Source organism: Virgibacillus ainsalahensis, assembly GCF_055380755.1.
In genome coordinates, this window is the sequence record NZ_AP043943.1 from 115,343 (window position 1) to 230,685 (window position 115,343).

Genomic DNA, 115,343 nt, shown 5'->3' on the forward strand with positions numbered 1-115,343 from the left:
TATCTATCCGTTTCGACATCCGCGTCTGTTGTATAAAGGGGTAATTGTTCTATTTTTAAATAATTTCATGCTATATTTTTTCTGGATGTTGCTTTTATACACCGGTTTTGGTGGACTTCTTATATATGCTGCTGGATTAGATATAAGATCCGGTATCGTAATTTTAGGAATTATTCTTATATATGCTCTGCTTTTTTGGCTATATGCAGGTATTTCCCAGGCCTTGTATCTTCTTCATGATGATCCCAAGTTAAATATATTCCGGAGTATAAAAAAAAGCTTTTCCCTTATGAAGGGGTATAGATGGTCGTTATTAGGACTGTTTGTTTTAACTGGACTGGGGTTAATCATAGGCATCTTACTATTTATGATTGGTGCCATTTTTACCTTGGTTTTGTATGAAGTAGTTCGATTAGCTTTTTACCAAGAACTCTTGCGGAAAAAAAGACAGCAGGAATGGCTGGATAAGGTAGCGGAAGAGTAAGTGGGACGGAGGGACAGGTACATTGTCCCCCTGGGACAAGGAACCTGTCCCTATGTCCCACAGAAATGGGGTGGGTAACATAATGGAAATTAAACATCTGCAATATTTTATCATGGTGACACAGGTAGGCAGTTTTACCCGCGCTGCTGATCAATTATATATTACACAGCCAGCGATCAGCAGAATCATCAAATCTCTTGAAGAAGAGGTGGGGATGCCTCTTTTCATTCGGTCAAGGAAAAAATTGACATTAACAGATGCGGGCAGGGTTTTATATGAATATGCACAAAAAATGGACAATCAGTTTCATATGATGCAGGAGGATCTTAATGAACTTTCCTCTCACAAGAAAGGGCTTATAAGTATAGGTCTTCCATCCATTATAAATTCTGTTTTCTTCACAAAATTAATCGCTTCTTTTCATGAAGCGTATCCTGATATTACTTTTCAGCTTGAGGAAGATGGATCGAAACGGATAGAGGAAAAAGTCAAAGATGACAAGTTGGATTTTGGGGTTGTTTTTCTTCCTGCACGTCACAATATTTTTGCATACCATTCATTAGGAACGGAGAGATTAACACTGATTGTCCCGCCAGGACACAAGCTTATTGATAGAGATGAAGTATTTCTTGCGGAATTGAAAGAGGAAGATTTTATTATGTTCAATACTGATTTTGCCTTAAGGGATAATGTTTATGAGGCATGCAAAAAGTCAGGTTTTGAACCGAAAATCATTTCGGAGACTTCTCAATTGGATTTTATTGAGGAAATGGTCGCTTCAAAGTTGGGAATAACCTTGCTGCCACAAAGTACTGTCAAAGGCCTGACAAGTGAAGTGAGAGAAATAAAAATAGCAAATCCTACAGTCAACTGGCATCTAGCCCTCATATGGAAAAAGAATCAGGAATTATCGTATGTAAAACAGGAGTTCATCCGATTTGCAGAAGAAAAATTACAGTTGGAAAGTAAATAGAAAGTTTAGAAGTTCTCTCCGTGTCGGGGAGGGCTTTTTTTAATTCCATCTGTAATGGATACTTCAACTAAAAAGCGTTTCCATACATTTTTGTTATAGTAGTATGATTTATCGGCATTGTACATCGTCCGGACAAGTAACCTATAATTGCTTTTGTAAATAGATATTTCTATAACAGTAATGATTAGTCATAGATAAGTAAGGTGATAGGAAATGAAAGCTAGAAAAATGAGCGAAACTCGGATCATACAAAATGATCAGGTCCTTATTAATGATCTTAATAATTACCACACATTATTTGGTGGCGTCCTGATGAAGAAACTGGATGCATGTGCAACCCTTTCAGCATGTAGCCATGCACGTGTAAAGGAATGTGTGACAGCTTCTACTGATTCTGTGAATTTTATGGAACCAATACGACAATCAGATAAGGTCTGTATTGAATCATATGTTGCCTATACAGGAAGAAGTTCGATGGAAATTTTCTGTAAGGTCATTGCAGAGGATATGATTACTGGAAACCGCAGAATCGCTACAACAGCGTTTTTGACTTTTGTTGCTTTAGGCGAAGATAAAAAGCCAATTGAAGTGCCGGTAGTTATTCCAGAAACGGATGAAGAAAAGTTTCTTTACGCTACAGGAGAAGAACGTGCAAAGATAAAAAAACTTAAACGGCAGCAGAATAAAGATACCGTGAGTCATTTATCCATCGGTAAACCTTGGAATTAAGCCTATTAAAAGGAGGATACGTATGGTAATCACAACAAGTCTCAGTGAGCTGACAGCAGCAAATGAAGAAATTAACCAACTTCAAAAAGCAAAACCAACACTTTATGAGAAATTAAGTGAACTCATTCAACTGACACGCCAATTGCAGTTTAAATACCAGTATATGGGTTGTCTGTTGATGGATGAGGATTCTGATAAGTTCTCGCCAGAAGTTCATGTTGAATATATCATTCGTCTGTATCGTCAGGAAGTGGAAAAGCTGAAGGCAGACAGCACGTTTGATGATCTGAAAGGTCTTTTATCGAATTATAGACAGGTTGGATATTGTAACTTGTGTCAATTAATCAATGGAGACACTCCCGAAAACCTTGTCGGGCCACGGGTTGTATATTAAGAAGAGCAGCATGGTATCGTGCCATGCTGCTCCTTTGTTTCTACAGATGATTTCCCTCTCAGTTGAAAGTTTTTTTCTTTTTAATAATCCCACACTTTTACCTGTACTTGTTGCACTCCAAATTGCAACGCATCTTCTAAATTTTCCTTATAAATATCTAGATGACCATTTGTGATTGCACTTCCACGATCTTCACAGACATAGGTTTCATCCCATTTTGGAATATGTATTTTCGTACCAAATGAGAGAGGGGGCGGGCATGCAATTGTACGTCCTTCTTGTACAACTTTTCCAGAAGCTGTGATGCCATAAGCAGGATCGCTTGGATACTTTCCGGTTGATTCGTACCCGGATGTATAAGCTGTGACTGTAAAAGGAGACCCATTTTCATCCGGGATCTTAATACGTTGTCCTGGCTTAATATTGTTGGGATCAACGATGGAAGAGTTTGCCGCGATTAAAGTGTTTACATCAATTTGATAATTGTCAGCTATACGAAATAAACTATCTCCTAATTGTACGGTATAACTCTTTTCAGCATAAGCTGTCCCCGAAAAGTACATAAACCCAATCATGCATAAGATGGTGAATCCGAAATATTTGATAATAATTCCTCCTATTCAAAATAATGTCTAATTACTTTGTTACCCTAACTTTAACCCCCCTTAAACCTTTTTTCGGGTGGGACGGGGGGACAGGTACATTGTCCCAGTTGGTAAAGGGTGAATGGAAAAGAGGATTCTTGATTAAACAAGCTTGTTGATGGATTGTTTTCTTCCATATTTTCCGGTTTCTACTTACGCGTTTGCATGAAAAGAAGTACCTCGCTATGCTTTAGAACGATACGGAATGGGACAAGGAATCTGTCCCTGTGTCCCAACTCAATTTTTTGTTCTATTAGTTGCCTGATTTGTATAGATTTATAGTAGGTGGTAGATGTTATTGTAAAGGGGGAGGCCATGAAAAAGCACAAGAATACCTATAAAACTGTTTCAAAAATCATGAAAAAAAAGCAGGCGACTCGGTTAAAACAAGAGAAGCCCAAGCAACATGCCAGTAAACCAAAAAAGATGAAGACGATTGAACACAACGCATTTGTCAGGCCCCAAAAGCCCAAGTATTTAGGGGGCTCCCAACGTATCTCATCAAGATGGAAATTGCCGGTAATATTTTTCCTGTCGAGTTTGATGATGATACTTGTATTGCCAACATTAATTGTTATTCCGTTTGGAGAAAGCGGTGAGGAAAAAGGTGAATCAAATGTTGTAGAAAATGCTGCCGAGGTCGAAGAGGGTCCTGATCCATCAGAACAATCCGCTGAATCTGATGCAGTGGACTCCTCATTTTCTGTAGCGGTAATGCGAAATACATCTGACACCGTTGAAAATGTTGATCTGGAGTCCTACGTAGCCGGTGTGGTAGCCTCCGAAATGAATGCCAATTTTGAAATGGAAGCACTGAAGGCTCAGTCACTTGCAGCAAGGACTTATATAGTTAATCATGTGCTTTATCAGGATAAGGAAGGCAGTTTTGATGTGACAGACACCGTCCAGCATCAGGTATATAAAAATGAAGAAGAGTTAAAAGAACAATGGGGCAGTGACTTTCCTGAGAAAATGAACAAGATAAAAAAAGCTGTTGCCGCAACCGAGGGGGAAATAATAACCTATAATGATGCCCCGATTTCGGTCGCATTCTTTTCAACAAGCAACGGCTATACCGAAAACTCGGAAGATTACTGGGATAATGAGCTTCCTTATTTACGAAGTGTAGAAAGCCCGTGGGATGAAGCATCACCTAAATTCTTGGATCAGGAAACCTTTTCGATTGGTGAGGTAGAAAAAGCCTTGGAAGTCGATTTACCCCACGAAACGGCTGTAGCAATGGAATTGACAAGAACGGAAAGTAAACGGGTCAGAGAATTGGGAATCGGAGGAAACAGTTTTTCCGGCAGAGAGGTAAGAGAAAAGCTCGGGCTCAGGTCCAGTGACTTCACAATCGAACAGAAAAACGAGCACCTGATTTTTACGACTAAAGGCTATGGGCATGGAATCGGAATGAGTCAGTATGGAGCTGAAGGCATGGCCAAGGAAGGAAAAAACTATCAGGAAATTGTTAACTATTATTATCAGGACATAGAAATCAGTACAGTTAATGACACAGCACCAACCCTCGTTGCAAAATAACGGGGGTTTTTGCTTGTTTGATTTGCGGATGATGGATTCAGCTTTAGAGAGGCGGAGGTGGGTATCGCTTGAATCATGAATAATATCGCCCTCAGGCGGTTGAGCATCACCCGAATCATGTGGAACATCACCCTCGTGGAAGTGAGCATCACCCGAATCACGTGAACCATCGCCCTCAGGCCGTTGTGTATCGCCTGAATCCTGAAAACCATCGCCCTCAGGCCGTTGAGCATCGCTCGAATCCTGAAAAACATCGCCTTCGTGGAAGTGAGCATCGCCCGAATCACATGAACCATCACCCTCGGGAAAGTGTTCATCACCTGAATCTTGTAAAACATCATCCTCGTGGAAGTGAGCATCACCTGAATCCCGTAAAACATCGCCTTCAGACAGGTGATCATCGCCCGAATCTCACCAACTATCGCCTCCTCAAATAGCTTAGGACATAGTCTACTTTATCTCAAATAACCAGAAACAAGTCGCTCAAATCTCTTAACTTCCCCTATTCGGCAGAAAAAATCCATAAAGTCAACAATTTTTTTGAATAGAATGTATAGATTTTCCTTTTTCTGCTCAGAATGGTTGTTGAGGTGATAAGCTATGAATGAAGAAAACAAAGGGGCTTCAAAAAATAAGTGGAGCCGTATATTCCGTAAGAAGTGGTTTTTTCCAGCAGTCTATTTAACTATTGCTGCCCTGCTTCTTTCAGCTGTGGTTTGGTATCAAAATGTGGATAACCAAATTCCAGACGCAATGGATGATCAGGAACAAGAGGAAACCAGTGATGACTTTAGCCCGACGCCGGTTGAAGAGGACGCAGAGCCAGTTGCAGATCAGCAGGAAAATATTGAAATGCCTGTCGCGAATCAGGATCAAGCAGAAATCGTAACTAAATTTTATGATTACAGCGCAGAACAAGAGGATCAGGAAAACGCTCTGGTTCTATACAACAACCGCTTTTATCAGAGCACAGGTGTTGATATTACATCCGCTGATGGCGAGACATTTGATGTACAGGCAGCATTGAGTGGTACGGTTACTGAGGTAAAAGAAGATCCACTGCTTGGTAATGTTGTAAGTTTATCTCATGAAAATGAAGTGATGACTTATTATGCAAGTCTGGATGAAGTGGGAGTAACTGCTGGAGACGAGGTTTCCCAAGGTGATCAATTAGGTACAGCGGGTCAGAATCTATTTGGCCAGGACAATGGGAACCATGTACATTTCCAATTGAGAAAAAATGGGAATGAAGTGGATCCGGAAAGCTATTTCAATCAGCCTGTAAGCAGTCTGGATGGCGTTACAGATGAGGAAGCGGAGGAGGATTCTAAGGTGAGCGAGGAATCCGAAGCAACAGAAGATGCCGACGTCCCTGATGGTATAGAAGAGCCGGATGCAACGGAAGAAACGGAAGATGGAACAGTGGATGAAGATGCAGATTCTGGAATGGAAGAGGAAGAAGATGCAGATTCCGAATTGGAAGATGAAGACACAACAGATAATGAAGAAGAAACAAATGATTCATCAGAAGATGCATAAATAATGCTTGATCGATTTAGGAAGAATCCCTTCAGGAGATATTGAGGGGGTTCTTTTTTATATAGTTTTATTCATAACGAAGGACCTATTTTTTTCATAATTTTTTTAGAATTGTCGAACTTTTGGAGCTTTTATTAGATATATTTTGTGGTATTATAAAATATGATAAATAATATAATCGTTTTATGGGATAAAAAGTAAGCAATTGTGTATTGCCGGAAGGAGATCCTCAACGTGTTCAATTCTTTAAACAATCACTACGATGGTCAAGCTTTGGATACTGTAATAGAGACACTGTCACGAGAGCATGATAACTCCACAGCGAGAGAACAAATGCGAAAATATTGTATGCAGACTAGCTCAGAGAATCTAATGAAAAAAGGCATGGAATTTCTACATTTTTACGGTTATTATAAAGATTTGCACATTCTGATCCAAAAAAATAAGGAATCGGACAAACCTTCCAATAAACATTGGGCGGAAGTCTACCAAATGATTAGTCAAACGCAAAAACACTATTCTCCACACCTCATTTTGCGGCAAGCGGAAAGCTTTAAAACAGATGAACCTGAGTTGAAGTTCCTTATTGAGTATATAAAGATTACTTCCTATTTTGATTTAAAACAATATAATCAACTGGGTAATTTTTTAGAGGAGCATCAGCATCATTTGAACGCTATTGAGGACAGGCTGCTTGCTTCCTATTTTGAAACCAGGATATACCAGATTCTGGTGAGTTATTATTTGCTTCGAAACGAATTAATCATGTCAAGGAAATTCGCCTATCGATTATTAAATCTTACACAAAATGATAGAACGAAGATAAATCTCCATATTAAATTAGGTTTGTCCTATACGTTTGAGAGCCATTTTCAAGGGATGAACCACTTACAGAAGGCGTTGGAAATAGCAAAAAAACATAATTTGACCAACCAAGTGAAAGCGATTCAGCATAATAATATTCCATTTTTATCGGCGCACTTTAGTGAAATAGAAAATGTAACAACGGAAGATAAAAGTGAACAGGCACATCTTGAAATTGCACGAGGGAATCACGAAAAGGCCATCTCCATTCTAGATGAAATACCAATAGATAGTCCGTTCAAGCTTTATTATTTAGGAAGAGCAAGAAAGGATAAAAGTACCCTGTTGGAATCTTATAACGCCTTTATTGAAGAACGGAGTGACTACTTTTTCAGCAGATTACCCCTAAACGCGTTAAAGCAGATGGATTGAAGAAGTGTAATCGGTTCAACTTTTTCGACAAGCCCTATAATAATATAATGGAGGGATATTTGTGAAGAAATTCAAGCTCTTAAGTATTGCAGCAATAACATTTATCGCCTTGTTACACCCTGAATTAATGACAGTGGATTTGGGGCTCTTTCAAGATCCGGATTTAGGTGGATTGTAAGTTAGATTTTGCATATTACGTACAGCAGGTAGAACCTTTTAATTCAATTAAATGAAAAAGTTGAACCTTTTTATATCTTAAGCAGTTAAGAAGTAAGGCACACGACTAAAACTTGGCGAAAAGCCAAGTTTTTTCATGGTATACTGATTGTTTTAGTGGAATGGACTTGCCCCACTTTGTCTCCCAAAATTATCACACCGTTTAAATACTTCCTGTCCACATTTCTAAAAGACATAAATTTTATCATAAACCTATCCAGACAGTAATAAACTATTACAAACCAAGCATTCTGAATTGTCTGAGGTGAGAGCTTGTGTGGCTTTTCAACTTACACAGTAAACAAAGCCTACTGTAGTAAATTTCTGAATATAAATTACAGAAATTTCAGTCTATTTATGTGAAAAGTCTGGAATAATGAGGTTTTCAACATTCCGATTTGTAATTCTCGTCCATTTGTACATGATCTTATCACGCATTTGAACATACATATCCGACATCACCCAAGCAGTTTGCGGCCACAACAAAATTTACACCTTGTCTCAAATTACACCTCGGAAATAACCAACACAGGGAGGCGAACGGTGTGCATGATTACATCAAAGAAAGGACGATTCGGATTGGGGAATATGTCGTCGATTCAAGAAAAACCGTCCGAATGATAGCCAAAGAATTTGGTGTTTCCAAAAGCACAGTCCACAAAGATTTAACCGAACGATTACCGGCAATAAATCCCGAACTGGCAAATCAGGTGAAAGAAATCCTTGAATACCACAAATCAATCCGCCATCTCCGAGGAGGTGAAGCAACAAGAAAAAAATACAGACTGGATGGAAGTGAAGTCAAGCCTGTAGGGTGATGGATGAATTGTCTGACGTGAGGAGGTGATGTATCAACAATTTGCGGTGCCTATACATGAAATAAACTAAAAAAGCAGGAAAAGATACTGCTTTTTTAGTTTGCGTGCGTGTACAGAATGAAAATCACCTCTGGTCGGTGGGAATCGGTTGAATATCGTATTCGCGGCAGGGTGTATCGCTTGAATCTTGTGAGACATCGACGTTGTGAAAGTGAGTATCGCCTGAATCACGTGGGATATCGCCGTCGCGGCAGTGATCATCGCCCGAATCACGTTTGACATCGCCCTCTTGGAAGTGCGCATCACCCGAATCACGTGGGACATCGCCCTCGTGGTAGTGATCATCGTCCGAATCTAGTGAGACATCGCCCTCGCGGCAGTGATCATCGCCCGAATCACGTCGAGCATCGCCCTCGTGGCAGTGTGCATCGCCTGAATCACGTGAGATATCACCCTCTTGGAAGTACGCATCGCTTGAATCACGCGTATCATCGCCCTCGTGGAAGTGAAGTGAGTATCGCCCGAATCTAGTGAGACATCGCCCTCGTGGCAGTGAGTATCGCTCGAATCACGTCGAGCATCGCCTTCGTGGCAGTGAGTATCGCCCGAATCTAGTGAGACATCGCCCTCGTGGCAGTGAGTATCGCTCGAATCACGTCGAGCATCGCCTTCGTGGCAGTGAGTATCGCTCGAATCTCGTGGGACATCGCCCTCGTGGCAGTGAGTATCGCTCGAATCACGTCGAGCATCGCCCTCGTGGCAGTGTGCATCTCCTGAATCACGTGAGATATCACCCTCTTGGAAGTGCGCATCGCTTGAATCACGCGTACCATCGCCCCCTCAGATAGTGGTCATCGTCAGAAATCCCACCATTATCGCCCTTACATTCAATTATCAAAAATTGATTTTTGTTCAATTGGAATCAATGAATCCTGAGGGAAGTTTTCGAGTGAGGGCGCGTGGTATTTCCTTGCGCTGTTTCTACCGGTATATTCTAACTTCATGGATTTTAATAAGTAATAAGCAGTTTTGGGTGATTCTATATGAAGGAAATTTCTGCATTCTCTGTTGGTAATCGTAGGTTTATAAAGAAGAAAATAATCTAAAAGCACTCGTTCATGAGCGTGGAAATCAATATGTTTACATTTTGGACAAACCCATTTTTTTCCCGAGCGGGTCATCGGGTGATGCTGACATTCTGTACAAGGGATTCCTTTTACAATATGTTTTTCTTTTATATTGTACTGTTTAATTAAATTCGGTTTATGTGGAATATCACCTTTTAGTAAGCATTTATGAAGCTTCATCATCATGTTTCGATCCAGAATTTTCGATTGATATTTTTCATATAGATAATGAATTTTTTCAGGAAGGGCCTCCAGCATTACAAATTTATCAAAAAATGAAGGGTTGTCCTGATCGTTTTCAAGTACAGTTGATGGATTGCTGAGGACCGCGAGCGTTTCGATGGGGATGCTGGGAAGCTCAAAGGTTTGCAGCCATGAAAGTAAATGAAACTTTTGTGTTTCAGCCTGATATATTGGGCTTTTATATCCTCTTTTTTTGACTCCTCTTTTTTGCACCAGTTGCTGGGAATCAGAATTGTATTCCAATTCACCGCCCATATGCTTAACTTCAATAATAAGGATGAACCTATCTGTTAGAATCAAGTTGTCCATTTGGAAAAAGTAAGGCCCATTTTGTAAGCGGAGATCCCGATAAATAAAGGAATTTTTATGAGGGTAAATGGATATGGTATAATCTGCCATCTTTTCGCCATGATAACCAGCTGCATAATTCGAATAAATATCCATCAGCTTGCTGTTACTCCTGTAGGCCGGTTGCAGGTTTCTAAATAAAGCTTCATAACATAAAATTGTATAATTTTTATATCGCCGTTTTCCAGTCAAAAAAGTCACTCCTCCTATTATATTAATATTATTTTATTCTACAAAAGTACAAAAATCCCTCTTTCTAATTTTAAAAAATATAAAGTGTATCTTTGTCCATTATTTGTCTGAGTGTTCATAGCTTGTCATCGCCTGAATTATGAAAACATCGTCCTCGAGGCAGTGCACATCACCTGAATCATGTGAATCATCGCTCTCGAGGCAGTGCGCATCACCCAAATCTTATGAATCATCGCCCTCGTGCAAGTGCGCATCGCCTGAATCACGTGAATTATCGCCCTCGAGCAAGTGCGCATCACCCGAATGATATGAATCATCGCCCTCGAGGCAGTGCGCATCGCCTGAATCATGTGAATCATCGCCCTCGAGGCAGTGCGCATCGCCTGAATCTTATGAATCATCGCCCTCGTGCAAGTGCGCATCGCCCGAATCCCGCGTCACGTCGCCCTCGCACAAGTGCACAGTTAGCTGTAAAATTTCCTGTATAAAAATCTTAGTGAATTGCAGTTAATTATAGGACTTTGTGGTAAAATATGATATTAGTAGCACCTGTGTGTTCATTACAGATGTAAGACAGTTATTAATACTAGGAGGATTTAGATTCATGTTTTCCAGAGATATTGGAATTGACCTTGGTACTGCCAATGTTTTGATTCATGTGAAAGGCAAAGGGATAGTGTTGAATGAACCGTCCGTTGTAGCCTTGGATCGTAACACAGGCAAAGTGCTTGAAGTTGGAGAAGCCGCATGGCGTATGGTTGGACGGACTCCAGGGAATATTGAGGCTATTCGCCCGTTGAAGGACGGTGTAATCGCTGATTTTGACTTAACGGAAGCGATGCTGAGGCATTTTATTAATAAGATAAACGTAAAAGGTGTGTTTTCAAAACCGAGAATGCTTATATGTTGTCCAACGAATATTACGAAGGTGGAACAGAAAGCAATTAAGGAAGCTGCCGAAAAATCGGGTGGTAAGAAAGTGTACCTGGAAGAAGAACCAAAAGTTGCTGCAATTGGTGCAGGGATGGAAATCTTCCAGCCAAGCGGGAATATGGTTTTAGATATTGGTGGAGGAACGACAGATGTAGCGGTTCTTTCGATGGGAGATATTGTTACCTCCCAGTCCATTAAAATGGCCGGGGATAAATTTGATGGTGAAATTCTTCAGTATATTAAGAAAGCATACAAGCTCCTTATTGGAGAACGAACAGCGGAAGATATTAAAGTCAATGTGGCTACCGTCTACAAAAACTCACGAAAAGAAGAAATCGAAATCCGTGGACGGGACATGGTAAGTGGCCTGCCAAGAACCATTACTGTTTATTCTGCCGAGATTGAAGAAGCTCTACGCGAATCTGTTGCATTAATAGTGCAAACAGCAAAAGCGGTGCTTGAGCAAACTCCACCGGAATTATCTGCAGACATTATTGACCGTGGTGTTATTTTGACTGGTGGCGGAGCATTAATTCATGGGATCGAAGAATTGCTGGCAGAAGAATTAAAGGTTCCTGTCTTTACTGCCGAAGAGCCAATGAACTGTGTGGCAAAAGGAACCGGAATCATGCTTGAAAATATTGATAAAATTGAAAAAAGAAAAATCGGTTAATAGGATGGCGTTTTTTAGCAGTTATGAAGTATAAAATTTTCTTACTGCATAAGTGCGGGTTTTGGCCTTTGCACGGGGTTTTGGTGAAAAGCCAAGTCTTCGAATACGAGATTAATATCAGGTATAAAACCATTCCATACTCAAACTTAAATGTTGCAATATAAGATGCTTAAAAAGGAGGGAATCTTCTTGTTAAGAGGTTTCTATACTGCTGCCAGTGGCATGATTTCCCAGCAGCGTCATCAGGAAGCTTTATCCAATAACATTGCAAATGCAAATACACCTGGGTATAAAGCGGATCAGACATCATTGCGTGCTTTTCCTGAGATGCTTATCCAACAGATGGGAACGACAAAAAATCCATCCGCTCGTGGTGGCAATCTTCCTTTCCAACAGCCAATCGGTACATTAAACACGGGCGTTTATGTCCAGGAAACTACACCCAATCATATGCAGGGAGATATCCGTGAAACCGGTATGCCAACAGACATTGCGCTTGTGAACGGTGACCTGCAGGATGAGGCGGGCAGCTTGTTTTTCACCATACAAAATGATGCCGGAGAAGCACGTTATACAAGGAATGGAAATTTTACGGTGGATGGGCAGGGCTTTTTAACCACAGCACATGGATACTATGTGCTGGATCAAGCTGGTAATCCCATTCAGACGAACGGTATGGATTTTACTGTTAACGAAGACGGTTTCCTTCAGACAGAGGGACAAATGATTCCACTTGGCATTGCTTATGCAGCCGACGCAAATGCACTGGCAAAAGAGGGAAATGGATTATTTGCCGGGGAAGCCGGTGCATTGCCTGACGGGACAACCTTCTCCATTCAACAGGGAGCTCTCGAGCAATCAAATGTTGATACTCTAAAATCTATGACTCAGATGATGGAAACCTATCGCAGTTTTGAGATGAATCAGCGTGTTCTTCGTGCATATGATGAAAGTATGGGGAAAGCGGTCAGTGAAATCGGGCGTATAGGATAAAGAAAGCGAAATCCATCATAGAGGCAGCGCCGTATAATAGAGCGCCTTGCTAGAATGAAACATGAGGAGGCAACCCCCAAATGTCAAGGATGATGATACAGGCAGCAGCCACGATGAACCAGCTGCAAAATAAAATGGATTCCGTCAGCAATAACCTGGCAAACAGTCAAACGACAGGCTATAAAAGTCGACAGTCGGAATTTTCGTCATTGTTGTATCAGCAAATTGACAACATGACAGCCCCTGAAAATGCACAGGGACGCCTGACTCCAGATGGTGTCCGTATCGGATCCGGTGCTCGTTTGGCATCAACAAATCTGAATATGACAACCGGAGCAATTTCAGAAACAGGACGTGTACTTGATACGGCTTTGCTGGAAGGAAACCATTTTTTTCAAATACAGGTGACGGAAAATGGCATCCAGGAAACGCGTTATACAAGAGATGGCGCTTTTTACTTGAATCCTGTCAATAATAATCAGGATGTCATGCTCACGACAGGGGACGGGAGCCCGGTGATGGGTCAAAATGGTCCAATCGTCATCCCGGAAGGTTTTAATTCCATCGATATTTTAAAAAATGGCCAAATTGTTGTGGAACGGGAAAATCAGACAGAAGTTGCCGGAACACTAGCTGTGGTTGAGGCGGTCCGTCCGCGATTACTTGAAGCTGCTGGTGAAAATTCCTTCCGACTGCCAGATCTGTTTGAACTTGGCTACAATGCGGATGATATTATTCAGGCGCAAATGCCGAATGGAAATATATTACATAGCGGTGCATTGGAACATTCAAATGTGGACATTGGCCAGCAAATGGCTGATCTCATGATGGCCCAGCGTTCCTATCAATTCAATTCACGGACAATTTCAATGGGTGATCAGATGATGGGATTGGTTAATCAGCTCAGAAGCTAAACGCAATACAGGTGAAACAACGATTCATTTATGATAGAATGCGAATAGATAAGAGATTCGTGTGTTTCGATAGGAAAAGATGAAATTTCAGCGGTTTTTGTTGAAATGTATGATAAAAGTTTTCTACGCAGTTAAGAATCGTTTAAAAACGGTCTTACTGCATAAGTTCAGGCGAAGACTTTTGTCAAAAACATTACAAAAGTCAAGTTTTCTACGCAGTTAAGAATCGTTTGAAAACGATCTTACTGCATAAGTGCAACTAAGACTTTTGTCAAAAACGTACAAAAGTCAAGTTTTCTAAGAGTTAAGGAGAAAGAGGATATGCCAAACAGCCAATCTAAAGAACAGTCAAGAAAAGCATATAAACAGTCAGCCAAGCAAAAGTCCGAAAAAAATGAACAAGCTACAGCTGAGAGTCAATCACGTAAGCAGCAAAAAGAGAAACAAAAGGAAGAAAAAAGGACCAAGGCGAAGCAAAGGCGCCGTGTATTTCCAATTTGGCTTCGTATTATTGTTGTCCTTTTGCTCGCTGCAGGTGCTCTGATTATTGGGCTAATGATTGGTTTTGGAGTTATTGGTGATGGCAATCCAATCGAGATACTGAATAAAGAAACCTGGGAGCATGTGGTAGATATTGTCATACAGGGTACGTAAGAAAAAGCATTTTCCAATAAGGTGAAGGGTTTCGTTTTAAGGTGCAAATTGATTAAATGACGTATGAATTTCATACGTCATTTTCGTTGTTAAATCAATGTTTAACGTTTAAATTATCTATTTTGACATCCGAATATTTCAGTTCTTTATAATATGACTATAGATATTGTACATTGAAAAACTGGTGTCAATTGATGCGTAAAAATTGATGTCAATTTGGCTGTCATTTTAGAGAAAGTACCGTTATTTATTTTAAAGGACCTCTCTATGAAGAGATCCTGATTAATTTTCTTATTAAATAAAGCACCATTCGTTTAAGTATATTCTTTCACATATATAACAAAATAACATCATAACCATAATCTATAGTCATGATGTTATTAGAGATATAAGAAATGATATCCTCAAAATCACTAACGGCTAATTTTGACCATCTTATTTCAGCCATTTAGCAAATTTTTCCTTCACTTCATCATGAGAATAATATTCTCCATCATTAAGTTGGTTCAACCCTTTTTCAATCTTCTCTTTAACAGAAAGTTCCTTAATAATATCCTCTAAAGTTACATCATTAGGTAGGTCTTTAATAATTTTTATAACTTCTTCTTTTGTACTCATTCAACTACCTCCTAACTTTTATTATCATAATTATAAACCAAAACCGTTTAATAATCATCAGTTGATTCAAAGGTGATCGAGTCAAGTATTTGTGGGAGATTTTTAAAGTCCCTTATTTTATATGGTTTTAGCTCCAATTTTGGTAGCGATTTCAGTTTTATATCTCTCCGTCCGTTAACACTTTTTTACTTTTTTAAATTCCTCGCAACCCTTTTAAAGCAGCTGTAACTGGTTTTCCAAGAGCCTGTTTTAAATAACCCAAGTTGTTCCGAGTTGCTTCTGCAGCGCTATCCTTCAGCTTCTCTACAAAGTGTTTAGGTGGCTTTTCTTCTTTGTTTTCCTGTGTTAATTCCTGCGTCTGATCAAGTATTCCATGTAGCGTCTTAATCTCCAGTTTATCTTTCAAAGCGACCATGATATCAATGAATTTATCAAGTCCTTTATTACTCCAACTACGCCCATTTTTAAGCCGTCTAGCGAAAAAACTCATTGTACCTTCTGCACTTCCCATTGGACGGAATCCTGTTGTGTCTATGCCTTTTCCTTTTAATTTTTCACGGTAATCTCCCAGTGCTTCCGGATATTGGGAAAGCTGCGCTATTAACGCTTCCAATCGCTCTTCTTTCTTTTCATTATCAAGCGTCCCCACAGCGCTATTTAACTCCACCATGAAACCTTCCCAGTCATATTTTGCTAGCTTCTTTCGGATGGAACGATACCTGGAATGATCCCGAAATAAACGCTGCACATCCCGGGCAACATGAAAACGATCAATGACAAAAGTTGCGTTGTGCTGGAAATAATCCCGGCAGGCTGTAATCCACTTCGCTCCATCACCGTTAATAACGAGATGGTGCTTGGTTGGATCATACTCGAAAGTCGTCATTAAATACTGTTCAAATTCCTCCCAAAACGGGAGTTTCCCTTCATGAATGAAATGGCGCTTTTCAACTAGCTTTGCTCGCTTGCCATTCATTTCCCAGCCCTGGTGCACACTGGCAATCTTGATTTCCCTACCTTTTTTGTTTTTCTCCTGACTTTTTGTGTAAAGCCCGTCAACCTCCACAAATACAACATCATTTTCAAGTGGTACTGATTCTTCCGGAACTACCTCCGTATTCAAAAGCTGTTGGCGTATACCTTCATGACTGATTACAGGGTAGCCCAAAAGCTTCTCCATGGCTTTACCAGCCTGTCGATAGGAAACACCTGTCACAGCTAGTTCAATAGCTAAATCCTGCACCACTGGACTCATACCCTTCGTACCATCAAAAGCCAAATATTGGTCCAGTAAATAGACGTACTTTCCAGTTTTTTTATCCTTATAGTAATTTCTTTTCAGTTCCACCTGACCAAAAACAGATTCGAACTTTAATGTTCTTTTATCCTTTAAATAAAATCTTTGCTTATCTCTTCCTAAAGCAATCGCCTCATCTAATTCCTTAAGGGTTTTTGCCATCAGCTGAGAAAAACTTTCCTGTAAAGCACGGTATGTAATTTGTTCTAATTCTTTCATTGTTAGCGTAGATATGATATCTTTCATTTGAGGACCTCTTTCTATAGTTGTTGTTGTCGAAGACTTAACTATATAAAAGAAGGTCCTTTTTTTCATTCAAAATGCTTTTCAACTACTATCGCGCTCCGCTTGCTGGCCTCATTTTTGGTGTTGAAGTCTTACGACTTCAACACCAAAAACGAGGTATATGTTCTCCCATAAACATTTTACTCTAACTTCAAAGGTTCCATCTTAATGTAAAGGGTTAGTGAACAGATAATGGATGACGTCATCTATCTCACAACGAACCAAGTGATTGCTATAAATACAGTACAAATCCGTCTATACTCCCCTGATGAACAATTGGGTGTAAAAGAACCAAACTTACTTGACTCAGCTATTAATCGCTCAAAACAACGTGTTATAGTAACGCAAAAAATACTATCCTTTGGAACTAAAGGATAGCTTAATAATGCTGACTAGGTGCTTAAAATATTCTATAAAACACGTTTGTTTATCATCGGAAAAGGAGTAATAGATAATAAATTTATCTACGAGAGCTTTATGACTTTCTTTCCATTCAGGTTTATCTGCTCTTGTACTTGTGTCAAGTGTTAGAATTTTATCTTCAATACGCTCTAACAAATTCAATTTGTACTCAATGGTTTCACTTTAAGAAAAATGTTGACTTTTTATACTTTCAAATGATTCTTTTGTGTTTTCCAACCAAATAAACTTCATATTATACTTGACTGCTCATTATCATTTCTCGCATTTCTTCCGAAGTAAAATAATTCCCTTCTTTTATATCCTTTTTAGCCTGTAACAATTTTCGTTTTAACTCTGGGTCTCTTTCAACATCTTCAGCTACACTTGTTTCAAAGTCATCTTCATTATCAATAGCCACAATTTTATACCTTCGCCCGTTTAATTCAAAGGACTGATCTTTATCTTGGAATATATCTTCCAATACCTTCGCAGCCTGTGCATCCACTTTTTTCATATAATCGCCTCCTTCCTTTCATTTTGCCACATTTTAATGTGTTTATAAAAATTCACCTTAACAAGATTGCAACCCTTTATTTAAAATATGCTGCAATTAATTTTGGATTCCTTTAGTTAAAAAAGAAGATGCAAAACTTTCTTATCCACATCATCTAAAAGCTTGATGGTAAAGCCTTCGTTTTCGAGGGAGAGTGAGCTGTTATCAAGACTTCCGGGCAGATGCACAGGTTATGGCTGTTCTCCGATCATTTCTTTGCTATAATGAAAAGATATAAAAATGGGAATAGGAGAGATAACATGATGGACATTGAACAGATCAAGGAAACAATCCCGCACCGCTATCCATTTCTACTCGTGGATAAAGTAACCGAGATGGAAGAAGGTAAACATGTGGCAGGGATAAAAAATGTAACGGCAAATGAGCCATTTTTTCAAGGCCATTTTCCTGAATATGCGGTAATGCCAGGTGTGCTGATTCTTGAGGCACTTGCCCAAGTTGGTGCGATTGCGGTACTTGGCATTGAAGAAAACAAAGGAAAGCTCGGCTTTTTGGCGGGTGTGGATAAATGCCGTTTCAAACGTCAGGTTCGGCCAGGCGACCAGTTGGAGCTGGACGTCGAAATTATGCGAATGAAAGGTCCAATCGGTAAAGGGAAAGGTGTTGCAACCGTGGATGGTGAAGTGGCTTGTGAAGCAGAGATTACCTTTGCGATAAAATAGAAATCGAATGAAAGGCGAATTTCTTTCGTCTCTTCTCGTATCGTTTATTGCTCATTAACCTTCGCACTTTATCGTTTTTGCGTCAAAAAAATTCTTTATTAACGCACTAAAAAATATTAACTTTTCCTATCTGCAAAAAAATAAGTATCACTTCTTTGAAACTGGTTAAGCTAATGGCGAAAAGCGAAATACAAAGGAGGAAACTTATCATGAAAAGGAAAATGTTAATTAAATTTGGTGCGCCGATTTTGGCATTGTCATTGGTCGCAGCATGTGGAACAGATGACAACCAGGACCCAGTAGAAGATGAAGCGCCATTAGCACCGGAAGATGATGCTCCAATGAATGAAGAAGATGGCAACATGAATGGAGACAATGGTGGCATGAACGGTGAAAATGGTAACAACAATGGTGAAGACGAAGGTAATATGGGTAATGGCGATAACGGTCAAAATCAACCAGATGATGAATTAAATGGCGGCCAGGGTAATCAATAAGGAAAAACCATACGCAGTAAGAGAGTCATCTATCTTTCTTAACTGCGAATAAAAGCAGAACGACCCTTAAAACGGACGTTCTGCTTTCGTCTTTAAATATGTAGATCAATTTTACTCCCGAGTGATGGGTGTGATGCGGGCTGGCTTGGCTGTTCCAGCATTTCCATTAATTGCACACCTTGTTGTTCGAAGGTATCCATTACATTCCGCATAACAGCAAGGCCTGCATCAGAACGGACCTGTTGATTAGCCATAACAACCGACGTTGCAGCAATGTCCATCATTAATCCCCTCCAGCTACTTTCTTTATTATTTTATCAAAGGAAAAAAAGAAAAACCACCCTCAGCTTGAGTGGTTTTGACCAATTATTTATCACGCTTCTCTTCCTCTTCATTGCCTTTTGCTTTTTCCATGTCATTGGACTGCAGCTGGGAACCTTTTTCCGAATGATTTTTGTCATTTAGCTGTTTATCTATATCTTTTTCAGCCATTATGAATCCCTCCTACCTATATGTTACCCAAAGAACCCGAGCTAAAACGTGCCCCCCAGAAAGCGATACTGGTTACTTTTTATTGACACAGAAAAACAAAATTTTACTAAAAATGTGAAATATTACCTATCCATTGTAAAAATATAGTAATATATTCTTGTACTAAGTAAGGGAGAGGGAAGGGATGGGGGAAGTGAGAGCGATATACTTGATTAACAGAAAAACAAAAGCAATCATTTTTAATGATGATGGCTATCATCGTTCACTGATTTTAGAGGTGGGAAAGGAATGTTATTCGATGCACAGACCTGAACAAATTCTGGCACACAGTTGCCTGCATTATGGTTCAGATGTGGAGGGGCGTAGAAAGGCTGTGAAGAACATACTGAAATCTATAATTAAATTGCCACTCCCAATTAGTACGGATGGGTTAATATATATGATGCCAACAGCATCCATAAGGAATAAAGACTGTGTGTGGGTGGGCTTTCATCATATTGCATTTATAGAACAGCGTGATCAGAGGGGATACATAGGATTTCGAGATGGTAGCGGGATTTATGTAAACGCAACCGCAACATCGCTGGATATGCAGTACAAGCGGACAAGCCAGGTCATTATTTCTTTAAGTTTGGGGAGAATGTTCGAATTAGATTAAGGAGAAATCGGGTTCCCGTTTTCTCCTTAATGCCATATCCATAAAGCCAATTTTACCTGGACAGTCTACTTGTCATATGCTTGGTATGACCTGTATAATGAGAAAGGCTGAACCAATGATGTGAATAGATGACTGACTGGTTAGTCATAAGTCATTAGAAAATTGAAACCTAAATCGTATGAACCACGTATAAGGAACTAGGTGTACATAATGAATGATAAAAAAAGGAAAATACTTGAGACCGGAATGAAGATCGTTGCCATTAAGGGTTATCATGCTACCTCCATACAGGAAATTGCGAATGAGGCGGGCGTATCCAAAGGCACTTTTTACATTTATTTTCATTCGAAAGAGGAATTTATTACAACAGTCTTCCAATATTTCTTCGATCAGATCACAAGCGGTTTTAACAACGTACAAATGGAGAAGCATCCGCCCAGAAAAAAACTGGAAATACAAATCAATGTGCTAAGCAATATTGTTTATCAGTATAAAGATGTGATTACTTTGGTGCTACGGGAAAATATCTCGATTGGGGAGAATGCCGATAAACTGATAAATCAGGTGAAAACAGGTATGTTCCAATGGATGCGAGAAAATATAGAGAACATTTACAAGGAGAAAGCAAATGATGTATTAGCTGATGCGATTATTCAATTGGAAGGTATCCTGCACAGCTATCTCAACTGGATTGTCATCTATGACGTCCCGGTTGAAAGAGAGAGATTGGGAAGTTTTGTCTTACGAAGAATGGATGACATTATTAATGGAATGCTTGAGCGAAAAGAAGAACCACTGACCAGAATGGATCATATACCAGCCTTATTTCAGGCAGATGAGTCAATAGACGAGAGACTGCAGGATGTACTTTTGGAGGTGGAACGAAAAGTCGAAACATTAGCCATCGATCCATCCAAAAGGCGTCAGCTTCAGGAAGTGATCAAGGCGATGGAAAGGGAAGCGGAGAAAGAGGAAAAACAGCCTGTCGTTCTTCAGGGGTTGCTTGCACATTTCAGCCGGATTCCTGAACTGCAGGAAGCGTCGAGTCAGCTGGCAGATCTTTTAAACGTGGAATTATTGGATTAACAGGTATATATGGAGAGGAGAAATGAAATGAAGAAATTAATGGTTAGCATTGCAGCAATTTTAATGATTGGATTGCTTGCTGCATGTACAGAAGAGGAAGAACCGGATGCAAACGAGACGGAAGAAGAAAGTGTAACACCAGTGGAAACAGCAGAAGCCTCGGAGGGAGATCTTGTGGTTGAAAAATCCGTATATGGACGTACTGCTCCAAACCGAACAACACCGGTGATGCTGCAGGCGCCGGGTGAAATCGACACATTGGAAGTCGCAAATGGCGATATGGTGGAAGAGGATGATCTGATTGCCACTGTCTCAACACAGGCGGGAACACAGAATATTCGGGCTCCAAAGGATGGAGAAATTACAAATCTACAGGCAGCAGAAGGTGAAATGGCAACAACGGAAGAACCAATCGCTGTTGTCGCAGATTTGGACACCGTGAAATTACAGCTTACCGCAACAGCCGATGTGCGTGATCTTTTTTCAGTAGAAGATACCCTGAATGTCCTTATCGATGGAAATGAATATGAAGCCGAAGTCACTTCTGTTGGCACAATGCCGGATGATACGACCCTATATCCGATTGAGGCAACGGTTGATAATGAAGACAGAGAAATTATACCAGGGCTGGTGGCAGAAGTGACTGTTCCGGAATCGACCGTGGAGGATACAATCATCGTACCTACAGAAGCAGTAGTAGAAGAGGATGACGAAGCGTTTGTCTATGTCGTAAACGAAGACAGTGCTGTCCAAACAACTGTAACCATCCAGGAAACGCAGTCAGAGCAAACGGCGATTGAAGGAGAAGTTCAAGCGGGAGATGAAATCGTAGTAAACGGTCAGTTAACGCTTGGTGATGGTGACACTGTAGAAGTAGTGGAAGGGGAGTAAACGTTGAAACTTGTAAATACATCCGTCAAACGTCCCGTTGGCGTCATTATGATCGTGCTTGCTATTCTTGCGTTAGGTATTGTATCTGTCCGCAGTTTAACCATCGATCTTTTTCCAAAAATTGATTTGCCTGTCGCAGTTGTAGCAACATCATATCAGGAAGCGGCACCGGAGGACGTGGAAAATTTAATCAGTCAGCCGATTGAATCTGCTGTCAGTTCCATCGAAGGGATTGATACGATTCAATCACAATCCGAGGCTGGATCGTCACTTGTGGTGATGATGTTTAAGAACGGGGTGGACCTCGACCAGGCATTGCTTGATGTAAGGGAGAGTGTCGATCAGGTAAAAGGCCTTCTGCCAGACCAGGCAGGTGACCCGAGTATCCTGCGTTTTAGCCCGGATCAGATGCCGGTCATGTGGGTAGGCCTGACAGGTAAAGATGCAACAGAATTAACAGAAGTTGCCGATGATCAAATCGTACCATATTTTGAACGGCAGGAAGGTGTTGCCTCAGTTACCGTTGAAGGATCCAAACAACGGGAAATTCAGATCGTTCTGGATCAGGCAAAACTGCAGCAGCATGGCGTGAGTGCCCAGTCTATCAGTGAAGCCTTAAGTGGGTCGAATCAATCCGCATCGGTCGGTAACGTCGAAAAAGGGGATAAAGACCTGCAAATCAGGCTGACAGGCGAATTTGAAGCCATTGAAGATATTGAACAAACGATTGTTCAAACTGAAAGTGGAGCAACTATCCATGTGGAAGATGTTGCTGAAGTGAATGATACACATAAAGAATCGACGGCATCGACACTCGTAAATGGAGAGTCGGCACTTGTTTTATCCATCATGAAACAGACAGATGCCAACACCGTCAATGTTGCGACAGCCATTCAGGATGGTATGAATGAAATTAATGGAGAACTGGCCGACGATGTGAATCTTGATGTCATTATTGATACATCCGAATTTATTCAGATGTCCGTCGATTCGGTTGTGCAAAATATTATTATCGGTGGAATCATTTCCATCTTTATCTTGCTACTATTTCTAAAAAGTGTCAGGGCAACACTGGTTATCGGGATCTCGATTCCAATCGCGATTATCTCGACATTTGGCTTATTGTATTTCACTGGCCAGACACTGAATGTCTTAACATTAGGTGGGCTTGCATTAGGAATAGGGATGATGGTCGATAGTTCGATTGTGATTCTGGAACATATCTACACCTATCGAAAACGCGGTTATAGTCTATTTGAATCGGCGACAAAAGGTGCTTCCGAACTGGCACCGGCTGTAATCGCATCAACCACCACAACATTGGTCGTATTTTTGCCGATTATCTATGTGGAAGGGATCGCTTCCGATTTATTTACACCATTAGCATTGGCAGTATCCTTTTCATTGATTGCATCACTGATTGTAGCGGTAACGCTCGTTCCGATGCTTTCATCCAAACTATTATCCAAAGCAATGGAAGAAAGTGGTCGCCGTTATTGGTTTGACCGATTCCTTGGCTGGCTTACCAATAAATATAAAGGTGGACTGAAATGGGTACTTGGCCACCGGAAAACAAGTGTCGCTGTAACGATTGTTGCATTAGTCGGAAGTCTTGCATTAATTCCGTCAATTGGAGCGGAATTAATTCCGTCCTCGGATCAGGGGCAAATGCAGATCACGGTTGAAACGGAACCGGGCAGTACCCTGGAACATACGGAAACAATCGTCGAACAGGTTAATGAAAGACTACAGGACTTTGAGGATACGATTGAAACCAATTATGTCGTTGTCGGCGGTGGAGCGATGATGGGTGGCGGTGGTGGAAGTACAGCTACTTATACCTTGCAACTCATTCCTGCAGGAGAGAGGGATGTAACAACAAATGAATTTGTCCAGGAAGTGGATGAAGGATTGAAAGGTATCCCGGGTGCAGATATCATCGTCAGCTCGATGGAGACAATGGATATGGGGGATCCAATTCAGATTCAGCTGAATGGACCAGAACATGAGGTATTACGTGAATTGTCCGATCAGGTGGTTCAAACCATTTCAAACGTTGATGGGGTGTATAATCCTTCAACAGGTGCCGATGATGCTGTGCCACAGATGCATATCACCGTAAATGACGAGAAAGCGGCAATGTATGGATTAACGCAGCAACAAATTTTAGGCCAGATTCAAATGCAATTCACCGGCCAGGTTGTCACCCAATACCGGGAAGCAGGGGAAGAGTTGGATGTAAGCCTGATTTATCCTGAGGATCAGCGAAGCACGATAAGTGATCTGCAGGATATGAAAATCCAATCCCCTACAGGTGGAGCGATTCCGCTTGCTGAAGTATCCGAATTTGGGGAGAGAAGTGGTCCGGTAGCCCTGCAGAGGCAAAACCAGGAACCGCAAATGAATATATCCAGTGAGATTGCCGAGCGGGATCTAGGTAGTGTCGTTGCCGATGTGGAAAGTGCGCTTGATGGTATGAGCATGCCAGAAGGGTACAGTTATACAATGGGAGGTCAGGCACAGGATATGAGCGATTCATTTACAGATTTAGCAATCGCGCTCGTTTTCTCGATATTTCTTGTATATGCCGTAATGGCCGTCCAATTTGAAAACTTCCTGTTCCCATTCATTATTATGTTCGCATTGCCGACAACAGTGATTGGGGTAATGTTAGGATTCTTTGTTACAGGAATACCATTGAGCATCGTAGCATTTATCGGGCTCATCATGCTCGCAGGGATAGTGGTGAACAACTCGATTGTGCTTGTAGATTATATCAACATACTCAGGCGAAATGGAATGGACAGATTCGAAGCCATTGTCGAAGCAGGAGGCAGCAGGCTGCGTCCAATTATGATGACAACATTAACAACGATTCTGGCAATGTTACCGCTTGGAATCGGCATTGGTGAAGGTGCAGAACTGCAGCAGCCATTAGCTGTAACCATCATATTCGGGCTTGGTGTATCCAGTCTATTTACATTATTCTTCGTCCCTGTTGTATACTCACTATTTGATGGTTTAACGAAGCGAATCACAGGACGAAAGAAACGGAAAAAGAAAAAAGCATAAATTAAGTGAAGGCTCCTCGCATGTTTGCGGGGAGTTTTTATGATAGATAGGAACCAACATGGCAACTGAATCGAGCGGCGGGAGTTGTACAAATCGAGCACGAGATTGCGTGTCGCATGTAGCATTGGTATCGCTCGAATCGCAGCTGACCTCACTCATTCAATGATGCTGCCGCTCGTTTTCAGCCAGTAGGAGATTCCTTCGGCTGTTGGAAAATGGTTTTACCAGATGGCTTTTCATTAACAAAGGCCAATTGGAAAAATATTTCCACTCACTGGAATTAGCTAGGGAGGCTGCTGGGCGTGGGTGGGCGATGCTGACGTGCGTGAAGGTGATGATTTGCGGGATTCGGGTGATGCTGATGTGCGTGGGGGTGATGATTTGCGGGATTCGGGTGATGTTGATGTGCGTGGGCCGATGTTATGCGAGATTCGAGCGATGCTGACGTGCATGAAGGCGATGTTCCGTGAGATACGGTTGATGTTCACATGCGCGGAGGTGATGTTCCGTAAGATTCGAGCGATGTTCCGTAAGATTCGAGCGATGCTCATGAGCGTGGGGGCGATGTTCCGTGAAATTCGGTTGATACTTACTGTCTGAGGCGAAGTTCCGCGAGATTCGGTTGATGCTCATGTGCGTGAAGGCGATGTCCAGCAAGATTCGAGCGATGCTCACATGCGTGGGGGCGATGTTCCGTGAACTTCGGTGATACTTACTGCCTGAGGCGAAGTTCCGCGAGATTCGGTCGATGTTTATGTGCGTGAAGGCGATGTTCAGCAAGATACGGTTGATGCACACAAGCTTGAAGGTGATGTTCCTTAAGATACGTGCGATGCTGACGTGCGTGAAGGCGATGTTCCGTAAGATTCGGGCGATACCCACTTGCCTGAGGGCGATGTTCAGCAAGATACGGTTGATGCTCGCATACGTGAGGGCGATGTTACACAAGATTTGGGCGATGCTCGCATGCCTGAAGTCGAAATTCTACAAGATTCAGTGAAGCTCCCGCCCCAACCAAGTAAAAACACGATAAAAAACGAAGGCTCCTTTAAAGCCTTCGTTTTTTATCGTTTTAGTCATCAATAACATCTGTAATCGGCCACCAGTGGAAGCCATCTCTTTCAAGAAGCTTGTCTGCTGCTTCTGGCCCCATGGAACCTGAATTATAATTTGGAAAATCTGGCTGATGCTTGGACCATACATCCAGAATGGAATCGATAAACGCCCAGGAATTAGCAACCTCATCCCAGTGCGTAAAGTTTGTTGCGTCACCCACCATGCAGTCATACAGCAATTTTTCATAGGCCTCTGGTGTATTGATTCCATTGACCCGATCATTATTATATGAAAGCTGAATCGGATGGGCGGCAGAACCGTGACCGGATTTTTTCGCATTTAGGAAGAGGGTAATCCCTTCATTCGGCTGAATACGGATGACAAGGAGGTTTGGATTTTTATTTTGCTCCTCATTGTATAGATTCATTGGAATGTCCTTAAATTCGACGACGATATGTGTCGCTTTTTCGGCCAGTCGTTTTCCTGTGCGGATATAGAATGGAACCCCTGCCCAGCGGTAGTTGTCGATCATGATTTTTCCGGCGACAAAAGTCTCAGTCTCTGAAGCCATCAGTTCGTCTGCTTCTTCCCTGTAACCACGCACATTTCTGCGGCGGATTACACCAGGTCCGTATTGCCCGCGGACGAAGTTTTCTTCTACATTGGCATCGTCATTTGTCCGCATTGCGCGAAGTACTTTTATTTTTTCCGAACGGATATCGTCGGTCGTCAATTTAATTGGCGGTTCCATTGCTAGTAAGGCCACCATTTGCATGATGTGGTTCTGAACCATATCCCTTGCAGCGCCTGAATGATCATAATAACGCGCGCGGTCTTCCACACCAAGTGATTCACTCGATGTAATTTGTATATTCGAGATAAAACGGTTGTTCCAAAGGTGTTCGAAAATTCCATTGGCAAAACGGATGACCTCGATATTCTGCACCATCTCTTTTCCAAGGTAATGGTCAATCCTGTAAATCTGATCCTCATGAAATGCAGCGCGGATCTGATTATTTAATTCCTTCGCTGACGGCAGATCATGGCCGAATGGTTTCTCGATGACAAGCCGTGACCAGCCGGAAGAATCCTTCAGCCCATATTCCATCAGATTATTTGCAATGCTTCCGAAATACTCTGGTGCCATCGCCAGGTAGAAAACCCGGTTTCCTTCTGTGTTATAGGTCCCTTCCAGTTCATTTAATAAATCATTTAAGCCGTTATAGGAATCGGGATCGGTAACATCAAAAGACTGATAGTAAAAGTGTGACGTAAACTCGTCCAGATTCTTATTGGTGGACGTTGCATCCTCAATGGATATTTGAACATTTTCACGGAGTGTTTCATTTGTCCAAGGTCTTCGTGCAAGTCCAATCACAGCAAAATCTTCACTGATCTTGCCATTTTGATAAAGCCTATATATGGAAGGGAATAATTTTCGTTTTGCAAGATCCCCTGTCGCTCCAAAGATCACCATGACTACTTTCGGTTTTTCTTGATTATTCATAAAATCCCCCTCGATTATGTACCGATAATTGTTAATTGTATAGCTGATAAATAATTAAAGCAAATAATGAGGATTCAGAAAATGGAGTTTTATGATTTTTTCAGCGGGAATTTTCGAATAATTTGATTGACAACCTCGGAAAACATGAGTCCGATCGCAATTCCACCGGCTAACAGCATCACCTGTGCAGCTAACTGAATACCTGTGAGGTAATCATTTTCCACAAAACTGCGCATCGCGTTATATGCAACACCACCGGGCACAAGCGGAATAATGCCAGACACATGGAAAATGATGATCGGCATTTTTAAGTATTTTGCACAAAGCTGAGTCAGGATTGCAACAAGCATGGCACCGAAAATGGTTGCAGGAACAACATCCATACCCTGCTGAACAAGTGTATAGTACAACAACCATCCGCTCATACCAACAATTCCGCATGGCAGCAGTGCTCGTTTCGGCGCATTGAATAGAACGCCGAACCCCGCGGCGGCGATGAAACTGGTTATGACATGTGCGATAATCATAGGTATCCCTCCACTTCTTCAATTTCAGCTGAACGATTACCTTCGTTTAGAAAACTTGGCACTCGCTATAGGTTAGGCGAAAGCTCATAAGCCCGCACTTATGCAGTAGAGAGTTTTATACATTTTCATGATAGATGGTGGCTCGCTCAAGGCGAGCCATGCTGGTTTCTTAACGGCCTAGAAAAACCCAAGCACTACCGCTACACCTGCACCAATCGCAAATGCGGTTAGTGTAGCTTCAACGCCTTTGGAGACACCGGCAAGCAAATGTCCTGCCAACAGATCTCTGATTGCATTGGTAATATGTAACCCGGGCACCAGCGGCATGACGGCACCGATAATAACATAGTCGAGACTGTTACCAAAATTGATTTGGATAAACAGTACCGCAAACAATCCGAGGATAATGGCACCGAAAAATTCAGCAAGGAAACGGATTTGTAAAAAGCTGTCAAAGGCGAGCATTCCCGCATAACCGGCCCCACCGGCAAGTAAGCCAGGAAGGATATCCGGCCATGTCCCACCAAACATATAGGAAAAACTTCCGCTGACCATTGCTGCTGCGATAATCTGTGCCCAGGCAGGGAATGTTAGTCGTGCATTATCAATCACACGCAGCTTATTATATGCCTTTTTTAAATGAATCACTTTGGCTGTGATTTGACGGGAAACGCTGTTCACTTCCGCGATTTTATGCAGATCTGTGGAGCGGCTGGTAATACGCATGAAATTGGTAACCTCTGCTGCTCCACTGGAAAAATTGATCCCGGTAGGTGTGGCGTGACTTTGAGCGTCTGCCAATCCAGAGGCTGCAGCAATCCGGTTCATCGTATCCTCCACCCGATGCGTCTCTGCACCACTTTCCAGCATGATTTTTCCTGCAAGCATGCAAACCTTCTCAATCGTAATTTGATTTTTCATAACGATCACGCCTTTCCTTAAGGTCATATTATAAGCTATTTGGGGCATGTCTGTCATCATTTGGGTATAAGAAAATGCTTCCCCTGCTGAGGAGAAGCATTCGGTGATTGTGGAAACTATGGCATCATTGTAAATAAACCAACAAGTGCGATGATGGGAATGGAATTGCAAAGGGCCATAGCAATCGCCGCAAATGTCTGCACATATTGTTTTGCCTCTGACGGGACATCGATCCTCTTTTGCAAATTAATAAAGAAAAGACCATAGGCCATCATAAAGATGACAATCAATCCCGGTATGTACAACTCACTAATACTTGTGACGGGATTCATTTGGATGAAAGCAAGCATGATTAGGATAATTGGAATGGTCTCACTGAGCGCGACACCAATGAAAAATCTTGTTTGTACGGCTTCTTTCTTGCTGGGATCCTCCTTGATTTTCTGAAGATTAACTTTAAAAACAACTAAAATTGGAATAACTGCTAAAACCGCAGCTGCTGCAAAAAGATAGGCAGCCATAAACATTACCCCCTGTATAAAAATAAGAAATTCATTGTCAGAAATCCTCACGGTAGAACGAAGGCCTTTAACCAAACTATTCCATATTTTACCACAAAATCTCGATGTGTTGCGCATTTATTTTCAGGGGGAGGGAGAACAGGTTCCTGATCCCCGGTTTTGTCGAATATGATTAAGTTTGCACAAAGCTATTCGAATTCGATATAATCAAAGGCAGATAATGTGAAACGCCAATCAGTGGGGATTCGGTGTGGCACGCGAGGCCGAAAGTGATACGGAGATAGCTGTCGACTTTTGGCGGCCATCGAATTCCACTGATTACATCGGACATTTACTGGAAATTAATCCTGGTTGCCGGTATTAACCCCATCAGCATAGAGGTGAGGTACCGTGTTTTGTGAAAGTCATCATGAATGGTAGGAGAATATTATGTTTAACTATGTCGATTTACTGATCGCATTTGCCATCTCACTAATCGCAACTTTTTTATTAACATATCCTGTGAAAAAACTGGCGGTTAAGATAGGGGTCGTGGATCTGCCAAACTACAGGAAAATTCATACCGTCGTAAAACCAAGAATGGGTGGGGTCGCTATTTTTCTTGGTGCTTTAATAGGTGCCCTTTACCTGCAGCCACATCATGATTATCTCCTTGAGATTTTCCTTGGTGCATTGATTATTCTTATTACGGGTGCCCTTGATGATCGCTTCAGTATCAGACCTGTCATCAAGCTTAGCGGACAGCTGATTGCAGCATCTTTTCTGATCTCGGCGGGCTTGATCATTGAACGGGTGACCTTACCATTTATCGGTATGGTCGATCTTGGTTTTTTCAGTGTAATGATAACTGTTCTGTGGGTTGTCGGCATTACCAATGCAATCAACCTTATCGACGGATTGGACGGGTTGGCAACAGGCGTATCGACAATTGCGCTTATCAGCCTATTTATCATGTCCCTGATTGACACACAAGTTACGGTGGCGTTTTTATGTATTGTACTGATTGGTGCCAATCTCGGGTTCCTGCCGCATAACTTTTACCCGGCAAAGATATACATGGGTGATACCGGATCAAATTTTCTTGGCTATATGATCGCAGTCGTTTCGATACTCGGGCTGTTCAAAGAAGTGGCACTGTTCAGCTTTATTATCCCAATCATCATATTAGCTGTGCCGATCTTTGATACACTGCAGGCCATGTTCCGCAGAGCCTATCATAAAGAAAACATTATGAACGCGGATAAAAAACACCTGCACTATCAATTGCTCGCAGGCGGATACAGTCACAGGAAAACGGTGCTGGTGATTTATGCCTTCAGTGCATTATTCGGACTCATGGCTATTCTCTTTTCTTACGCAAGTACAAGCACCATACTTGTTGTAACACTCTTTGTCCTGGCCCTTTTGCATATATTCGCAGAGCTCGCAGGTGTGGTCATGGGCGGAAAGCGGCCAGTTGTTGATCGATTGAGAAAATTATTAAGGAAAATGGAACGAGATCGTGGAAAGTGATAGAAAGCCGGATGGCCTGAGAAGTGCCATCCGGCTTTCTTTGCGTTTTGTGGGGGGATGCGGGGCTTCGGGGCCTTGAGCGCGAGGCAATTCGTCATGCGGGCGATGTTCACGTACATTCGGGTGAAGCTGTGTAGATAGGACGGGGAGCTAGGGTCCGGGCGATATTTTGTAAGATGTGGGTGAAGTTTATGGAGATTCGGTTGATGTTTGGCAAGAAGAAGGTGATGCAGCCTATTTTGCGGGTGGTGTTACGTAGGAAAAGGGTGATGCTCGTTATTGTGCAGGCGATGTTGGATGAGAAAAGGGCGATGTTCACGTACATTCGGGTGAAGTTGTGTAGATAGGAAGGGGAGCTGGGGTCCGGGCGATGTTTTGTAAGATGCGGGTGATGATTATGGAAGTTCGGTTGATGTTTTGCGAGAAGAAGGTGAAGCAGTCTATTTTGAGGGTGATGTTGTATAGGAAAAAGGTGATGTTCGTTTTTGTGCAGGTGATGTTGCATGAGAAAAGGTCGATACTCACGTACATTCGGGTGAAGTTGTGTAGATAGGACGGGGAGGCAGGGCACGGGCGATGTTTTGTAAGAAGCGGGTGATGATTATGGAGATACGGTCGATGTTCGGCAAGAAGCAGGTGATGCAGTCTATTTTGCGGGTGATGTTGCGTGGGAAGAAGGTGATGCTCGTTATTGTGCAGGCGATGTTGCATGAGAAAAGGGCGATGTTCACGTACATTCGGGTGGAGGGAGCTGTGTAGATAGGACGGGGAGCTAGGTTCCGGGCGATGTTTTGTAAGATGCGGGTGATGATTATGGAGATTTGGTCGATGTTTTGCAAGAAGAAGGTGAAGCAGTCTATTTTGCGGGTGATGTTGCGTGGGAAGAAGGTGATGTTCGTTTTTGAGCAGGCGATGTTGCATGAGAAAAGGGCGATATTCACGTACATTCGGGTGAAGCTGTGTAGACAGGACGGGGAGCAAGGTTCCGGGCGATGTTTTGTAAGATGCGGGTGAAGTTTATGGAGATTCGGTTGATGTTTGGCGAGAAGAAGGTGATGCAGCCTATTTTGCGGGTGATGTTGCGTTAGGAAAAGGGTGATGCACGTTATTGAGCAGGCGATGTTGCATGAGAAAAAGGTGATATCCGTTTTCATGCGGGTGATATTGGCGGTGTTCCACAAGAAAAGGTCGATACTCACGTACATTCTCAGACGTCATCTCACAGGATATGCCCGCAAACGCTCTCCCTCGTCACTTTCCAGCTAAAACATGCAAAAATCAACACATTTTACCATGACTTTTGACACTGGTATGTAGGATGGAAATTATTTACTATTAATATTGTCTGAATATTAAGTAATGAGGCATCTAGTAAACAATCAAATGAGGGGGAAGGGAATGCGAAAGCGAATAACAGTGTTACTTGTGGCGGTCTTCATGGTGTTCAGTAATTTTTCCTATGTGAGTGCGTTGGGGGAAACAGCACCTGCGCTGAATGAGAACAAACCAAGTCTATCAAATGAAAATCTGGAAGAAACCGAGGATCCGGACAAGGAAGTCAGGGTAATTGTTGAAATGGAAGAGGAAGCACCGGTTGAGAAAGCTACGAGGAAAGGTGTTACGTATAAAAGTCTTGGGAAACCTGAGAAAGCCGGGCTGGAGCAAGCGGCAATAGCTACACAAAAAGCAGTTAAGGATAACATGAAGGGGAAAGGTGTACAAGCCAAATTCCAAAATGAATTTACCGCAGTGGTCAACGGGTTCAGTGCGGAAGTGAAACAGAAAGACATTGCGGAGATTGAAGAGATTGAGGATGTTAAAACGGTACATATCGTAAATAAATATGAGCGCCCCATCGCGGAGCCGGAAATGAAATACAGTAAAGAACTGGTCGAAGCTCAAGCCGCGTGGCGTGATTATGGATATCGGGGAGAAGGAATGGTTGTTGGAATCATTGATACAGGAATCGATCCAAGTCACCGTGATATGGTTCTTTCTGATAGCGAAACAGCTGCACTGACAGAGGAATCCGTCAATGAAACCATTGACCAGGAGGATCTGCCGGGAAATTATTACACGGAAAAAGTTCCATATGGTTACAACTATATGGATGGAAATGATGAAATCCGTGAAATCCATGAAGGTGCTTCCTATCATGGTATGCACGTTGCCGGAACAGTTGGTGCAAATGGCGATGAAGCAAGTGACGGTGTATTGGGCATCGCTCCGGAAGCACAGCTTTTGGCATTGAAGGTTTTCGGAAATGACCCGGACATGCAGTCAACCTATGGTGATATTTATATTAAAGCGATTGATGATGCGATTAAACTGGGTGTGGATGCATTGAATATGAGCCTTGGTTCAACTGCAGGCTTTGTCAACGAGGAGTCACCGGAGCAGCAGGCAGTAACGCGTGCAGTGGATAATGGTGTACTCATGTCCATATCCGGAGGGAATTCCGCATTGTTTGCAGATGGTTTTTTCTATCCATATGCATCAAATCCGGATTATGGTGTGAGCGGATCGCCTGGTGTTGCGTATGATTCCCTACAGGTCGCATCCTACGAAAATGATTTCATGGAAGTCGATGCATTGGAATATACAATCGGCGGGGGAGTGGATACAGCAGCATTTCTGTCTGCTAGCAGTGTACATCCAAATGATGTCGAACAAAAATCGTTTGATGTAGTGGATGCCGGTCTTGGTTATCCGGAAGATTTTGAAGGAAAAGATGTCGATGGAAAATATGCCTTAATCCAGCGCGGCGAATTGGCATTTACACAAAAAACGCTGAATGCTCAAGCAGCAGGTGCAGCTGGTGTGATTATTTATAACAATGAAGATGGCATGGTGAACATGGCAACAGAGTCTGCCATCACCATCCCGCAATTGTCGATGCTAAAGAGCGACGGGGACAAACTGGTGGAAGCCATCCAGGACGGGCAGGCACCTGCATTGGAATTTGCGGGGGAAAAAACAACGATGGTTAACCCGGAAGCAGGTAAAATGAGTGCATTTTCTTCCTGGGGCCTGACCCCGAACCTTGATTTCAAGCCGGAAATCACGGCACCGGGCGGACAGATTTATTCAACATTGAATGATAATGAATATGGTCTGATGAGTGGTACATCAATGGCCGCACCACATGTTTCAGGAGGTGCCGCGCTTGTCTTAGAGCGTGTGGATGAACAATTCGGTTATGAAAATGCTAATCGAGTCAATCTGGCAAAAAATCTGATGATGAACACATCGAAACAGGTGGAATTTGATGGCGCACATGTTTCACCACGCCGCCAGGGAGCAGGGTTGATGCAGCTTCACGCCGCATTATCCACTCCGGTAATGGTAACAGATTCCCAAACAAATGAAGCAAAAGTAGCGTTAAAAGAGGTGCAGGAAAATGAAGTAACCTTTGAATTGACTGCCCAAAACTTCTCCGATGAAGCGGTGGTATATGATGTCGAAGCAAATGTGCAGACAGATACCCCTGTTGACGGTGGTGGAGTACTTGTGACAGCGCCGAATCAATTTGGCGCAACGGATTTAGGGGATCTTGCCACGGTTGATGGTGAAGCTGTAAGTACAGTAGAAGTGCCTGCAAATGGCTCAACATCATTTCATGTAACAATTAATGTGAGTGGAATGGATGCATCATTGAAAGAAATCTTCACAAATGGCTATTGGCTGGAAGGCTTCGTTACATTAACAGATCCAGCAGATACCAATCCGACATTGACCGTGCCATATGTTGGTTTTAAAGGCGAATGGGATGACTCACCAATTTTTGATACACCAATGTGGGATGAAACAACTTTCTATGGAAATACAGGTATTGTGACAAGCATTGGTGATGAAGGGTTTGGATTCCTTGGTGAAGAACTAGAAACAGAAGGGATTGATCCGGAAAAAATCGCCTTTTCACCAAATGGAGACGGCACAAAGGATGATGCCGGACTTATTCTCTCTTTCCTGAGAAACGCGAAAGAAGCAAATTTCCATGTGCTTGATGAAGATGGAAATGTGGTAGAAACCATCGCAAATGAAGAATATGTAAGAAAAGATTATTATGACAGCGGACAAGGTTCCTATTATAAATTATCATCTGACTGGATGTGGGATGGAACCATTAATGGGGAAACTGCTTCAGAAGGTCAGTATTACCTGCAGGCAGAAGCTGTCATCGACTTTAACGGAGCTGAGGCGCAGACCTTGGAGATTCCGCTGGTTCTTGATACTACTGCACCGGAAGCAGAGGCAGATTTTGACCGCGGGAATCGGGAAGTCTCCATTGAAGTAGCAGATAATGAAGCAGGAAGTGGCATTGCCTCCTGGGAGATTTTCCTAAATGGCGAACCCGCTCTTGATACACCTCTCAACAATGGTGAAACAGAATATGAACTGACAGGTGTACATCCAAGCACGACCGTATCTGTTACAGTGCTGGACAATGCCGGCAACGAATTTGAGGAAATTGTGGCAGGCCCGCCAAGAGGACCGGGAAACAATAACGGAAATAATGGCAATGGAAATAACGGGAACAACGGCAAGGGTAATAATGGCAACAACGGGAACAATGGAAAAGGGAATAACTAAACATATAGCCGGTGCTCACTAATTGTGGGTGCCGGTTTTTTGATGTGGAAACTTTGGGTGAGGAGCGCGGGACTCCATGTCACGAACGCGGGACCACTCGGCTTGAGCGCCGGACTTCATGTGATAAGCGCGGTACCACCCTGGCTTGAGCGCCGGACTTCATGTGATGAGCGCGGGACCATCCGGCACGAGCGCCGGACTCCATGTCACGAACGCAGTACCATCTGGCCTGAGCGCCGGACTCCATGTCACGAACGCAGTACCATCCGGTCTGAGCGCCGCACTCCAGTCCACAAGCGCAGGACCACATCTCTTGAACGCTGAACCTCATGCCACGAGCGTCACACCACTTTTGTTTATTTCCATATTTCTTTAGTGTAGGAGTGATAATAATATTAGTAATCGGTGCTTCATATTGATATAATTAAAAAATCAACCATATTCGATAGATTCAGCTGTCAATAATGAGTAGGAGATGTAATATGGAGAAGAGAACGACACTTAAAAAGACACTTAAGTCACATTGGGTGTGGGCTATTGCGCTGGGTTCTTCCATTGGCTGGGGTGCTTTTGTCCAGCCAACTACATGGATGTCGACAGCAGGTCCGCTTGGTGTAATCATTGGTTTTATTATTGGTGCACTGTTAATGATGCTTATTGCTGTAAGTTATGGCTTATTAATAAAAAGTTTTCCGGTATCCGGGGGAGAATTTGCTTATGCGTTTATTAGTTTGGGGCGCACACACGCATTTATTAGTGGATGGTTTTTAACACTTGGCTACATATGTATTGTTGCACTGAATGCATCTGCATTTGCGCTGATGATTAAATTTGTATTTCCGGCAATCATTGAAAGGTTGCCACTCTATCAGATTGCTGGCTGGGATGTTTATGGAATGGAAATCATTGTCGCTTCGGTTTTACTTGGACTATTTGGATTTTTAAATGTACGAGGAACCAAGATTACAGGAAGAATGCAATTTGTTTTCTGTAGTATTATGATTCTTAGTATTGTCGCACTCACCTTTATGGTAGGTGCACAGCCGGGGGCGGGGCTTTCTAACATTCAGCCGCTTTTCCCGACAGAAACAACCGCGATTGCTGCGATTATTTCCATTGTTGCGATTGCACCATGGGCCTATGTCGGTTTCGATAATGTGCCACAGGCCGCGGAGGAATTTAATTTTTCATCCAAAAAAGCGTTCTCGTTAATTATTTTTGCCATTGCTGCCGCAGCACTGCTTTACAGTCTGATGATAATTGCAACTGCCATGACTCGTCCGTGGCAGGGGCTGGTCGGTGAGCAGCATGCATGGGGCACTGCAGTTGCCGTTGAGGAACTACTTGGAACAATGGGACTTATCGTACTCGTAACTGCATTGACAATGGGGATTTTTACAGGGCTGAACGGTTTTATTATTTCAACGAGCCGTCTATTGTTTGCCATGTCCCGTGCAAAAGTAATCCCGGACATATTTTCGAAGCTGCATCCGAAATATAAAACACCATATGCAGGAATCATTTTTGCAGTGGTTGTATCCATGCTTGCCCCATGGTTTGGGCGTGAAGCATTGTTATGGGTCGTTGATATGTCATCCGTAGGCGTAACAATAGCTTATTTCTATACATGCTTCACCGCTTTCACTTTATATAAAACGAAAAAAGATAAGAACTTTAATCCGGACAAGCACGCCGTTTCACCATTCAAAAAAACGATCGCAGGCTTAGGGATCATTGCAAGTGTGACGTTCCTGGCATTGTTGTTAATTCCTGGCTCTCCAGCATTTCTCGGAATTGAATCACGGATTGCATTAGTTGCCTGGATCATACTTGGCGTTATCTTCTATCTTGTGAAGCGTTCGGAGTTGAATCAGATACCTAAGGAAGAGTTGAATTATCTGATCTTGGGAAGCAAAGAGATCAAGGCAAAGAATCGTGCATAATTGTAGATTAGAAAACTTGGATATTCGTTATAGTTTAGGTGAAAACTCATAAGCTCGCACTTATGTAGAAAGAATTATGGTTATACTTTCTTGCAGCTAAAAAAGGTCCGTCATCGCTTAAGATGAACGGACCTTTTTGTTCTCCTTATAAACTCCAATAATGATATCCTTTTGTTTCACATTCTTTGCGATCGAGGATGCTTTTTACATCCACTAAAACTTTTCTGTCGTCTTTATACAAACCATCTAACATATCCAGGTCATACGTTTCCTTGAATACTTGATGAGGCACTGCCATTACAACACAGTCCAGGTCATTCAATTCTTCCTTATCCACTAAACGGATATTGAATTCATTGTAGACTTCCTCTTTTTCAGCGATAGGATCATGTACAAGGACTTCCACACCATATTCTTTCAATTCATTAATGATATCGATGATCTTCGTGTTCCGAACATCACCCACATTTTCCTTGAATGTAAGTCCGAATATCGCAACTTTCGCTCCATCAATTTCCTGTTTTGCCTTAATCATTTTTTTAATGATATTGCTGGCAATATATTTTCCCATGTCATCATTGATCTTTCTTCCTGAAAGAATGATTTGGGAGTGATATCCCAGTTGCTCTGCTTTATAGGTGAAATAATATGGATCCACACCGATACAGTGTCCACCTACCAGCCCGGGAGTGAAGTTTAAAAAGTTCCATTTCGTTCCCGCTGCTTCCAGTACAGCCTTCGTGTTGATGTCCATTTTATTGAAAACCATGGAAAGCTCATTCATAAATGCGATATTAATATCCCGCTGTGAATTCTCGATTACTTTTGCTGCTTCCGCCACTTTAATCGATTCTGCTTCATGGACGCCGGCCTCGATGATGGATTCGTAAACACTGGCTATCTCCTTGAGTGCTTCCTCATCCGAACCGGAGACAATTTTCACAATGCGGGTTAATGTATTCTTTTTATCACCTGGATTAATCCGTTCAGGTGAATAGCCTACCTTAAAATCTTCCCCGTATGTCAGGCCGGATTCCTTTTCAAGGATGGGAATACAGATTTCCTCCGTCGTTCCCGGGTAAACGGTGGATTCATATACGACAATTGAACCCTTCGTTAAATTCCTGCCGACCGTTTCACTGGCGCCGATAACTGGATTGAGGTTTGGCGTTTTATCGGTATTGATTGGTGTTGGCACAGCTACCACATGAAATTTGCATGCTTTCAGTTCCTCTTCATCACTCGTAAATGTCATTGTTGTGTTTTGGAGCCTTTCATCACCGACTTCATCGGTCACATCCACACCACTTAAATATTTATCCAATTTACTGCGGTTCACATCAAGACCGACAACATCATATTTTTCAGCGAATTCAACGGCCAATGGCAGTCCGACATATCCAAGACCAATTACGGCTATTTTTTCTTCTCGTGCTTGCATTTTTGTAAACAGACTCATGTATTTTTGCCTTCCTTTATATACAGTTTAGTTGTGTTTGTTTGCAGATATGAAAGTATAAAACTTCCTTCCTGCATAAGTGCGGGCTAATGTTTTCGCCACAAGGGCTTGGGCGTTTAGTTAAGTTTTCTAATGTATAGCTATTTCTATTATACAATGTTTACATACAGAATGCATTTCCTATCCTATGTTAGATCGAGTCAAGTATTTGTGGGAGATTTTTAAAGTCCCTTATTTTATATGGTTTTAGCTCCAATTTTGGTAGCGATTTCAGTTTTATATCTCTCCGTCCGTTAACACTTTTTTACTTTTTTAAATTCCTCGCAACCCTTTTAAAGCAGCTGTAACTGGTTTTCCAAGAGCCTGTTTTAAATAACCCAAGTTGTTCCGAGTTGCTTCTGCAGCGCTATCCTTCAGCTTCTCTACAAAGTGTTTAGGTGGCTTTTCTTCTTTGTTTTCCTGTGTTAATTCCTGCGTCTGATCAAGTATTCCATGTAGCGTCTTAATCTCCAGTTTATCTTTCAAAGCGACCATGATATCAATGAATTTATCAAGTCCTTTATTACTCCAACTACGCCCATTTTTAAGCCGTCTAGCGAAAAAACTCATTGTACCTTCTGCACTTCCCATTGGACGGAATCCTGTTGTGTCTATGCCTTTTCCTTTTAATTTTTCACGGTAATCTCCCAGTGCTTCCGGATATTGGGAAAGCTGCGCTATTAACGCTTCCAATCGCTCTTCTTTCTTTTCATTATCAAGCGTCCCCACAGCGCTATTTAACTCCACCATGAAACCTTCCCAGTCATATTTTGCTAGCTTCTTTCGGATGGAACGATACCTGGAATGATCCCGAAATAAACGCTGCACATCCCGGGCAACATGAAAACGATCAATGACAAAAGTTGCGTTGTGCTGGAAATAATCCCGGCAGGCTGTAATCCACTTCGCTCCATCACCGTTAATAACGAGATGGTGCTTGGTTGGATCATACTCGAAAGTCGTCATTAAATACTGTTCAAATTCCTCCCAAAACGGGAGTTTCCCTTCATGAATGAAATGGCGCTTTTCAACTAGCTTTGCTCGCTTGCCATTCATTTCCCAGCCCTGGTGCACACTGGCAATCTTGATTTCCCTACCTTTTTTGTTTTTCTCCTGACTTTTTGTGTAAAGCCCGTCAACCTCCACAAATACAACATCATTTTCAAGTGGTACTGATTCTTCCGGAACTACCTCCGTATTCAAAAGCTGTTGGCGTATACCTTCATGACTGATTACAGGGTAGCCCAAAAGCTTCTCCATGGCTTTACCAGCCTGTCGATAGGAAACACCTGTCACAGCTAGTTCAATAGCTAAATCCTGCACCACTGGACTCATACCCTTCGTACCATCAAAAGCCAAATATTGGTCCAGTAAATAGACGTACTTTCCAGTTTTTTTATCCTTATAGTAATTTCTTTTCAGTTCCACCTGACCAAAAACAGATTCGAACTTTAATGTTCTTTTATCCTTTAAATAAAATCTTTGCTTATCTCTTCCTAAAGCAATCGCCTCATCTAATTCCTTAAGGGTTTTTGCCATCAGCTGAGAAAAACTTTCCTGTAAAGCACGGTATGTAATTTGTTCTAATTCTTTCATTGTTAGCGTAGATATGATATCTTTCATTTGAGGACCTCTTTCTATAGTTGTTGTTGTCGAAGACTTAACTATATAAAAGAAGGTCCTTTTTTTCATTCAAAATGCTTTTCAACTACTATCGCGCTCCGCTTGCTGGCCTCATTTTTGGTGTTGAAGTCTTACGACTTCAACACCAAAAACGAGGTATATGTTCTCCCATAAACATTTTACTCTAACCCTATGTTAAAATTGGATCGAGATAAAGCCTATGATAAACTTGCAAGTAGATACATGTGAATAAAATAAACCATTTACAGATAGAAAGCAATGAAGGAGATGCCAGCAATGAAGGTGAAAAAGGCAATTATACCGGCTGCCGGGCTTGGAACACGCTTCCTTCCCGCGACCAAAGCACAGCCGAAAGAAATGCTGCCAATCGTAGATAAACCAACCATACAATATATCGTGGAAGAGGCAGTGGATTCCGGGATTGAAGATATTATTATTATTTCAGGAAGGGGAAAACGGGCGATTGAAGACCATTTTGATACGTCCTATGAGTTGGAAGAAAAGCTTACCCAAAAAGGCAAAATGGAAATGCTGGAAATGGTTCAGTCAATCACAAACTTGGCCAATATCCATTACATTAGGCAAAAAGAGCCAAAAGGACTTGGACATGCGATCGCCTGTGCACACAGTTTTGTCGGAAATGAACCATTTGCCGTGCTTTTAGGTGATGATATTGTTGAAGCAGAAGAACCGTGTTTGAAGCAGCTGATCGATGTATATGATACGTACAACTCTTCAGTAGTGGGTGTACATGATGTACCGGAAGAAGATGTGTCAAAATACGGCATCATCAACCCAGCGGCAGGAAGGGATTATGGTTCATCCATTCAGGCCATTGAGTCATTGGTGGAAAAACCCCCGGTCGAACAGGCACCATCAAATTTAGCAATCATGGGAAGATATGTACTCACTCCCGGAATTTTTCACATTCTGGAAAATTTAGAGCCGGGAAAAGGTGGAGAAATTCAACTGACAGATGCGATTGAGATATTAAATCAACAGGAACAGGTTCTCGCATATAATTTTACCGGGGAACGTTATGATATTGGAGGAAAACTCGGATTTGTCCAGGCTACGATTGATTTTGCGCTGAACCGGGAAGACCTGCATGAGGATATCAAAGCATATATGGAGAAAAAACTGGAGCGTTTAAGAAACAACTAGGAGTGAATAGACAATGGAATTAGCAGTAATAGGGACGGGTTATGTTGGCCTGGTGACAGGAGTCTGTTTGTCAGATCTTGGCCATCACGTTACCTGTATTGACATCGATGAAGAAAAAATTGCCACATTAAAAAAAGGGATCAGTCCAATCTATGAAGATGGGTTAACTGAACTACTCCAGAAAAACATAGAAAAAGAGAACCTGACTTTTACGACCAATTACAAGGAAGGGCTCACTGACAAACAAATCGTATATATTGCTGTTGGCACACCTCAGGGGGAAGACGGATCTGCTGATTTGACTTATATCAATGCAGCCTGTGAGGACATTGCGGCAAATCTTGAAAATGATGTTGTCATTGTTACCAAAAGTACGGTACCTGTGGGGACGAATGAACATATCAAAGATAAGATCCAGTCAAGTCTGAAAAGAGACGTAAGCATTAAAATCGCCTCCAATCCGGAATTCTTGCGCCAGGGCTCCGCTGTGTATGACACCTTCCATGGTGACCGAATTGTAATTGGCTCCGAGGATGAACAAGTCCTAAAGATGTTGGAAGAGGTAAATGAAGGGTTTGATCTTCCAATTGTAAAAACAGATCTCAGAAGTGCGGAAATGATCAAATATGCAGCAAATGCATTTTTGGCAACAAAGATCAGTTTTATCAATGAAATGGCCAACCTGTCAGAGAAGATTGGTGCAAATATCGATCATGTCGCAAATGGAATGGGAATGGACAAACGAATCGGGAGCGCCTTTTTAAATGCGGGCATCGGCTACGGCGGATCCTGTTTTCCAAAAGATACAAGAGCAATCATCTCCATCGGAAAAAATAAAGATTACGATATGCCTGTGCTTGAGAATGTGGTAGATTCCAACGACAGGCAGCGGGGAATCATTGTAGACAAGTTGCTCGAACGCTTTCGTGATCTAAACGGGAAAACAATTGCTGTACTGGGGCTTTCCTTTAAGCCGAATACGGATGATATGCGGGAAGCACCATCTATTTTAGTGACTAAGAAGCTCCTGGAAGAAGGTGCTACTGTCCGTGCCTATGATCCTGCTGCCATGGAAAATGCCAAAAAGATTCTATCTGATGAAATCAGCTATACTTCGAGTGTAGAGGAAGCGGTTCAGGATTCGGATATCGTAATCATCTTGACAGAGTGGAAAGAAATGAAGGAATTCCCACTGGAAGCTTACAAGCAGCATATGATCAATCCTGTCGTTTTCGATGGAAGAAACTGTTTTACATTGGAAGAAGCGCGTACGAGTGGCGTGGAGTATCATTCGATCGGCCGCCCGGCGGTCAATGGATAATGGGGGAGAAAGTCGGCATATGGCCGGCTTTTTTTGTGGTTGGTGTGGTGGATTGGGGGAGAGCGCTTGTGGGCGGCGGTTCGGCGTTTGGGCGCGGCGCGTGGTCCCGCGTTCGTGATCTAAGGTCCTGCGCTCGCGTGGGTTGGTTCAGCGTTCGCGGCTGATGGTCCTGCGTTCAAGCGATGGAGTCCTGCGTTCGTGACTAGTGGTTCTGCGCTCACGTGGGTTGGTTCAGCGTTCGCGGCCGGTGGTCCCGCGTTCAAGCGAGGAGGTCCTGCGTTCGTGGCCGATGGTTCAGCGCTCATGGCTGATGTTCCTGCGTTTGTGTGTGTTAGTTCAGCGTTCGCGGCTGATGATCCTGCGCTCAATCGAGTAGGTTCAGCGTTCGCGGCCTGAGGTCCTGCTCTCAGGCCGCTTTGTTTCAAAGATAGTAGAAGCGGGAGCTTGTGCTGCCACTGTAATCAAATTTTGCCTTCAGGAAGAATCTTCGTACAACAAAAGGAGATTCCACTTGCAAAAACTCCCTCGCATCCCGGTTCGTTATTTTATTATCCACCAACAGTTTATAGTCATTTAATGCCGTAATGTGTGCGTCTATAGACCTGTGTTTATGTTCATGTTGGCAGGTCCATTTTCGCTTTTCTCTCAACATAGGAACAGCCTCGCAAAATGGACAAAACACGCCTTTTATTAAATCGTTTTTTGTTAAATGATAACTGTCTAATATGTGATGCTCGGGTGTCTGATGAGCCTGTGTTAGCCGATTCGCTAATTTTATCAGCTTATCTTTACTAAGATGCGTGTTGGAATAGCTGGATGTAAGCTTTTCAATTTTAAAATATAAATCATTATTGTGAATGACTTCCTGTGGGATAAGTTGTTCGGATGTAGATGATTTGATAATTGTGCTGGGGAAACTGATCACGACGAGGAACTCGATTGGAAAGTTCAGGCCAACATGGGGGTGAAGCCATTTTTTGAGGCGATGCTGTTGGAGTTTTGCCTGAGAAATGGGGTTCTTAAAACCTTCTTCCTTGTTATTATAATCAATTCGGGTTACCTGGCTGTTTTCACCAAATATTACAGTTCCAAACCAGTTCTTCACTTCCAGTATTAGAATATACTTTTCCGTTAAAATCAATTTGTCTATTTGAAAGAATCCCTGCTCGTCTTTCAAGCGTACATTGTGTAAAATAAAATATTTTTGTTTATCCAGAAAACGTAATGGATAATCAACTTCCTTCTCCCCCTTGATACCTGTTTTTTCCTTTATTAGATCCTGTTGAACTTTCGGCTTCATTGGATGGCTGCGCAATAATCGCTTATCCAATGCTTCCAGTTGCCATAATTTCATTAAATTATCTTGTCTTTTTGCTGTCATCGTTTCCCTTCCTTTTTAAAAGTTTATATATAATTTCTACACGGTTGCGGATTTTCCTTCTTTTTATGCAAAAATTGAATTTTTGTCAGCGTTCACGACCTGGGGTTCCGCGTTCGTGGCTGGTGGTCCTGCGCTCAGGCGAGGTTGTTCCGCGTTCGTGTCCAAGTGGTCCAGCGCTCAGGCGAGGTTGTTCCGCGTTCGCGTCCCGAGATCCTGCGCTCAGGCGAGGCTGTTCAGCGTTCGTGGTCGGTGTCCTGCGTCCAGGCGAGTTGTTCCGCGTTCATGTCCAGTGGTCCTGCGCTCAGGCGAGGCTGTTCCGCGTTCGTGTCCAGTGGTCCTGCGCCCAGACGAGGCTGTTCCGCGTTCGTGGTCGGTGTCCTGCGCTCAGGCGAGGCTGTTCCGCGTTCGTGGCCCAAGGTCCTGCGTCCAGGCGAGGAAGTCCTGCGTTCGTAGCCAGTGATCCTGCGTTCAGGCGAGGCAGTTCCGCGTTCGTGTCCAATGGTCCCGCGCTCAGTCGAGGGAGTCCTGCGCTCGCGTGGATTGGTTCAGCGTTCAGGCGAGGTTGTCCTGCGTTCGTGTCCCGAGTTCCTGCGCTCGCACCAGTGTCCTCCCACATTTGTAATGAATTTGATAATTTATTTATCAACTGCCCTATGGTATAATGCGTTGAGTGTGAAATCGTATAGGGAAGGCTGAATACTATCGTGGAAAAGAAACGAATTTTATTTTTTATCTATCAAATGGGTGCTGGTGGTGCTGCGAGAACGCTGCTAAATATCCTGAATAATCTGGACCGGACAAAATTCACCCCTATTCTGGTGACACTGAATTATAATGGAAATTATGAAGAATATTTGAATACAGATGTAACATTTATTAAATTGGATACGAAAAGACTAAGGTCAGCCATTTTCCCATTAGCCAAAGTGATCAGGAAGGAAAAAGCGGATATCGTATTCAGTACGATTCCCAATTACAATACGATCGCCATCCTTGGTAATCTATTGTCGTTTACGCCTGCTAAAAATGTTGTCAGGGAGGCTGCCTATCTGGGCGGAAGTAAAAAGGAAGATTTGAAGCTCCGCCTCTTTGGCTTGCTTTATAAACGAGCAAGTAAGGTTGTTGCCCTTTCAAAAGGGGTAAAAGAAAATATCGTGAATCGTTATAAGGTAAAGCCGGACAAAATTAAAGTTATATATAACCCGGTTGATGTGGAAGGTATTCAGCGGTTGATGGAGAATGAAACAATCGCACAAGAGCACAAAGCAATTTTCGAAACAGACGAAAAAGTGGTTATTACTGCTGGAAGACTTGTTAGCGACAAGGATCACGAGACATTGATCAACGCTTTTGCGAAGGTGAAACAGAAAAGGAATACCCAATTGGTCATCCTTGGCGAGGGGGAGTTGGAAGCAGATTTAAAAAGGCAGGCAAAAGAATTAAACATAGAGGACAATGTTCATTTTCTCGGATTTCAGCGCAACCCTTATGTTTATTTCAAGCATGCTGATCTGTTCGTCTTATCCTCAAAAAGGGAAGGGTTTGGGCATGTTTTGGCGGAAGCCTTGGCAACAGGAACTCCCGTCATTTCTACCAGGGCGAGGCCTGGTGCGGAGGAAGTGCTTGGTGCAGGAGAATTTGGTGAAATGTGTGAAACTGGAAATGCGGCGGAATTGGCAGAGAAGATGGATCACATGCTAGATATGAGCGAAGAAGAACAGGATAAGGTCATTGCCAAGGGAATCAGCCGCGCTAATGAATTTCACGTGAATACGATCGTTAAACAATACGAAGAGATGTTTATACAAACGTTTGATCAATAAAATAAAACGTCATTCAGGTGGTTTCCTTCCACTGAATGAAGAAAAATAGGCAGCTGGCCGAAGCTTGCAATTCAGCGCATAGAGCCAGTTATTAGCAAGATAATAAACAGGAGATGGTGGAGAAATGGATACAGCCAAGCGAGTGGTGCATCTGACAACAGTACACCATCCGTATGATCCGAGAATTTATCATAAAGAATGCAAATCCCTTCAAAATGCTGGCTTTGATGTAACATTAATTGCCCAACAAGACGAGAAGGGAAATGAAGCGGATAAACCGATCAACCATATACCGGTGACAAAATACAAAAGCCGATTAAAACGGATGATTTTCGGGACACGTGATGCGTATAAAAAAGCGAAAAAGCTAAACGCGGATGTGTACCATTTTCATGACCCGGAACTCCTTCCTGTGGCATGGCTGTTGAAAAAACAGGATAATGTGGTCATCTATGATATCCATGAAGACTATATTACGAGCATCATGCAGAAAGATTATATGAAGAAACCCGTTAAAAAAGTAATCGCCACAGCGTATAAGTATATGGAGAAATTTTTTTCCCGGAACATGGAGCTATGTCTTGCGGAAAAGTATTATAAAGATATCTATCCGAGGGGAAAATGTATACTGAATTACCCAACGGTGAATGAAAAATTCATGCAGCACACACGCATCGGACAAGCAGAAGAAAAAGTATTGTATACTGGTAATGTATCAATAGTCAGAGGCGCGTTTTTCCATGCGAAAATTCCTGCCATTGATCCGAAACTGACCGTAAACTTTGTCGGCAAGTGTCCGAGTGATCTGGCAAAAGCAATGGATGACGTTGCTGGAGAGGAAAAGGACCGCCTTGTCATCGAGGGGATCGACAGCTTTATTGATAAAGAAGTGATTGAGGAAAGATATCTTGAGCGAAACTGGCTGGCAGGTATTGCCCTGTTCCCGCCGACAGAACATTATAAGAAGAAGGAACTGACGAAGTTCTTCGAATACATGAATGCTGGACTTCCTATTATCTGTTCGGATTTCCCAGTCTGGAAGGATTTTGTCAACCACTATCAATGCGGAATTGCCGTTGATCCGAATGATGATGACGCAATAAAAGAAGCATTCACATACCTGAGAAACAACCCTGAAGAAGCAAAACAGATGGGGGAAAACGGTAAAAAAGCCGTCATGGAAGATTTGAACTGGCATACACAAGAGAATAAGCTGATCAGGTGGTATGAGCAATTGTTAAACATAAACCAATCAGCTGGTATGGAAGGTAAGGGCTGATATACATTGAAACAGAATCCATTAATTTCAGTGATTACACCTGCGTATAATGCAGAAAAATTTATCAAAGAGACCATTCAATCCGTTATCGACCAGACCTATTCCAATTGGGAAATGGTTATTGTTGATGACCGGTCCAAGGATCGTACGGTTGAACGGATCAAAGAAATGCAGGAACATGACGGACGGATTAAGCTTGTCGAGCTTGAGGAAAATTCAGGCTCTGCAGTTGCCCGCAATACTGCTATCCAAAACGCAAAAGGGAGATATCTGGCATTTTTGGACAGTGATGACAGCTGGATGCCAGAAAAGTTGGAAAAACAACTAACATTCATGCAGGAATTGGGCATTGCTTTTTCCTTCACCAAATATGTCCGCACACTTGAGGATGGCACGCCAACAAATGCTACCACGAGCGCGCCTGCAACAGTGAGTTACGACGCCCTGATGAAGCGTTGTGTGATTGGATGCCTGACCGTGATGCTGGACAGGGAAAAAATTGGCCAGGTGGAGATGGTCAATATCCGTACAAGGCAGGATTACGCCCTTTGGCTCGATTTGACGAGAAGGGGCTACCTTGCATATGGCATGTCAGAAGTGCTGGCCAAATACCGTGTGGTGGAAAATTCCATCTCCAGTAATAAATGGCGGGCCGCAAAGCAGAACTGGCGTGTATTCCGTGATGTTGAAAAGCAAAGCCTTACGAAGAGTATGTGGTATTTTGCCAATTATGCGGTGCTTTCCATACGGGATGTAATCAAATATAGAATATCATCATAATTTAGGCTGGAATTCCTATCCAGTCCGTACGAAACTAGGCGGTGTCATGAAGTAATGAAAACATATTTACAGGAAATGCTGAAACGAAAAGATTTATTAATATATTTAGTGAAATCCGGATTAAAAGCGGAACATCGGAACAGTTATCTGGGCTATTTCTGGTGGTTACTGGACCCGCTGTTAAGTGTGCTGGTCTTTTACTTTCTTGTCGTTGTTATCCTGGATCGGGGCGATATTGAAAATTATCCATTGTTCCTTGTTATCGGGTTAATTGTGTGGCGTTGTATCAGCACAACCATTAACTCATCGGCAAAATCAATCATGCGGTACAGTTCGATCATCAATCAGGTGTATTTGCCGAAGTCACTATTTCCACTTTCCTTTACATTTACCCAGTTGTTCAACTTTGCATTTGGCCTTGTGGTCATCGCAATATTTCTTGCGGTTTATGGTGTTCTCCCGGGATGGGAGGTCGTCTATTTGCCAGTCCTTATTGTTATTCAAACTGTATTTTTGCTGGCAATTGGAATGATATTGGGATATGTGACCGTGTTTGTACGCGACATAGATAATGTACTGCAACATGTCACACGGGTTTTCTTCTATGCTTCCCCGATTATCTGGGTAGGCGGAAGACTGCCTCCGGAATACAGCTGGGCGGTTGACTACAACCCGGTAGCCATAATTGTAGAATCCTACCGGGATATCCTAATGTATAACAGCAGTCCGAATTTTATGGGACTCGCTATCATTTTTGTACTGTCAGTTGCTGCAATCGTGTTTATGCTTTGGTATTACAGCAGGAATGAACATAAGATCATTAAAGCATTATAAGGATGTTCAAACGCAAATGGTAAAATTAAATTTTTTAAAAAAAGAGGGTTTTTGAATTGATCACGAATGAGGATTCAAAAATGGATGACAAACAGGATAACGTGATAAAGGCCAAGAAAATTGGCGTTTCTTTCTATGCGGGGAACCACCGGGATGATTTCAAATCACGGGTTCTCCGTTTCCTGAAAGAGTGGAAAATGCCAGAGGAAAAAATGGTATGGCCGCTGGAGGATATCAACTTTGAGGGCACCCGGGGAGAAATCCTTGGTATTATCGGCTCGAATGGGGCTGGGAAAACAACGCTCAGTAAGATTATAGCAGGTATCCTTCAGCAAGATCAGGGAGAAATTGAAGTGAATGGTAAGGTTACGGCACTTTTTTCCTTTGGTATGGGCTTCAATAAAGAATTGACAGGCGAGGAAAATGTCTTTCTTAATGGGATGATGCTCGGTATTGATAAGAAGCTGATTGAAAGCTACATCCGGGACATCCATGAATTTTCCGATCTTGGGGAATTTTTTAATCAGCCGATGAAATATTATTCAAGTGGAATGAAAGCAAGGCTGGGCTTCAGTGTTGCAGCACATCTTCAGCCGGAAATTCTTATTCTGGATGAAGCATTAAATACTGGTGATGCGAAATTTTCCCAGAAAGCTGCGGCAAAAATGAAGGAGCTGGTGAAACAGGCCAAAATGGTAATTATCGTTACACACAGTCTTCGCTACGCCCAGCGCAATTGCGACAGGTTAATGTGGATTGATGGTGGTGCAGTACGCGAAATCGGTGACCCGAAGGAAGTTGTCGCACATTACAAAGAAACCGTTCCACCAAGACCACCAAGAAGGCATCGTAACCTTCAGCTGGAAAAAACAGAAACCAATATTACGGATAAGGCAATCATTAAAGCTGATAACGTAGGGGTCTCATTCAAACTGAATACTGGTGAATTCTGGGCATTGAAAGATATTAATTTTGAAATCAAAGAAGGGGAAGTTGTAGGGATTATCGGCCATAACGGCGCAGGCAAGAGTACCCTTTGCAAAGTGCTGACAAAAATCCTTTCCCCAGATGAAGGGAGTCTGGAACTGCAGGGGGAGACCTCCGCATTGCTCGGCTATGGGACAGGTTTTAATGCCCATTTGAGCGGAGAGGACAATATTTACCTGAATGCAATGCTGCTTGGTATTCCGAAAAAACGTGTCGATGAGAAATATGATGAGATCATCGAATTTTCCGGACTTGGGAAAAAGGTGGAAAAGCCTGTCAAAGATATGTCCAGTGGAATGAAATCACGGCTCGGTTTTAGTATTGCCGCGATCCTGCAACCGGATATCTTCATTATTGATGAAGCATTGTCCACAGGAGATCTTGCCTTTAAGCAAAAAGCAAGTGAGCGGATCCAAGACATGATGGAGCGGGCAAAAGCTGTCATCATCGTATCCCACAGTCTTACCTTCATTGAACAAATTTGCACCCGCGGCATTTGGATGGACCAAGGACGAATCCGTTTTGATGGGGATGTTGAGGAAGCAGTGGAGCAATATCGCGAATCGCAAGGGGTTAAGAAAAAAGTAAATGTTAAAAATGCGGCAAGACAGCGGAAAACTGTCCCGCCGGCCACAGAAAATATTGGAAATAAAAAAACTGCCCCAAAGCAGAAAAAGACAGGAAGCCAAAACAAACCTGTTCAAAAGCAGAAGCAGCAATCTAAGAAACAATAACAAACTGGCAAAACAGTAGGTTAAAACGAACAAAATGTAATCAAACAATGGCGGTGAACTTCGATGCTTAAAAAAATCATATCCGCACCAATGGACTGGGTTTTATATACCCTGCTCGATGAAAGAAAACGGAAAAAAATCGGGGATCAATTTTCCGATCAACAGAAGGACAAGCTGAAGCGAATCATCAACGGAAAAAAATTTATCCAAAGACAGCAGCTGAAGCAACTGAAGCACCACCTGTATAATCTCGGATTTACCGAAAGAGCGCTTGCTGAGATGGAAGCATTTCTCGAGACCATAGACAATGAAGAAATCAAAAGACTCGTCGCCTGGGAGTTGACACTTTGGCATGCAAATAAATATTCCGCTGAAGGGGCACGTCAGGCGTTGACATATATTCCAATTGCTTCACGGAATGAACGCAATATGGATCAGTTGAGAAGAATCGCTATTATCACAGCAGAGTGTCTGGAACGACTGGATGAAATCGAAAAAGCAAAAAATGTCATTGCCAAAGTATTGGAAAAACAACCACATCCGGACCTATATCTGGCAGCAGTAAACCTGGAGGAAGCAGTGGATAATCGCGTCGAATGGATCAACAAGGCACTTGATCTATACAACCTCCAGCATATTTCCTTCGCGACGAAGGGAAATGCTGCGACCTATGATGATTTGATCACAAATCCATTGGATAAAAAAATAGAGGCAGATCCGAAAGTATCGGTTATCCTTCCTGCATTTAAAGCAGAGTTCGGGATTCGAATTGCGATTGAATCGATTCTTTCCCAGACATGGCAAAATCTCGAGCTGTTAGTGGTGGATGACTGCAGTCCTGATAAGACAAAAGAAACGGTAAAGGAATATACCCAGAAAGACTCCCGTGTGAAGCTGCTTCAGACACCGGTAAACAGCGGGCCATATGTTGCTAGAAATATCGCGATGCAAGAAGCAACGGGCGATTTTGTCACAATCAATGATGCGGATGACTGGTCCCATGCAGAGAAGATTGAGACACAAGTAAGGCATTTGGTCGAAAACCCGGAGGTAATCGCCAATACATCAGAACATGCCCGCTTGACGGAAGGTCTTAAGCTGTATCGCCGGGGAACACCTGGTAAATATATTTTCCCAAACATGTCTTCCATCATGTTCCGTCGTGAACCGGTGCTTGAAAAAATTGGCTACTGGGACAGCATGCGTTTTGCTGCAGATGGCGAATTCAAACGCCGTCTCCTTCGTGTTTTCGGAAAGAACAGTTATGTTGACCTGAAATCAGGGCCATTATCATTGCCAAGACAATCGGTTTCCTCCCTGACAGGAAGCTCCGCATTTGGTTACAACGGATTTTTCATGGGAGTCAGGAAGGAATATGTAGAAGGGCTTGAATTCCATCATAACAATACGGATAGCTTATATTATCCATATCCGCTGGAGACAAGACCATTTCCGGTGCCTGAGCCAATGTGGCCGAATCGTGAGAGAAAAACGGACGGACAAAGGCATTTTGATATCGTGCTCGCGGGTGATTTTAGGCAAAACGTCTCTGCGATTGTAAAAGAAATTAACACATTAAAAACAGAAAACATCCGAATCGGCCTGATGCAGTTGTATCAGTATGATCTGACAATTACAGAGAATCTTCATCCCGACATTCGCAGACTGCTTGATGGCGATCAGGTACAGATGCTTGTTTACGGGGAAAAAATCACTGCTGATATATTGCTTTTGTTCGACCCAAGCCTGCTTGAAACATGGCAAAAATACCGGCCAACTATAACAGCAGAGGAAGTCAATGTAATGGTTCTCAAGCTGCCGGACGCACAAAAGAAAGAGACAATCCTTAACCATATGAAAGAATACGTTGGATCTGTCGGCATTTGGTATCCGGTCAATAATATAATCAGAGAATCATTACAGGAATGGGGCGTCCCATTGGCAGAAAAAATCAGGAGCGGTGATGATGGACTATCAGGAGAATGAACTAAACCGGCTCGACAAGGTGCTGAAGGAAAAAGAGGTTGAAAAGGAACAGTCCTTGCGAAAACGCAAAGAAATGCAAAGGGAATTTGACAGCGTTCAGGCCAAGCTTCAAAAAGCATCGAACGTACCTAAGAAAGCCAAGCAGTTTATCTGGGCAACAGGGGCTTACGCGCTTGGCAGACGAAACCGGAAGCAACTTTATAGCAAAGTCTACAAACGAAAAAATGCAGCAAATCAGCTGAAGAAATATATGTATCATTTATATGATCTTGGTTTTACCAAAAAAGCATTGGAAGATCTGGAACATCTTTATGAGGAAACGAATGACCGTTATGTAAAGAAAGCTATCGCCTGGGAGCTCAGCCTTTGGTATGCCAATAAATATACAAAAGATGGAGCAAGACAGGCACTGGAATATCTGCCTGTTACCATCCGTGGTGAGAAGGATGAGGATTTCCTGAGAAAAGCGGTCATTATTAGTGCCGAATGCTTGGAGAGGCTGGGGAAAGCGGATATTGGAAAACAGCTTCTTGAAGGAAGAATCTCCGCACGTGCCCATCCGGATCTCTACCTGGCGCTTGCCAATTTGGAAGAATCACTGGAAAGACGAGTGGAATGGATAAACAAAGCATTGGAAATGTACGGGATTGCACCCATTGTCTTTACCGGAAACACCTATGAGGATTTATCAACATTACCAATCAATCGGACGGTAGAAGATGGCCCGAAAGTATCGGTAATTTTGCCTGCATACAAAGCAGCCAATGGAATCCGTGTCGCCATTGAATCCATCCTTAACCAGACATGGAAAAACATCGAACTGCTCGTTGTTGATGACTGCAGCCCGGATGATACGGTGAAAGTCGTAAAAGAGTACATCGAAAAAGATGCCCGGATCCGAATACTTTCAACCCCCGTGAACAGCGGCCCTTATGTTGCACGCAATATTGCATTGAAGGAAGCGAAAGGGGAATATGTCACAATCAATGACGCAGATGACTGGTCACATGCAGAGAAGATTGAAACACAGGTCAGACATCTGATGGAAAATAAAACTGTAATTGCTAATACATCCGAACATGCACGACTCACAGAAGAACTAAAATTACACCGGAGAGGCACACCTGGTGCGTACATATTTTCCAATATGTCGTCATTGATGTTCCGGCGCATACCGGTTCTCGACACCATAGGCTTTTGGGACACTGTTCGTTTTGCGGCAGACAGTGAATTCAAAAAGCGAATGGCCACTGTGTTTGGATCGGAAAGTATCGTTGATCTGAGAAGCGGCCCACTATCGCTTCCAAGGCAGGCTTCCGGATCACTCACAGGAAGCTCCGCATTTGGTTACAGCGGATTTTTAATGGGAGTTCGGAAAGAATATGCAGAAGTCCACCGGCTCCATCAACAGGAGGCGGATTCGCTGTATTATCCTTTCCCACAAGTAGTGAGACCATATCCGGTGCCTGAACCGATGTGGACAAAACGTGAGGACAAGCCAGACGGCAGCCGGCATTTCGATGTCGTGATCGTATCAGATTTCCGGTTGCCTGAAGAGAAGCATCAGGATACCCTAGAAGAAATCCGTATTAATAAAGAAAAGGGACTGCGAACAGGACTTGTGCAGATGGCACATTATGACTTCACGATGTCGAAAAATATCGATCGGTCCATCCGGGATTGTATTGACGGAAAAGATGTGCAGATGCTCGTATATGGGGAAAATATTACCTCGGATGTGCTGCTGATCAAACACCCAGCCGTTTTCGAGGAAAAGCAGAAATATGTACCGGCTGTCCATGCAAGAGTTGTCCGCGGCGTAATTGGAGAAGTACCCGCCAATATGAGGCAATGCGTGCGAAATGCCGCCGAATATGCAGACAAACAGGTGAAATGGTACCCTAAAAATGACATAATCCGCAGTAGTGTGAACACACAGCATATCAAACTCTCCCCGGAAAACTGGAGCAACTATGAAAAGCGACTGGAGGACTGGATTATCTAGCAGGATGGAGTGTGGGCGCAGTACTTTTAGCCGCGACCGCGGGACTATCGGGGCTGAGCGCAGTATCCCGGCCAGCGAGCGCAGAACTATCGGTCACGAGCGCAGGACCCCGGGCCATGAGCGCAGTACTACTGGCCGCGAACGCAGGATGAACTGGTATGAGCGCAGGACCTCGAACTGCGAAAGCAGGACCACCGCAGCAGTATCGGGGGTCGGTCCCCCGCTGCATTAACGCGTTAATGTGATGGGGGACAGACCCCCTCCTGACAACCATACAAAGGACAGGGGATGTTACCAATGAACGATAATAAAAATAAACAGCTAAACAGCAAATCTAATAAAAAGCAGCCATTTTTGAAACAGCCCCTGTCCACCGAGTGGCAGCGGGAAGAAGAACAGCAATTTATTGCAAAGCTGATTAAAAAAGACGCTCAAATATATAAAGCAGATAAAGAAAGAAAAGCGAATGAAAAGCAAATGAAATATATCGAGAAGAGCAATACATGGAAATCCTCCGCACCAATCCGAAAAATAACCAATAAATTCGGCTCAACCGAAAAGCACCAGGCACAGGAAATTAGTGAACTACAGGCAGAATTGAAAGCCACCCGGAAAGAACTCTATGAAACTCGTGAGGAGCTTCACGAAGCGACGCTCGATGACCGGTCCATGAGTGGTGCGAGGATGCTTAATACAATCAGGGAACAGATAGAAGAAGGGAATTTAATTGACTATATCGCACAAACTGTAAAACAAAAGCAGCAGCATGAAGCAAATTATAATGAGGCATTGCGCTACATGGGAAGAGTTTTCATGAATGAAAAAGCTGCTTATAAACAGACCGTTTATTCCAAAATCCTGGAGGCACTTAAAATCGAGGACATTCCCGAATACCTTATAAGGGAAGGTCTGACAGAAGAACCGATTCCCCTAAAACAGGCAGCTTCCTTTCGCGGCAGCCTCAATATGAGGATACGGCAAAAGCAGTTGGAAGACACGCTGCCTGAGTGGCTGCTTGATGATAAGCATATAGCCTACTCCTTCATGGATCAGCTCAACATAAGAAAACCGTGGACTTCTGAGACGAATTATAAGCTCGCGGACATTCCTCAGAAGGAATCCATCGTCATCAAACCCGCAGAAGGTGCTGGTTCGAGAGGTGTATATCTCGTTCATGCTTTTAATGATATAATAGATGTCAAACGGTCGAAAAAACTCGATAGCTGGCAGACACTCAATCAAAGCATGAAGGAGGATCTCCAATCCGGCTGGGTAAGTGAAGACCAATGGTATATCGAAGAACTCATTTTGGAAAATAAACCGGAAAAAATTCCGGCAAGTGACATAAAATTTTATTGTTTTTATGGAAAAGTCGGCCTGATTCTGGAGATTTCCAGATATCCGGAATTGAAATACTGCTGGTGGACAGCAGATGGTAAAAGAATCCACACAGGCAAGTATGAGGATAACCCGTTTAAAGGAAAGGGCGTTACACAAGATGAAATGGAGTTGGCTTCATACATAAGTGCACAAATCCCGGCACCTTTCATGCGGATTGATTTCCTAAGGTCCGATAAGGATTTAGTTTTTGGCGAATTCACTCCAAAACCGGGTAATTATGATGGGTTTGATACGCATACAGACCAGTGGATGGGAGATTATTTCCTGGAAGCACAGGGACGTCTGATGCAGGATTTATTGAATGGAAAAGAATTTACTGCCTATATGGAATTAAAGAAAAGGCATAATAAATAGAACATGGTACCAGAGTTATTAGGAGGAAAATCGAATGGAAGAGAACAACACAGAATGGTTGCCGCATTTGTCGAATGAGATCGTATCTGATGCACACGGTAATTTATTGGATGCTTATGCAGTCTCTCTCGAGGGCTGGAGAAGGGGCTTAACTCTAAAATGGCATGTAAAGGATTCGGAAAAATTTAAGGAAATGAATACATGGTTTGTTGATCGTCCCGGTCAGCTTTTTTCGCTAAGCTCTAAAGAAAAAACACATTATTTCTTCCGAACAAGAGGGGACAAAGTATCCAATGAAGCGGTTGAAATCGGCAAAGATAAGGAAAAGACGAAGCAGGCATTACAGAAGGCCGGCGTTCCTGTACCTGAAGGGAAGCAGTTCACCGAAGAAGCAGCAAATGAATCGATTATCGAATATGCATCAGTGATCGGCTATCCGGTTGTGTTAAAACCTACCGATGGGAGCTTCGGCAGAGGTGTCATTTCCAAAATCACAAGTTCAGGAGAGCTGGAATACGCGCTTACTTATGTGCGTACCGAATTAAATTATCCTGATGTAATTTTAGAGCAGTATATACCAGGAAATGAATACCGATTGTATGTTGTTGGCAATCAAGTTGTTGGTGCGATCCATCGAATTCCTCCTAATATTGTCGGTGACGGTAACAATACAATAAAAGCGTTAATCGAACTGAAAAATGAGCAACGAAGTCTAAACCCAAGACTTGTTAGCTGTCCAATCAATATCAATCAGGAAATAATTGATTATATAGATCGAAAAGAATACACGATGGATACAGTGCCTGAAAACGAAGAACAAGTTTTCCTCAGTGATAAAAGCAATATCTCATTAGGCGGCGATCCTGTAGATGTATTAGATGAATTACCTGTCCAGGTAAAAGAAACGGCAATACAAGCATTAAAAGCGGTCCCGGGGCTGGAACATGGAGCAGTCGACCTGATTGTCCATTCCAATAAAAATCCAGAAGAGGCAGGGTTTGTTATCGAATTAAACCCCACCTCACAACTGGGCGGTATCTTATTTCCGATGAAAGGAAAGCCAAGAGATATTCCCGCAGCAATTATGGATTATTATTTCCCGGAAACAAAGGATTTGAACGTGGATAAAACGAAAACCTATTTTGATTTTCATGATGTGTTGGACCCATTACAGTCCAGAGATGCAGCTACAACAACCGTGACACCCTCCCCAATGGGTGAAATTTATGCCAAGAAATATACAGTGATTGGGAACGTGCAGGATATCGGCTATCATCGCGGATTGCGCAAACAGGCATTTGAACGCTATTTGCACGGGTTTGTCATGAACCTTGAAAATGGGGACATTGAAGTGGTTGTTGCAGGCACAGACCCGGAAATGGTTGATGATTTTAAAAATGGGCTCTGGGAAGATGAAGAAAGAGCACAGGTCATTGAAGTTCAGGAAAGCCCGTACGATGACCCGGTAAAAGTAGGTTTCGAAATAAAAGCAGATTTAAAAACTCAAATTGAAGAACTGAAATTATACAAACAGGAGCTGGAAATCACGGAGTATGAAATGAAGAAGGCAGAAGTTGAGCGCAGGAAATTTTATGGAAGTATGTCTTGGAAAGCCACAAAGCCTATACGAATGTTTGGAGCAATTATGAAGAGATTGAAATAGTAGGCGAATGTAATTCTATAGGAGGAATCAGAAATGAATGAGAGCCAGGGAATTAGTCTGCCTCAACTTACGAATGATATTGTCAAAAACGCCAGGAAAACGAGGCTGGATGCTTTCGCGGTTGCTTTAGAGGGTTGGCGAAGAGGTTTGCAGTTAAAATGGTATACGAGGGACTCCGAACATTATGAGGATATGGTCATCTTTGGTGTCAACCCGCCTGGAAGACTTTTCTCTCTCACTTCTGAAAAAAGGACGCATTATTTTTTCAGAACAAGAGGAGATATCGTTAGCAGTGCGGCCGTGGAAATCGCATCAGAAAAAGATGATACGAAAATATGGCTGGATAATGCAGGGGTGCCAGTACCTCAAGGAAAAGGCTTTGAAGAAGATGCGACGAATGAGGAAATCATCAGCTACTCTAAATCGCTGGATTACCCGCTTGTCCTTAAACCAACAAATGCCAGTCTCGGAAATGGTGTTGTCACCAATATCAACAGTGATGAAGCTTTTATGAAAGCACTCCATTATGTCCGTCACGAACTTGATTATAAAGAGGTCGTTGTGGAACAGCATGTTGAGGGGAAAGAATATCGGATCTATGTCGTCAATGATAAAGTAATCGCCGCATACAACCGGGTTCCTGCCAATATAATCGGGGACGGCGAACATAATATTGAAGAGCTAATCGAGTTGAAAAATAAAGAGCGAAAGAAAAATGCCCGCTTAAACAGCTGTCTGATTGAAACGGATATAGAAATTCTCGAATTTATTCAGGAAGCAGGTTACGCGCTCACCAGCATCCCGAAAAAAGGGGAACAAATTTTTCTCAGACAAAAAACAAATGTGTCCTCCGGTGGTGACCCGATTGATGTTACAGAAACAATTCCGAAAGAATACAAGCAAATTGCCATTGATGCCATCAAAGCAGTTCCTGACTTACATCATGGTGGTGTCGATATTATCGTGAACGAAAACAGGGCTCAAAATGTAACAGCAGTAGTGATCGAACTAAATCCCACTGCTCAAATCGGTGGCGCATTATTTCCACTTAAAGGGAAATCCCGCAATATACCAGGGGCCATTATCGATTATTATTTTCCTGAAACAGAGGGAATGGACACAACAAATTCCAAAATATATTTTGATTTGATTAATATACTGGAGCCGCTGGAAAACCGGTCAGCACTTGAGGTGGAGGTAACACCAGCGCCAATGGGCCATCTCTATGCAAAGCGATTTGTTGTATCCGGAATGGTCCAGAGACAAAGCTATCATCGCTGGCTGAAAAAACATGCCCTTGATCGAAACCTGCACGGCTATGTAAAAAACATGGTATTTAATGAAATTGAAATCATCGTAGCAGGAACCGATAAAGAAGCAATTGCTGAATTCAAAGAAGAAATATCTAACTATCCTCAAAGTTCCAGGGTAGACAGTATCAAAGAAGAAAATTGGGATGAGCCGGTTACTGTCGGTTTTGAAATTACGGAACGATATAACACAAACAGTCTGAAATCCGTCCAGCACGCACTTCGAAAAATGGACAAAGATTTAAAACATTTAACAAAGCAAAAAAACAGAGTCGTTAAAGATAACAAGCATATTTTGAATAGTACGTCGTGGAAATATACCGAGCCGCTTAGGAAGATTGGATCTGTGGTGAAGAATAGGAAATAGGATTTCACCCTTAAAACATAACGGTTAAATTAATTGGATTTGACACCATTGGAAAAGCCTCAGTTTCTTAATGGACAAATGAAGGACTGGAAAACTGCGAGAATATAAAAGTGGCAAAGAAGTATCTGGCTAAGCAGGAGTCTCTGTCGCAGAGTAAATGGATCTGAAAAGAGGCTATCTCAAAAGGATTGCATGTCTTCACACATAGCTTAATAGTGGCAAGGTTGTGGTTGTTGTAAGAGAAACGAAAATAGACGGATTAAAGGATGCCTGCTGGCAGGAACCGGCTAAGGAAAAGGTAGGGAAACTGCAGGAGATGTTTGGGATAAGGCAGGTTAGTATTGGGTTTGAGATTAACCGGGGAAACCAAGGGAAGAAGAAATATACCAAATAATTTTACTTGAACACTTGTAATTGGTTAATAGAATCATAAACGGTTATGAAATAATTAAAGTGGAGGTTTTGTATGTCTAAAATAAAATTGACAGCAACAGGTGATGTATTGCTTCACTCGAGAATTTATAACATGTGTAAATCTGAAAAGGGCGGTTATGATTTCACGAAAAAAATGATGCCAGCAAAAAAGTTACTGGAATCAGGCGATATATCTGTAGTGAATTTAGAGTCCCTTGTTGCGGGAGAAGAAATGGGCTTAACTTCTTTCCCTAAATTTAATAATCCGGTAGAGCTAGCAGAAAACTTGAAATCTTTTAGCACAGATTTGGTCACTAATTCAAATAATCATACGATGGACCTTGGTGAGGAAGGTGCTTTAAAATCAATTGAAAATATAGAAAAAGCAGGTTTAATGTACGTCGGTTCCCACAAATCAAAAAATGATCAAAAAGAATTCAGGATTATAGAGAAAAATGATATTAAATGTGCTTTTCTCTCTTATACGGCTGTTACTTTGGGAAATAATCCACCAAAAAATAAAGGGTACCTTTTAAATCGAATCATTCAGGGACAGACAAAAGAAGTCAGAAGGGAAATTGAGAGGGTCAAAAAAGAGCACAAACCGGACGTAATAATTGTATCCATGCATTTTGGGAGAGAATATCCTCTACTGCCTGTAGCATCACAGAGAGAAGTCGCAAATTCCATTTCTGATGCAGGTGCAGATATTATTATCGGACATCATCCTCATGTACTTCAGCCCGCAGAGTGGATTACCAACTCCAGGGGTAAAAAAACATTTGTCATTTATTCATTGGGTAATTTTTATTCCGGCCAGAAAGGTTTATACAGACAAATAGGCGGGGCAATTTCTTTAGACATCGTAAAGAAATCCGATAAATCAGCTGATATTAAAGTTGAAAAGCCGGTACTTGATCTTACTTTTGTGGACGCAAATAAAGAGGCTGGGTATCAAATGCACCATTTATTAAAATATATTGAAAAGAATCCTTATATTAAAACAGAACACGGTGAGTTTGATTCTTTAGAAGTTTATAGCGAATTAAGTAGCAGATTTAAAAGCTGGATGCCAGAAATCGAGCTAAAATAATTCAATTAGAATAAAATACAAGTAAGTAAAGCCGCATCTTATTAGATACGGCTTTACTATCGTTATTTTGATTTAAATTTTGCAATTGATCTTAAAGGTTTTGTAACTTTCCATGAAGTACTCGTTTCCAATTGATCAAGTCGTTTTTTAAGCTGTTTATTTTGTCTTTTGGTTAGCTCCATTACATTTTCTTTCTGTTCATACTCAGCTAATTTTAACACTAATTTTTGGTAATCCTCTTGAAGTTCACTATATTTTTTGATATAAATATCCGCATCATTGATTCCAATTCCATTTTGTTTTCCTTGGTCCACTGCTTCTATATGAAAGCCATGCGCTACCGGTGATGTTCTTGACTTTTCATTAAGGGTCGCTTTGCTGGATAGTTTTTTTATATAACGATTTAACTTTTTAGAAAATTTCTCAATATTTGCAGTTGTACCTCCGGCAACGATTGAGATAGTTCCATTTTGAAGAGGCTTAATATACCCGTTGACTTTACTATTGAACGCAAATCTTCTAACTCTTAGAGCTAGTGATTCGCTATATTCACAATCAGAAAGAACATATCGTTTTAAATCAATTGGTGACTGAGGAATATTAGGTATTTTTATTTCTCCAGCAGTCCTGGACAAACAGGCGTCAAAAATAAAGTCATAATCAATATAAAACTTGTTGGCTTCTTTTCGATTATAATTTTTGGTTTCCGGAAAATAATAATCGATGAGTTGAGAAGGAATATCTCTTGCCTGTCCTTTCATCGGGAACAAATGCTGAGTAATGTGTGCTCGGGAATTAAGCTCGATGATTACTCCCGTGTCCCTTTGTTCGTCAACCATCATATCCAAACCACATTGCGGCAAAGATGGGAAGCTTTCCGTTGCAGCAATCGCAATTTTTTTGATATTGTCTGAAACTACATCAGTAATATCAATGGAATCCCCACCGGCTGAGATATTGTTTTTGGACTTCAGATAAACAACTTCATCTTCAGGAATGACAGAGTTCAAATCAAGATTTTTGCGATTTAGTAATGTTTTGGTTTCGCTATCTATTTTTATCGGTCGATTGGTTAATGATGGCAGCTTTGCTCTTTCTTTATTTTTTTGCTCTACCAACTCTTTAACAGTGTTTTTACCATTACCGATAACATGTGCTCTAATTCGTCTTAAAGCACCTATTACCTTTCCATCCAATAAATATAAACGATAATCCTCACCTTCAAAGTAACTTTCCAGAATAATATGTGGTGATTTTAATCGTCCTCTGACATATTCAAGAGCTTCAATTAATTCTCCCTCATTTTGAATATTTGCGATTACCCCTTTACCCCCTGTGCCTTGGAGAGGTTTTACCACTACAGGATAATCTATTTCAGCAGCATACTGTATAATATCTTCATTACTGGAGGATTCATCGAAGTCTTTCCCTTGTGGGGTGGAGACATCATTTTTAAGCAAATATTCTTTGGTGGTACGTTTGTTTTTAGTTAAATTTTTTGCTTCGGTCGAGACAAGATCTCCTCTGGTTACACTGAAATCATGTGTCTTCTTACCATCACTGACAGAATAATAGGGTTCAATATTTCCTGATGCCTCTTTAATGATTCTGATGTTAATTTCAAGTCCCCTTCTCCATGCCTCGAGAATAATGCTATACGTACTTAACATATAATTATTTGCATTTTTAGGGATATAATTATAAAGGTGATTTAAATACCTATTTTTCTTCATTTGCATAATTCTACCCTTTCATATTTACTCATTACGGATAAAAACTAGCTTCCATTTTAATAATTTTACCATAATCTGCTCTTTAATTCATTTATATTTAATATTTTAGAAGTACGGAATAGAGTTTAAAAATTCATGTATCGCTGGTTATATCATCCAGATTGTTCAAAATATACTTATAATATTCTGATTTGGCTAATGCAATTTCACCCATTCCAAATTCAAATCCTGGTCCGGTTTCGATTTCAAATAGATAAAGTTCTCCGGTATTTCGATCGATACCTATATCTATCCCTAATGATACAAGGCTTGTATTAAAGATTTTTTCCACTTTATAAGGAAGCTTTCTACCTATGTTCTTAATTGCATCTTCTAATGCTTCTGCATTTTTTTCAAAATTATCTTCTAAAAAAGGGCGCATTGTGGTTACACTTCCACCCTGGGCAACGTTTGATACCACTTTTTGGTTGGTTCCAATTCTTATCAGATAGATTGGTACAGCCCATTTACCTTTTCCATTTTTCTCAAGGCGAATGCGGCAGTCAAAAGGATCACCGTTCGCTGTTTTTGAAGCGATATATTTTTGCAGCACATACTTCCGTTTTGTAAGAACATTTTCAGTAAAAGCTTGTAATGCGTCTCTGGAGATTTTTTCTTCATTTTTGTTATAGCTTAAAAGGTAGCCGTCCTCTTCCAAGGTGAGCATATATATATTATTTCCACGCAGACCGTTTTGCGGTTTCATAACAATTTGCTGATGTTTTATTAGAAATTGTTCGAGTTTGTCAAAGCCGGTATATGTAAGCGAGGGTATAATGAGATTTGCAAACGAGCCCTCATCTTTAATTTTCCTGCTTACTTGAGTTTTGGATCCGATTTTTTCATTGGATAATACACTGTTTTCTCTTAGAAAGTTGACTACTTCTTTATATTTAAAACTATAGGTTGAAATATCAATAAATGGTGGTATGGGAACTTCTCTATAAACCCATTTATTCTCCTCCAGTATTCTTCCATTGATTATTTTCCGTTCCATATCCACATCTGAAGGGTTGATGTAGACAAGATCGATGCCATTATATTTGCTGGTTTTAGCCAGTAATCGGGCCACCTTCATGGGGATGCGTGCATTTCTCATAAATCCGATCATTTTTTGTTCTGTAGACTGATAATAAGTATTTTGATGATGAAACAGCATTGGAATATCTCCTCATAGTTTGATTATATAATTGATAAAGGAATATAATTTCTAATTCCCCGTGTTCTGTCAAGTAAACTTAATTTTTTATTTCAATATCATTTCAATATTATTTCAAGTGTATTTAATTATTTTTAGTATTACTATATACTAATATAGTGCACTTTGATTTTGATGTAGCGGTCAAGATGGCAAATCAGGAGGGAAATAAATGCAGGTTGGTTACTACAGGCATAAAAAAGATAATCCAAATACCCGGAAACTGAATGCAATAGCTTGTAAGTTTTTTGGGATTGAACTGGTGTTTTTTGGCCCGGAAGATATTGATATGGAAAGCGATACTATCAATGGATTGGTACTTCGTAAGAATAAGTGGTTAAGAATGAAGACTGGTATACCACCCGTCATTAATAATACACCATACAGGCATAGAAATAGGGATATATTAGACTATCTGGAAGAAAAAAGTCTTTTGACATTTCATCTTTTTGGTGGAAAAGAAAAAGTTATGAATCTATTAAAGAAAGATGGTTCATTTGATCATTTACTTATACCTTCATATACGATTCAACGATTTATGCATATAATTGATTATATGAACACACATAAAAAGATTATTTTAAAACCGGCTAATGGGGAGAAGGGTAACGGTGTGTATGCCATTGAGAAAGTTGGAAGTACCTTTTTAATGGAATATAGAGATAGTAATAAAAAAATGGCCATGAATGAATTTGAGGAATTTTATAATAATCAAATAATAAATAAAAAATATATCATGCAAAAGTATATCAATTCAAAAACAAGAACAGGTCATCCCTATGATATACGTATTCAGTTTGAAAAAAACGGTGAAGGGGAATGGGAGAAGATTCAAAGTTATGCAAGAATTGGTATAAATCAACGGGTTGTTTCAAACATTGCTTCTGGTGGAGGGATAGTGAGAGCTGGAAGTTTTTTTCGTGCCGAATTCGGTGATGCCGGTCAAAACTATATAAATAAATTAAACGAAATTTTAAGAGGGTTTCCAGACAAAATTAGTGAATTATATGATTTTGAAATAAGCACATTAGCGATAGATTTGGGGCTTGATAGTGATGGTCAGTTTTATATGTTTGAAATTAATTCTTTTCCAGGCGGTACCTTTGCCAGGGGTGAGATCGCAATGGTAAGAGCTGCTTATTACGATTATTTATTAACCACCAGATTTAACGAGTAATGAGTTTAAAAAGTATTTCTGATGTTTTGCATTCTATTTAAAAGAACCAGAATATGCAATTATTATAGAGACATGGAGTGATTTCAATGACAGCACAGTTTCCAAATATATTAACACCTAAGATGACAGAAGGTATTAAGAGTTTTAATTTATGTACATTTTTAATAGGCTTAGAGGGATGGAGAAGAGGTCTCACTTTAACTTATTATGGTGACATTAACCAGTATTCCGATATTCATACACAGGGAAAAAAGATTATGGGAAGAAATTATTCACTTACTTCTGATGATAAAATACATTATTTCAACCAGTCAAGGGGAGATCGGGTTTCAAATGAAGCTGTCAAGGTGGCTCAAAGCAAACAAAAAACAAAAGACTGTTTAATTAAACATAAGATACCATTAATGCCTAGTTTGGAATTCGATCGTTCCCACACAGATGAAGATATAATAAAAGAAGGTCGGCAAATTGGCTTTCCAATTATAATAAAGCCAACCTATGGATCCCTTAGTAAGGGTGTAATGCTTAATATTCAAAATGAGACAGAACTAGCCAAATCCTTGAAGTATGTCAGAAAAACATTAGGATATAAAAGTGTGATACTTGAAAAATATTTTGAAGGTGACGACATACGGTTATATGTTGTAGATGGAGTGGCAGTAGCAGCATTAAGAAGAGAGCCTGCTAAAGTAACCGGCAATGGCAAAGATACTATTGAGGAACTTATCAAACAAAAAAATGAATCACGCAAAGATAACCCTTACCTTGCAGCAAGATTGATAAAGATTGATGAGGAAGTTCATGAGGTATTAAATAAAAGTAATTATCAACTACAGGATGTTCTGGAGGATGGAAAAACTATATTGGTCAAGAATAAAAGTACCATGGATCAAGGGGTAGACTTATACGATATAACGGATGAAATTCAAGACCATATTAAACAAACAGCAGTAGACACGCTAGCTGCTCTCCCGGATATTATCCATGGTAGTATTGATATGCTTTATGACGGTAAGGAAGCTATTGTATTGGAAGTAAATGCTTCAGCAAATATTTCCATGCATATGTTCCCAACAGAGGGTCAACCAAGAAACATAGGGGAATATCTAATGGATTTCTATTTCCCTGAAACAAAAGGGAAATCTTTGGCCCATTCAAATATGTATTTTGATTTCCTGAATATAGTAGATATGCTAAAACAAAATTATACAAACTTTGTAGAGGTAAAGTCTTTACCAGATACACCGATTCATGGAAAAAAATATATCATATCCGGAAAGGTCCAAAAGGTCGGCTACCGAAGTTGGATCAGAAAAAAGGCAACAGTATGGGAACTTCATGGTTATGCGAAGAATTTAGCTAATGGCGACGTGGAAGTTGTTGTTGCCAGTGAAGATGAAGAGAAAGTGAAAAAATTTAAAAAGATGTGTGCCAGGGGTCCGAAAAAGGCGAAAGTCAAAGAAGTAAAAAACTATAGTTGGAATAAAGAAATTAAAATGGGTTTTGAACTGGAGCAAAGTAGAAATAATGAAAAAGCCAAATTAAAGAAAGTCGAGCATGAAGTAGAAACGCTTAAAAACAATATGGAACATATTCAATCAGAATATAATAAACTGAAAAAGGAATATAATGATTTGCAAAAACAGAAAGCGTATTATGAGAAAGAATATAAAGGGATGGAAAACAGTATGTCTTGGCGCATAACTAAGCCCGTCCGAAAAATTAAAGGTTCTATTACAAAAAAAAGATAACTTTATAAAGAAAAATAGACGAAGGCTGCTGGATTTTTTCCAGCAGCCTTTAATATTACTACAATATTTCATTTGTGTTTCATAACGCTTAGCAAATTGATTTTAGCTGCTTTCTCTTTGTATACTTATTAATAAGAGTATGAATGTTTGACAGTAAATGAGATAATAGCTTTTTGAAAAATAAATGCATGTAATTTAATCTAAGGAGAATTCCCATGAAGAGAATGAATGTTGAGTTGATGTCCAACTTACCTAAAGATGTTGTAGCAGATATTTCAGGTTTTAAATTATGTTCTTACCTTGTCGCGCTGGAAGGTTGGAGAAGAGGGTTGAAGCTGACGTGGTATAAGGATGAAACAAGCATGTGCAAGCTGGATCGGATGAACAGCAGCACTCAAGGGAAGTTCTTTTCTCTGAGTTCCGGTACGAACACGCACTACTTTTTCAGATCAAGAGGGGATAAAGTAGCAAATAACACTGTTCGTATTTGTCAGGATAAAGAAAAAACAAAAAGTCTTATTGCTGAAAAAGATGTCCCTGTACCAAAAGGGGGAATTTTTCAAATGGATGATTCTAAGATGTTTGATTATGCTGAAGACATTGGTTTTCCTGTTGTTATAAAACCTGTTAATGGAAGCATGGGAAAAGGTGTGTTTACAAATATAAGAAATAAGGAAGAACTTCAGAATGCACGAAATGAGTTTCGTACCAGATTTAGATATAACGAACTTATTTTGGAAAAGCATTATCATGGAAAAGAGTATCGTATATACGTTGTAGGAGATAAGGTAATAGGTGCAACCAATAGGGTTCCAGCCAATATCCAGGGAGACGGAGTCCATTCTATTGATAAACTAATAAAGATGAAGAACAAAGAGAGAAAAAATAATCCTTACCTTAACCCTAAACCGATAAAAGTGGACTATGAAATAAAGTTAGCTTTAAAAAATAATGATTTAGAAATGGATAGTATACTTGCTGATGGTGAAACACTAAGCCTAAGGGAGAAGAGTAACCTTTCCGCGGGAGGAGATCCGCTGGAAGCTACGGACGAGTTATCGAAAGAAGTGAAACAGATTGCTGTTGATACCTTAAAAGCTTTACCCTCCATTCCGCATGCTGGCGTAGATATCATCGTAGATCCGGAAGCAGGCGAAAAAGGTGTCGTGCTGGAAGTGAATGCAACCGCAGAGATAGGATTTCATGTATTCCCTTGGGAAGGAAAGGCGAAGGATGTCCCTGGTGCCATAATTGATTATTATTTTCCGGATACTGCCGGCTTGAAAAAGTCCCCTTTCTATTTTGATTATCATAGTGTTATTGAGCCATTACGGACATGGGCAGCGAATGAAGTTACAATAGCTTCGATTCCTGAGGAAAAAATATATGCGAAACAGTTCAATGCATCCGGGAAGGTTCAAAAAGTAGGTTACATGAATTTCATTAGAAGACAAGCGTTAAAGAACGGCCTGCAAGGATATTCAAGAAAACGCGGTGATAAGGAAATTGAAATCGTGGTAATGGGAATAGATAAGCAGGTGTTGGACAAGTTTATTGACATTTGCTATAAAGGATCGAAAAAGTCGAAGGTTGAATTAGTTAAGGAAAAAGAAGTTGAGATAGGGGATAAACCGTTCAAATTAGGCTTTGAAATAATTTCCTGATTATAAAAAGCTATTTACTTTCTAAAAATTGATATTTTGTTTTGTTACATCAAAGGAGTACAGAAAATATGCTTGTTGGTATAATGACAAACTTTAATAAGCCAACCAAACTGGCTAAATTTACAACTTTAATCAGCAAGTCTTATAATATTGACGTCATTTACTTAAGATCAAAGGATGTAAATATAGAGAATGATACAGTCAAAGGTAAGATGCTGATCAATAACAAATGGGTCGAAAAAGAAACAAACATACCGCCTTTCATAGATATCGCCCCTTATTGTTTTAAGAGAAAGAATAAAGAGATAACCGATTATTTGAAGGATAAAACCTTTTTGTCAGATGATCGGACAAATGTTTTAACCAAGCAAAGGTTACAGAATTTATTAAAGAAAGACCCTGAGTTTTCACATCTGGTAATTCCGACATATAAATTAACCAGTTTAGATGAAATGCATGATTCTTTAAAAAAGTACTCTAAAATTGTACTCAAACCGATTAAAGGTCTTCGTGGTAGGGGAATATATGTATTGGAAGCAGAGGGGGAGAAGTATACGCTTGGGTACAATAAGGAAAAACGAGTGTTGAATAAGGAAGAGTTAGCCGGGTTTTTTAAGGAATCGATTGAACATAAAGGCTACATTCTCCAACAATATGTTTCCTCCAGAACACTGCAGGGCGATCCATTCGATTGCCGTATCCATGTAGAGAAGGATCAGGAAGGCAAATGGGTAAGTGCCAGAAATTATATTAGAATTGGTATCGGACAAAAAGTCATCTCCAATGTTAATCAAGGTGGAGGTATTGCGAACCCCGAACCATTTCTGAAGGCTAATTTTGGTGAACAATGGAAAGAGATTAATAAAAAGCTAAATGAATTGGCAGTCACCTTACCTTATAGAGTGGAACAGCTAAGAGGAACCCATATTATGTCACTTGGAATGGATATCGGGATTGGTCAGGATGGTAAATTATATCTTTTTGAAGTAAATGACGGGCCTGATACTTCAGCGGTAATCGCAGAAGTAGCGTATTTAAGAAGTAACTATTATAAATATATTCTAAGGAATAAGCTGGAAATACCAGAAGAGAGGAAGATTAAATACAAGAAATATAAAGCAGCATTGAAAGAAAGAAATACTTATCGGAAAAAAGTGGCAGCAGTCCAAAAGGAAAGGGATTTTTTTAAAAAGAAATATGCTGCAGTTAAAAAGAGTACCTCATGGCGACTAACCGCCCCAATTAGAATAGCAGGAAGTATCATAAAGAAATTACAATCAAAAAAATAAAATGTATCTAGTCACGGTAAAAAGATAAGTCATATATTGGCTTATCTTTTTATATGAAAAAAGACTATTTTCGACAATAACTGTAAAATATTTGTAAATTCTTACGGGTTCTCTATTGAAATTCGACATGGATTCTCCGATACTAGAAGGGTATTCTATTTTTGATAAGGAGGTGACACTAAAGTGAAAATTAGACATTCTATGATTCTACTTCTATTAATACTTTCTTTTTTCCACTTTGGTCCACAAGTATCAGCTTCTTCAGATGAGGTTGCTGAGGAAGGGCAAACACAGAGAGAAATACAGGAGAGTAAGACAGAGGTAGAAAGACAACCGGAAGAAGCCCAAGCAAGTGAAGAAGAAACGGATTCCTCCAAGCATGTACAAAAGGATAAAGAAGAAAAAGGAACCGATGATTCCAATACATCGGATGAATCTACCGATGGAGATTCACAAGCAAGTGAAGGTGAAAGCGAAGAAACGGATTCTCCCGATGGAACACCGGGTACCGAAAAACAGCAGGCTGATAATCAGAATAGAGCCGAAGATGATTCAGACCAAAAAGAGGAAGCAGAAAAAAGTGAATCATCTGACTCAATTACATATGATGAACAGACGGGTGTAGAGGAAGAAGCAAATCCGGAAGAAGAGACAAATGCCGAAACAGAAGCAGAAGAAAATATCGTAGAAGAAGCAGAGGAAGAACCTGAGAAGGCTACCCGTTTTTCCGTACAAAGCAACAATTTCTACCAAATGGATGACAGGCATGAGGATATTTCCGAAATGAAGAAAAAGCTGAATGCTATCGGTTTCGGTGGAATCACAGTCACGAATTATTTTGGGTCTTTTACGCAGCAAAGAGTGGAGGAGTTCCAGGATAATTATGGGTTGGTAGTAGACGGGATTGTAGGTAAGTCAACGATGAATAAACTCAATGAGGTGTATAACAGCCCCTTCCAATTTGGCAATCGTCACGAAGATATTATTCAATTAAAGAAAAAATTGAATAATACTCAATTCGGTGGTATTACAGTCACTAACTATTATGGCTCTTTTACCGAACAACGAGTAGAAGAACTCCAAAAACATTTTGGGTTAGAGCCTAATGGTATTGCTGATGCATTAACAAGGGAAAAACTGGAACTGCTTCAAGTGACTTCGGACTTTCAGCAAGGTGACAGACATGAAGATATCATTGAATTGAAAGAGAAGCTGAACGCCATTGGTTTTGGAGGAATAACAGTTACAACCCTCTATGGCTCGTTTACAGAGCAGAGAGTAGAAGAATTCCAGAGAAATTACAATCTGGAAGTGACGGGAACCTCGGATGAGGCAACGCTGGATAAGCTTGATGAAGTGTACAACAGTCCATTTCAATCTGGAATCCGCCACGATGACATCATTTCGTTAAAAGAAAAATTGAATAGAACGCAATTTGGCGGAATTATTGTAACCAACTATTATGGTAATTTTACAGAGAAGCGGATCAAACAACTCCAGGATCATCTTGGAATGAAAGCGAATGGAATTGCTGATACATTAACAAGGGAAAAGCTTGATGCACTGGTGTCGGATATCGGTTTCCAAGAAGGCGACAGGCATGAGGATATCGTAGAATTGAAGAATAAACTGAATGCTATCGGCTTTGGCGGAATAACAGTTACTACTCTTTATGGTTCGTTTACGCAGCAGCGGGTGGAAGAATTCCAAAGTAATTATGACCTGGAAGTGACAGGAAAATCAGATAAGGCAACGATGGAAAAGCTTGACGAAGTTTATAACAGCCCATTTCAAAATGGAAAGCGTCACGATGATACCATTTCCTTGAAGGAACAGTTAAATCTTACTGCGTTCGGTGGTATTACCGTAACGTCATTATACGGAAACTTTACAGAGCAGCGTGTAAAAGAGCTTCAACGATATTTAGGTTTAAAGGATAATGGAATAGCAGACGCACTGACTCGTGAAAAGCTTAATGAACTTGCAGGTACAGGATTCCAGCAAGGTGACAGGCATGCAAGTATTGCCAACTTGAAAGAAAAGCTTAATGTGATTGGTTTTGGAGGTATAACGGTTACTAATTTGTTCGGTTCATTTACCGAACAGCGTATTACACAGTTCCAAGAATATTATGGGCTGGACGCCACTGGAACAGCAAATGCTGAAACTATTGAAAAGGTCAATGATGTATATACAAGTCCTTTTCAGCAAGGTAAACGTCACGATGACACAATCGCATTAAAGGAAAATCTTAATCTGCTCGGGTACGGCCATATTACGGTTACCACCCTTTATGGGTCTTTCACGGACAAGCAGGTAAGAAATTTTCAGAGTGATTACGGATTGAAAGTGAACGGAATTGCCGATGAGCGTACTCTTGCCAAAATTGATGAACTTCTTGACGGTCTTTTATATAAAGGGCAGCGCCACGAGGACGTCATTCCGTTAAAGAAAAACCTCGATCGCATCGGTTTTGGTGGTATCATGGTTACTAGTTATTACGGTGATTTCACTGAACAACGGGTAGAAGAATTCCAATCCCATTATGGGTTAACTGTAAATGGAATTGCAGATGAAGAAACACTTGCAAAAATTGATGATATTATTAACAGCCCGTTTCAGTTTGGGAAAAGGCATGGTGCTACCGTTGGATTGAAAGAGAATCTGAATGCCATTGGTTTTGGCGGGATTACCGTGACCAATTACTACGGGTCCTTTACAAAGCAACGGGTAGAAGAATTTCAAGCAGCTCATGGATTGCCTGTCAGTGGGATTGCGGACGAGAAGACATTAAATAAAATAAAGCAGGTAGTTCAAAATCAGGTGGTTAAAGTTTTCCTTGATCCTGGCCATGGTGATCATGATCCAGGTGCAATCGGCTACGGTCTTCAGGAAAAAGATGTCGTGCTGGATATCGCACTGGAAACCGCAAAAATACTAGAAAACCAATTTGATGGGGTAGCAGTTGAGCTTTCCCGTACGGATGATACATTTATTGAATTAGAAGACAGAGCAAATATGGCTAATAATTGGGGCGCTGATTATTTTGTGAGTTTCCATGTTAATGCCTGGTTAGGGATTGGAAGTGGTTTTGAAACTTATATATATAATGAAAATGTATCCAATGAGACAAGAGATAGACAGGAAGATATGCACGATTACTTGATTGATAGAATTGATGTGAACGATAGGGGTAAGAAAAGTGCGGACTTCAGCGTATTACGTAATACAACCATGCCAGCTATATTATTAGAATATATGTTTATTGATAATGCTGCAGAGAATCATTTCCTGAAAAATGATTATAATCGTAGCTGGATTGGCCAGATAACTGCAGAGGGAATTGCTAATTCTTATGGTCTGGAAAGAAAATAAATGATATTTTTTTGGGCTGATCCTTTGTTTCTGGGTCAGTCCATTTTTTGTTTTTGACGGCAAGTGGGTTGTTTTCAAAAATGTTGTAAATTTCTGTTGGATAATATTGAAATAAAAGGAAATATAACAGATAATATACTAGTATTATAAACTTTCTAACAAGGGGGTGAAACTAAAGTGAAAATAAGAAATTCTATGATTCTATTTGCACTGACATTTTCTCTTTTCCACTTTAGTCCACAGATAGCAGGAGCAACACCGGATGAGGTTGACAAAGAAGAAAAATCAGAGGAAACAGCTGAATCAGAAGACACCGAAACATCATCTGAACCGGAATTAGAGGAAGAACCAACAGAAGAAAGCAGTAGAGAATCATCTGAGCCGGAATCAGAGGAAAAATCAACAGAAGAAAGCAGCGAAGAAACATCTGAACCGGAATTAGAGGAAGAACCAACAGAAGAGAGCAGCGAAGAAACATCTGAACCGGAATTAGAGGAAGAACCAACAGAAGAAAGCAGTGAAGAAACATCTGAACCGGGATCAGAGGAAGAACCAACAGAAGAAAGCAGTGAAGAAACATCTGAACCGGGGTCAGAGGAAGAACCAACAGAAGAAAGCAGCGGAGAATCATCTGAGTCGGAATTAGAGGAAGAACAAACGGTAGAAGATACCGAAGGAACAGTTGAACCGGGATCAGAGGAAGAACCAACAGAAGAAAGCAGCGAAGAAACATCTGAACCGGGATCAGAGGAAGAACCAACAGAAGAAAGCAGCGAAGAAACATCTGAACCGGAATCAGAGGAAGAACAAACGGGAGAAGACACCGAAGAAATAGCTGACCCAGATTCAAAGGAAGAACAAGAAGAATCTAAATCTAAAGAGGCAAAAGAACTAGAAAAAAATAAGATGATGACATTCTCTGTTAAAAACGAAAATGCATTTCAGCAAGGAGACAGACATGAAGACATTGCTGATATGAAGGAAAAACTGAATGCTATTGGCTTTTCAGGTATTCTCGTAACGGACTATTACGGCTCATTTACAGAGCAAAGGGTAGAGGAATTTCAGGAAAACTACGGTTTATCGGTAACAGGAAAAGTCGACAGCAGTACGTTACAGAAACTGGATGACGTCGTTAACAGCCCTTTTCAAGTCGGTAATCGTCACGATGATATCGTCACATTGAAAAATAAGCTGAATCGTATGGGGTTCGGTGGGATTACCGTTACAAATTACTTCGGTGATTTTACAGAACGAAGAGTGAAAGAACTCCAAAGGTTCCATAGTCTAAAAGACAATGGGATTGCAGAATCCATTACACGCATGAAATTAGATGAGCTAATGGAAAATGGATATCAGCAGGGAGATAGACAACATTCTATTAGCGGTGTGAAGGAAAAGCTGAATGATGTAGGCTTTGGAGGAATTACAGTCACCGATTATTATGGTTCATTTACGGAGAAAAGGGTGGAACAATTCCAGGATTATTATGGAATAGGCGTAACAGGTAAAACAAATGCCGAAACCCTGGATAAATTAGATGAAGTATACAACAACCCTTTCCAACAGGGAAAACGTCATGAGGATACCATTTCCTTAAAAGAAGACCTGAATCGCTTAGGATTTGGAAATATCACTGTTACAAGCTATTTCGGGAATTTCTCGGAAAGAAAAGTGAAGGATTTTCAAGATTATTACGGATTGAGAGTAAATGGAATAGCAGATGAAGTTACAATGCAAAAGGTCAATGATTTAATCGCAAGTCCCTTCCAGGAAGGAAACCGTCATGAAGATACTATTTCCTTAAAAGAAGATCTGAATCGTTTAGGCTATGGGAATATACTTGTCAGCACGCTATATGGATCCTATACTGATGAGAAAATAAGAGACTTTCAGAAGGATCATGGATTAGTTGTTAATGGAATAGCAGATGAAATCACATTTTCGAAGGTCAACGAGCTTATGACAGAAGGTTTCCAGCAAGGTGACAGGCATCCGGCAATGATTGGCATGAAGGAAGATCTAAACCGTTTAGGGTTTGGGTACATAACTGTGACCGAGTATTTCGGAAATTATTCGGAACAGAAAGTACGTGAATTCCAGGAATATTACGGTTTAAATGTAAATGGTACTGTCGATAGAGTCACGTTCGATAAAATTGATGAAATGTTGGATGCGCCTCTCCAAAAAGGGAAGAGAGATGATGAGATAATTTCATTAAAACAAAAACTAAACTGGCTTGGTTATGGAAACATTACTGTCACTAATTATTTCGGGTCTTTTACAGAAAGCAGAATGGAGGATTTTCAGGAAGATCAAGGCCTCCCTGTAAGTGGAATCGCTGAAGCTAATTCGATAGATAAAGTAAATGAAGTATTCGATCACGTTTTTCAACAGGGTTCCAGACATGATAGTATCATAAAGCTGAAAAATAGTTTGAACAACCTGGGATTTGGCAGTATCACTGTTACTGAATTGTATGGTAATTTTACAGAACAGCGTGTAAGGGCATTCCAGGCGTACAATGGGATAAATGCTACTGGGAAAGCTGATTTGGAAACATTAAACAGGATTACCAGTATCGAAAACAGTCCCTTGCAGAAAGGCAATAGGCATAATGATATTATTGAGTTAAAAGAAAATCTTAATCGTATTGGCTATGATGGAATTCTGGAAACCAATTATTTTGGTGATTGGACAGAAACGCGATTGAAGGAATTCCAGACAGATTATAATTTGCCTGTCAGCGGTATTGCAGAAAGAATTACATTAAATGTTCTTGAAGAAGTGGTAGCCTCCAGAGAGGTTTACACGTACACAAATTATGACATCACACTAGAAGAAGCACTAAACATTCAAATGAATCAATTGCAGCAAACAGACGCATATCGAAATGACCCTGCCTATGTTCATGGCAGCTATGTTAACATTACGGAATATGATGCGATTTCAGGATCAAGGGTGAATGTACGTTCAGCACCGGGATTTGGTGATAATGTTGCGCAAACATTGGATGGTGGTACTGTTGTTAAGATTACTAGAGAAGTAGAGGGAGACCTTCATGCAGGAAGTACGAAATGGTATGAAATCAATTATAATGGGGAAACCTTATATGCTCACACTTCTTTAGTGGATGCCAATATCATATCCGCTACAGCAACAGACGCATTAAATGTAAGAGCAGAAAGAAACGCGAATAGTCATATCTACGGCGTTCTTCCAAGTGGTTCAACAGTAACTATTATAAATCAAGGGGATAATTGGCATGAAATATCCTATGGTAAATGGAGAAATCCAACCCGTCAGGACGTTAAAGAATACCTAAATCCCAACAATAATGATATCTTTCAGCACTTGGAGTTGTCATCAAGTGCGGGAGTATCTGCTGAATCATTAAATAATGTACTAGCAGGAAAAGGCGTTTTAGCAGGAAAGGGTCAGGCTTTCATTGAAGGTGGCAACAAGCATGCTGTCAATGAAATATACCTCATTTCCCATGCCATGCATGAAACAGGCAATGGGGATTCAGACTTGGCTAACGGAATTGAAGTTGGTCTAAACAGTTCCCAAAAACTGGTTCTGGTTACTTCAAATAACCGTAGCAGTTTAACTGACATTAAAGTAACATACAATATGTTTGGTATTGGGGCAGTAGACGGAAATGCACTTGAGGCAGGAGCAATCCGTGCGTATAATGAAGGATGGTTCTCACCGGAAGCAGCGATTACTGGTGGAGCGAAATTTATCGGAGATCGATATATCCATAACGATTACAACCAGGATACACTCTACAAAATGCGTTGGAATCCTGCTAACCCTGGATATCCTCAGTATGCTACAGATATAGCCTGGGCAACAAAACAAGTATCGAACATCAAGGGTATGTATAACTTGTTAGATAACCCGCTGTTTAGATTCAATATCATCCAATACAGCATATAATCAAAAAGTCCAGTCCCCCTTTAGATGGGGGGGCTGGACTTTTTTATGTTTTGTGGTATACCAATATGTTGTACAAGTGAAGCACCGTCTTGTCATATTTACAATTGATGAGGGGGTAAGCGATATAATTTTGTTCACCAATATCTCTTCAAAACCCTGATTGATGAGGCAGACTTGGGTTCGAGGATGAATTTTTCAGTTTTACCTAACGCCTGCCACTACATAATGCAATTACTTTCATTGTACATATAAAGGTTTTCGACAACATTTTCGACTTAATTTCCTCAGTACTCTTGACTTCCATTTGTAGCACTTATAGACTATTTACGGAATGAAATGTTTAGAAATAGTCTCATATAATAATTGTATTTTAAAGTGGTAATTCATAGGAGGTTCTGGTTGTGGCTACGGGGAATGCGCTACTGGATAATAGACAACAGTATTTCACTGATGAGGAAAAGAATAGTAAGAAAGATAAAGAGCCAGCAACATTTGTCCTTAAAGAAGGGATGAATCATCATGATGTTGTTGATTTGAAAATTAAATTAAATTGGATCGGTTACGGAAAAAGTAAAACCACGTCAAAGTTTGGTACTTACTTTGAGAAACAAGTTCGGAGATTTCAATCAGATTACCAGCTACCGGTAAGCGGATTGGTTGATGATATGACAAAGGAAAAGATTGCAGAAGTCTTTACAATTATTTATAGTCCTGGGAGCGAATATAATAAGCTTCAAGATTTAATGAGGGCATTTAAACGCCTTGGTTTTGCAGGAGAAGAAGAATCTAATGAATACAACGCTGATATAGAAAATCGACTAATGGAATTTCAAAGATACTATGAATTGATGGAGACTGGTGAATTAAATTCGGAGACATTATATAAACTTAATAACCTACTCGCGAGCCCTTTACAATTAGGAAAAGAACATAAGAATGTCATTAAGTTAAAAAGGGACTTAAATAGCTTGGGCTATGGAAGGATAAGAGTAAGTAGCAAGTTTGGGAAACGTACAGAAAAGAAATTAAAAAAATTCCAAGAACACTATGGACTGCCTGTCAGTGGTATTGCTGATAAGGTTACGTTGGATAAAATAAAAAAAGCACAGAAGATTAGGGAAAAAATCACGTATAGCAATTATGATGTTACTTTAGATGAAGCATTGAATATGGAGCAGAATGCGATCAAGGACGAGCAACTATATCCGGAATCATTGCATAATCCAAATAGCCTTATCAATGATGATAAAATGAAGTTTCTATTCCTGGATTTATTTAGACCCAACGTGGTAACAGCATCCGTCCTGAATAAGTTTCTAGAGGGAAAAGGAATTATTGAAGGAAATGGGCAAGCTTTTATAGATGCTGGGAATGAATGGGGGATAAATGAACTGTTCTTACTCTCCCATGCCTTGATGGAGAGTACAGAAGGCTTCATTTCAAAAGGAGTAGAGACACCGGTAAATGAAGAGGGTGTCATTACTTATACAGAAATACAGACAAACGGTGATAAAATAAAATTACCGGGTATTACCTCTGAAACAGATAATATTGTATATAATATGTATGGCAATGCTACAGTTAAACCCGATTACGTGAAGCGTGCATTTGACAAGAATTGGGTTACAACGGAAAAGGCAATTATCGGCGGAACTGAACAGATTATGGATAAGTATTATTCCATCGATAACACCTTGTATAAAATGTATAGCAATCCTTCCGAATCAAAGGAAAATACGAAACAGAAATCCGTACCTGATTTTGACTGGATTATAGGGAAAATGGAGACACTCTACAAGATTTATCAGCAGCTCGATGCATATACGTTATATCTTGAAATACCGGTCTACAAGGATCAACCGTTTGAGAGGTATATTAGAGGATAAATGAGATGGTGAGTTATGGAAAACTATAGATTCTACAGTCTCTTCTTCTCAGTAAGCAATAAATAAAGCTTTGTTCAAATAGATGAACAAAGCTTTTTCTACATTCTATTCAACTAGTGGGTTGAAAGCGCCTCATGAGCAAAAAGCGCCGTTGTGAGATATAGCCTGGGCAACCAAACAAGTACCGAACATTAAAGACATGTACGGCTTACTAGACAACCCATTATTTAAATTTAATATCATTCAATATAGATAATATCTACTAGCCTGGTTTTCTTAATAAGAAGACCAGGCTAGTTTTTTAGATTAATAGTAATTAAATATAGCTAAGACGGGCTTGCATTACAGTAAAGCATAGGTGCTCTCTATTTGTTAAATGCCAACTATACTATATAGATATCCAGGTGAGAGCATTTGCCTACGACCCAATAAGTATAATCGATAATCCATCAGCATATACAAATTATATGGAAGCATTTCATTTCCGGACAGTTAACCTTAGGTATTCAGTGCCAGAATCGCTTAGCAATCCCGCTAACGCTTAATTTGTCATTATGGTAAGGAGGGAGAGCAAATAAACGATAAAAAAGCATGTGAGCCTGTAAATGCATTACATACACCTGAAAGTGAAAACCAAAATGAAGAAGAGTTAGAAAAGTTATGTGGAAATCATAAAGAAATTCAGGATGGTTTAAAGAAGATTATGGATGATCAGCAGGAATATTATGAATTACTAAAAATGGAATTGGATATTTTTAAACTTGAAAATAAATTAAAGCATAAAAGGCAGGAAAATAAGGTAAGTACATCCAGGATAAATGGATTAAAGAAAGAAATAAGCAGTTATAATTCCGGTATTAAAAAGGTGGAAAAGGAACAACACTACTATCTGAAACAATATGACAAAATTCTGCAGAGTACTTCATGGAAGGTTATGGCACCGGTGAGAATAGCAGGTTCATTAATTAGAAATTTAACCGGGAAAAATCGCTCATAGCTGGTTTTGTTATAGGGGGGATACGTAGTGACAGACGACAAAACTGTGGGATTTGATATTGATTATAATGGAAATGACTTTCAAGAAAAACGTAAAAGACTCATAGAATTGGAAAAAAGTTTAAAGAAAGAAGAACAATCTGCTGTTTATTTCGATGAGGAAATAAAAAAGCTGGAACGGAATCTGCAAAAAATGCAACATCGATATGAACAGGAGCAAAGAATAAACAAGGAAAGTAAGCGTAAATTAGATAAAATGCATAAAAGCCGCTCATGGAGATGGAGTTTGCCAATTCGGAAGGTTGGCAGTTTACTTAAAAAGAAGCGGCAAAAAAGCTATACCTCGCATGAACCTTCGACTTTAGAAAAGGTGCAGGCTAATATATCAGCAAGGACAACACAGCTTACCGCCAAAGATTTAGAGGAAAAATTGTGGGGAGGATATTCCTTCTATGCATTGGAAGCATTAATCCATTTAAAGCATTCGACCAGAGCATCCCTGAATGAAAGAATAAGGGCAGCAAGAAGTATGGCACGATGGTATTATGATCAAGAGCAATTCGATAAAGTTTATGATGTACTGGAAGATATCAACGAGATAAAACCATTGAGCAAACCGAATCTCGACAGGACAATACCTGAGATTAAAGTATTAAAAAAATTGGGTGAGATAAACACTGCAAAACGAAAAATATGGGAAACCATTAAAGCGCGAGGGCTTCAGCCGGAGTTGTGTCTCAGTATGGCGCATCTTATGAATAATGAGAATGAGCGGCTAAATTGGTATAATTTATTATATGATATGCATGGCTACCATCAAATCTCTAAGATAGACGATTCACTCTCTTTAGCTTTGGAAAATATTTATACCCCTATGTCCCATTTAGAGAATGAGCTGAATAAATATAAGATATCCGTTGTGGTACCCGCATATAACGCAGCCGGATTGATTCATATCGCATTAAACAGTTTATTGAACCAGACGGTACAGAATCTTGAAATCATTGTGGTAGATGATTGCAGTCCTGATAATACGGCAGAAATTGTAACAACATATACTGACATAGATAACCGGATTAAACTGATAAGAAAAGAAAAAAATGAAGGTGCGTATGCGGCAAGAAATACGGGATTACAGTATGCATCAGGTGACTTCATCACCATACATGATGTTGATGATTGGTCTCATTCGCAAAAACTGGAAACCCAATTAATAGAGTTAATAAATAACCCGGAGGCGGTTGGGACTATTTCTTATTTAGTCCGAGCATCCAGGAATATATCTCCAATTAATGGGGGCTCTTTATTGGGAGCTAAATTTTTAATGATGAATTCCTCCTCCCTGCTTATACGGAAGAATATTTTCACGAAGCTTGGAGGTTGGGACAGTGTCAGGGTCGCAGGAGATTCAGAATTTATATGGCGCATCGAAAAAGTTTTCGGAAAAGAGCGTGTTATTCGTGTGGAGCCTCACGTACCTTTATCGATTGCGCTCTCTAATGAAAGTTCTTTAACGGCAACAAGTACGACACATGTCAAAACGATAAAGTTTGGACTGCGGAGAACATATAGGGAAGCTTTTGAGTGGTGGCATAATCAGGTTGAATCTGAAGAAGAATTATATATGGATGTACAAAAGGTGAACCGACACTTTCCATCTCCTGTTCCCAATCTTATAAGGCAGCCGCATTCCAGAGCCTACGATTCTGTATGGGTGGCAGATTTTTCGCTTCCATCCATTCCAGATACATTACCCAATTTGCGAAAGAAAAATGAGAAAATAGCTATCTATCATTGGCCATATTATAAATCAAAGGCTGCTGATAGATGGGCGCCTGGTGTGTATCCATTCATCCACCGAAATGGTATGGATATATTGGTTCCGGATGAAGTAATTGAAACGGGCAATTTAATGCTTTTAACCCCTGAAGTACTGGATTATGTATTAGAAAGTGTTCCAGATATTAAATACAACCAGGCTTTTATCGTAAGTGATAAAGAAATCTCCCCAGATCAAAAATCAAAAAAAGAGAAAAACCTTGTGCAAGCGATGGATGTTCATGCAGAGTGGTGCACGATAGATCGTCTAAAAGATCGATGAATTTCTAGTTGGCCTCCTTCATAAAACGCTTCGTTTTAGAACCACCAGGTATTCGAGGTTAAACAAAGCTTTGTTCATTTATTTGAACAAAGCTTTTTCTGCACAATACATTGCAGTTCCCGTTCTCTCATGTTTACCCCGCTAACTTTCAGGCTATATGAAAACTAGTATATACATTCCCGGAATTTATGGTAAAATGATTGTTAAAATACAACATTAAACTTAAAGCAGGTGCACTATGTGGAACATAAGTGAGTTGTTTATAGCATTTTTCATTTCAGCAGGAACAGCATTGCTTGTAACTCCGCTGATTGGTAAACTTGCTATAAAATTAAAAGTGGTTGATAAACCGGATAATCATAGGAAGACCCATAGAGGCGCAAAACCAAGCATGGGTGGAGTGGCCATTTTTATCGGCACAGGTGCAGGTTTTATGTATTTACAGCCTGCTTCTGCGGAAATGAATGCGATTGTTATTGGGGCATTTATTATGCTTCTGACAGGAATGCTCGATGATATGTTTGAACTACGGGCATTGTATAAACTGATTGGACAAACTGCTGCTGCAGTGATTGTTGTTTCTGCAGGTCTGGTTATTGAAAAGCTTACGATTCCGTTTATGGGTACGGTATATTTGGATGATTTCCTAGGCATTGTCCTTACGATATTCTGGATTTTGGCAGCTTCGAATGCAATCAATCTGATTGATGGATTGGACGGGCTTGCGGCTGGTGTTTCAGCAATTGCATTTTCTAGCATTCTCGTAATGGCGGTCATGGATTTTCGAATCCTCGTTGTTGCGCTTTGTGTTATTTTAATAGGAAGTTCTCTTGGATTCCTTGTTCATAATTTCCATCCTTCGAAAATTTTTATGGGGGATACGGGAGCACTGTTTTTAGGATATTCCATCGCGATTGTATCAATGTTAGGTCTGTTTAAAAATGTGGCATTCTTTAGCTTTCTCGTGCCGGTCATTGTTATAGCAATTCCGGTTTTTGATACGATTCTTGCGATTATACGGCGTTCCATGAATAATCAGGGGATTGCTACACCGGATAAGATGCATATTCATTACCAGCTGATAAGTATGGGATACTCGCACCGAGCTTCTGTATTAATCATTTATGGATTCAGCATATTCTTCGGGACGATGGCAATCATCTTCAATAGTGCCACACTGTTAACGTCACTATTTATATTCGGTGTGATTATTTTAGGGATACAGTTAATTGCGGAAATAGCGGGGATTACCATCTACAATAGACAGCCCTTGCTGGATGGATTACGGCGGTTGTCAGGAATGAAAGAAGATTAATAGAAGAAGCTAAAAAAGCTGCTATTCTTATTTAAAAGAATAGCAGCTTTTTAGTTTAATAGGGTTGTGACCCGTCTTCTGAAGGTGTTGCTTGTTGTTCGGAAGCTTCATCCTCCGCTAAGGAATTCGATATTTCCAGATGATTTTGCAGCATTGACTTTGTTTCTGCAAGGGCGGGCTCATCAAGTGCCCAGTAATACGTTCCTGCAGGTCGATAGTCGTAGCCTTGTAGTGTATACGTGTTAATATCCAGGTTCGTTCCACTTGTACCATAGGAAATAAATGTTTTCATATCACTGAAAGTCATACTTGTCTTCATGTTGTCTCCAACAGCTTCCAGAATATCATCATAATTCAGGACAGAATTCACGGATACTGCTTTATTTATAACTGCTTTCATAATTTGCTGCTGCCGCTTTCCGCGCTCAATATCATTATCAAGCTTTCTCGTCCGGGCCAGCGCCAGTGCTTCTTCCCCGTTTACTTTCTGTTCTCCAGGCTTCAGATGAATGGCATCACGTTCATCCATGGAATTCGATTCTTTGAATTCATAAGGCACATCCACTTCAATTCCATTCAAGGCATCAACAACATCTACGAATGCATGGAAGTTAACTTTTACATGGTAATCAACGGGAATATCTAGTAAATTTTCAACCGTTTCGATCGTTGCTTCAGGTCCCCCATATGCATGGGCGTGATTGATTTTATCCTCATAACCGACTTCCGGGATATACACAAGCGAGTCCCTTGGGATGCTGATCAGATTAACACTGCTCTCATCCTTGTTAAAGGTTGCAAGCATCAATGCATCTGTTCGTGCACTTTCTGAATTGTCTCTGTGTTTATTTGCATCCACACCCATAATGAGAACTGAAACATTATCAATACTCGGATCGACTTTTGCATCCCGCAGTGGCGATTTTTCCCTTTCATCCTCCACATAGGAGTCAGACAAAACCGAATCTGCTTTAATATATAAATAAGCCCCATAGCTTAATGCTGCCATAAATGCGATGAATGGTATAAGAATAAAAAATACCCGTTTACGCAATTTCTTTTTATGCTTTTTTCGGACTACCCTCGTTTGTGTTAAATGATTCTTAGCCATTTATAATTTCTCCTTTAATTACGAAACATCTGGCTGATTTTTAAGCCGATGTTAAGTATATGCAAACCAATCTTAATTTTACTATGATTCGACAGATTAGTAAATTAAATTTTTATTACAATTGTTAATGTGCTAGATTCGACACACACTTGTAGTAGACGACAAGCCATGGAGGAAAGTTACAAAGAGAAGTAAATTATGGCTGATTTTTTAATTTGGGGCTGCGATTACGCTTTCCATCGAAAAGGCTTGGGACTGTGATTACTCGTCCCACCAAAGACATTTGGGGCAACGCTTATGTGACCAACATCGTGTTGGCCCGAGGCTGAAGCGTTCCCTGTGGAAAGTGAGTATTTTTTAGCAGCGCTGGACGAGCAACCATTTTGTAAAGGATAAGAGGAAGTCACTGTTAGGATAGTCGCGTTTTATATCAACTTTGATGGTTAACGACCAACAAAATTTGTGAAAAGCCAAGTTTTCTAATATTTCATTGTCGAGATATGTTTCTTTATCTTTGTACTTGAAACTCCGGTTGTTCTGGGCAGATAAACAACATCACAGTAATCTGTTAAATAATCAAATTTACCTTGCCAGTCGTCTCCCATTACAAAAATATCTGCATGCTGTTCGTTAATATCATCTATTTTCTGTTCCCATGTATGTTCCGGAATTACCTTATCGACAAAGCGTATTGCTTCAACGATAATTTTTCGGTCCTCATAGGAATAGTAAGCCTGTTTCTTTTTCATTCGGTTAAATGCATCGGTAGAGACACCAACAATTAAATAATCACCCATTTCTTTGGCGCGACTTAAAAGTTTAATGTGTCCGGGATGCAGTAAGTCAAAGGTGCCGTATGTGATGATCCGTTTCATACCGGTTACCTCCAATACGATGTGAGTCTTTCGAAATGTAGGGCAGTTCACTCGATTTGGCAGTGCTCGCGCTCGCTTGATTTAACAGTAACATCGCTCAAATCGAATCAATTGCTTTCCCGCTCGCAGTTATAAATAGTATACCATTATAAAGACATAGATGACACACCTATTGTGAAAATGTCAAACAAATCAATCACCTTTCTAAAACGGTTCTACATCGTCTTCTGCAAAATCAGTCATTTCATTTTCAAGTGGTACTTCCAGATGCTGGCTTAGTTCCGTTTGTATCTGGATTCTGCTGTTTTCTTCCACCTGATAATACCAGCCGCCATTCGCCATATAACCACCACTACCTTCAAAGTTAACCGTTTCGATAGATACATGTTTATCCAGCCCGTAAGATAAAAAACCTCTTATTTCGGGAAAACTCAGATTTGTGCTCATATGATCACCAACAGCAGTAATCACATTTTCCAATTTTAATATGGACGATGCGGAAGCGGCTTTGTCAGCAATTGCTTTCATGATTTCCTGCTGGCGCTTTCCCCGTGCAATATCGCTGTCTTGCTTTCGCGTACGGGCTAATGCCAAAGCTTCTTCACCGTTTAGTGTCTGCTCTCCGGGATATAAATGAATGGAATTTTTGTCGTCGTCCGAATCGGATTCTTCAAACTCATAGGGTACATCGAAGGTAATTCCATTTAAGGCATCTACCACATCAACAAATGCATTGAAATCCATGCGAACAAAGTAATCGACAGGTACGTTCAGGAAATTCTCCACCGTTTCGATGGTTGCTTTTGCACCGCCATGGGCATGCGCATGATTGATTTTTGTGGAATAGCCGACTTCAGGAATATAAACATAGGAATCCCGTGGAATGGTTAGAAGCTTGACGGAATTATGATCCTGATTAAATGTAGCAAGCAGAAGGGCATCGGATCTGCTGGTTGTTTCATTCCGGTGCTCACTGTCATCCACCCCAATAAAAAGAACGGAAACATTGTCTTCTACCGGATCAACGGGAAGGTCACGCAGGGAAGAGCTCCCAACATCTTCATGCGAGTCACCCACCATATCAGCAGCTGTGTCGACAAGATGTGCAGCGTATCCAACCCCGATTCCAACAAGGAACAGGAGGAATATCCCACCATATAAAAGAATTTTTTTCCATGGAATTGATACACTTTTTCCCATTTACTGAGCACCTCACGACATGATTTATCTTTATTTTACAATTAATTCAGGAAGATGTGTAGTCTCTTATTCATATTCCCTCTAATTATATGAAGCAATACGTTTGTATACGAAAAAAATAAAATGATTAACTTTCTGTTTGCCCCTTTTATTGGCTCACACGCGATTATAGTTGTGAAAGGGGGTGAGACAGATGGCAGTAGCAGATAAAATTAGTTCCACACTGCGTATCGTTTTTTACGGTGGAGAGGATGCCGACACTGGTGCTCCAATCTATAAATACAAAAGCTTCAGTAACGTAAAAACCGATGCAACGGCAGATCAGTTGATGCCGATTGCACGAGCGGTCGTCGATTTGCAGGAGCTTCCACTTTACACGGTGGAACGTAGGGACAACTCAGAATTACGTGAGGAGTAATCCGGTTAGAAAATAAAAGCGAAAGGAGGATGAATCATGAAAAAATTGGAACTTAAATTCAAGAACACCACGGGGAAAATCGTCACCTATTCACTGAACAATCCAGTTGAGCCGGCGGACCCAGCAGCAATCGAAGCTGCTATGGACGAGATCATCACCCAAAATGCCTTCAATTCGTCAGGCGGAGATCTCGTTGAGAAACACAGTGCGCGCTTCGTTGAGCGTATTGTGGAAGATATTGAATTAAATTAATACCGTTTAACAAACATGACCAGGGGTGAGCCACTGGTCATGTTTTTGTAAGATGGATGTATATGCGTGGGGTGGTGTAGAATCGAGCAGGGCGTAGTCGAAATCGAGTGAAGCGGCAGTCGGTTCGAGCGATCTCTCAATTAAATCGAGCGACAGCACCACTCAACCCCCACCCAATAGAAAGGAGGAAGTACCAATGGAAACCTGGATACCATTCGTCACAGAGGTTGGCTTTCCGATTGCGGTAACGTTTTATTTGCTGCACCGTGTCGAGGGGAAGCTCAACCAGCTGATCGAATCCATTCATGCGTTGCCTGAGAAAATGAGGTAAGAAGGAAATCGGTTCTCTGATGAAGCAGAGGACCGATTTTTTTCGCGAGTGGAGCCATACGCTATAGGTGCATGGGTGATGCCACAGGAGGAACCACATGCGATGACTAGCATATGTAGATCTTGGAGGGGCATGGGCAATAATGGCTACGCTGAATCGGATTGCCAATACCCTTTCATCATAAATAAAGAGAATAAGTATGCGTATATCAATTTCTTATCCAATCAGGATGTAGCAATGTCGTGATACATATAAGCTTTCATTTGAATTTCCTTCCCTAAGTACCCTGATTTATTCGATATATATAGTTAATGTTCGTAATATAGTTTTGATGTGTTATGAATGTTTCATTTCATTGATTTATGAAATTTGCGGGATGTTTGTAAAGGCATACTTTATAAACGCTAACAAAACCCTATGTGAGAATATGGCCAGATTGCGGAAAATCCTCCCTAATATAATTAAATAGTTATGTTAAAATAAATGGAGATTGTGAACGCAGCAAGTTGGTAGATAGATTTTTGACAGGTCTGTTTATACAAAAGCAAAAGAAGAAAGAGCTTCTAAATATATTGTTGCTCAAGGGCGGGAATGTTGACTCAGTTGTTTAGCAGTTAAGAAAGCATAAAACTTTCTTACTGCATAAGTGCAACTAAGGCTTTTGCCACAAAGGCTTGGCAAAAGCCGAGTTTTCTAATTTGCATTTAGTCATTTGTATAGGATGATACTGTATTCTCATTTATAATGAAGATAAGGAGGGATGCGAAATGAAATGGAAAGAAGCTCGGGAACTATTTCCTAATCAGTTTCTTTTGGTTTCCATTTTGGATTATCATTATGAGGGTGACAGGAAGATAGTTGATGAAGTAGCTCCAATACGGCCAATCAAAGATGAAGATGCAAATAAAGAGTTTTTCAATGCAAAAGAGGGAACAATGGTTTATCATACAGGAAATAAAAATTTTGTAATCCACATACGTAGAGATCCCCTAATGAAAGTGAGAAGGATGTAATGAACCTATTTTATGATGGACAACTTATCACGACCTCTTTAACTGTCACATTCCGTGGGGAAGCACTAAAAATAGACGGTGTCGTTGTGGATACCGGGTCATCCCATACTGTTATTTCACCAGATATTTTAGAAGCAATTGGAGTAACATATGAAAATGGTGACACGATTTATGAAGCATATGGGATGGGTGGTAGTGTTCCATTTTATACAAAAAACATGGACAAAATACAGATAAACTCATTCACTATAAAAGACGCCCAAGTAGATGTAGGAATGTTGCCTCAAGGCCATAGTGCATTGCTTGGATTAGATATTTTAAAACATTATAATTTTATCATTGATTTAGATAAATTAGAATTGTATCCATCAATGCAGGAAAAAGAGGGTTAGCTTATCATATTTTACTAATCCTCCTTTTTGTGTTTTGTTTAATAACACTTCATAAGGGAATTAGATATTTATGTTAAAATATAAAGAGGATTATGAGATAATTTATGTAATACTAAAGGCTCTTCACCAAAATCTATGGTTGACAAACTAGGTGTAATTATGAATTATAGTAACCGCTGCGGAAAAACACTACGCTTTCCGCGGGCTTGAGCTCAGCCTCCTCGGAAAAAAGGAGTTCATTTTTTTCCTGCGGGGTCTTCCCACTGCGCTTTCCCGCAGGAGTCTCCGTGTTTTCCTCCGCTAACGAGTCTTATTACCATATTTATCCACTAATATCAACCATAGATTTTAGTGTTGACCCATACTAAAAAAGTAAAACATAACGGATAGGGAAAAGGGGGATTGAAAATGGATGTAAGATATCCAATTGGGAAATTACAAGTTCCTGAAAAAGTAACAGTAGAAAATATTCAAGAATGGCTAAAGGAAATCGAAACTTACACGATTCGATTAAGAGAAACTGTTGACTCATTAAGTGACGAGGAATTAAGCAGAATATATCGTGATGGTAGCTGGACAGTTCGCGAGCTTGTTCATCACATTGCAGATTCTCAGTTGAACATGTATCAACGTTTGAAGCTGGCTTTAACAGATGAGAATCCAACAGTACCAGCTTTTGATCAAGAAAAGTGGGCTATTCAACCAGATACAAAGCTTCCTGTAGAAAGTTCTATTAAAATGCTAGAAGGTATAAATGAGCGCATCGTATCTTTAGGATATCGTTTAACGGAAGAGCAATTAGATCGAGCTTTTACTCACCAGAAAAACGGAAAAATAACAGTCGCAACAAAAGTTGCAAAATTAGCTTGGCACGAAGAGCACCACTTAGCCCATATTAAAATCGCATTATCAAAATAATACAATATGTATGGAATTGGCTTATCGAACGTCGATAAGCCAATTTTTTTAAATCACAGAAGTTTTATTCCATTAAAGCCTGTTACTGCAATAAGTGGTGGAATCTTTTAGTAACTGGCATGATAATAGAACAAGAAAAAAACAAAAATTAGTACCAACTATTAATGATAGATGTTAAAGTCAATGAAGTACTAGTGTTAACTAATCATTAAGAGGTGTTTTGTATGAAGTTACATGAATTTACAATTGGAGATGTGTTCGAAACGAAATCATATAAATTAACAAAAGAGGATATTGTGAGGTTTGCAGCTGATTTTGACCCACAATATATGCATGTAGACGAGGAAAAAGCAAATCAGGGAAGATTTAATGGAATCATTGCTTCCGGAATACATACACTAGCCATTTCATTTAAGCTATGGGTTGAAGAAGGTAGATATGGTGAGGATGTTATTGCTGGAACAAGAATGAATAACATTAAATTTATAAAGCCAGTGTATCCTGATGATGAATTACATATCATTGTTGAGGTTATTGATAAAAAAGCAATAAAGAATGAAACAGGTCTCCTTACGGTATTGTTATCTACTTTCAATGAAAAGGAAGAAAAAGTTTTTGAGGGTGATTTAACCGTATTGATAAAGCGATGAAGATTATATTTGTAAGTAATCTTCATCGAGTAACTGGCTATAGCTTAATAAGCAATAAGGCAGTATATTCACTGTTGTGAATTTCGGCAAAAGGACGCGAGAAACGAATAAGACTTATGCCCTTTCTTGAATCATTGGGCCATATTCTGGAATATTAAGTAGCGTACATCAAAGAAGTTTCACTCAATTCGTGCAACATAAAATAAATACTTATGTACTGATTATTAATTAGAGAGAGAAAAGGAAGTGCGATATGAAGGATTTTGGACTTATGGTGTTGGGTACTTTTTTCTTTGCTTTTTCAGTAGCGATATTTGCAATGCCTAACTCGCTTGCAGAGGGTGGTATCCCTGGATTATCACTCTTACTTTATTTTGGGTTAGGCTGGTCTCCTGCATTGGTGAACTTCATCGCAAATGGAATCGTTTTATTAATTAGTTATCGTTACTTGCCTAAGTCAGTAATAATAAAATCAATTATTGCTATCCCCTTATTTTCAGTACTTCTTTTCGTATTAGAGGATTTTGGATCTGCACTGAATGACCCCCTTCTTGCTGCTCTTTATACGGGAGTATTTACTGGAATTGGCTTTGGTTTCATCTTTCGTTCGGGAAGTACGATAGGTGGAACGTCCACGATTGCAAAAGTGTTAAACTATAAATTTGGTTGGGAAATCACAGGAACAAACTTTGTGTTAGATGCTCTCGTTGTTGCGGGTGGAATATTAGTTATTGGTCCCATTCTAACATTAAACACTGTAGTGGCTTTATTTATTGGCAAGCGAGTGACTGACTACGTCTTAGAAGGGTTTGAATCAAAAAAGGTTGTTCATATATTCTCAGATTATAGCGAATCAATAGCTCGTTCTATTCGAGAGAATCTTGGTACCCATACTACGATCTTGCAAGGTAAAAATGATGGGAATGGAAACGATGAGAATCTTATTTATGTTGCCGTTCCAAAACAGCAATTATTTTATTTAAAAAAATTGATTCGTGAGGTTGATGAAGATGCGTTTACTGTTGTTAATACAGTAAAAGATGTGAGTGGTGGTTCGTTTGCAAAAGCTCACTATCCAACACAAAAAACGTTTAGTAGTGCAAAGGAAGAAAAACAGTACTATAAAGAAAAAGCTGAAGAATGACAAGAACATCTAACCCTTGACCGATTATTTCTTTTAAAGCAGGTGTTAAATAATCCCCCACCTGTTTTTAGATAAAGGGTCAGTCCCCTCCTACTCTAAAGCTTTCGTGTGAGAGGGGACTGACCCTGTAAATGCGAATGGTTTGTCTATATTAACATTCCAGCAATAGCAGCACTTAATAAATTAGCCAGTGTACCGCCAATGATGGCTAAAAAGCTATATTTTGCAAATAATTCTCTCCGGGATGGAGCTAGACTACCGAAACCTCCAATAATCATTCCGATCGCAGCTAAGTTAGCAAATCCACACAAAGCAAAGCTGATAACTGCTACGGTTTTATCGGAGAAAGTATCTATATCTTGGGCAAAGGAACTAAATGCTACAAATTCATTTAATACAAATTTCTGACCAATATAGGATCCTGCTCTCAGTGCTTCCTCCCAAGGAACACCGATGACGAAGGCTATTGGAGCTAATAGTATGCCAAGAATACGTTCTAGTGTAAGGTTTTCCAAACCAAAGATACCACCGATCCAATCAAGGCCAAGGTTAACTAAAGCAATAAGAGAGATAAAAGCTAGTATGAGTGCACCTATATTTAGAGCGATCTTTAACCCTGTTGATGCTCCTTTCGCTACAGCATCAATGATGTTCACAGTTTCTGTATCTTTTGCAATCTTAATCACTTTGTCGTCCATTGGCTTTTCCGTTTCTGGTATTAATATTTTTGCCATCAAAAGACCTGCTGGTGCAGCCATAAACGCGGCAGCAATAAGAAACTCTAATGGAACACCAAGGAGGGAGTATCCTACTAAAACAGATCCTGAAACAGAAGCGGACCCTCCAGTCATGACAGCGAATAATTCAGACTTGGTCATTTTCTCCATATATGGCTTGACGATTAATGGAGCTTCTGTTATTCCAATGAAAATATTAGCAGCAGCAGCCATGGATTCTGGTTTGGTTGTTTTTAGAATTTTGCTTAAAAACCCACCTACTAGTTTTGTTATAAATTGCATAATACCTAAATAAAATAATACCGAAATTAAAGAGGAGAAAAAGATAATAACAGTAAGAACTTGGAAGGCGAATACAAATTCCACACCTTCTCCAGCTAATACTCCCCCGAATATAAAATCAATACCTGCACTGGAAGAATCAATAATACTTTGTACGAAATTCGTAACCCATTGAAAGATTTCTTTCCCAGTTTCCCATTTTAATACAATGAATCCAAAGATAATTTGTAGTAATAGTGCGCCGATGATCGTGCGCACATTGATTGCCTTTTTATTTGTAGATAGTAAAAAGGCGATACCTAAAATGACGATGATTCCTAAGATTCCCCATAAAAATTGCATATGATGTCGTCCTCTCTTGGTGTTTTGTTAAGAAATTATGAAATGGATTGTAAGACGTCCAACACATGATCCTTAAACTCATTCCGGTCCACTTCTTCACATACTCGAACATTCGGTTCATGACCACTACGGTTGTTGACATCAACCATACTATACCCTCGAGTCAACTCTCCCTTTGTTTCTACATCGACAAAATATTTGTTTGATTTGGTCATTAGTTCTTCGTTTGCGGCGATAGCTACTAACAATGTATCCGGATGTGTTGTTCCATTTAATCGGTGTACTTCTTTGTTAAATTTCATTACTACTTTATTAATCTGAATAAAAAACGCAGATCCTTTGGTTAATAGGTTTTCGATTTCGTTATGGTCGTCATCATCCATAATGGAATATTTGGTGCACATGTCCCAACCTACTAGTGTAATAGGAATTCCGGAATGTAATACGATTCTGGCAGCTTCTGGATCAACCCAGAAGTTATACTCCGCTGCTGCGGTAATATTTCCAAGGGAATTGTTGGTTCCCCCCATTATATAAATATGTGGTATATCCTTTATAATGGAAGGAGCCTTTTTGATTGCCATTGCAATATTGGTTAATGGTGCAATGGCTAATAGATTGATTTCACCTGGATTTGTTTTCACTTTCTCGATGATAAAATCTACTGCATGTCCCTCTTCCGGACGCTGTTTCGCTTTTTCAAAAAAGCTATCTCCCATTCCATCTCTTCCATGAACATCTTCCACGGTTTGATGGCGTTCGACTACACTAGTTAGGAGTGGCCCTTCCATCCCTTTGTATACCGGAACGTGTTCATTGGGGTTTGCTACCTGAATCGTATAAAGAGCATTTTCTACCTGTTGATCAAAGTCTACATTTCCTCCTGTAATGGTCACACCTTCTGCTTTAAAATAATGCATTGCTGTTAGGAGGGCAATTGTGTCATCACCGGCAGTATCTGTATCAATAATTACTTTTCGCATGAAATATTTCTCCTCATTTATTTTGTTTAGCTAGCTCTGTGATGTAGTCAAAGAAGTTGTCCCGATCTACTTCATAGACTAATTCTGCTTCTCTTCCGTTTTCAGAGAGTTCCGTTCTACCTTGACTAGCTCCTGACGGGTGAACGATAGATTTCACTTTTTTCTTCTTCACTAAGTCGCTATTTCCGATACTAGCAGTAGTTAGGACGTCCCATAAAAAGTAAGTGGAGTTTGTTTGGAAATGAACCAATGGTGGAACCATCGCGTAACACTGGCCCAAGAAATCAATTCCTATATCTTTTCTTTGTGATGCCCATTTTTTTCTAACATCTAACGTAAGAGGAACCATATTCGTACTTTCTAGGGCAACGAGATCAATAGGAATGGAGCTATCCCATACTACTTTTACAGCTTCTGGATCCCAGAATGCATTCCATTCTGCTGTCCCATCATGTTCTGGTTCTTCCACGTTACCATTTTCTAGGAAGGTACCACCCATCCAAACTAATTTTTCAATGTTTTGCTCGATGTCTGGGGCAGTTCGAAGTGCACGAGCTAAATCAGTCAATGGTCCTATAAAAACTAATGTAGCTGGTGAATCACTCTCACGAAGTACTTTGATCAGATGTTCATGTGCAGGTAATTCCGATTCTTTTGTTTGGATCCGTTCAGATTCATTCAATAATGGCAATGCATCGACAAAAAATGCGTGCATACGCCAGTCTTTCGGGAAAGGATTTTTTCCACGGGAATTAGAAGCTGAAACTTCTATTTTTTCATCGTTTCCAAATCTATCGATAATCTTTCTACTAGCATACATTGCTGGCTCTAAATAACAATCTGCAGGAATAACGCCAACACCTAGTAAATTTACATTTTCCATTTGTAATAATAGGAATAAAGAGACGAGATCGTCTACTCCTCCATCATGATTTAAATATACATTTTTATTCATTTTGCTACCTCCTAGATATTTTATATATTCTTAATATTGGCCAAAAGAAAAAGGTCTAAAACATAGAATGTCTTCTACGTTTTTAGACCTACGAGCTAAGTATATATAATGAAGCAAAAAAAGTGCTACATTATAATTGGAGGTGACTTGTTATCCTAGATAACAATCATCCTTATACTTTAACTCGTAGTCCGGTTCTTTCAGTGGGAACCAGGTAGAGACACTCAGACCATATTACTGAGAATATACGAGTAATGATATTTAAAATAATACTTTGTTAATATAACAGAGAAGTTGGAGATAATCAACGGAAAAGTGAACGTTTATTTTTAAAAAGCAATGATTGTTCGTTTTTATGGGATGAAAAAGAGGGGGGGGATGGATGGAAAATCCGTGATTTCCGAAACTATAAAAAATTGAAAGACGGACGGATTTTTTGAGACGGAGGGAGAGTGCGAGAGAAAAGGGCCAGTCCCCGTTGCACTAAAGTATTAGCCTGGCGTGGGATTGACCTACATTTCCCGTATATTTTTGCTCTATATTATTTCATCCAAAATCTTTATTTTTTTATTAGTAACCGGAAAAAGGTATAATCTTGGTTCATGATGGTTATTCGTTTTAAAATATGAAAATGGGTATGCAAAAATAACGTTAAACCAATCGCAGGACATAAATTTCAATTCCGATTGAAGTATTGGGTAATTGTCTTAAAGCTTCGGATTGGGTAAAATAACGAAAGAATAAGTCAAAAAAATAAAGGTGTCAACATTATGAAGCATATCATCATCGGAGCAGGGATCCTTGGCGCATCAACTGCCTACCATTTAGCTAAAAGGGGAGAAGACGTCGTCATGATCGATCGTCATGAACCTGGTCAGGCCACGCGGAATGCAGCAGGCATCGTCTGCCCATGGCTGACGAATCGGAGTAATAAGGCGTGGTATCAGCTTGTGCTCAAGGGTGCGAAATATTATCCCACGCTCATTGAAGAACTAAATCGTGAAGGAGAAACGGAAACAGGATACAAACAAGTCGGTGCGGTGAATATCTTTGATACCGAGGAAAAATTGGATCAGAAGATGGAAGTCGCCTATAAACGGAAGGAAGAGGCTCCAGAAATGGGAGAGATAACGCGATTGTCTCCGGAACAGACAAAAGCGCTTTTTCCCCCTGTTTCAGAAAGCTATCGGGCTGTTCATATTGCAGGCGCTGCCCGTGTGGATGGAGCAGGTTTGAACGACTCCCTCCTCCGGGCAGCACAGAAAAAGGGGGCTGATTTGATCCATGGAGATGCCTCATTCCTATTTAAAAATGGGGAAATACAAGGTGTAGACGTGCATGGTGAACCCCACCAGGCAGATCAAGTGATTGTCACGAATGGCGCGTGGACGAATGCCTTATTTGCCCCTGTTGGAATGAAGTCGAATGTCACTTTTGAGAAAGCGCAGATTGTTCACTTACAAATGCCTGGAGTAAACACGAGTGATTGGCCTGTCATGTTACCACCATTCAACCATTATATGCTTACGTTCGGCGATGGGAGAATTGTTGTCGGGGCGACCAAGGAAAATACCAGTTCTTTCGATTTTCGTGTCACTACGGGTTCGGTCCATGAGTTGATGGACAAAGCGTTACGCGTAGCTCCTGGTTTGGCCGACGCTACCTATATAGGTACAAAGGTAGGTTTCCGCCCCTTCACACCTGGATCCTTGCCTGTCATCGGCCGTGTTCCAGGTTTTGCTAATATTCTAATCGCGAATGGATTAGGAGCATCAGGATTGACGAGTGGACCGTATGTAGGCGCTCAGCTTGCAAAACTTGCGGTTGGTGAAAAAACGGAAATCAGCCTGGAATCATTCGACCCGAAGGATTTGTTTGTATGATTTGTATGAAGAAGCTTCCCATTAGCGGGAAGCTTCAGATCATATGTCATCGCGGATGATATTGTCTCTTAATAGGAGTCCCACCAATGGGAGAATCATTTGATAGGTCTATACAGATAATTTCGAAATAAAATACATATAAAACCGAAAACCAGTGAAAAACTCCCATTGACAAACGAATTGCTCACACGTAATATGAAAGAAAATGTAATCGTTTACAAGATTTTTACAAACGGAAGGAAGCAGGTGGTCGGATGGCGACGATCCAAGAGGTTGCAAAGCATGCGGGGGTATCTGTTGCGACAGTGTCCCGGGTGATAAATGATAGTGTTACAGTGACAGAGAAAACGAGAGTTCGAGTGGAAAAGGCAATTGAGGAATTGAATTATGAGCCGAGTGTACTTGGAAGAAATTTGAGAACTTCCGAAAGCAGACTGCTGCTTGTAATGATTCCGAGCATTGCCAATCCCTTTTACTCGGAAATTATCAATGGTATTGAGGATACGGCGATTGCGCAAGGATATAATATTCTTCTTTGTGAGACAGATTCTAATCCGGAGCGAGAAGCGATTTATTTTAATTTGATCCGAAATCGCCTGGCAGATGGGATTATTTCGATGGATCCGACGGTGAATAAGGATAAGTTGAATGAGCTTGCTGCAAGCTACCCGGTCGTACAATGTAGTGAATATGATGAGGATGGCACCATTCCACATGTCACCATCGATAATGAGCAGGCTGCATATCAGGCGGTGAAGCATTTGATTAAATTAGGCCAGAAAAACATCGCATTAGTCAATTCGGATGAGAAATTTTTATATGCTCGAGAGCGCCGGCGTGGCTATGAAAAAGCACTGGAGGAATATGGCCTCCCTGTTCGAAAAGAATGGATTTATCATGCGGATAAGCTGGAATTCCAAAGTGGACAGCAGGCGGTACGGGTATTGATGAGCCAAAAGGACAAACCGACTGCTATTTTTGCTGTGTCTGATATTTTTGCGATTGGTGCATTGAAAGAAATAAATGTCACAGGACTTCAGGTGCCTCAGGATATCGCAATTGTCGGCTTTGATAAAATCAATTTTTCCAATATGACATATCCGACACTGACAACGGTTGCCCAGCCGATGTACAGAATGGGTACGATGGCAGCACGCATGATTATCAATAAAATCAGTGGCAAGGAAGTGGAAAGCATTATTTTGGATCATGAATTAATTATTAGAGAATCTACATAAGGGGGAATGTGCTAATGAAAAAAACAGTCGCAGTTGTAACAGGTGTTAGCCATACAGACGGAATTGGTGCAGCGACGTGTAGAATGCTGGCTGAAAAGGGGATAGATATATTTTTCACCCATTGGAAAGCGGAAGCGTCATGGCCGAAACGTTTTCAAAATGAATTGGATAAAATGGGGGCCGCTTGTTCAAGTATGGCGGTTGATTTGTCTAAAGAAGATGCAGCGTTAAAGGTTTTACAGACAGCAGAAGAACAGCTTGGTTTTCCGGAAATTCTAGTCAATAATGCTGCCCATTCGACAAGTGATGGTTATGAAAAGCTCGATGCAAAGACGCTGGATGCGCATTATGCCGTGAATATACGGGCTACATCTCTTTTAAGTGTGGCGTTTGCAAAACGGTCGAAGGAAATAAATCGAGCGTCAGGCAGGATCATTAATCTGACATCTGGCCAGGCGCAGGGTCCGATGACAGGGGAATTAGCTTATGTCGCGACAAAGGGTGCGATTGCTGCATTTACACTTTCCCTGTCTGCAGAGCTCGCGCCACTGGGAATAACAGTTAACGCTGTAAATCCAGGGCCTACAGATACAGGATGGATGACAGAGAATCAAAAGCAGGAGCTATTGCCGAAATTTCTAATGAAGCGAATGGGGCATCCAGATGATGCGGCTCGTTTAATTGCATTTCTTGCCAGTGAGGATGCAGGCTGGATTACGGGGCAGGTGATTAATTCGGAAGGGGGATTTTATAGGAGTTGAGTTTTAAATCTATTTCCCGGGAAATACCGACACAATATGTGGGAATTTTTAGTAAATAAATAACCTTTAAACATTTATGTAATCGTATTCTGACAAGCATCGCTAAAATCTCTACAATTTTTAACATAAAAAAGATATTGACAACAATAAATTATAACGTATAATGAAAGAAAATGTAATCGATTTCATTCGCGCGTCAAAGTAATGGAATCGCTTACAAATAAGGGGAGGAATTAAAATGAAGTGGAGAAGAAAGATGTTGTGGACGCTTTTGATTATCGCAATGCTGGTTTTTCTTGCTGCATGTGGCGGCGATGACGAATCCGGCTCGTCAGATAATCAGAATGATACCTCTGATGAAAATACAGAAGAAAGTGGAGAAGCTGCTGAAGACGGGGAGGAGGTTACCATTGTCTATGCACGTGGTACAGATACAACCCCTGCAACTGAAGCAGTAATTGAAGCATTTGAAGAAGAACATCCAAATATTAATGTAGAGCAACGTGAGATGCCTGCAGATACAGGACAATCCCACGATCAATATGTAACCGCATTCAGTTCGCAAAGTACAGAAATTGACGTATTTAATGCCGATGTAATCTGGCCGGCAGAATTTGCTCAAGCGAATTACGTGCTCGAACTGGATCGCTTCATTGAGCAGGATGGAATTGATATGGAAGCATATTTCCCTGGTACAGTCGCAGCCGGGAAATTTAATGGAAAACAATGGGCGATGCCGCAATATACCGATGCCGGTGTATTCTACTACAGAACGGATATTGTTGAGGAACCACCTGAAACTTGGGATGAGCTGATTACGCAAGCAAGTGAACTCCAAGGTGAAGAAGGTACTGAATTTGGTTATCTCATGCAGGCAGCTCAGTATGAAGGGTTAATTACCAACGCGATTGAGTACATTGCCTCATATGGTGGACAGGTTGTAGATGAAGATAACAATGTCGTTGTTGACAGCCCGGAAACCGTCAAAGCAATTGAAAAGATGCAGGAAATTGTCGGATCTGATTTTGTCCCGGAAAATATCCTGAACTTCATGGAAATTGAAACAGAAAATGCTTGGATTGAAGGAAATGCCGTATTTGCCCGTAACTGGCCATATATGATGTCTTCTTCCAATGATGAGGAAAGATCTGAAGTGGTTGACAATGTAGAGATGGCAATGCTGCCGGCTGGTGATGAAGGAAGTGCAGCTGCACTTGGTGGCTGGATGACAATGATCAACCGCTATTCCGAGCATCCGGAAGAAGCATGGGAGTTTGTTAAATTTATTTCCGGATCTGAAGGACAGAAGATTTCTGCAGTGGAAGGTGGCCGCCCACCAACATTAGAAGCGTTGTATGATGATCCAGAAGTACAGGAAGTTAGTTCATTGTTTGCAAATCCAGAGTTCCGGGAAGTGCTGCAAACTGCAGTACCAAGACCAGTATCTCCAATCTATCCGGAAATCTCGGATATTATGCAAATTGAACTGTCAACAGCACTAACAGGTGACCAGACCGCTGAAGAAGCAGCAGCAAACATGCAGTCAAAAATAGAAGCTGCAATGGAAGAATAATAGATGTAGGAGATTGATAGGGGGAGGCAGGAGGAGCAGATAACTCTCATCTTGCCTTTCTATCATTTTAAGGAATTATAAATCGATGAGGTTGATTAAGAGAAAACGCCCTTTGAAGAAAGGTAGTGTTTTTTAGGTGACATCAAACCTTTAATGCGAGGGGGGCAGACCCACTATGAAAAACAAGAAAAAACCCAACTTTCAACTGAGTGAAAAACAACTTGGATATGCCATGGTTATCCCATCGCTTATTCTCGTTTTCGCCGTTGTTTTATGGCCGGTCGCACAGTCCTTTTACAATAGTCTTTTTGATTACAGATTGAATGATCCGGCGCGCTCCCAACTGATGCTTGGTGCTACGATTGATCTCGAACGCTATGTCGATAATCAATTTTATATTGATGGACAATTAGAAAGCCTGGCGAATGAAGCAGATGGCGAAGAAGCTGCCAATACGATTACAACGATACGTGAAGATGTTCAAGCATATCATTCTGAACTAATTAGCGATGAGGAAATCAATCAAAAGGTGGAACGAATTGATGAGATGCTGGCAAGCTATACACCGGTAACCGATGATGAATTAAAATATGCCGATCTTGATAATGATTTTGCATCGGATTACAGGAAGGCACTGCAGTCCTATCAGGCAGAGCTCACTGCATTGTCAGAAGAAAGCGGTGATGAAACAACTGCTCAGGAATTCCAGCAGACTGCAGATTTACTTGGAGCAACTGCCGGTAATATTTTGGAATCCAATTTTATCGGTCTTGCCAATTATGGGAAATACTTGCAGGACGGGCGAATGTGGCAGTCCTTGTGGAATACTGTCTTTTTTACCGTCGTGACAGTAGCCTTGGAATTGGTCATTGGTCTTGCGGTAGCTCTATTGATCAACCGCGCATTTAAAGGAAGGGGATTCGTCCGGGCATCTGTACTGATTCCGTGGGCGATACCAACAGCGGTAGCCGCGATGATGTGGGGATTCCTGTATGATGGACAATCTGGGATTGTCGCACATTACATGGAGGTACTGAATCTTATTCCGGAAGCCTCCTGGCTGTTATCGACAGCGGATGGTGGGATGTTTTCCATTATATTAGCAGATGTCTGGAAAACTACTCCATACATGGCATTACTGCTATTGGCGGGACTACAAACAATTCCCGGCCCCCTTTATGAGGCATCAAATGTGGATGGGGCCAATAAATGGCAACAGTTTTGGAAAATTACACTGCCGCTTCTGAAGTCTTCCATTCTAGTAGCACTGTTGTTTAGAACCTTGGATGCGTTCAGGGTGTTTGACTTGATTTATGTACTTACAGGCGGTGGACCGGCAAATGCGACAGAGTCGATTTCGGTTTATGCCTATAAAACATTATTCGCACAACAGAATTTCGGGGAAGGCTCTGTGCTTTCTGTCATTGTTTTCTTAAGTGTGGCATTGATCAGCTTTTTATTTGTAAAATTAATCGGCTCAGATTTGTTTGATGGTCGTACAAAATGAGGAGGGAACTAGATGAATAAACGAGCAGGAATTGGTTTTTATATCTTTTTGGCAGTCTTTGTATTCCTTGTCATGTTCCCGTTTATCTGGGTATTTTTAACATCGATCAAACCAGTTGGGGAAATCTTTTCTTCCTTTAAATGGTTTACATCGAACCCGACACTCGACTCATACGAAGCTGCATTGACAAATCGGCCATTACTGCGCTATATGTTAAATAGTTTTGTCGTATCTGGGTTGACGACAATTTTGTCACTGACCTTTGCGTCATTTACAGCTTATGCTGTGACAAGGTTGCCCATCCGGGGGAAAGGATTGATTCTGGGAATCGTGCTGGCAGCATCCATGTTTCCGCAAATCGCGATTATCTCACCAATCTTTAACCTCGTATCAAATCTCGGACTGCGCAACAGTTTTATCGGATTGGTCATACCATATATCACGATCAGTCTACCACTGGCCATATGGATTTTAGCAACATTCTTTAAAAAAATCCCATTCGAGCTGGAAGAATCGGCTAAACTGGACGGGGCAAGTCCTTTCCAGACGTTTCGAAAAATCATTTTCCCACTGGCTGCACCTGGTGTATTTACAACAGGGATTCTCGTATTTATCGCAGCATGGAATGAATATTTATTCGCACTGACAATCAACAGTGATGATGTATGGAGAACTGTACCTGTGGGGATATCGATGTATCAGAGTCAATATTCCGTACCATGGGGCGACATCTCCGCAGCAACTGTCATTGTAACCATTCCGATAGTACTTCTGGTACTGTTCTTCCAACGAAGAATCGTGTCCGGACTGACGTCAGGATCAATGAAAGAGTAATCTTGGGACAGAGGGACAGGTTCATTGTCCCGGTGGGTTAAATGGGACAAGGGACCTGTCCCCCTGTCCCAGAAGAAAGGGGTTTTTTACATGAAAATAACAGTTTGGAATGAAAATAGACATGAACAGACGAATCCGGTTGTAGCGGATAATTATCCGGAGGGTATTCATGGAGCGATCGCAGCATTTTTAAAAGAAGAAGGACATGACATTACTACGGCAACGCTGGATGAGGCGGAGCATGGTTTAACGGATGATGTTTTAAATGAAACGGATGTCCTCGTATGGTGGGGACATAAGGCGCATGATGAAGTGAAGGATGAGATTGCTGAAAAAGTGAAAGCTCGCGTATGGGATGGCATGGGGCTTGTTGTGCTGCATTCCGCGCACTTTTCCAAGCCATTCACGAAGCTGATGGGGACAGGCTGTGACCTGAAATGGCGCGAAGCTGATGAGAAGGAAAGGCTTTGGGTTGTGGATCCGACACATCCGATTACTGAGGGGATCCATGAATATATCGAGCTTGAAAAAGAAGAGATGTATGGCGAGCATTTTGATATTCCAGCACCGGATGAACTGATATTTATCAGCTGGTTTGAAGGTGGCGAAGTTTTCCGCAGTGGAGCGACCTTTAAACGGGGTAGAGGGAAGATCTTTTATTTCCGTCCCGGGCATGAAACCTATCCGACCTACCATCATAAAGATATTCAACACGTAATCAAAAACGGTGTGAAATGGGCGGCTAACACAAATACGCCGAGACCAACACGCGGGAATGCGGAGCCGTTAGAAGAAATTAAAAAAGAGGGATGAGGAGGAAAAGAAGATGACAAAATTACGTGTTGCCGTGATTGGCTGTGGAAGCATTGCCAAGCATCGGCATCTGCCAGAACATCATAATAATCCGAATGTAGAGATTGTTGCCGTATGTGACCATAGGGCGGAACGGGCGCAAGCGGCTGCTGACACATATGGGGTGAAAGCTTATACCGAATATGAAACATTACTTGCAAAAGAAAGTGTGGATGCGGTAAGTGTTTGCCTGCCAAACTATCTGCATGCACCTGTGTCGATTGCTGCACTCGAGAGCGGCTGCCATGTACTTTGTGAAAAGCCGATGGCGACATCCCGCGAAGAAGCGGATCAAATGATCGAAGCAGCAACTAAAAACAATAAGAAACTGATGATTGGACATAATCAGCGCTTTGTCCCTTCCCACCAGAAAGCGAAACGCCTCATTGAACAAGGGGAAGTGGGAAAAATTTACAGCTTCCGTACAACATTTGGCCATGGCGGTCCGGAAGGCTGGAGTGCGGATGGAGCACGCAGCTGGTTTTTCAAAAAAGATAAGGCATTCATTGGTGCGATGGGTGATTTAGGTGTGCATAAAGCAGACTTGCTTCGTTATCTGTTAGCAGATGAATTCACCGATGTTGCCGGTTTTATCGAAACATCTGCGAAGGAAAATGTAGATGTTGATGATAATGCGGTATTAATTTTAAAATCAGGAAATGGTGTTATTGGGACCCTTGCAGCAAGCTGGGCATATACAGCGAAAGAGGATAACTCCACCATTATATACGGTGAAAATGCGACATTGCGTCTGGAGGATCATCCGGATTATTCGCTAGTTGTTCAATATAATAATGGGGAAGTTGTTAAATATGAACTTGGTGGAATCCAGTCCAATGACGAAGGTGGACAAACAAACACGCATGTCATTGACCATTTTGTGGAATCCATTATCGAGGACAAAGAGCCTTTGATTAATGGCGACGAGGGAAAAAAATCATTGGAAGTTATTTTAAAAGCGATGGAATCAACGGAAAAAGAGGGATAGCATGAGCAAGTTGAAAATGGGTATCATCGGAGTAGGTGGCATCGCTCAACAGCGCCATATCCCTGCATACCTGAATATCAAGGACAAAGTGGAAATTACCGCACTGCATGACCTCAATCATGAGCGTGCGCAGGAAGTGGCGGATCATTTCGGAATTCCACATGTTTACAAAAATTACGAGGATGTTTTTGCCCATGTCGATGCTGTAACCATCTGTACACCAAATAAGTTTCATGCGGAAATCGCCATTGCGGCGATGGAAGCCGGTGTGCATGTATTATGTGAAAAACCGATGGCCATGACGACAGCAGAATCGGAGGCAATGCTCGAAGTTTCCCGGAAAACGAATAAACTGTTATCGATTGCCTATCATTACCGGTTTACTGAAGCGGCACAAATCGCCAAAGAGGCGGTCAGGGATATTGGTGATCCGCTTGTCACGAGAACACAGGCACTGCGGCGGAGAAAAGTGCCGGGCTGGGGCGTTTTTACAAATAAAGAACTCCAGGGCGGAGGAAGTCTGATTGATTACGGCTGCCATCTGCTTGATTTATCACTGTGGCTCTTGGGCGATCCGGAGCCTGTCGAAGTAATGGGGACAACATATAACCGCTTAAGCCGTTCACCGAATCAGGTGAATGACTGGGGTGTCTTTAATTATGAGACATTTGAAGTGGATGATCATGTATCTGCTTATATCAAATTTGAAAATGATATCTCACTCATGTTCGAATGTTCCTGGGCGGCGAATATCAAAGAAGATACGCGGGTTTTAAGCATTTCCGGTACAGAGGGTGGATTGAATGTCTATCCATATGAATTTTACCAGCCGAAGCATGGGAAAATGATGACCCAGACGGCTGAGCTTAATTACAGTGAGGAAAACGCTGGATTTGTGCAGGCAGTGAATTTTGTGGAAAGCTGCTTGGGTGAAGCGGCATTAATTGTGAAACCAGAACAAGCACTTAAAGTGACGAAAATAATTGATGCCATCTATGAAAGCAGTGAAACGGGAGCAAGTGTGAAATTAGGGAGGGATTCGTAATGAAGCTAGGCGTTTTCACGGTTCTTTTTGGAGAAAAAACGTTTGAAGAGATGCTTGATTATGTGAAAGATGCAGGGCTTGATGCAGTGGAAATTGGAACAGGGGGAAATCCGGGCACAGCGCACAGTAACCTGGATGAGCTTCTGGAAAGTGAAGACAAACGTAAAGAGTATCTGGATAAAGTAGAAGCACGCGGGCTGACAATCAGTGCATTCAGCTGCCATGACAACCCGGTTTCCCCGGACGCCGGACATGCCAAGCAATCCCATGATACATTTATAAAAACAGTGCGGCTGGCAGAATTAATGGGAGTACCTGTCGTCAATACATTTTCCGGTGTGCCGGGTTCAGGTGAAGATTCCAAGCAGCCGAACTGGCCGGTAACCCCATGGCCGACTGCCTATTCCGACATTTTGGAATGGCAATGGGAGAAAAAACTGATCCCATACTGGAAGGAAGCGGGACAATTTGCCAAGGATCACGGTGTGAAAGTCGGGATTGAGCCACATGCAGGCTTTCTCGTACATACACCACACACCATGCTGAAATTGCGGGAAGCTACCAATGACGCAGTGGGCGCGAATCTCGATCCAAGCCATCTGTGGTGGCAGGGCATTGATCCGGTAGCGGCAATCAAAATCCTCGGCAAGGAAAACGCAATCCATCACTTCCATGCCAAGGATACGTACATCGATCAGGACAATGTCAACATGTATGGGCTGACAGACATGCAGCCATATTCTGCGGTACAATCCCGCGCATGGACATTCCGTTCCGTTGGCTATGGCCACAGCAGCCAGGAATGGTCCAATATTATCAGTGCCTTAAGGACATATGGTTATGATTATGTCGTCAGCATCGAACATGAAGACCCAATCATGTCAGTGGAAGAAGGATTCCAGCAAGCAGTGCGGAACCTGAAGCGGGTGAACATTGCAGAAAGCGCCGGAGATATGTGGTGGGTTTGATTTTAGAAAGGACTGGATACGATGGGGTATCTGGTCTTTTTATTTGAGAACGTTTATTCGTTCTGCTACCTATTTATAAGAAAGTTGTGATAGAATAAAAAACAGCAATGACATAGGTATTGTGGGCGGTTTGGCCATCTTTGTTTCTTAAGTCACGTCACTTAAGAGAGGAGGTGGTAGAATGACGATATATGAAGCATTTAGTTTGGTAGCGCAGTTCAGTATTACACTGATAGCTACCTTAACTTTAATTGTGACCATTGTCGTTTATCTAAACAAAAAGAAGTAACCGCCCCTATGCATGGTTGGATTACTTCTTTTAGTGCAAACATCTAGATTTCGGCCAACTGCTCAAAATGCAGTTTGTTGTTGCAAGTATCCGGGTAGTTAGCGCTACCCAGGTACCTTATTCTAAGTATATTATAAAATAAATAATATTATACTGTCAAATTGTTAGGGTTCCTCCAAGCTTACTCTTGCAGGTTTGATTTTAGAAAGGACTGGATGCAATGGGGTATCTGGTCTTTTTATTTGAGAACGTTTATTCTTTTTGTTGTCTATTTATGAGAAAATTATGATAGAATGAAAAGAGCAATGACATAGGTATGGTGGGCGGTTGGCCATCTTTCCTGTTTCTTAAGTTACGAAACACTTAAGAGGGGAGGTGGTAGGATGACGACATTTGAAGCATTAAGTCTGGTAGCACAATTCAGTATTACACTGATAGCTACCTTAACTTTAATTGTAACCATTGTCGTTTATCTGGTTAAAAAAAAGTAATCGCCCCCCACCCAGGTCGCGATTACTTCTTAGACAATGCATATTGAACATCCGGCCAACTGCTCTTCATGCAGTTTGTTGTTGCGGGTATCTGGGTAGTTAGCGCTACTCAGATACCTTATTCTAAGTATATTATAAAATGAATAATGTTATACTGTCAAATTGCTTGGTATATGTGATGGGTTTGATTTCAGCGGGACTGGATACGATGAAGGTATCTTGTCTTTTTTATTATTAATGGAGACGGTAATGAAGGACGAGGGGACAGACATAGAGAAATGCTAAATGGGACAAGGAACCTGTCCCTCCGTCCCCCAGGAGGAAAAACAATGACAGAGCAAAAGCTAAAAAATAATGTGGCGATTGTAACAGGTGCGGCTTCCGGGATAGGCAGGGCCACGGCACTTCGATTGGCAAAATCCGGAGCAAAAGTAGGGCTGCTCGATCTGGACGAAGAAAATGCTGTAACTGTTCAGCAAGAAATCGAAAAACATGGTGGAGATGCCATCATTTCAAAGGTAGATGTATCAGATCCCCAGGAAGTAGAAGCAGGCATCGAGAAAGTTATCGAGCAGTGGGGACACTTGGACTTTGTATTTGCCAATGCTGGGATCAATGGGCGTGTGGCTCCAATTGAAGATTTAACTCCGGAAGATTGGGACAAGACATTAAATACCAACCTGAAAAGCACATTCCTTACCGTGAAATATGCGATTCCACATATGAAGTCAAATGGTGGAAGCATCGCGATAACGAGCTCTATCAACGGAAATCGGACGTTTTCAGGGTTTGGTATGGCTGCATATAGTTCATCCAAGGCCGGGCAAATGGCTTTTGGCAAAATGGCCGCATTGGAACTGGCAAAATATAAAATCCGTGTGAACATCGTCTGTCCAGGTGCAATTCAAACGAATATCAGCGAGAACACCCACCCGGATGAGGAAAATCTTGATAAAATTAAAATCCCTGTCAAATACCCAGAAGGGAGTCAGCCATTGGAACACGCTCCCGGCAGCGCAGAAAATGTAGCCGATTTGATTCATTTTTTAGCTTCAGAGGAATCGAGTCATATTACGGGGACGGAGTTATTTATCGATGGTGCGGAGTCTTTGTTGGGGTGATGGAAGGTATATAAAGGATTGGAAAAAACACATGAAGTTTAACTTTAGTCCATGTGTTTTTTTATTTTATCAGAGAGATAATCCTTTCATAAAATATCTCCTTATAATTCTTCCTGCAGGTTGCTTGTTAAGAAATTCTCTGCTGCAAAAGCAGCTACCCCCATGGCACTTGAATGGGTGGATAATGTTGAAAAGTCGATACGCAAATCTTTTTTGTGTGTGGTGAGTGTACCGGTCTCCATTTTTCTCCGCATCGCTTCCCTGAGCCATTTTTCGGAAGAAGCTATACGATTTCCTATGATGACTTGTTCCGGGTTAAAGATATTTACAATATTATTAATACCTACCCCCAAATACCCGCCGATCTCTTCAAATAGTTTAACAGTCTCTTCATTACCATTCGCAGCTAGAAGTGAGAGGCTCTCCAGCGTGATATCTTCCTTGGAGGTTCCTTCCAGCTGAAGGCGCTGCTTGGCATTGTTGATTAATGCCTGTTCTGACGCGTACAATTCCCAGCACCCATGATTCCCGCAGCGGCACTCGACGCCGTCGACTTCTATCGTCATATGCCCCAGTTCTCCGGAAAATCCGTTATTTCCTTTGTACAATTGACCATTTAGGATAAGTCCAACACCTATCCCTATCCCAACACTGACATAAATAATATTATTGGATTCTTGTCCTGCACCAAATTGTTTCTCACCATAAGCACCTGCATTTGCTTCGTTTTCAATATTGACAGGTAAATGATATTTCTCTTCCAATAGCCCTTTTAAATTAACATTTTTCCATTTCAGGTTGGGGGCTAAAAGGATTTGGCCATCTGTGCTTACTGTTCCAGGTACACCGATGCCAATACCTACAATACCGTAATGGCTGCTAGGGGCAGAAGCCATTAAGGAATCAATCACTTTAAATAATTCTCCAGTAATTTCCTCATAGGTTAACTGGTTAAATTTAATTAATTTTTCATTACAAATCTCACCTTGGAGATCTGTTAATATCCCCAGAATATAATTAACCCCTATATCAATACCAATAGCGTAACCAGCTACTTGATTGAACAGCAGCATAACCGGTCTTCTTCCACCACTTGAAACTCCTGGACCAGATTCATAAATCAGTTGTTCTTTAAGTAATTCACTTACCAGAGAGGAGACGGTTCCTTTATTTAAACCTGTTTTAGCAGCAACATCAGCACGGGAAAGGGGAGAGTATTCCTTGATCGTTTGCAGAACCAGAGATTTATTTCCTTTTTTCACGACGTGCTGATTCCATGTTCGATTCATTTCCATAACGATTATCACTTCTTTTCAGCCTTTTTTATTAGTATACCATATATAAACTTTGTTCATCCACTAGACAAACGATGTTTTCCATGCTATTCTATTTTTAAGCATATGAGTCATTAGGCTCAAAACTATCAAATGGGGGTTTAATTATGGAAAAAAGGAAAGCGGTTGCAATACTATTTAGTTTCCTGGCTGCTGTACTGTTATTATCGGCATGTTCGTCAGATGGGGAAGAGGGGAGCGCCAGTACTGGTGATGAAAAAACAGTAGAATTTATGCATCTATGGCCAGAAGGCAGTTCGAAACAGCATAACGAAATTGTAAACGATATCATTGCAGGTTTTGAAGAGGAAAATCCAGATGTCAATGTGGAACTGGAAGTATTAAGCAATGAACAGTATAAGGATAAACTAAAAGTGTTATCCGCTTCTAATGAGTTACCGGATGTAGGAATGACATGGGCGGCAGGTTTTTTAGAGCCGTATGTTGAAGGGGATATGTTCGCACCATTAGACGATATCATTGAAAGCGATTTAAGTGATAGTTTCGTTTCAGGAACAACAGAAGCATATGCAATGGATGGAAATACGTATGGACTGCCATTGGAATTGAATATTGCAACTGTATTTTATAACCAGGCAATCTTTGATGAATATGGCCTGGAAGCTCCAGAAACATATGAAGAACTAAACAATGTAATAGAAACATTATCAGATAATAACGTCGCACCAATTGCTTTAGGAAATAAAGACAGATGGACAGGTTCACTATGGTATATGTACCTTGCTGATCGAATTGGCGGTGCAAGTGTATTAAACGAAGCGATTGGTCGAACATGTTCGTTTGAAGATCCATCTTTAATTTCGGCAGCGGAGGAAGTTCAGAACCTGGTAGATTCCGAAGCATTTACGCAAGGGTTCAATGGTCTCTCTGATGAAGAAGCAAAGAGTATGTTTATGAACGAGCAGGCAGCGATGTATTTAATTGCTACATGGGATTTGCCTAACTATACAACAAACGAAGATGTACCACAGGAATTCAGAGATTCTGTAGATTTCTTTAAATTCCCGACGGTTGATGGACAGGGTGATATGGATAGCTTCGTTGGTGGCCCTGGTGTTGGTTTATTTGTTGCAGAAGACTCGGATGTAAAAGAGGAGGCAAAAGCGTTTGTATCCTACTTTGTCCAACAATGGGGAGAAAAATCGGTAACAGATGCCGGTGTTATTCCAGCTACAAAAGTGGATGGTGAATCATTAGATCTTCCTCAAATGTATGTGGATGTACTGAATGAATTAAATGAGGCAAGTAATATCACTTTATTCGCAGATGTGCAAATGAGTTCCGATGTTGCCCAGGTTCATTTAGATATGATTCAGGCACTCTTTGGTGGTGAAATAACACCGGAAGAATTTGCAAAACAACATGAGGATGCACTTTCAGCCGAAGAGTAAGGTGACAATAATCTTAGAATTGCTTGGCTTTTTGCCAAACCCTTGTGGCGAAAAGCCTTAGCCTAAACGGATGCAGTAAGGAAGTTTTATGCTTTCTGGTTAACTGCCAAAGAAAAGGATCTATCCCTTGTTAGGATAGTCCTTTTCTAACTTATAGATATGGGGTGAAACGATGAATAAAGTAATGTCCAATAAATGGGTTATAGCGTTATATGTCCTCCCAGCATTGTTATTAATTGGTATATTAATATTCATTCCGTTAATCTTGACAGGCTATTATGGTCTGATGGACTGGGACGGCATTGGAGCAATGGAATTTATAGGACTGGAAAACTACATAACTGCACTCCAGGATGCCAAGTTCTGGGACAGTGCATTGCATTCTTTTTTACTGGCGATATTTTCTACACTTAGTCTGGTCGTATATTTGGCGATTTCACTTATTTTGGCATCCAAAATAAAAGGATCTGATCTCCTGAGAAAAATATACCTGATTCCAATGCTTTTATCTTCGGTTGCGATTGCTCAACTATGGATTAAAGTCTATAACCCTTCGAATGGTATCTTAAATACGATTCTTACTGGACTGGGAATGGAGAATCCACCATTATGGCTGGCCGATACGTCGATTGTATTATATGCCATCTTCATTCCGATCCTATGGCAATACGCAGGTTTTTATATTTTGATCTATTATGCTGCTTTGAAAAACATTCCGGATTCCTTGGTAGAAGCAGCCAAAATTGATGGAGCAACTCCACTGCAAATTGCACTTAAAGTAAAACTGCCATTAATTATGGGCGTAGTGAAAGTAACCATTGTTCTGGCTATCGTTGGTTCCTTAAAATACTTTGACCTTATTTATGTAATGACTGGCGGTGGACCAAACGGGGCTAGTGAAGTGATGGCTTCCTATATGTACAAATTAGCATTTACAAGCTCTGACTTTGGTTATGGTAGTGCCATTGGTTTCTTGTTATTGATCATTACATTAATCGTAACGGTAATTGTACGGAAACTTACAGCTGAGAAAGATGAAATTCAATACTAAAAGGAGGTTCATGCAATGTCGCGTATCGGTAAGATCTCGCTTTACGTTTGTTTAGGGCTTGTAGCGATTTTTCAGCTGTTCCCTATTGTGTGGTTGTTTCTATTTTCATTAAAAGATAATCAGGAGATTTTTTCAGGTAATCCATTTGCACTGCCTTCCGAGTTTCGATGGGAAAATTATTTGAAAGTCTGGGAGGGTGGTATCGGTCTATATTTCTTTAACAGTATTTGGATAACTGGTGTAGCAATCTTTTTAACCATTCTGCTAGCAAGCATGGCCACCTATGCAATTACTAGAATGAACTGGAAATTGAGTAAACCTGTGCTGGGGCTGTTTATGGTGGGACTGATGATTCCAATCCATTCTGCATTAATACCACTTTTCAGCATGTTTTTAAATGTGAATCTGATTGATAATCCGTGGTCGATTGTTATCACCTATACGGCATATAACCTGCCGATTACGATGATGATATTACTTGGTTTCTATACGACAATACCTAGGGAAATAGAGGAAGCGGCAATTATTGATGGGAGTTCGATTAACCGGATGTTTTTCCGGATTATTCTTCCAATGTCGATGCCGATCATGTCTACCACTGTAATTATTAATATGATTTATAACTGGAATGAATTTGTGTTTGTCAATACATTTATAAGTTCGGACGAGTATAAAACGCTTACGGTTGGTATACAGAATTTTATTGGTCAGTATATGACGGATTGGGGAGCCATTGGTGCAACGTTAATCATTAGTTTCTTTCCATTGCTGCTTGCTTTCATTTTCTTTAGTAATAAGGTAGTGGAAGGCATTTCATCAAGTGCGGTTAAAGGTTAATATTTTCATATAAAAATCACCTTATCTTTCATCGATGCAAAGATAAGGTGATTTTATTATTCATGCCGTTTTGGGGAATTTTATTGCTCTTGAAATAAAGTGCAACGACGTAACTGCGGGTTGATTTCCGCTGCGGACCGTTGCTTTCCGCGGGCACGGCTTCAGTCTCCTCGAGAAACCCACTCTGCGGGGTCTTCAGACTCGTGCTGTTCCCGCAGGAGTCAACGGTCCTCCGCTTCAATCAACTATCATAAAAGTGCATGGCTATTATGTGACTTAAATCGAGCAATAAATATTCTTTAAAGTTGCAAAGCATCTTATCAGCGAAGGAAATACACGAAGACTCCTGCGGGAAAGCGAAGACGCCTGAGATCCCACAGCGAGCGTTCTTTGCGAGCGAGGAGGCTCAGCGCGAGCCCTAAGGTGCGCGTAGTGTATTTCCGCAGCGGTTATGTTATAACATACTAGTAAAAAACAGCCATTATTTATTACGTTCTTGTTTTTGTTGGATTCGGTTGAACGCATGCAGCGATAGCCACATTGTTATGAAAGCATAGGCGCTCCCGCCGAATATAACAGCCGTTGCCGGAAGTAGATACATCACAAAATAAAGGGAGGCAAGACAAAGAATCATTAATAATAGATGAACTGGACTGATTAACATGATAAGAAATGCATGTTTCATAATATGCCGTACCTTCAGATCATAATGTACAAACACAGGAAATAGATAAAATAAGAAAAAGATAAATAGAAGAATGAATGCAAATAACGGAATATACGTCCATGTCAACATATCGTTTGAACTACTCTGGATATAATAGATATCAAGACCCACCAGTAAGGAAATAAAGATGATAACGATACCTAACCGGTTACTTTTCAAAAATTCCTGTTTGAAATACTCCCAGAATGTTTTAAAAACCGGAATGTCGGGATTAACGGTTAACCATTTTCGAATAATGGAAAACATTGCAATGGTAGAAGGAAAAATCCCAAAAATAACTCCACCAGCTAATGTAAAAAGTACCCATAATACATTGATATAGGCAAATTTCATAATCCATTCTAATATCGTATAGAGGCCATTGGCTAAACTGTTCAACGATTTTTCCTCCTCATCTGTTAATCTCACGGGGGTTATTTATTTTTAGCAGTTAAGAAACCAACATGGCGGCTACGTGCATGCAGTTACCATCTATAATGAAAACAGCTAATTTAACCAGAAGGCTATATTCTAAAAGATTTGGGACTGCGATTACTCGCCCCATCGAAAAGAATTGTTG

At 40.9% G+C, this 115,343-nt stretch carries 103 protein-coding genes and 1 riboswitch (1 of these 104 cut by a window edge); of the genes, 76 read left to right on the forward strand and 27 right to left on the reverse strand.

What is annotated here, in order from left to right:
* From ACZ427_RS00540 to ACZ427_RS00555, 4 genes are all read left to right on the forward strand, one after another.
* Positions 1-484, forward strand: the 3' portion of a protein-coding gene (locus tag ACZ427_RS00540) for a DUF975 family protein (protein WP_461176799.1). 284 nt of this gene lie to the left of the window's left edge; 484 of the gene's 768 nt are visible here — the last part of the coding sequence; its start codon lies off the left edge, out of view; the stop codon is at positions 482-484.
* Between the two features lie 82 nt (positions 485-566).
* Positions 567-1,457 (forward strand): LysR family transcriptional regulator, encoded by an 891-nt coding sequence (locus tag ACZ427_RS00545; RefSeq protein WP_461176800.1) that lies wholly within the window; start codon positions 567-569, stop codon positions 1,455-1,457.
* A gap of 213 nt (positions 1,458-1,670) precedes the next feature.
* Entirely contained in the window at positions 1,671-2,186 is a 516-nt protein-coding gene (locus ACZ427_RS00550) for an acyl-CoA thioesterase (protein ID WP_461176801.1), read from the forward strand.
* 22 nt (positions 2,187-2,208) lie between these two features.
* On the forward strand, positions 2,209-2,580 hold the full coding sequence (locus tag ACZ427_RS00555; RefSeq protein WP_461176802.1) for a hypothetical protein: 372 nt from the start codon (positions 2,209-2,211) through the stop codon (positions 2,578-2,580).
* An 80-nt stretch (positions 2,581-2,660) separates the two neighbouring features.
* Here the strand turns inward: ACZ427_RS00555 and ACZ427_RS00560 are convergent, their stop codons facing one another.
* Entirely contained in the window at positions 2,661-3,155 is a 495-nt protein-coding gene (locus ACZ427_RS00560; protein ID WP_461176803.1) for a LysM peptidoglycan-binding domain-containing protein, read from the reverse strand.
* Positions 3,156-3,539: 384 nt separating this feature from the next.
* Here ACZ427_RS00560 and spoIID point away from each other — a divergent pair, with 384 nt between their 5' ends.
* Positions 3,540-4,766: a stage II sporulation protein D gene (gene spoIID, locus ACZ427_RS00565; RefSeq protein WP_461176804.1), complete on the forward strand. Its 1,227-nt coding sequence runs from the start codon at positions 3,540-3,542 to the stop codon at positions 4,764-4,766.
* On the opposite strand, the gene ACZ427_RS00570 is transcribed toward spoIID, so the two are convergent.
* Complete coding sequence (locus ACZ427_RS00570) at positions 4,709-5,167, reverse strand: hypothetical protein (protein ID WP_461176805.1); 459 nt, start codon at positions 5,165-5,167, stop codon at positions 4,709-4,711. The two genes, spoIID and ACZ427_RS00570, sit on opposite strands and share 58 nt — an antisense overlap.
* Positions 5,168-5,366: 199 nt before the next feature.
* On the opposite strand from ACZ427_RS00570, the gene ACZ427_RS00575 reads away from it, so the two are divergent.
* The 3 genes from ACZ427_RS00575 (at position 5,367) to spoIIID (ending at position 8,575) form a co-directional block, all read left to right on the forward strand.
* Complete coding sequence (locus ACZ427_RS00575) at positions 5,367-6,305, forward strand: peptidoglycan DD-metalloendopeptidase family protein (protein ID WP_461176806.1); 939 nt, start codon at positions 5,367-5,369, stop codon at positions 6,303-6,305.
* A gap of 234 nt (positions 6,306-6,539) precedes the next feature.
* The gene (locus ACZ427_RS00580; protein ID WP_461176807.1) at positions 6,540-7,541 is read left to right on the forward strand and encodes an AimR family lysis-lysogeny pheromone receptor; all 1,002 of its coding nucleotides are present in this window, start codon (positions 6,540-6,542) and stop codon (positions 7,539-7,541) included.
* 761 nt (positions 7,542-8,302) lie between these two features.
* Positions 8,303-8,575, forward strand: a complete 273-nt coding sequence (gene spoIIID, locus ACZ427_RS00585; RefSeq protein ID WP_461176808.1) for a sporulation transcriptional regulator SpoIIID — start codon at positions 8,303-8,305, stop codon at positions 8,573-8,575.
* A gap of 66 nt (positions 8,576-8,641) precedes the next feature.
* Here spoIIID and ACZ427_RS00590 read toward each other — a convergent pair whose 3' ends face one another.
* The 3 genes from ACZ427_RS00590 to ACZ427_RS00600 form a co-directional block, all read right to left on the reverse strand.
* On the reverse strand, positions 8,642-8,920 hold the full coding sequence (locus tag ACZ427_RS00590) for a hypothetical protein (protein WP_461176809.1): 279 nt from the start codon (positions 8,918-8,920) through the stop codon (positions 8,642-8,644).
* A 542-nt stretch (positions 8,921-9,462) separates the two neighbouring features.
* Positions 9,463-10,389 (reverse strand): nuclease-related domain-containing protein, encoded by a 927-nt coding sequence (locus tag ACZ427_RS00595; protein ID WP_461176810.1) that lies wholly within the window; start codon positions 10,387-10,389, stop codon positions 9,463-9,465.
* A gap of 233 nt (positions 10,390-10,622) precedes the next feature.
* Positions 10,623-10,886 (reverse strand): hypothetical protein, encoded by a 264-nt coding sequence (locus tag ACZ427_RS00600; RefSeq protein WP_464883491.1) that lies wholly within the window; start codon positions 10,884-10,886, stop codon positions 10,623-10,625.
* Positions 10,887-11,089: 203 nt separating this feature from the next.
* Between ACZ427_RS00600 and mreB the strand changes: the two genes are divergently transcribed.
* The 4 genes from mreB (at position 11,090) to ACZ427_RS00620 (ending at position 14,652) form a co-directional block, all read left to right on the forward strand.
* Entirely contained in the window at positions 11,090-12,091 is a 1,002-nt protein-coding gene (mreB, locus tag ACZ427_RS00605; protein ID WP_461176812.1) for a rod shape-determining protein, read from the forward strand.
* Positions 12,092-12,280: 189 nt separating this feature from the next.
* A complete protein-coding gene (locus ACZ427_RS00610; RefSeq protein ID WP_461176813.1) occupies positions 12,281-13,084 on the forward strand; it encodes a flagellar hook-basal body protein in 804 nt (267 codons plus the stop codon).
* An 80-nt stretch (positions 13,085-13,164) separates the two neighbouring features.
* Positions 13,165-13,998: a flagellar hook-basal body protein gene (locus tag ACZ427_RS00615; RefSeq protein ID WP_461176814.1), complete on the forward strand. Its 834-nt coding sequence runs from the start codon at positions 13,165-13,167 to the stop codon at positions 13,996-13,998.
* Between the two features lie 321 nt (positions 13,999-14,319).
* Positions 14,320-14,652 (forward strand): DNA-directed RNA polymerase subunit beta, encoded by a 333-nt coding sequence (locus ACZ427_RS00620; RefSeq protein ID WP_461176815.1) that lies wholly within the window; start codon positions 14,320-14,322, stop codon positions 14,650-14,652.
* A gap of 435 nt (positions 14,653-15,087) precedes the next feature.
* Here ACZ427_RS00620 and ACZ427_RS00625 read toward each other — a convergent pair whose 3' ends face one another.
* Together ACZ427_RS00625 and ACZ427_RS00630 are read right to left on the reverse strand one after the other, a co-directional pair.
* Positions 15,088-15,270 (reverse strand): hypothetical protein, encoded by a 183-nt coding sequence (locus tag ACZ427_RS00625; protein ID WP_461176816.1) that lies wholly within the window; start codon positions 15,268-15,270, stop codon positions 15,088-15,090.
* Positions 15,271-15,463: 193 nt separating this feature from the next.
* Entirely contained in the window at positions 15,464-16,813 is a 1,350-nt protein-coding gene (locus ACZ427_RS00630) for an ISLre2 family transposase (RefSeq protein WP_461180035.1), read from the reverse strand.
* A 231-nt stretch (positions 16,814-17,044) separates the two neighbouring features.
* On the opposite strand from ACZ427_RS00630, the gene ACZ427_RS00635 reads away from it, so the two are divergent.
* Positions 17,045-17,230, forward strand: a complete 186-nt coding sequence (locus ACZ427_RS00635) for a hypothetical protein (protein WP_461179433.1) — start codon at positions 17,045-17,047, stop codon at positions 17,228-17,230.
* 277 nt (positions 17,231-17,507) lie between these two features.
* On the opposite strand, the gene ACZ427_RS00640 is transcribed toward ACZ427_RS00635, so the two are convergent.
* On the reverse strand, positions 17,508-17,768 hold the full coding sequence (locus ACZ427_RS00640; RefSeq protein WP_461179434.1) for a hypothetical protein: 261 nt from the start codon (positions 17,766-17,768) through the stop codon (positions 17,508-17,510).
* Between the two features lie 299 nt (positions 17,769-18,067).
* Between ACZ427_RS00640 and fabZ the strand changes: the two genes are divergently transcribed.
* Complete coding sequence (gene fabZ / locus ACZ427_RS00645) at positions 18,068-18,490, forward strand: 3-hydroxyacyl-ACP dehydratase FabZ (protein WP_461179435.1); 423 nt, start codon at positions 18,068-18,070, stop codon at positions 18,488-18,490.
* A gap of 209 nt (positions 18,491-18,699) precedes the next feature.
* The gene (locus ACZ427_RS00650; protein WP_461179436.1) at positions 18,700-18,987 is read left to right on the forward strand and encodes a hypothetical protein; all 288 of its coding nucleotides are present in this window, start codon (positions 18,700-18,702) and stop codon (positions 18,985-18,987) included.
* A gap of 92 nt (positions 18,988-19,079) precedes the next feature.
* On the opposite strand, the gene ACZ427_RS00655 is transcribed toward ACZ427_RS00650, so the two are convergent.
* Both ACZ427_RS00655 and ACZ427_RS00660 read right to left on the reverse strand, forming a co-directional pair.
* Complete coding sequence (locus tag ACZ427_RS00655) at positions 19,080-19,271, reverse strand: YjfB family protein (protein ID WP_461179437.1); 192 nt, start codon at positions 19,269-19,271, stop codon at positions 19,080-19,082.
* An 82-nt stretch (positions 19,272-19,353) separates the two neighbouring features.
* A complete protein-coding gene (locus ACZ427_RS00660) occupies positions 19,354-19,479 on the reverse strand; it encodes a hypothetical protein (RefSeq protein ID WP_461179438.1) in 126 nt (41 codons plus the stop codon).
* A 184-nt stretch (positions 19,480-19,663) separates the two neighbouring features.
* Here ACZ427_RS00660 and ACZ427_RS00665 point away from each other — a divergent pair, with 184 nt between their 5' ends.
* From ACZ427_RS00665 to ACZ427_RS00690, 6 genes are all read left to right on the forward strand, one after another.
* The gene (locus ACZ427_RS00665) at positions 19,664-20,137 is read left to right on the forward strand and encodes a competence protein ComK (RefSeq protein WP_461179439.1); all 474 of its coding nucleotides are present in this window, start codon (positions 19,664-19,666) and stop codon (positions 20,135-20,137) included.
* 210 nt (positions 20,138-20,347) lie between these two features.
* Positions 20,348-21,223, forward strand: coding sequence for a TetR/AcrR family transcriptional regulator (locus tag ACZ427_RS00670; protein WP_461179440.1), 876 nt, complete (start codon positions 20,348-20,350; stop codon positions 21,221-21,223).
* Between the two features lie 27 nt (positions 21,224-21,250).
* The gene (locus ACZ427_RS00675; RefSeq protein ID WP_461179441.1) at positions 21,251-22,114 is read left to right on the forward strand and encodes an efflux RND transporter periplasmic adaptor subunit; all 864 of its coding nucleotides are present in this window, start codon (positions 21,251-21,253) and stop codon (positions 22,112-22,114) included.
* Between the two features lie 3 nt (positions 22,115-22,117).
* A complete protein-coding gene (locus ACZ427_RS00680; RefSeq protein ID WP_461179442.1) occupies positions 22,118-25,186 on the forward strand; it encodes an efflux RND transporter permease subunit in 3,069 nt (1,022 codons plus the stop codon).
* Between the two features lie 339 nt (positions 25,187-25,525).
* A complete protein-coding gene (locus ACZ427_RS00685; protein ID WP_461179443.1) occupies positions 25,526-25,786 on the forward strand; it encodes a hypothetical protein in 261 nt (86 codons plus the stop codon).
* A gap of 187 nt (positions 25,787-25,973) precedes the next feature.
* Positions 25,974-26,186, forward strand: coding sequence for a hypothetical protein (locus tag ACZ427_RS00690; RefSeq protein ID WP_464883492.1), 213 nt, complete (start codon positions 25,974-25,976; stop codon positions 26,184-26,186).
* A 72-nt stretch (positions 26,187-26,258) separates the two neighbouring features.
* On the opposite strand, the gene zwf is transcribed toward ACZ427_RS00690, so the two are convergent.
* The 4 genes from zwf to ACZ427_RS00710 all read right to left on the reverse strand — a co-directional run bounded on the left by zwf (position 26,259) and on the right by ACZ427_RS00710 (position 29,718).
* Positions 26,259-27,749 (reverse strand): glucose-6-phosphate dehydrogenase, encoded by a 1,491-nt coding sequence (gene zwf / locus ACZ427_RS00695; RefSeq protein ID WP_461179445.1) that lies wholly within the window; start codon positions 27,747-27,749, stop codon positions 26,259-26,261.
* Between the two features lie 89 nt (positions 27,750-27,838).
* Positions 27,839-28,276, reverse strand: a complete 438-nt coding sequence (locus tag ACZ427_RS00700; protein WP_461179446.1) for a threonine/serine exporter family protein — start codon at positions 28,274-28,276, stop codon at positions 27,839-27,841.
* Between the two features lie 177 nt (positions 28,277-28,453).
* Entirely contained in the window at positions 28,454-29,197 is a 744-nt protein-coding gene (locus tag ACZ427_RS00705) for a threonine/serine exporter family protein (RefSeq protein ID WP_461179447.1), read from the reverse strand.
* Positions 29,198-29,313: 116 nt separating this feature from the next.
* The gene (locus ACZ427_RS00710) at positions 29,314-29,718 is read right to left on the reverse strand and encodes a hypothetical protein (RefSeq protein ID WP_461179448.1); all 405 of its coding nucleotides are present in this window, start codon (positions 29,716-29,718) and stop codon (positions 29,314-29,316) included.
* Positions 29,719-30,147: 429 nt separating this feature from the next.
* On the opposite strand from ACZ427_RS00710, the gene ACZ427_RS00715 reads away from it, so the two are divergent.
* The 7 genes from ACZ427_RS00715 (at position 30,148) to ACZ427_RS00745 (ending at position 37,766) form a co-directional block, all read left to right on the forward strand.
* Positions 30,148-31,230 carry a glycosyltransferase family 4 protein gene (locus tag ACZ427_RS00715; RefSeq protein ID WP_461179449.1) on the forward strand — a complete coding sequence of 361 codons (1,083 nt, stop codon included), beginning with the start codon at positions 30,148-30,150 and terminating at the stop codon, positions 31,228-31,230.
* 191 nt (positions 31,231-31,421) lie between these two features.
* Positions 31,422-31,577, forward strand: a complete 156-nt coding sequence (locus tag ACZ427_RS00720; RefSeq protein WP_464883493.1) for a hypothetical protein — start codon at positions 31,422-31,424, stop codon at positions 31,575-31,577.
* A gap of 23 nt (positions 31,578-31,600) precedes the next feature.
* Positions 31,601-31,783, forward strand: a complete 183-nt coding sequence (locus ACZ427_RS00725; protein ID WP_461179451.1) for a hypothetical protein — start codon at positions 31,601-31,603, stop codon at positions 31,781-31,783.
* 23 nt (positions 31,784-31,806) lie between these two features.
* Complete coding sequence (locus tag ACZ427_RS00730) at positions 31,807-31,989, forward strand: hypothetical protein (RefSeq protein ID WP_461179452.1); 183 nt, start codon at positions 31,807-31,809, stop codon at positions 31,987-31,989.
* A gap of 27 nt (positions 31,990-32,016) precedes the next feature.
* Positions 32,017-32,244: a hypothetical protein gene (locus tag ACZ427_RS00735; protein ID WP_461179453.1), complete on the forward strand. Its 228-nt coding sequence runs from the start codon at positions 32,017-32,019 to the stop codon at positions 32,242-32,244.
* Between the two features lie 384 nt (positions 32,245-32,628).
* Positions 32,629-35,823: a S8 family serine peptidase gene (locus tag ACZ427_RS00740; RefSeq protein ID WP_461179454.1), complete on the forward strand. Its 3,195-nt coding sequence runs from the start codon at positions 32,629-32,631 to the stop codon at positions 35,821-35,823.
* Positions 35,824-36,305: 482 nt separating this feature from the next.
* Positions 36,306-37,766 carry an APC family permease gene (locus ACZ427_RS00745; RefSeq protein ID WP_461179455.1) on the forward strand — a complete coding sequence of 487 codons (1,461 nt, stop codon included), beginning with the start codon at positions 36,306-36,308 and terminating at the stop codon, positions 37,764-37,766.
* Positions 37,767-37,911: 145 nt separating this feature from the next.
* Here ACZ427_RS00745 and ACZ427_RS00750 read toward each other — a convergent pair whose 3' ends face one another.
* Both ACZ427_RS00750 and ACZ427_RS00755 read right to left on the reverse strand, forming a co-directional pair.
* Positions 37,912-39,225 carry a nucleotide sugar dehydrogenase gene (locus ACZ427_RS00750; protein ID WP_461179456.1) on the reverse strand — a complete coding sequence of 438 codons (1,314 nt, stop codon included), beginning with the start codon at positions 39,223-39,225 and terminating at the stop codon, positions 37,912-37,914.
* A 312-nt stretch (positions 39,226-39,537) separates the two neighbouring features.
* Entirely contained in the window at positions 39,538-40,887 is a 1,350-nt protein-coding gene (locus ACZ427_RS00755; RefSeq protein WP_461180035.1) for an ISLre2 family transposase, read from the reverse strand.
* A gap of 297 nt (positions 40,888-41,184) precedes the next feature.
* Between ACZ427_RS00755 and galU the strand changes: the two genes are divergently transcribed.
* Both galU and ACZ427_RS00765 read left to right on the forward strand, forming a co-directional pair.
* Positions 41,185-42,072 carry a UTP--glucose-1-phosphate uridylyltransferase GalU gene (gene galU / locus ACZ427_RS00760; protein ID WP_461178569.1) on the forward strand — a complete coding sequence of 296 codons (888 nt, stop codon included), beginning with the start codon at positions 41,185-41,187 and terminating at the stop codon, positions 42,070-42,072.
* A gap of 13 nt (positions 42,073-42,085) precedes the next feature.
* The gene (locus ACZ427_RS00765) at positions 42,086-43,393 is read left to right on the forward strand and encodes a UDP-glucose dehydrogenase family protein (protein ID WP_461178570.1); all 1,308 of its coding nucleotides are present in this window, start codon (positions 42,086-42,088) and stop codon (positions 43,391-43,393) included.
* A 421-nt stretch (positions 43,394-43,814) separates the two neighbouring features.
* Here the strand turns inward: ACZ427_RS00765 and ACZ427_RS00770 are convergent, their stop codons facing one another.
* On the reverse strand, positions 43,815-44,774 hold the full coding sequence (locus ACZ427_RS00770; RefSeq protein ID WP_461178571.1) for a nuclease-related domain-containing protein: 960 nt from the start codon (positions 44,772-44,774) through the stop codon (positions 43,815-43,817).
* Positions 44,775-45,478: 704 nt separating this feature from the next.
* Between ACZ427_RS00770 and ACZ427_RS00775 the strand changes: the two genes are divergently transcribed.
* The 12 genes from ACZ427_RS00775 to ACZ427_RS00830 all read left to right on the forward strand — a co-directional run bounded on the left by ACZ427_RS00775 (position 45,479) and on the right by ACZ427_RS00830 (position 61,804).
* Positions 45,479-46,597 carry a glycosyltransferase gene (locus ACZ427_RS00775; protein WP_461178572.1) on the forward strand — a complete coding sequence of 373 codons (1,119 nt, stop codon included), beginning with the start codon at positions 45,479-45,481 and terminating at the stop codon, positions 46,595-46,597.
* A 124-nt stretch (positions 46,598-46,721) separates the two neighbouring features.
* Positions 46,722-47,876, forward strand: coding sequence for a glycosyltransferase (locus ACZ427_RS00780; protein ID WP_461178573.1), 1,155 nt, complete (start codon positions 46,722-46,724; stop codon positions 47,874-47,876).
* 6 nt (positions 47,877-47,882) lie between these two features.
* On the forward strand, positions 47,883-48,656 hold the full coding sequence (locus ACZ427_RS00785) for a glycosyltransferase family 2 protein (protein ID WP_461178574.1): 774 nt from the start codon (positions 47,883-47,885) through the stop codon (positions 48,654-48,656).
* Positions 48,657-48,710: 54 nt separating this feature from the next.
* On the forward strand, positions 48,711-49,490 hold the full coding sequence (locus ACZ427_RS00790; RefSeq protein ID WP_461178575.1) for an ABC transporter permease: 780 nt from the start codon (positions 48,711-48,713) through the stop codon (positions 49,488-49,490).
* Positions 49,491-49,570: 80 nt separating this feature from the next.
* A complete protein-coding gene (locus tag ACZ427_RS00795) occupies positions 49,571-51,211 on the forward strand; it encodes an ABC transporter ATP-binding protein (protein WP_461178576.1) in 1,641 nt (546 codons plus the stop codon).
* Between the two features lie 90 nt (positions 51,212-51,301).
* Positions 51,302-53,197, forward strand: coding sequence for a glycosyltransferase family 2 protein (locus ACZ427_RS00800; RefSeq protein ID WP_464883494.1), 1,896 nt, complete (start codon positions 51,302-51,304; stop codon positions 53,195-53,197).
* Positions 53,175-55,202, forward strand: a complete 2,028-nt coding sequence (locus tag ACZ427_RS00805) for a glycosyltransferase family 2 protein (RefSeq protein WP_464883495.1) — start codon at positions 53,175-53,177, stop codon at positions 55,200-55,202. Before ACZ427_RS00800 ends, ACZ427_RS00805 begins: the two co-directional genes overlap by 23 nt.
* Positions 55,203-55,499: 297 nt before the next feature.
* Positions 55,500-56,957 (forward strand): ATP-grasp fold amidoligase family protein, encoded by a 1,458-nt coding sequence (locus ACZ427_RS00810; protein WP_461178579.1) that lies wholly within the window; start codon positions 55,500-55,502, stop codon positions 56,955-56,957.
* A 34-nt stretch (positions 56,958-56,991) separates the two neighbouring features.
* Complete coding sequence (locus tag ACZ427_RS00815) at positions 56,992-58,620, forward strand: acylphosphatase (RefSeq protein ID WP_461178580.1); 1,629 nt, start codon at positions 56,992-56,994, stop codon at positions 58,618-58,620.
* Between the two features lie 33 nt (positions 58,621-58,653).
* Positions 58,654-60,297 (forward strand): acylphosphatase, encoded by a 1,644-nt coding sequence (locus ACZ427_RS00820; protein WP_461178581.1) that lies wholly within the window; start codon positions 58,654-58,656, stop codon positions 60,295-60,297.
* Between the two features lie 226 nt (positions 60,298-60,523).
* Complete coding sequence (locus ACZ427_RS00825) at positions 60,524-60,691, forward strand: hypothetical protein (protein ID WP_461178582.1); 168 nt, start codon at positions 60,524-60,526, stop codon at positions 60,689-60,691.
* Positions 60,692-60,763: 72 nt separating this feature from the next.
* Positions 60,764-61,804: a CapA family protein gene (locus ACZ427_RS00830; protein ID WP_461178583.1), complete on the forward strand. Its 1,041-nt coding sequence runs from the start codon at positions 60,764-60,766 to the stop codon at positions 61,802-61,804.
* Between the two features lie 62 nt (positions 61,805-61,866).
* Here the strand turns inward: ACZ427_RS00830 and ACZ427_RS00835 are convergent, their stop codons facing one another.
* On the reverse strand, positions 61,867-63,543 hold the full coding sequence (locus ACZ427_RS00835) for an ATP-grasp domain-containing protein (protein ID WP_464883496.1): 1,677 nt from the start codon (positions 63,541-63,543) through the stop codon (positions 61,867-61,869).
* Between the two features lie 127 nt (positions 63,544-63,670).
* The gene (locus tag ACZ427_RS00840) at positions 63,671-64,735 is read right to left on the reverse strand and encodes a YheC/YheD family protein (protein ID WP_461178585.1); all 1,065 of its coding nucleotides are present in this window, start codon (positions 64,733-64,735) and stop codon (positions 63,671-63,673) included.
* 211 nt (positions 64,736-64,946) lie between these two features.
* On the opposite strand from ACZ427_RS00840, the gene ACZ427_RS00845 reads away from it, so the two are divergent.
* The 10 genes from ACZ427_RS00845 to ACZ427_RS00890 all read left to right on the forward strand — a co-directional run bounded on the left by ACZ427_RS00845 (position 64,947) and on the right by ACZ427_RS00890 (position 84,270).
* A complete protein-coding gene (locus tag ACZ427_RS00845) occupies positions 64,947-65,951 on the forward strand; it encodes a YheC/YheD family protein (RefSeq protein WP_461178586.1) in 1,005 nt (334 codons plus the stop codon).
* A gap of 86 nt (positions 65,952-66,037) precedes the next feature.
* The gene (locus ACZ427_RS00850) at positions 66,038-67,702 is read left to right on the forward strand and encodes an acylphosphatase (RefSeq protein ID WP_461178587.1); all 1,665 of its coding nucleotides are present in this window, start codon (positions 66,038-66,040) and stop codon (positions 67,700-67,702) included.
* 215 nt (positions 67,703-67,917) lie between these two features.
* Positions 67,918-69,366: an acylphosphatase gene (locus tag ACZ427_RS00855; RefSeq protein ID WP_461178588.1), complete on the forward strand. Its 1,449-nt coding sequence runs from the start codon at positions 67,918-67,920 to the stop codon at positions 69,364-69,366.
* Between the two features lie 68 nt (positions 69,367-69,434).
* Positions 69,435-70,655 (forward strand): YheC/YheD family protein, encoded by a 1,221-nt coding sequence (locus ACZ427_RS00860; protein ID WP_461178589.1) that lies wholly within the window; start codon positions 69,435-69,437, stop codon positions 70,653-70,655.
* A gap of 183 nt (positions 70,656-70,838) precedes the next feature.
* A complete protein-coding gene (locus ACZ427_RS00865; RefSeq protein WP_461178590.1) occupies positions 70,839-74,030 on the forward strand; it encodes a peptidoglycan-binding protein in 3,192 nt (1,063 codons plus the stop codon).
* 177 nt (positions 74,031-74,207) lie between these two features.
* On the forward strand, positions 74,208-77,972 hold the full coding sequence (locus tag ACZ427_RS00870; protein ID WP_461178591.1) for a peptidoglycan-binding protein: 3,765 nt from the start codon (positions 74,208-74,210) through the stop codon (positions 77,970-77,972).
* A gap of 401 nt (positions 77,973-78,373) precedes the next feature.
* Positions 78,374-79,858: a peptidoglycan-binding protein gene (locus ACZ427_RS00875; RefSeq protein WP_461178592.1), complete on the forward strand. Its 1,485-nt coding sequence runs from the start codon at positions 78,374-78,376 to the stop codon at positions 79,856-79,858.
* A 703-nt stretch (positions 79,859-80,561) separates the two neighbouring features.
* Positions 80,562-80,855, forward strand: coding sequence for a hypothetical protein (locus tag ACZ427_RS00880; RefSeq protein WP_461178593.1), 294 nt, complete (start codon positions 80,562-80,564; stop codon positions 80,853-80,855).
* Positions 80,856-80,882: 27 nt separating this feature from the next.
* Positions 80,883-82,955 carry a glycosyltransferase family 2 protein gene (locus ACZ427_RS00885; protein WP_461178594.1) on the forward strand — a complete coding sequence of 691 codons (2,073 nt, stop codon included), beginning with the start codon at positions 80,883-80,885 and terminating at the stop codon, positions 82,953-82,955.
* Between the two features lie 238 nt (positions 82,956-83,193).
* A complete protein-coding gene (locus ACZ427_RS00890) occupies positions 83,194-84,270 on the forward strand; it encodes an MraY family glycosyltransferase (protein ID WP_461178595.1) in 1,077 nt (358 codons plus the stop codon).
* A 55-nt stretch (positions 84,271-84,325) separates the two neighbouring features.
* Here the strand turns inward: ACZ427_RS00890 and ACZ427_RS00895 are convergent, their stop codons facing one another.
* The 3 genes from ACZ427_RS00895 to ACZ427_RS00905 form a co-directional block, all read right to left on the reverse strand.
* Positions 84,326-85,381, reverse strand: a complete 1,056-nt coding sequence (locus ACZ427_RS00895; RefSeq protein ID WP_461178596.1) for an LCP family protein — start codon at positions 85,379-85,381, stop codon at positions 84,326-84,328.
* Positions 85,382-85,860: 479 nt separating this feature from the next.
* Complete coding sequence (gene tagD, locus ACZ427_RS00900; RefSeq protein ID WP_461178597.1) at positions 85,861-86,256, reverse strand: glycerol-3-phosphate cytidylyltransferase; 396 nt, start codon at positions 86,254-86,256, stop codon at positions 85,861-85,863.
* Positions 86,257-86,460: 204 nt separating this feature from the next.
* The gene (locus ACZ427_RS00905; RefSeq protein ID WP_461178598.1) at positions 86,461-87,456 is read right to left on the reverse strand and encodes an LCP family protein; all 996 of its coding nucleotides are present in this window, start codon (positions 87,454-87,456) and stop codon (positions 86,461-86,463) included.
* A gap of 193 nt (positions 87,457-87,649) precedes the next feature.
* Here ACZ427_RS00905 and ACZ427_RS00910 point away from each other — a divergent pair, with 193 nt between their 5' ends.
* The 8 genes from ACZ427_RS00910 (at position 87,650) to ACZ427_RS00945 (ending at position 92,574) form a co-directional block, all read left to right on the forward strand.
* The gene (locus ACZ427_RS00910) at positions 87,650-87,874 is read left to right on the forward strand and encodes a DUF1659 domain-containing protein (protein WP_461178599.1); all 225 of its coding nucleotides are present in this window, start codon (positions 87,650-87,652) and stop codon (positions 87,872-87,874) included.
* A gap of 36 nt (positions 87,875-87,910) precedes the next feature.
* The gene (locus tag ACZ427_RS00915; protein WP_461178600.1) at positions 87,911-88,126 is read left to right on the forward strand and encodes a DUF2922 domain-containing protein; all 216 of its coding nucleotides are present in this window, start codon (positions 87,911-87,913) and stop codon (positions 88,124-88,126) included.
* Positions 88,127-88,322: 196 nt separating this feature from the next.
* Positions 88,323-88,457, forward strand: a complete 135-nt coding sequence (locus ACZ427_RS00920) for a YvrJ family protein (protein ID WP_461178601.1) — start codon at positions 88,323-88,325, stop codon at positions 88,455-88,457.
* A 767-nt stretch (positions 88,458-89,224) separates the two neighbouring features.
* Positions 89,225-89,470 (forward strand): hypothetical protein, encoded by a 246-nt coding sequence (locus tag ACZ427_RS00925; protein ID WP_461178602.1) that lies wholly within the window; start codon positions 89,225-89,227, stop codon positions 89,468-89,470.
* Complete coding sequence (locus ACZ427_RS00930) at positions 89,470-89,862, forward strand: retropepsin-like aspartic protease family protein (protein WP_461178603.1); 393 nt, start codon at positions 89,470-89,472, stop codon at positions 89,860-89,862. Before ACZ427_RS00925 ends, ACZ427_RS00930 begins: the two co-directional genes overlap by 1 nt.
* A 408-nt stretch (positions 89,863-90,270) precedes the next feature.
* Positions 90,271-90,780 carry a YfiT family bacillithiol transferase gene (locus tag ACZ427_RS00935; RefSeq protein ID WP_461178604.1) on the forward strand — a complete coding sequence of 170 codons (510 nt, stop codon included), beginning with the start codon at positions 90,271-90,273 and terminating at the stop codon, positions 90,778-90,780.
* A gap of 224 nt (positions 90,781-91,004) precedes the next feature.
* A complete protein-coding gene (locus ACZ427_RS00940) occupies positions 91,005-91,430 on the forward strand; it encodes a MaoC family dehydratase (protein ID WP_461178605.1) in 426 nt (141 codons plus the stop codon).
* 253 nt (positions 91,431-91,683) lie between these two features.
* Positions 91,684-92,574, forward strand: a complete 891-nt coding sequence (locus ACZ427_RS00945; protein ID WP_461178606.1) for a YitT family protein — start codon at positions 91,684-91,686, stop codon at positions 92,572-92,574.
* Positions 92,575-92,720: 146 nt separating this feature from the next.
* Here ACZ427_RS00945 and ACZ427_RS00950 read toward each other — a convergent pair whose 3' ends face one another.
* From ACZ427_RS00950 to ACZ427_RS00960, 3 genes are read right to left on the reverse strand one after another with little or no spacing between them, the layout of a single operon-like run.
* Positions 92,721-93,935: a NupC/NupG family nucleoside CNT transporter gene (locus ACZ427_RS00950; RefSeq protein ID WP_461178607.1), complete on the reverse strand. Its 1,215-nt coding sequence runs from the start codon at positions 93,933-93,935 to the stop codon at positions 92,721-92,723.
* A gap of 35 nt (positions 93,936-93,970) precedes the next feature.
* Positions 93,971-94,918 carry a nucleoside hydrolase gene (locus ACZ427_RS00955; protein WP_461178608.1) on the reverse strand — a complete coding sequence of 316 codons (948 nt, stop codon included), beginning with the start codon at positions 94,916-94,918 and terminating at the stop codon, positions 93,971-93,973.
* Between the two features lie 13 nt (positions 94,919-94,931).
* A complete protein-coding gene (locus ACZ427_RS00960) occupies positions 94,932-95,873 on the reverse strand; it encodes a nucleoside hydrolase (protein ID WP_461178609.1) in 942 nt (313 codons plus the stop codon).
* Between the two features lie 167 nt (positions 95,874-96,040).
* Positions 96,041-96,144: riboswitch (purine riboswitch) on the reverse strand.
* Between the two features lie 496 nt (positions 96,145-96,640).
* On the opposite strand from ACZ427_RS00960, the gene ACZ427_RS00965 reads away from it, so the two are divergent.
* The 13 genes from ACZ427_RS00965 to ACZ427_RS01025 all read left to right on the forward strand — a co-directional run bounded on the left by ACZ427_RS00965 (position 96,641) and on the right by ACZ427_RS01025 (position 109,423).
* On the forward strand, positions 96,641-97,756 hold the full coding sequence (locus ACZ427_RS00965; RefSeq protein ID WP_461178682.1) for an NAD(P)/FAD-dependent oxidoreductase: 1,116 nt from the start codon (positions 96,641-96,643) through the stop codon (positions 97,754-97,756).
* 254 nt (positions 97,757-98,010) lie between these two features.
* Complete coding sequence (locus ACZ427_RS00970; protein ID WP_461178610.1) at positions 98,011-98,994, forward strand: LacI family DNA-binding transcriptional regulator; 984 nt, start codon at positions 98,011-98,013, stop codon at positions 98,992-98,994.
* Between the two features lie 14 nt (positions 98,995-99,008).
* Positions 99,009-99,755: an SDR family oxidoreductase gene (locus ACZ427_RS00975; protein ID WP_461178611.1), complete on the forward strand. Its 747-nt coding sequence runs from the start codon at positions 99,009-99,011 to the stop codon at positions 99,753-99,755.
* A 238-nt stretch (positions 99,756-99,993) separates the two neighbouring features.
* Positions 99,994-101,328, forward strand: a complete 1,335-nt coding sequence (locus ACZ427_RS00980) for an ABC transporter substrate-binding protein (RefSeq protein WP_461178612.1) — start codon at positions 99,994-99,996, stop codon at positions 101,326-101,328.
* Between the two features lie 175 nt (positions 101,329-101,503).
* Positions 101,504-102,835, forward strand: coding sequence for a carbohydrate ABC transporter permease (locus tag ACZ427_RS00985; protein WP_461178613.1), 1,332 nt, complete (start codon positions 101,504-101,506; stop codon positions 102,833-102,835).
* A 12-nt stretch (positions 102,836-102,847) separates the two neighbouring features.
* Positions 102,848-103,669 (forward strand): carbohydrate ABC transporter permease, encoded by an 822-nt coding sequence (locus ACZ427_RS00990; protein WP_461178614.1) that lies wholly within the window; start codon positions 102,848-102,850, stop codon positions 103,667-103,669.
* Positions 103,670-103,759: 90 nt separating this feature from the next.
* Positions 103,760-104,482 (forward strand): ThuA domain-containing protein, encoded by a 723-nt coding sequence (locus tag ACZ427_RS00995; protein ID WP_461178615.1) that lies wholly within the window; start codon positions 103,760-103,762, stop codon positions 104,480-104,482.
* Between the two features lie 13 nt (positions 104,483-104,495).
* Entirely contained in the window at positions 104,496-105,509 is a 1,014-nt protein-coding gene (locus ACZ427_RS01000) for a Gfo/Idh/MocA family protein (protein ID WP_461178616.1), read from the forward strand.
* A 1-nt stretch (position 105,510) separates the two neighbouring features.
* Positions 105,511-106,554 carry a Gfo/Idh/MocA family protein gene (locus ACZ427_RS01005; protein WP_461178617.1) on the forward strand — a complete coding sequence of 348 codons (1,044 nt, stop codon included), beginning with the start codon at positions 105,511-105,513 and terminating at the stop codon, positions 106,552-106,554.
* Positions 106,554-107,522 carry a sugar phosphate isomerase/epimerase family protein gene (locus ACZ427_RS01010; protein WP_461178618.1) on the forward strand — a complete coding sequence of 323 codons (969 nt, stop codon included), beginning with the start codon at positions 106,554-106,556 and terminating at the stop codon, positions 107,520-107,522. The genes ACZ427_RS01005 and ACZ427_RS01010 overlap by 1 nt, the downstream gene beginning before the upstream one ends.
* A 181-nt stretch (positions 107,523-107,703) precedes the next feature.
* Positions 107,704-107,811, forward strand: coding sequence for a putative holin-like toxin (locus ACZ427_RS01015; protein ID WP_461178619.1), 108 nt, complete (start codon positions 107,704-107,706; stop codon positions 107,809-107,811).
* A 383-nt stretch (positions 107,812-108,194) separates the two neighbouring features.
* A complete protein-coding gene (locus ACZ427_RS01020; protein ID WP_461178620.1) occupies positions 108,195-108,302 on the forward strand; it encodes a putative holin-like toxin in 108 nt (35 codons plus the stop codon).
* Positions 108,303-108,631: 329 nt separating this feature from the next.
* Positions 108,632-109,423 carry an SDR family oxidoreductase gene (locus ACZ427_RS01025; RefSeq protein ID WP_461178621.1) on the forward strand — a complete coding sequence of 264 codons (792 nt, stop codon included), beginning with the start codon at positions 108,632-108,634 and terminating at the stop codon, positions 109,421-109,423.
* A 101-nt stretch (positions 109,424-109,524) separates the two neighbouring features.
* Here ACZ427_RS01025 and ACZ427_RS01030 read toward each other — a convergent pair whose 3' ends face one another.
* The gene (locus ACZ427_RS01030; RefSeq protein ID WP_461178622.1) at positions 109,525-110,718 is read right to left on the reverse strand and encodes an ROK family protein; all 1,194 of its coding nucleotides are present in this window, start codon (positions 110,716-110,718) and stop codon (positions 109,525-109,527) included.
* A 146-nt stretch (positions 110,719-110,864) separates the two neighbouring features.
* Here ACZ427_RS01030 and ACZ427_RS01035 point away from each other — a divergent pair, with 146 nt between their 5' ends.
* From ACZ427_RS01035 to ACZ427_RS01045, 3 genes are all read left to right on the forward strand, one after another.
* A complete protein-coding gene (locus ACZ427_RS01035; RefSeq protein ID WP_461178623.1) occupies positions 110,865-112,169 on the forward strand; it encodes an extracellular solute-binding protein in 1,305 nt (434 codons plus the stop codon).
* A 172-nt stretch (positions 112,170-112,341) separates the two neighbouring features.
* Positions 112,342-113,220, forward strand: a complete 879-nt coding sequence (locus ACZ427_RS01040) for a carbohydrate ABC transporter permease (protein ID WP_461178624.1) — start codon at positions 112,342-112,344, stop codon at positions 113,218-113,220.
* Positions 113,221-113,235: 15 nt separating this feature from the next.
* Positions 113,236-114,057 carry a carbohydrate ABC transporter permease gene (locus tag ACZ427_RS01045; RefSeq protein WP_461178625.1) on the forward strand — a complete coding sequence of 274 codons (822 nt, stop codon included), beginning with the start codon at positions 113,236-113,238 and terminating at the stop codon, positions 114,055-114,057.
* A gap of 481 nt (positions 114,058-114,538) precedes the next feature.
* Here the strand turns inward: ACZ427_RS01045 and ACZ427_RS01050 are convergent, their stop codons facing one another.
* Positions 114,539-115,162 (reverse strand): YesL family protein, encoded by a 624-nt coding sequence (locus ACZ427_RS01050; protein WP_461178626.1) that lies wholly within the window; start codon positions 115,160-115,162, stop codon positions 114,539-114,541.
* Positions 115,163-115,343: the final 181 nt, after the last annotated feature.

Bases quoted from the DNA above. Each gene is read 5' to 3' on its own strand.
- ACZ427_RS00705 (WP_461179447.1), bottom strand. From the start codon at position 29,197: ATGAAAAATCAAATTACGATTGAGAAGGTTTGCATGCTTGCAGGAAAA.
- ACZ427_RS00725 (WP_461179451.1), top strand. From the start codon at position 31,601: ATGTTTTGTAAGATGCGGGTGATGATTATGGAAGTTCGGTTGATGTTT.
- ACZ427_RS00575 (WP_461176806.1), top strand. From the start codon at position 5,367: ATGAATGAAGAAAACAAAGGGGCTTCAAAAAATAAGTGGAGCCGTATA.
- ACZ427_RS01035 (WP_461178623.1), top strand. From the start codon at position 110,865: ATGGAAAAAAGGAAAGCGGTTGCAATACTATTTAGTTTCCTGGCTGCT.
- ACZ427_RS00990 (WP_461178614.1), top strand. From the start codon at position 102,848: ATGAATAAACGAGCAGGAATTGGTTTTTATATCTTTTTGGCAGTCTTT.
- ACZ427_RS01045 (WP_461178625.1), top strand. From the start codon at position 113,236: ATGTCGCGTATCGGTAAGATCTCGCTTTACGTTTGTTTAGGGCTTGTA.
- ACZ427_RS00770 (WP_461178571.1), bottom strand. From the start codon at position 44,774: ATGACAGCAAAAAGACAAGATAATTTAATGAAATTATGGCAACTGGAA.
- ACZ427_RS00880 (WP_461178593.1), top strand. From the start codon at position 80,562: ATGGATGATCAGCAGGAATATTATGAATTACTAAAAATGGAATTGGAT.
- ACZ427_RS00820 (WP_461178581.1), top strand. From the start codon at position 58,654: ATGAATGAGAGCCAGGGAATTAGTCTGCCTCAACTTACGAATGATATT.
- ACZ427_RS01020 (WP_461178620.1), top strand. From the start codon at position 108,195: ATGACGACATTTGAAGCATTAAGTCTGGTAGCACAATTCAGTATTACA.
- ACZ427_RS00700 (WP_461179446.1), bottom strand. From the start codon at position 28,276: ATGATTATCGCACATGTCATAACCAGTTTCATCGCCGCCGCGGGGTTC.
- ACZ427_RS00995 (WP_461178615.1), top strand. From the start codon at position 103,760: ATGAAAATAACAGTTTGGAATGAAAATAGACATGAACAGACGAATCCG.
- ACZ427_RS01000 (WP_461178616.1), top strand. From the start codon at position 104,496: ATGACAAAATTACGTGTTGCCGTGATTGGCTGTGGAAGCATTGCCAAG.
- ACZ427_RS00960 (WP_461178609.1), bottom strand. From the start codon at position 95,873: ATGAATAAAAATGTATATTTAAATCATGATGGAGGAGTAGACGATCTC.
- ACZ427_RS00975 (WP_461178611.1), top strand. From the start codon at position 99,009: ATGAAAAAAACAGTCGCAGTTGTAACAGGTGTTAGCCATACAGACGGA.
- ACZ427_RS00915 (WP_461178600.1), top strand. From the start codon at position 87,911: ATGAAAAAATTGGAACTTAAATTCAAGAACACCACGGGGAAAATCGTC.
- spoIID (WP_461176804.1), top strand. From the start codon at position 3,540: ATGAAAAAGCACAAGAATACCTATAAAACTGTTTCAAAAATCATGAAA.
- ACZ427_RS00860 (WP_461178589.1), top strand. From the start codon at position 69,435: ATGCTTGTTGGTATAATGACAAACTTTAATAAGCCAACCAAACTGGCT.
- ACZ427_RS00730 (WP_461179452.1), top strand. From the start codon at position 31,807: ATGTTTTGTAAGAAGCGGGTGATGATTATGGAGATACGGTCGATGTTC.
- mreB (WP_461176812.1), top strand. From the start codon at position 11,090: ATGTTTTCCAGAGATATTGGAATTGACCTTGGTACTGCCAATGTTTTG.
- ACZ427_RS00790 (WP_461178575.1), top strand. From the start codon at position 48,711: ATGAAAACATATTTACAGGAAATGCTGAAACGAAAAGATTTATTAATA.
- ACZ427_RS00815 (WP_461178580.1), top strand. From the start codon at position 56,992: ATGGAAGAGAACAACACAGAATGGTTGCCGCATTTGTCGAATGAGATC.
- galU (WP_461178569.1), top strand. From the start codon at position 41,185: ATGAAGGTGAAAAAGGCAATTATACCGGCTGCCGGGCTTGGAACACGC.
- ACZ427_RS00895 (WP_461178596.1), bottom strand. From the start codon at position 85,381: ATGGCTAAGAATCATTTAACACAAACGAGGGTAGTCCGAAAAAAGCAT.
- ACZ427_RS00625 (WP_461176816.1), bottom strand. From the start codon at position 15,270: ATGAGTACAAAAGAAGAAGTTATAAAAATTATTAAAGACCTACCTAAT.
- ACZ427_RS00755 (WP_461180035.1), bottom strand. From the start codon at position 40,887: ATGAAAGATATCATATCTACGCTAACAATGAAAGAATTAGAACAAATT.
- ACZ427_RS00945 (WP_461178606.1), top strand. From the start codon at position 91,684: ATGAAGGATTTTGGACTTATGGTGTTGGGTACTTTTTTCTTTGCTTTT.
- tagD (WP_461178597.1), bottom strand. From the start codon at position 86,256: ATGAAACGGATCATCACATACGGCACCTTTGACTTACTGCATCCCGGA.
- ACZ427_RS00955 (WP_461178608.1), bottom strand. From the start codon at position 94,918: ATGCGAAAAGTAATTATTGATACAGATACTGCCGGTGATGACACAATT.
- ACZ427_RS00745 (WP_461179455.1), top strand. From the start codon at position 36,306: ATGGAGAAGAGAACGACACTTAAAAAGACACTTAAGTCACATTGGGTG.
- ACZ427_RS00835 (WP_464883496.1), bottom strand. From the start codon at position 63,543: ATGCAAATGAAGAAAAATAGGTATTTAAATCACCTTTATAATTATATC.
- ACZ427_RS00595 (WP_461176810.1), bottom strand. From the start codon at position 10,389: ATGGATATTTATTCGAATTATGCAGCTGGTTATCATGGCGAAAAGATG.
- ACZ427_RS00590 (WP_461176809.1), bottom strand. From the start codon at position 8,920: ATGATCACTACCACGAGGGCGATGTCCCACGTGATTCGGGTGATGCGC.
- ACZ427_RS00740 (WP_461179454.1), top strand. From the start codon at position 32,629: ATGCGAAAGCGAATAACAGTGTTACTTGTGGCGGTCTTCATGGTGTTC.
- ACZ427_RS00720 (WP_464883493.1), top strand. From the start codon at position 31,422: ATGGAGATTCGGTTGATGTTTGGCAAGAAGAAGGTGATGCAGCCTATT.
- ACZ427_RS00545 (WP_461176800.1), top strand. From the start codon at position 567: ATGGAAATTAAACATCTGCAATATTTTATCATGGTGACACAGGTAGGC.
- ACZ427_RS00560 (WP_461176803.1), bottom strand. From the start codon at position 3,155: ATGATTGGGTTTATGTACTTTTCGGGGACAGCTTATGCTGAAAAGAGT.
- ACZ427_RS01040 (WP_461178624.1), top strand. From the start codon at position 112,342: ATGAATAAAGTAATGTCCAATAAATGGGTTATAGCGTTATATGTCCTC.
- ACZ427_RS00950 (WP_461178607.1), bottom strand. From the start codon at position 93,935: ATGCAATTTTTATGGGGAATCTTAGGAATCATCGTCATTTTAGGTATC.
- ACZ427_RS00840 (WP_461178585.1), bottom strand. From the start codon at position 64,735: ATGCTGTTTCATCATCAAAATACTTATTATCAGTCTACAGAACAAAAA.
- ACZ427_RS01025 (WP_461178621.1), top strand. From the start codon at position 108,632: ATGACAGAGCAAAAGCTAAAAAATAATGTGGCGATTGTAACAGGTGCG.
- ACZ427_RS00910 (WP_461178599.1), top strand. From the start codon at position 87,650: ATGGCAGTAGCAGATAAAATTAGTTCCACACTGCGTATCGTTTTTTAC.
- ACZ427_RS00765 (WP_461178570.1), top strand. From the start codon at position 42,086: ATGGAATTAGCAGTAATAGGGACGGGTTATGTTGGCCTGGTGACAGGA.
- ACZ427_RS00630 (WP_461180035.1), bottom strand. From the start codon at position 16,813: ATGAAAGATATCATATCTACGCTAACAATGAAAGAATTAGAACAAATT.
- ACZ427_RS00550 (WP_461176801.1), top strand. From the start codon at position 1,671: ATGAAAGCTAGAAAAATGAGCGAAACTCGGATCATACAAAATGATCAG.
- ACZ427_RS00710 (WP_461179448.1), bottom strand. From the start codon at position 29,718: ATGGCTGCCTATCTTTTTGCAGCAGCTGCGGTTTTAGCAGTTATTCCA.
- ACZ427_RS00660 (WP_461179438.1), bottom strand. From the start codon at position 19,479: ATGGCTGAAAAAGATATAGATAAACAGCTAAATGACAAAAATCATTCG.
- ACZ427_RS00615 (WP_461176814.1), top strand. From the start codon at position 13,165: ATGTCAAGGATGATGATACAGGCAGCAGCCACGATGAACCAGCTGCAA.
- ACZ427_RS01030 (WP_461178622.1), bottom strand. From the start codon at position 110,718: ATGGAAATGAATCGAACATGGAATCAGCACGTCGTGAAAAAAGGAAAT.
- ACZ427_RS00850 (WP_461178587.1), top strand. From the start codon at position 66,038: ATGACAGCACAGTTTCCAAATATATTAACACCTAAGATGACAGAAGGT.
- ACZ427_RS00715 (WP_461179449.1), top strand. From the start codon at position 30,148: ATGTTTAACTATGTCGATTTACTGATCGCATTTGCCATCTCACTAATC.
- ACZ427_RS00925 (WP_461178602.1), top strand. From the start codon at position 89,225: ATGAAATGGAAAGAAGCTCGGGAACTATTTCCTAATCAGTTTCTTTTG.
- ACZ427_RS00735 (WP_461179453.1), top strand. From the start codon at position 32,017: ATGTTTTGTAAGATGCGGGTGATGATTATGGAGATTTGGTCGATGTTT.
- ACZ427_RS00845 (WP_461178586.1), top strand. From the start codon at position 64,947: ATGCAGGTTGGTTACTACAGGCATAAAAAAGATAATCCAAATACCCGG.
- ACZ427_RS00635 (WP_461179433.1), top strand. From the start codon at position 17,045: ATGGATGACGTCATCTATCTCACAACGAACCAAGTGATTGCTATAAAT.
- ACZ427_RS00750 (WP_461179456.1), bottom strand. From the start codon at position 39,225: ATGAGTCTGTTTACAAAAATGCAAGCACGAGAAGAAAAAATAGCCGTA.
- ACZ427_RS00980 (WP_461178612.1), top strand. From the start codon at position 99,994: ATGAAGTGGAGAAGAAAGATGTTGTGGACGCTTTTGATTATCGCAATG.
- ACZ427_RS00600 (WP_464883491.1), bottom strand. From the start codon at position 10,886: ATGATTCATAAGATTCAGGCGATGCGCACTGCCTCGAGGGCGATGATT.
- ACZ427_RS00780 (WP_461178573.1), top strand. From the start codon at position 46,722: ATGGATACAGCCAAGCGAGTGGTGCATCTGACAACAGTACACCATCCG.
- ACZ427_RS01015 (WP_461178619.1), top strand. From the start codon at position 107,704: ATGACGATATATGAAGCATTTAGTTTGGTAGCGCAGTTCAGTATTACA.
- ACZ427_RS00555 (WP_461176802.1), top strand. From the start codon at position 2,209: ATGGTAATCACAACAAGTCTCAGTGAGCTGACAGCAGCAAATGAAGAA.
- ACZ427_RS00830 (WP_461178583.1), top strand. From the start codon at position 60,764: ATGTCTAAAATAAAATTGACAGCAACAGGTGATGTATTGCTTCACTCG.
- ACZ427_RS00795 (WP_461178576.1), top strand. From the start codon at position 49,571: ATGGATGACAAACAGGATAACGTGATAAAGGCCAAGAAAATTGGCGTT.
- ACZ427_RS00800 (WP_464883494.1), top strand. From the start codon at position 51,302: ATGGACTGGGTTTTATATACCCTGCTCGATGAAAGAAAACGGAAAAAA.
- ACZ427_RS00805 (WP_464883495.1), top strand. From the start codon at position 53,175: ATGATGGACTATCAGGAGAATGAACTAAACCGGCTCGACAAGGTGCTG.
- ACZ427_RS00655 (WP_461179437.1), bottom strand. From the start codon at position 19,271: ATGATGGACATTGCTGCAACGTCGGTTGTTATGGCTAATCAACAGGTC.
- ACZ427_RS00650 (WP_461179436.1), top strand. From the start codon at position 18,700: ATGAAAAGGAAAATGTTAATTAAATTTGGTGCGCCGATTTTGGCATTG.
- ACZ427_RS00665 (WP_461179439.1), top strand. From the start codon at position 19,664: ATGGGGGAAGTGAGAGCGATATACTTGATTAACAGAAAAACAAAAGCA.
- ACZ427_RS00570 (WP_461176805.1), bottom strand. From the start codon at position 5,167: ATGATCACCTGTCTGAAGGCGATGTTTTACGGGATTCAGGTGATGCTC.
- ACZ427_RS00905 (WP_461178598.1), bottom strand. From the start codon at position 87,456: ATGGGAAAAAGTGTATCAATTCCATGGAAAAAAATTCTTTTATATGGT.
- ACZ427_RS00640 (WP_461179434.1), bottom strand. From the start codon at position 17,768: ATGAAAAAAGTGGATGCACAGGCTGCGAAGGTATTGGAAGATATATTC.
- ACZ427_RS00890 (WP_461178595.1), top strand. From the start codon at position 83,194: ATGTGGAACATAAGTGAGTTGTTTATAGCATTTTTCATTTCAGCAGGA.
- ACZ427_RS01005 (WP_461178617.1), top strand. From the start codon at position 105,511: ATGAGCAAGTTGAAAATGGGTATCATCGGAGTAGGTGGCATCGCTCAA.
- ACZ427_RS01010 (WP_461178618.1), top strand. From the start codon at position 106,554: ATGAAGCTAGGCGTTTTCACGGTTCTTTTTGGAGAAAAAACGTTTGAA.
- fabZ (WP_461179435.1), top strand. From the start codon at position 18,068: ATGATGGACATTGAACAGATCAAGGAAACAATCCCGCACCGCTATCCA.
- ACZ427_RS00620 (WP_461176815.1), top strand. From the start codon at position 14,320: ATGCCAAACAGCCAATCTAAAGAACAGTCAAGAAAAGCATATAAACAG.
- ACZ427_RS00675 (WP_461179441.1), top strand. From the start codon at position 21,251: ATGAAGAAATTAATGGTTAGCATTGCAGCAATTTTAATGATTGGATTG.
- ACZ427_RS00855 (WP_461178588.1), top strand. From the start codon at position 67,918: ATGAAGAGAATGAATGTTGAGTTGATGTCCAACTTACCTAAAGATGTT.
- ACZ427_RS00930 (WP_461178603.1), top strand. From the start codon at position 89,470: ATGAACCTATTTTATGATGGACAACTTATCACGACCTCTTTAACTGTC.
- ACZ427_RS00985 (WP_461178613.1), top strand. From the start codon at position 101,504: ATGAAAAACAAGAAAAAACCCAACTTTCAACTGAGTGAAAAACAACTT.
- ACZ427_RS00940 (WP_461178605.1), top strand. From the start codon at position 91,005: ATGAAGTTACATGAATTTACAATTGGAGATGTGTTCGAAACGAAATCA.
- ACZ427_RS00970 (WP_461178610.1), top strand. From the start codon at position 98,011: ATGGCGACGATCCAAGAGGTTGCAAAGCATGCGGGGGTATCTGTTGCG.
- ACZ427_RS00920 (WP_461178601.1), top strand. From the start codon at position 88,323: ATGGAAACCTGGATACCATTCGTCACAGAGGTTGGCTTTCCGATTGCG.
- zwf (WP_461179445.1), bottom strand. From the start codon at position 27,749: ATGAATAATCAAGAAAAACCGAAAGTAGTCATGGTGATCTTTGGAGCG.
- ACZ427_RS00670 (WP_461179440.1), top strand. From the start codon at position 20,348: ATGAATGATAAAAAAAGGAAAATACTTGAGACCGGAATGAAGATCGTT.
- ACZ427_RS00935 (WP_461178604.1), top strand. From the start codon at position 90,271: ATGGATGTAAGATATCCAATTGGGAAATTACAAGTTCCTGAAAAAGTA.
- ACZ427_RS00810 (WP_461178579.1), top strand. From the start codon at position 55,500: ATGAACGATAATAAAAATAAACAGCTAAACAGCAAATCTAATAAAAAG.